This is a genomic window from Pseudomonas sp. 10(2024), assembly GCF_045164175.1.
In the GTDB taxonomy this organism is placed as follows: Bacteria; Pseudomonadota; Gammaproteobacteria; order Pseudomonadales; family Pseudomonadaceae; genus Aquipseudomonas; species Aquipseudomonas alloputida.
Window position 1 is genome coordinate 1,924,881 of record NZ_CP174006.1, and the last position, 113,787, is coordinate 2,038,667.

At 61.5% G+C, this 113,787-nt stretch carries 101 protein-coding genes and 1 tRNA gene (2 of these 102 running past the window's edge); 43 read left to right on the plus strand and 59 right to left on the minus strand.

Features of this window, described 5'->3' with window-relative positions; translation table 11 throughout:
* Window positions 1-126, plus strand: partial view of a molecular chaperone HtpG gene (gene htpG / locus ACI7M0_RS08680; protein ID WP_014590273.1) — the final stretch only. It extends 1,779 nt beyond the left edge of the window; 126 of the gene's 1,905 nt are visible here — the last part of the coding sequence; its start codon lies off the left edge, out of view; it ends in the stop codon at window positions 124-126.
* A gap of 63 nt (window positions 127-189) precedes the next feature.
* The gene (locus tag ACI7M0_RS08685) at window positions 190-915 is read left to right on the plus strand and encodes a dienelactone hydrolase family protein (RefSeq protein WP_010954943.1); all 726 of its coding nucleotides are present in this window, start codon (window positions 190-192) and stop codon (window positions 913-915) included.
* A gap of 392 nt (window positions 916-1,307) precedes the next feature.
* On the opposite strand, the gene ACI7M0_RS08690 is transcribed toward ACI7M0_RS08685, so the two are convergent.
* Window positions 1,308-2,171: a pirin family protein gene (locus ACI7M0_RS08690; RefSeq protein WP_020193852.1), complete on the minus strand. Its 864-nt coding sequence runs from the start codon at window positions 2,169-2,171 to the stop codon at window positions 1,308-1,310.
* A 117-nt stretch (window positions 2,172-2,288) separates the two neighbouring features.
* Between ACI7M0_RS08690 and ACI7M0_RS08695 the strand changes: the two genes are divergently transcribed.
* On the plus strand, window positions 2,289-3,296 hold the full coding sequence (locus ACI7M0_RS08695) for an amidohydrolase family protein (RefSeq protein WP_104961121.1): 1,008 nt from the start codon (window positions 2,289-2,291) through the stop codon (window positions 3,294-3,296).
* Window positions 3,297-3,453: 157 nt separating this feature from the next.
* Here the strand turns inward: ACI7M0_RS08695 and fabB are convergent, their stop codons facing one another.
* The 5 genes from fabB to ACI7M0_RS08720 form a co-directional block, all read right to left on the minus strand.
* Window positions 3,454-4,674, minus strand: coding sequence for a beta-ketoacyl-ACP synthase I (fabB, locus tag ACI7M0_RS08700; RefSeq protein WP_010954940.1), 1,221 nt, complete (start codon window positions 4,672-4,674; stop codon window positions 3,454-3,456).
* An 11-nt stretch (window positions 4,675-4,685) separates the two neighbouring features.
* Window positions 4,686-5,201: a 3-hydroxyacyl-[acyl-carrier-protein] dehydratase FabA gene (gene fabA / locus ACI7M0_RS08705; protein WP_003251509.1), complete on the minus strand. Its 516-nt coding sequence runs from the start codon at window positions 5,199-5,201 to the stop codon at window positions 4,686-4,688.
* 207 nt (window positions 5,202-5,408) lie between these two features.
* Entirely contained in the window at window positions 5,409-7,340 is a 1,932-nt protein-coding gene (locus tag ACI7M0_RS08710) for an ATP-binding protein (protein WP_020191660.1), read from the minus strand.
* Window positions 7,337-8,227: an ABC transporter substrate-binding protein gene (locus tag ACI7M0_RS08715; RefSeq protein ID WP_129933161.1), complete on the minus strand. Its 891-nt coding sequence runs from the start codon at window positions 8,225-8,227 to the stop codon at window positions 7,337-7,339. Before ACI7M0_RS08715 ends, ACI7M0_RS08710 begins: the two co-directional genes overlap by 4 nt.
* Window positions 8,227-10,341 (minus strand): TonB-dependent siderophore receptor, encoded by a 2,115-nt coding sequence (locus ACI7M0_RS08720; protein WP_129933163.1) that lies wholly within the window; start codon window positions 10,339-10,341, stop codon window positions 8,227-8,229. Before ACI7M0_RS08720 ends, ACI7M0_RS08715 begins: the two co-directional genes overlap by 1 nt.
* 227 nt (window positions 10,342-10,568) lie before the next feature.
* On the opposite strand from ACI7M0_RS08720, the gene ACI7M0_RS08725 reads away from it, so the two are divergent.
* The 14 genes from ACI7M0_RS08725 (at window position 10,569) to ACI7M0_RS08790 (ending at window position 24,830) form a co-directional block, all read left to right on the plus strand.
* Complete coding sequence (locus tag ACI7M0_RS08725; RefSeq protein WP_010954935.1) at window positions 10,569-11,594, plus strand: NAD(P)H-dependent glycerol-3-phosphate dehydrogenase; 1,026 nt, start codon at window positions 10,569-10,571, stop codon at window positions 11,592-11,594.
* Window positions 11,595-11,630: 36 nt separating this feature from the next.
* Complete coding sequence (locus ACI7M0_RS08730; protein ID WP_003251499.1) at window positions 11,631-11,978, plus strand: DUF4389 domain-containing protein; 348 nt, start codon at window positions 11,631-11,633, stop codon at window positions 11,976-11,978.
* Complete coding sequence (gene sixA, locus ACI7M0_RS08735) at window positions 11,975-12,433, plus strand: phosphohistidine phosphatase SixA (protein ID WP_129933165.1); 459 nt, start codon at window positions 11,975-11,977, stop codon at window positions 12,431-12,433. The genes ACI7M0_RS08730 and sixA overlap by 4 nt, the downstream gene beginning before the upstream one ends.
* Before the next feature lie 162 nt (window positions 12,434-12,595).
* Window positions 12,596-12,970 (plus strand): hypothetical protein, encoded by a 375-nt coding sequence (locus ACI7M0_RS08740; protein WP_017148204.1) that lies wholly within the window; start codon window positions 12,596-12,598, stop codon window positions 12,968-12,970.
* Window positions 12,971-13,062: 92 nt separating this feature from the next.
* On the plus strand, window positions 13,063-13,851 hold the full coding sequence (locus ACI7M0_RS08745; protein WP_104961126.1) for an alpha/beta fold hydrolase: 789 nt from the start codon (window positions 13,063-13,065) through the stop codon (window positions 13,849-13,851).
* Window positions 13,848-14,702, plus strand: coding sequence for an alpha/beta hydrolase (locus tag ACI7M0_RS08750; protein WP_019750852.1), 855 nt, complete (start codon window positions 13,848-13,850; stop codon window positions 14,700-14,702). The genes ACI7M0_RS08745 and ACI7M0_RS08750 overlap by 4 nt, the downstream gene beginning before the upstream one ends.
* A gap of 109 nt (window positions 14,703-14,811) precedes the next feature.
* A complete protein-coding gene (locus tag ACI7M0_RS08755; protein WP_104961127.1) occupies window positions 14,812-15,606 on the plus strand; it encodes a DUF4892 domain-containing protein in 795 nt (264 codons plus the stop codon).
* Between the two features lie 12 nt (window positions 15,607-15,618).
* The gene (locus tag ACI7M0_RS08760; protein WP_104961128.1) at window positions 15,619-16,671 is read left to right on the plus strand and encodes an AI-2E family transporter; all 1,053 of its coding nucleotides are present in this window, start codon (window positions 15,619-15,621) and stop codon (window positions 16,669-16,671) included.
* 237 nt (window positions 16,672-16,908) lie between these two features.
* On the plus strand, window positions 16,909-16,998 hold the full coding sequence (kdpF, locus tag ACI7M0_RS08765) for a K(+)-transporting ATPase subunit F (RefSeq protein WP_003251485.1): 90 nt from the start codon (window positions 16,909-16,911) through the stop codon (window positions 16,996-16,998).
* 9 nt (window positions 16,999-17,007) lie between these two features.
* Window positions 17,008-18,702, plus strand: coding sequence for a potassium-transporting ATPase subunit KdpA (gene kdpA / locus ACI7M0_RS08770; protein ID WP_129932493.1), 1,695 nt, complete (start codon window positions 17,008-17,010; stop codon window positions 18,700-18,702).
* Between the two features lie 9 nt (window positions 18,703-18,711).
* The gene (kdpB, locus tag ACI7M0_RS08775) at window positions 18,712-20,766 is read left to right on the plus strand and encodes a potassium-transporting ATPase subunit KdpB (RefSeq protein ID WP_104961131.1); all 2,055 of its coding nucleotides are present in this window, start codon (window positions 18,712-18,714) and stop codon (window positions 20,764-20,766) included.
* A 10-nt stretch (window positions 20,767-20,776) separates the two neighbouring features.
* Window positions 20,777-21,334, plus strand: coding sequence for a potassium-transporting ATPase subunit KdpC (gene kdpC, locus ACI7M0_RS08780; protein ID WP_003251480.1), 558 nt, complete (start codon window positions 20,777-20,779; stop codon window positions 21,332-21,334).
* 149 nt (window positions 21,335-21,483) lie between these two features.
* Window positions 21,484-24,138, plus strand: a complete 2,655-nt coding sequence (locus tag ACI7M0_RS08785; protein ID WP_129932492.1) for a sensor histidine kinase KdpD — start codon at window positions 21,484-21,486, stop codon at window positions 24,136-24,138.
* Entirely contained in the window at window positions 24,135-24,830 is a 696-nt protein-coding gene (locus ACI7M0_RS08790) for a response regulator (RefSeq protein WP_010954927.1), read from the plus strand. Before ACI7M0_RS08785 ends, ACI7M0_RS08790 begins: the two co-directional genes overlap by 4 nt.
* Window positions 24,831-24,890: 60 nt before the next feature.
* Here the strand turns inward: ACI7M0_RS08790 and ACI7M0_RS08795 are convergent, their stop codons facing one another.
* Entirely contained in the window at window positions 24,891-25,796 is a 906-nt protein-coding gene (locus tag ACI7M0_RS08795) for a LysR family transcriptional regulator (protein ID WP_010954926.1), read from the minus strand.
* A 78-nt stretch (window positions 25,797-25,874) separates the two neighbouring features.
* Here ACI7M0_RS08795 and ACI7M0_RS08800 point away from each other — a divergent pair, with 78 nt between their 5' ends.
* Window positions 25,875-27,110 (plus strand): NAD(P)/FAD-dependent oxidoreductase, encoded by a 1,236-nt coding sequence (locus ACI7M0_RS08800; RefSeq protein WP_129932491.1) that lies wholly within the window; start codon window positions 25,875-25,877, stop codon window positions 27,108-27,110.
* 3 nt (window positions 27,111-27,113) lie between these two features.
* Here ACI7M0_RS08800 and ACI7M0_RS08805 read toward each other — a convergent pair whose 3' ends face one another.
* The 8 genes from ACI7M0_RS08805 to gloB all read right to left on the minus strand — a co-directional run bounded on the left by ACI7M0_RS08805 (window position 27,114) and on the right by gloB (window position 40,349).
* Entirely contained in the window at window positions 27,114-30,044 is a 2,931-nt protein-coding gene (locus tag ACI7M0_RS08805) for an aminotransferase (protein WP_129932490.1), read from the minus strand.
* A gap of 410 nt (window positions 30,045-30,454) precedes the next feature.
* Window positions 30,455-32,059 carry an ABC transporter ATP-binding protein gene (locus ACI7M0_RS08810; RefSeq protein WP_104961137.1) on the minus strand — a complete coding sequence of 535 codons (1,605 nt, stop codon included), beginning with the start codon at window positions 32,057-32,059 and terminating at the stop codon, window positions 30,455-30,457.
* 1 nt (window position 32,060) lies between these two features.
* Window positions 32,061-33,080 carry an ABC transporter permease gene (locus tag ACI7M0_RS08815; protein WP_003251467.1) on the minus strand — a complete coding sequence of 340 codons (1,020 nt, stop codon included), beginning with the start codon at window positions 33,078-33,080 and terminating at the stop codon, window positions 32,061-32,063.
* 1 nt (window position 33,081) lies between these two features.
* Entirely contained in the window at window positions 33,082-34,155 is a 1,074-nt protein-coding gene (locus tag ACI7M0_RS08820) for a microcin C ABC transporter permease YejB (protein WP_010954918.1), read from the minus strand.
* Window position 34,156: 1 nt separating this feature from the next.
* Entirely contained in the window at window positions 34,157-35,992 is a 1,836-nt protein-coding gene (locus ACI7M0_RS08825) for an extracellular solute-binding protein (RefSeq protein WP_019437936.1), read from the minus strand.
* Window positions 35,989-37,818, minus strand: coding sequence for an extracellular solute-binding protein (locus ACI7M0_RS08830; RefSeq protein WP_010954916.1), 1,830 nt, complete (start codon window positions 37,816-37,818; stop codon window positions 35,989-35,991). Before ACI7M0_RS08830 ends, ACI7M0_RS08825 begins: the two co-directional genes overlap by 4 nt.
* A 220-nt stretch (window positions 37,819-38,038) precedes the next feature.
* Complete coding sequence (locus ACI7M0_RS08835; protein ID WP_129932489.1) at window positions 38,039-39,469, minus strand: lytic transglycosylase domain-containing protein; 1,431 nt, start codon at window positions 39,467-39,469, stop codon at window positions 38,039-38,041.
* A gap of 100 nt (window positions 39,470-39,569) precedes the next feature.
* Window positions 39,570-40,349 carry a hydroxyacylglutathione hydrolase gene (gene gloB / locus ACI7M0_RS08840; RefSeq protein WP_129932488.1) on the minus strand — a complete coding sequence of 260 codons (780 nt, stop codon included), beginning with the start codon at window positions 40,347-40,349 and terminating at the stop codon, window positions 39,570-39,572.
* Window positions 40,350-40,434: 85 nt separating this feature from the next.
* Between gloB and ACI7M0_RS08845 the strand changes: the two genes are divergently transcribed.
* From ACI7M0_RS08845 to ACI7M0_RS08860, 4 genes are all read left to right on the plus strand, one after another.
* Window positions 40,435-41,208: a class I SAM-dependent methyltransferase gene (locus tag ACI7M0_RS08845; protein WP_003251461.1), complete on the plus strand. Its 774-nt coding sequence runs from the start codon at window positions 40,435-40,437 to the stop codon at window positions 41,206-41,208.
* A 15-nt stretch (window positions 41,209-41,223) separates the two neighbouring features.
* Window positions 41,224-41,670 carry a ribonuclease HI gene (gene rnhA, locus ACI7M0_RS08850; RefSeq protein WP_003251460.1) on the plus strand — a complete coding sequence of 149 codons (447 nt, stop codon included), beginning with the start codon at window positions 41,224-41,226 and terminating at the stop codon, window positions 41,668-41,670.
* Window positions 41,671-41,720: 50 nt separating this feature from the next.
* Window positions 41,721-42,479, plus strand: coding sequence for a DNA polymerase III subunit epsilon (gene dnaQ, locus ACI7M0_RS08855; protein ID WP_010954912.1), 759 nt, complete (start codon window positions 41,721-41,723; stop codon window positions 42,477-42,479).
* Between the two features lie 127 nt (window positions 42,480-42,606).
* Entirely contained in the window at window positions 42,607-44,856 is a 2,250-nt protein-coding gene (locus ACI7M0_RS08860; protein WP_049588234.1) for an Orn/Lys/Arg decarboxylase N-terminal domain-containing protein, read from the plus strand.
* On the opposite strand, the gene ACI7M0_RS08865 is transcribed toward ACI7M0_RS08860, so the two are convergent.
* Complete coding sequence (locus ACI7M0_RS08865; protein ID WP_010954911.1) at window positions 44,840-45,058, minus strand: hypothetical protein; 219 nt, start codon at window positions 45,056-45,058, stop codon at window positions 44,840-44,842. The two genes, ACI7M0_RS08860 and ACI7M0_RS08865, sit on opposite strands and share 17 nt — an antisense overlap.
* A gap of 156 nt (window positions 45,059-45,214) precedes the next feature.
* On the opposite strand from ACI7M0_RS08865, the gene chrR reads away from it, so the two are divergent.
* Window positions 45,215-45,775, plus strand: a complete 561-nt coding sequence (gene chrR, locus ACI7M0_RS08870; protein ID WP_003251456.1) for a class I chromate reductase ChrR — start codon at window positions 45,215-45,217, stop codon at window positions 45,773-45,775.
* A 103-nt stretch (window positions 45,776-45,878) separates the two neighbouring features.
* On the opposite strand, the gene ACI7M0_RS08875 is transcribed toward chrR, so the two are convergent.
* Window positions 45,879-47,942 (minus strand): TonB-dependent receptor domain-containing protein, encoded by a 2,064-nt coding sequence (locus ACI7M0_RS08875; protein ID WP_129932487.1) that lies wholly within the window; start codon window positions 47,940-47,942, stop codon window positions 45,879-45,881.
* A 220-nt stretch (window positions 47,943-48,162) separates the two neighbouring features.
* Between ACI7M0_RS08875 and ACI7M0_RS08880 the strand changes: the two genes are divergently transcribed.
* Genes ACI7M0_RS08880 through ACI7M0_RS08890 form a run of 3 tightly spaced genes read left to right on the plus strand, consistent with a single transcriptional unit; the run spans window position 48,163 to window position 49,125 of the window.
* Window positions 48,163-48,411 carry a helix-turn-helix domain-containing protein gene (locus ACI7M0_RS08880; protein WP_003251454.1) on the plus strand — a complete coding sequence of 83 codons (249 nt, stop codon included), beginning with the start codon at window positions 48,163-48,165 and terminating at the stop codon, window positions 48,409-48,411.
* 11 nt (window positions 48,412-48,422) lie between these two features.
* Complete coding sequence (locus tag ACI7M0_RS08885) at window positions 48,423-48,770, plus strand: head completion/stabilization protein (protein WP_064493164.1); 348 nt, start codon at window positions 48,423-48,425, stop codon at window positions 48,768-48,770.
* Window positions 48,763-49,125, plus strand: coding sequence for a hypothetical protein (locus ACI7M0_RS08890; RefSeq protein WP_014590308.1), 363 nt, complete (start codon window positions 48,763-48,765; stop codon window positions 49,123-49,125). The genes ACI7M0_RS08885 and ACI7M0_RS08890 overlap by 8 nt, the downstream gene beginning before the upstream one ends.
* Here the strand turns inward: ACI7M0_RS08890 and ACI7M0_RS08895 are convergent.
* Window positions 49,122-49,502 (minus strand): helix-turn-helix domain-containing protein, encoded by a 381-nt coding sequence (locus tag ACI7M0_RS08895; RefSeq protein ID WP_014861245.1) that lies wholly within the window; start codon window positions 49,500-49,502, stop codon window positions 49,122-49,124. The two genes, ACI7M0_RS08890 and ACI7M0_RS08895, sit on opposite strands and share 4 nt — an antisense overlap.
* Before the next feature lie 179 nt (window positions 49,503-49,681).
* Between ACI7M0_RS08895 and ACI7M0_RS08900 the strand changes: the two genes are divergently transcribed.
* Window positions 49,682-49,945 (plus strand): ogr/Delta-like zinc finger family protein, encoded by a 264-nt coding sequence (locus tag ACI7M0_RS08900; protein WP_004576942.1) that lies wholly within the window; start codon window positions 49,682-49,684, stop codon window positions 49,943-49,945.
* 90 nt (window positions 49,946-50,035) lie between these two features.
* On the opposite strand, the gene nuoN is transcribed toward ACI7M0_RS08900, so the two are convergent.
* From nuoN to ACI7M0_RS08980, 16 genes are all read right to left on the minus strand, one after another.
* Window positions 50,036-51,505, minus strand: coding sequence for an NADH-quinone oxidoreductase subunit NuoN (gene nuoN / locus ACI7M0_RS08905; protein ID WP_129932486.1), 1,470 nt, complete (start codon window positions 51,503-51,505; stop codon window positions 50,036-50,038).
* Between the two features lie 7 nt (window positions 51,506-51,512).
* A complete protein-coding gene (nuoM, locus tag ACI7M0_RS08910) occupies window positions 51,513-53,045 on the minus strand; it encodes an NADH-quinone oxidoreductase subunit M (protein ID WP_010954904.1) in 1,533 nt (510 codons plus the stop codon).
* 40 nt (window positions 53,046-53,085) lie between these two features.
* Window positions 53,086-54,939 carry an NADH-quinone oxidoreductase subunit L gene (gene nuoL, locus ACI7M0_RS08915; protein ID WP_064493165.1) on the minus strand — a complete coding sequence of 618 codons (1,854 nt, stop codon included), beginning with the start codon at window positions 54,937-54,939 and terminating at the stop codon, window positions 53,086-53,088.
* Window positions 54,936-55,244: an NADH-quinone oxidoreductase subunit NuoK gene (gene nuoK, locus ACI7M0_RS08920; RefSeq protein ID WP_003251446.1), complete on the minus strand. Its 309-nt coding sequence runs from the start codon at window positions 55,242-55,244 to the stop codon at window positions 54,936-54,938. Before nuoK ends, nuoL begins: the two co-directional genes overlap by 4 nt.
* A 3-nt stretch (window positions 55,245-55,247) precedes the next feature.
* Window positions 55,248-55,748, minus strand: a complete 501-nt coding sequence (gene nuoJ / locus ACI7M0_RS08925) for an NADH-quinone oxidoreductase subunit J (RefSeq protein ID WP_019438098.1) — start codon at window positions 55,746-55,748, stop codon at window positions 55,248-55,250.
* Window positions 55,749-55,758: 10 nt separating this feature from the next.
* Window positions 55,759-56,307 (minus strand): NADH-quinone oxidoreductase subunit NuoI, encoded by a 549-nt coding sequence (gene nuoI / locus ACI7M0_RS08930; RefSeq protein WP_003251442.1) that lies wholly within the window; start codon window positions 56,305-56,307, stop codon window positions 55,759-55,761.
* A gap of 11 nt (window positions 56,308-56,318) precedes the next feature.
* Window positions 56,319-57,326, minus strand: coding sequence for an NADH-quinone oxidoreductase subunit NuoH (gene nuoH / locus ACI7M0_RS08935; RefSeq protein WP_003251440.1), 1,008 nt, complete (start codon window positions 57,324-57,326; stop codon window positions 56,319-56,321).
* A complete protein-coding gene (nuoG, locus tag ACI7M0_RS08940; protein ID WP_129932485.1) occupies window positions 57,323-60,037 on the minus strand; it encodes an NADH-quinone oxidoreductase subunit NuoG in 2,715 nt (904 codons plus the stop codon). Before nuoG ends, nuoH begins: the two co-directional genes overlap by 4 nt.
* A 132-nt stretch (window positions 60,038-60,169) precedes the next feature.
* Window positions 60,170-61,531: an NADH-quinone oxidoreductase subunit NuoF gene (gene nuoF / locus ACI7M0_RS08945; protein WP_020192000.1), complete on the minus strand. Its 1,362-nt coding sequence runs from the start codon at window positions 61,529-61,531 to the stop codon at window positions 60,170-60,172.
* Complete coding sequence (nuoE, locus tag ACI7M0_RS08950; RefSeq protein ID WP_003251433.1) at window positions 61,528-62,025, minus strand: NADH-quinone oxidoreductase subunit NuoE; 498 nt, start codon at window positions 62,023-62,025, stop codon at window positions 61,528-61,530. Before nuoE ends, nuoF begins: the two co-directional genes overlap by 4 nt.
* A gap of 2 nt (window positions 62,026-62,027) precedes the next feature.
* Window positions 62,028-63,809 (minus strand): NADH-quinone oxidoreductase subunit C/D, encoded by a 1,782-nt coding sequence (gene nuoC, locus ACI7M0_RS08955; protein WP_129932484.1) that lies wholly within the window; start codon window positions 63,807-63,809, stop codon window positions 62,028-62,030.
* Between the two features lie 79 nt (window positions 63,810-63,888).
* On the minus strand, window positions 63,889-64,566 hold the full coding sequence (locus tag ACI7M0_RS08960) for an NADH-quinone oxidoreductase subunit B family protein (protein WP_003251429.1): 678 nt from the start codon (window positions 64,564-64,566) through the stop codon (window positions 63,889-63,891).
* 9 nt (window positions 64,567-64,575) lie between these two features.
* Complete coding sequence (locus tag ACI7M0_RS08965) at window positions 64,576-64,989, minus strand: NADH-quinone oxidoreductase subunit A (protein WP_003251427.1); 414 nt, start codon at window positions 64,987-64,989, stop codon at window positions 64,576-64,578.
* A 383-nt stretch (window positions 64,990-65,372) separates the two neighbouring features.
* On the minus strand, window positions 65,373-66,035 hold the full coding sequence (locus ACI7M0_RS08970; protein WP_175442715.1) for a lysoplasmalogenase: 663 nt from the start codon (window positions 66,033-66,035) through the stop codon (window positions 65,373-65,375).
* Between the two features lie 290 nt (window positions 66,036-66,325).
* Window positions 66,326-67,651 (minus strand): isocitrate lyase, encoded by a 1,326-nt coding sequence (gene aceA, locus ACI7M0_RS08975; RefSeq protein ID WP_014590317.1) that lies wholly within the window; start codon window positions 67,649-67,651, stop codon window positions 66,326-66,328.
* A 490-nt stretch (window positions 67,652-68,141) separates the two neighbouring features.
* Complete coding sequence (locus ACI7M0_RS08980; RefSeq protein WP_173879731.1) at window positions 68,142-68,906, minus strand: secretin N-terminal domain-containing protein; 765 nt, start codon at window positions 68,904-68,906, stop codon at window positions 68,142-68,144.
* 125 nt (window positions 68,907-69,031) lie between these two features.
* Between ACI7M0_RS08980 and ACI7M0_RS08985 the strand changes: the two genes are divergently transcribed.
* The 3 genes from ACI7M0_RS08985 to ACI7M0_RS08995 all read left to right on the plus strand — a co-directional run bounded on the left by ACI7M0_RS08985 (window position 69,032) and on the right by ACI7M0_RS08995 (window position 73,496).
* Window positions 69,032-70,207 (plus strand): hypothetical protein, encoded by a 1,176-nt coding sequence (locus ACI7M0_RS08985; protein ID WP_020191997.1) that lies wholly within the window; start codon window positions 69,032-69,034, stop codon window positions 70,205-70,207.
* Between the two features lie 53 nt (window positions 70,208-70,260).
* Window positions 70,261-71,970: a S8/S53 family peptidase gene (locus tag ACI7M0_RS08990; protein ID WP_104961147.1), complete on the plus strand. Its 1,710-nt coding sequence runs from the start codon at window positions 70,261-70,263 to the stop codon at window positions 71,968-71,970.
* Window positions 71,971-72,053: 83 nt separating this feature from the next.
* Window positions 72,054-73,496, plus strand: coding sequence for a SulP family inorganic anion transporter (locus ACI7M0_RS08995; RefSeq protein ID WP_020191995.1), 1,443 nt, complete (start codon window positions 72,054-72,056; stop codon window positions 73,494-73,496).
* 129 nt (window positions 73,497-73,625) lie between these two features.
* Here ACI7M0_RS08995 and fusA read toward each other — a convergent pair whose 3' ends face one another.
* Together fusA and ACI7M0_RS09005 are read right to left on the minus strand one after the other, a co-directional pair.
* Window positions 73,626-75,737: an elongation factor G gene (gene fusA, locus ACI7M0_RS09000; protein ID WP_129932482.1), complete on the minus strand. Its 2,112-nt coding sequence runs from the start codon at window positions 75,735-75,737 to the stop codon at window positions 73,626-73,628.
* Window positions 75,738-75,810: 73 nt separating this feature from the next.
* A complete protein-coding gene (locus ACI7M0_RS09005) occupies window positions 75,811-76,236 on the minus strand; it encodes a hypothetical protein (protein WP_129932481.1) in 426 nt (141 codons plus the stop codon).
* Between the two features lie 246 nt (window positions 76,237-76,482).
* Here ACI7M0_RS09005 and ACI7M0_RS09010 point away from each other — a divergent pair, with 246 nt between their 5' ends.
* Entirely contained in the window at window positions 76,483-76,785 is a 303-nt protein-coding gene (locus tag ACI7M0_RS09010; protein ID WP_012051778.1) for a hypothetical protein, read from the plus strand.
* A gap of 3 nt (window positions 76,786-76,788) precedes the next feature.
* Here ACI7M0_RS09010 and ACI7M0_RS09015 read toward each other — a convergent pair whose 3' ends face one another.
* Together ACI7M0_RS09015 and gcvA are read right to left on the minus strand one after the other, a co-directional pair.
* The gene (locus tag ACI7M0_RS09015; protein WP_129932480.1) at window positions 76,789-78,039 is read right to left on the minus strand and encodes an aspartate aminotransferase family protein; all 1,251 of its coding nucleotides are present in this window, start codon (window positions 78,037-78,039) and stop codon (window positions 76,789-76,791) included.
* A 233-nt stretch (window positions 78,040-78,272) separates the two neighbouring features.
* The gene (gene gcvA / locus ACI7M0_RS09020) at window positions 78,273-79,169 is read right to left on the minus strand and encodes a transcriptional regulator GcvA (RefSeq protein ID WP_003251398.1); all 897 of its coding nucleotides are present in this window, start codon (window positions 79,167-79,169) and stop codon (window positions 78,273-78,275) included.
* Between the two features lie 255 nt (window positions 79,170-79,424).
* On the opposite strand from gcvA, the gene ACI7M0_RS09025 reads away from it, so the two are divergent.
* From ACI7M0_RS09025 to ACI7M0_RS09035, 3 genes are all read left to right on the plus strand, one after another.
* The gene (locus tag ACI7M0_RS09025; RefSeq protein ID WP_010954889.1) at window positions 79,425-80,807 is read left to right on the plus strand and encodes an amino acid permease; all 1,383 of its coding nucleotides are present in this window, start codon (window positions 79,425-79,427) and stop codon (window positions 80,805-80,807) included.
* A gap of 57 nt (window positions 80,808-80,864) precedes the next feature.
* Window positions 80,865-81,362 carry a PaaI family thioesterase gene (locus tag ACI7M0_RS09030; RefSeq protein ID WP_003251394.1) on the plus strand — a complete coding sequence of 166 codons (498 nt, stop codon included), beginning with the start codon at window positions 80,865-80,867 and terminating at the stop codon, window positions 81,360-81,362.
* 87 nt (window positions 81,363-81,449) lie between these two features.
* A complete protein-coding gene (locus tag ACI7M0_RS09035) occupies window positions 81,450-82,145 on the plus strand; it encodes a glutathione S-transferase N-terminal domain-containing protein (RefSeq protein ID WP_129932479.1) in 696 nt (231 codons plus the stop codon).
* Between the two features lie 1,121 nt (window positions 82,146-83,266).
* Here ACI7M0_RS09035 and ACI7M0_RS09040 read toward each other — a convergent pair.
* Entirely contained in the window at window positions 83,267-84,883 is a 1,617-nt protein-coding gene (locus ACI7M0_RS09040) for an inorganic phosphate transporter (RefSeq protein ID WP_104961152.1), read from the minus strand.
* A gap of 129 nt (window positions 84,884-85,012) precedes the next feature.
* Here ACI7M0_RS09040 and ACI7M0_RS09045 point away from each other — a divergent pair, with 129 nt between their 5' ends.
* The 7 genes from ACI7M0_RS09045 to ACI7M0_RS09075 all read left to right on the plus strand — a co-directional run bounded on the left by ACI7M0_RS09045 (window position 85,013) and on the right by ACI7M0_RS09075 (window position 89,615).
* Window positions 85,013-85,399, plus strand: a complete 387-nt coding sequence (locus tag ACI7M0_RS09045) for a DUF488 domain-containing protein (protein WP_012051781.1) — start codon at window positions 85,013-85,015, stop codon at window positions 85,397-85,399.
* A 10-nt stretch (window positions 85,400-85,409) separates the two neighbouring features.
* Window positions 85,410-85,853 (plus strand): GNAT family N-acetyltransferase, encoded by a 444-nt coding sequence (locus tag ACI7M0_RS09050; RefSeq protein WP_104887834.1) that lies wholly within the window; start codon window positions 85,410-85,412, stop codon window positions 85,851-85,853.
* A gap of 107 nt (window positions 85,854-85,960) precedes the next feature.
* Complete coding sequence (locus ACI7M0_RS09055) at window positions 85,961-86,350, plus strand: helix-turn-helix domain-containing protein (protein ID WP_020192472.1); 390 nt, start codon at window positions 85,961-85,963, stop codon at window positions 86,348-86,350.
* A 63-nt stretch (window positions 86,351-86,413) separates the two neighbouring features.
* The gene (gene uvrY / locus ACI7M0_RS09060) at window positions 86,414-87,052 is read left to right on the plus strand and encodes a UvrY/SirA/GacA family response regulator transcription factor (protein ID WP_003251380.1); all 639 of its coding nucleotides are present in this window, start codon (window positions 86,414-86,416) and stop codon (window positions 87,050-87,052) included.
* A 6-nt stretch (window positions 87,053-87,058) separates the two neighbouring features.
* Window positions 87,059-88,882: an excinuclease ABC subunit UvrC gene (gene uvrC / locus ACI7M0_RS09065; RefSeq protein ID WP_129933889.1), complete on the plus strand. Its 1,824-nt coding sequence runs from the start codon at window positions 87,059-87,061 to the stop codon at window positions 88,880-88,882.
* Window positions 88,883-88,915: 33 nt separating this feature from the next.
* A complete protein-coding gene (pgsA, locus tag ACI7M0_RS09070) occupies window positions 88,916-89,476 on the plus strand; it encodes a CDP-diacylglycerol--glycerol-3-phosphate 3-phosphatidyltransferase (protein WP_010954882.1) in 561 nt (186 codons plus the stop codon).
* Between the two features lie 63 nt (window positions 89,477-89,539).
* A tRNA-Gly gene (locus ACI7M0_RS09075) sits at window positions 89,540-89,615 on the plus strand.
* Between the two features lie 158 nt (window positions 89,616-89,773).
* Here the strand turns inward: ACI7M0_RS09075 and ACI7M0_RS09080 are convergent.
* The 20 genes from ACI7M0_RS09080 to tssB form a co-directional block, all read right to left on the minus strand.
* Window positions 89,774-90,451, minus strand: coding sequence for a DsbA family protein (locus ACI7M0_RS09080; protein ID WP_129933888.1), 678 nt, complete (start codon window positions 90,449-90,451; stop codon window positions 89,774-89,776).
* Between the two features lie 600 nt (window positions 90,452-91,051).
* Entirely contained in the window at window positions 91,052-91,483 is a 432-nt protein-coding gene (locus ACI7M0_RS09085; protein WP_218567991.1) for a hypothetical protein, read from the minus strand.
* Between the two features lie 704 nt (window positions 91,484-92,187).
* Window positions 92,188-92,787 carry a hypothetical protein gene (locus ACI7M0_RS09090; protein WP_129933887.1) on the minus strand — a complete coding sequence of 200 codons (600 nt, stop codon included), beginning with the start codon at window positions 92,785-92,787 and terminating at the stop codon, window positions 92,188-92,190.
* A gap of 158 nt (window positions 92,788-92,945) precedes the next feature.
* The gene (locus ACI7M0_RS09095; RefSeq protein ID WP_129933886.1) at window positions 92,946-93,800 is read right to left on the minus strand and encodes a hypothetical protein; all 855 of its coding nucleotides are present in this window, start codon (window positions 93,798-93,800) and stop codon (window positions 92,946-92,948) included.
* Window positions 93,801-94,232: 432 nt separating this feature from the next.
* Window positions 94,233-94,799 carry a hypothetical protein gene (locus ACI7M0_RS09100; RefSeq protein WP_129933885.1) on the minus strand — a complete coding sequence of 189 codons (567 nt, stop codon included), beginning with the start codon at window positions 94,797-94,799 and terminating at the stop codon, window positions 94,233-94,235.
* Window positions 94,790-96,049, minus strand: coding sequence for an RHS repeat domain-containing protein (locus tag ACI7M0_RS09105; protein WP_256658290.1), 1,260 nt, complete (start codon window positions 96,047-96,049; stop codon window positions 94,790-94,792). Before ACI7M0_RS09105 ends, ACI7M0_RS09100 begins: the two co-directional genes overlap by 10 nt.
* 47 nt (window positions 96,050-96,096) lie before the next feature.
* Window positions 96,097-96,522: an SMI1/KNR4 family protein gene (locus ACI7M0_RS09110; RefSeq protein WP_129933884.1), complete on the minus strand. Its 426-nt coding sequence runs from the start codon at window positions 96,520-96,522 to the stop codon at window positions 96,097-96,099.
* On the minus strand, window positions 96,522-101,138 hold the full coding sequence (locus ACI7M0_RS09115; RefSeq protein ID WP_405314576.1) for an RHS repeat-associated core domain-containing protein: 4,617 nt from the start codon (window positions 101,136-101,138) through the stop codon (window positions 96,522-96,524). The genes ACI7M0_RS09110 and ACI7M0_RS09115 overlap by 1 nt, the downstream gene beginning before the upstream one ends.
* A 53-nt stretch (window positions 101,139-101,191) precedes the next feature.
* Window positions 101,192-101,623, minus strand: a complete 432-nt coding sequence (locus ACI7M0_RS09120) for a DcrB-related protein (protein WP_129934019.1) — start codon at window positions 101,621-101,623, stop codon at window positions 101,192-101,194.
* Between the two features lie 47 nt (window positions 101,624-101,670).
* The gene (locus ACI7M0_RS09125) at window positions 101,671-103,656 is read right to left on the minus strand and encodes a type VI secretion system Vgr family protein (protein ID WP_405314577.1); all 1,986 of its coding nucleotides are present in this window, start codon (window positions 103,654-103,656) and stop codon (window positions 101,671-101,673) included.
* Between the two features lie 74 nt (window positions 103,657-103,730).
* A complete protein-coding gene (locus ACI7M0_RS09130; protein WP_010954872.1) occupies window positions 103,731-104,246 on the minus strand; it encodes an Hcp family type VI secretion system effector in 516 nt (171 codons plus the stop codon).
* Between the two features lie 133 nt (window positions 104,247-104,379).
* Window positions 104,380-105,255 carry a type IVB secretion system protein IcmH/DotU gene (gene icmH / locus ACI7M0_RS09135; RefSeq protein ID WP_104886379.1) on the minus strand — a complete coding sequence of 292 codons (876 nt, stop codon included), beginning with the start codon at window positions 105,253-105,255 and terminating at the stop codon, window positions 104,380-104,382.
* A 1-nt stretch (window position 105,256) separates the two neighbouring features.
* Complete coding sequence (gene tssK / locus ACI7M0_RS09140) at window positions 105,257-106,594, minus strand: type VI secretion system baseplate subunit TssK (RefSeq protein ID WP_129933769.1); 1,338 nt, start codon at window positions 106,592-106,594, stop codon at window positions 105,257-105,259.
* Between the two features lie 49 nt (window positions 106,595-106,643).
* Window positions 106,644-107,441, minus strand: coding sequence for a type VI secretion system lipoprotein TssJ (tssJ, locus tag ACI7M0_RS09145; RefSeq protein WP_129933770.1), 798 nt, complete (start codon window positions 107,439-107,441; stop codon window positions 106,644-106,646).
* The gene (locus tag ACI7M0_RS09150) at window positions 107,438-107,650 is read right to left on the minus strand and encodes a hypothetical protein (RefSeq protein ID WP_129933771.1); all 213 of its coding nucleotides are present in this window, start codon (window positions 107,648-107,650) and stop codon (window positions 107,438-107,440) included. Before ACI7M0_RS09150 ends, tssJ begins: the two co-directional genes overlap by 4 nt.
* The gene (gene tssG / locus ACI7M0_RS09155) at window positions 107,647-108,663 is read right to left on the minus strand and encodes a type VI secretion system baseplate subunit TssG (protein WP_129933772.1); all 1,017 of its coding nucleotides are present in this window, start codon (window positions 108,661-108,663) and stop codon (window positions 107,647-107,649) included. The genes ACI7M0_RS09150 and tssG overlap by 4 nt, the downstream gene beginning before the upstream one ends.
* Window positions 108,627-110,393 (minus strand): type VI secretion system baseplate subunit TssF, encoded by a 1,767-nt coding sequence (tssF, locus tag ACI7M0_RS09160; protein ID WP_129933773.1) that lies wholly within the window; start codon window positions 110,391-110,393, stop codon window positions 108,627-108,629. The genes tssG and tssF overlap by 37 nt, the downstream gene beginning before the upstream one ends.
* A gap of 3 nt (window positions 110,394-110,396) precedes the next feature.
* The gene (gene tssE, locus ACI7M0_RS09165; RefSeq protein WP_121783149.1) at window positions 110,397-110,807 is read right to left on the minus strand and encodes a type VI secretion system baseplate subunit TssE; all 411 of its coding nucleotides are present in this window, start codon (window positions 110,805-110,807) and stop codon (window positions 110,397-110,399) included.
* Window positions 110,804-112,291, minus strand: a complete 1,488-nt coding sequence (tssC, locus tag ACI7M0_RS09170; protein ID WP_104886372.1) for a type VI secretion system contractile sheath large subunit — start codon at window positions 112,289-112,291, stop codon at window positions 110,804-110,806. Before tssC ends, tssE begins: the two co-directional genes overlap by 4 nt.
* 17 nt (window positions 112,292-112,308) lie before the next feature.
* Window positions 112,309-112,812 carry a type VI secretion system contractile sheath small subunit gene (gene tssB, locus ACI7M0_RS09175; protein ID WP_129933774.1) on the minus strand — a complete coding sequence of 168 codons (504 nt, stop codon included), beginning with the start codon at window positions 112,810-112,812 and terminating at the stop codon, window positions 112,309-112,311.
* Window positions 112,813-113,086: 274 nt separating this feature from the next.
* On the opposite strand from tssB, the gene vasI reads away from it, so the two are divergent.
* Window positions 113,087-113,719, plus strand: coding sequence for a type VI secretion system-associated protein VasI (vasI, locus tag ACI7M0_RS09180; protein WP_177413619.1), 633 nt, complete (start codon window positions 113,087-113,089; stop codon window positions 113,717-113,719).
* Window positions 113,707-113,787: the start of a type VI secretion system protein TssA gene (tssA, locus tag ACI7M0_RS09185; RefSeq protein WP_129933775.1), read on the plus strand. Its footprint extends 1,386 nt past the window's final position; 81 of the gene's 1,467 nt are visible here — the first part of the coding sequence; its start codon is at window positions 113,707-113,709; the stop codon falls past the right edge of the window. The genes vasI and tssA overlap by 13 nt, the downstream gene beginning before the upstream one ends.

The window sequence follows — 113,787 nt, forward strand, 5'->3', positions numbered from 1 at the left end:
GACCGTTTCGCCGAGTTGTCGCACATCCTGTTCGATCAGGCGGCCCTGGCGGCTGGTGACAGCCTGAAGGACCCGGCGGCTTACGTTCGTCGCCTGAACAAGCTACTGGTCGAGCTGTCTGCTTGAGTTGATGCACAGCAAAGCCCGCTTCGGCGGGCTTTTTTATGACGAGTGCCAAAGGAGTGCTTGATGAGCAAAGTAATCGTCGAATCGCTGGTTTATCACCTGTCTGGCAAGACCTACGAAAGCCGTTTGGTCTATGAGCCGGGTGCGCTGGGCCGCCCAGGGCTGGTGATGGCGCCGAACTGGATGGGCATTGGTGAAGGTGCTGAGCGCATTGCCAAGGAAGTGGCCGAGAAGGGCTATGTGGTGCTGATCGCCGACCTGTACGGGCAATCGGTGCGCCCGTCCAATGCCGATGAGGCAGGCGTGGCGATGATGCCGCTGAAGAATGACCGTGGCGAACTGCGCAAGCGCATGCAGGAGGCCTTGGCGCAATTGCTGGGGCAGTCGAAGGCGTTGCTGGAGCCTGGCAAGGTGGCCACCTTCGGCTTCTGCTTCGGTGGCTGCTGTGCCTTGGAACTGGCCCGTAGCGGCGCCGACCTGCGTGCGGCCGTATCGTTCCACGGCACCCTGGACACGCCGAATCCTGAAGATGCCAAGCGCATCAAGGGCTCGGTGCTGGTGTTGCATGGTGCCTCCGATCCATTGGTGCCTAAAGAGCAGCTGCCGGCATTCGAAGACGAGATGAACGCAGCCAAGGTGGACTGGCAGTTGCTCAGTTACGGCGGCGCGGTGCACTCGTTTACCGACCCGAATGCCAATATGCCGGGCAAGATGCAGTATGACCGGCGCACTTCCGAGCGAGCGTTCCGTTCGATGCATAATCTGCTGAGTGAAGTGTTCCAGCGTTGAGCTTGCAGGGGGCTGCTTTGCAGCCCTTCGCGGGTGAACCCGCTCCTACGCGACGGCCTGCGCCCAATCACCAATGTGCGTTCACCCCCGATCTGGGTGTAGGAGCGGGTTTACCCGCGAATACGGTGGCGGCGGCAACGGTGAACAGCGGGTGGAGATTGGCCAGCAGGGCCGGCCCTTTCGCGGGTAAACCCGCTCCTACGGCGGCCTGGACCAACCACCGATCTGTGTCCACCACCAATCTGCGTAGGAGCGGGTTTACCCGCGAATACGGTAGCGGCGTCAACGGTGAACGGCGGGTGGAAATTGGCCAGCAGGACCGGCCCTTTCGCGGGTGAACCCGCTCCTACACGACGGACTGCGCCCAACCGCCGACCTGTGTCCACCCCCGATCACCGAGGCAACTCGATCCTAGAATGTTCCCCCGGCACCACCGGCCAATCCCCCGCAGCCCACCTGGCCCGGGCCCGCTCGATCAGTTCCGGGTCGCTGGCCACGAAATTCCAGTTCATCCGACGCGGCCCATCCAGCGGTGCGCCGCCAATCAGTACCAATTGGCATTCACCCTCCGCATACAACGTCACCTCTTCCCCCTCCGGCAGTACCACCAGGCTGCACGGTTCCACGTCTTCATCGTTCATCGTCAACTCACCATCGAGCAGGTACAGCGCCCGCTGCACATGCTCATTCGGTACCAGCAAGGTGGTCGCCGGTTGCATCCGTACATGCGCATAAAGGGTAGGGGAGAGCACCGGCACCGGTGATGCCAGGCAGAACCCGCTGCCAGCAATCATGCAGATACGCACGCCCAGGCTGTCACTGACGGGCAAGCTTGCGGCGGGGTGATGGCTGTAGCTTGCCGGGCCTTGCTCAAACTCGCGTGGCGATGCCAGCCATACCTGCAGCCCATGCAGGCGCGAGCCATGGGCCAGGGCATCTTCCGGGGTGCGCTCGACATGGGCGACGCCGCTGCCCGCAGTCATCCAGCTGACATCACCTGGCAGCACCCGCTGCGCCGAGCCGAGGCTGTCCTTGTGCAGGATTGCGCCTTCGAACAGGTAGGTCAGGGTCGACAAGCCGATATGCGGATGCTGGCGGATGTCCATGCCATGCCCCGGGGCATAGTCTGTTTCGAGCATGTGGTCGAAGAACACGAACGGGCCGACGCTGCGGCACTGGGCTGACGGCAGCGGGCGCAGGATCGGCTGGCCCTCGACCGTCTCGGCTCGGGGGTGGATGACCAGTGGGCTGCTCATGGGGAAGGCTCCAGGCACGGTGGAAGTGCCTCAAGCATAGCGGTTTGCCCGCCGTGGCTGAACCGTCTCGTCGGCCGCCTGGTCTACTGGGTTCGTACCTGCATGAGGAGGATGACCATGACCGCCAGAGCGCTGGCTTGTGTGCTGTTGTTCGGCTGGCTGTGCCAGGCGGCCCAGGCGCGCGAGTACCGCTACAGTGATGCCCACCTGCACTACGTGGACTTCTTCCAGGAAAGTGAAGGCATGCCGGCGCTGATCAAGGCCATGGATGCCGCAGGGGTTGAGCAGTCGATGATTTCAGGCATACCGGTGGCCAAGAAATGGCACGAAGACGAACCCAAGCGCCCGCGCTACTACGCCGGTGATGACGCCGACGCCTATTGGTACAGCGCCACCGATACTTACGTGGCGGCGGCGCTGCAGCAATTGCCAAGTGAGCAGCGCAAGCGCTTCCACCCGTTCCTAAGCGGATTCAACCCGGTGGACAAGAATGCGGTCAGCCATATCGAACGCATGCTCGATTTGTACCCGGGCCTTTGGCAGGGCATCGGCGAGGTGTTCACCCGACATGATGACCTGACAGCGCTGACCAGTGGCGACACGCCACGTGCCAATAATGAGGCCATGACGCGTATCTACCACCTGGCGGCCGAGCGCGACCTGCCCGTGCTGCTGCATTCCAACATCACCTCCAAGCGCGAGCGCAACCCGCTGTACCTGGCGGAGATCGAAGAGCCGCTGCGCAATCACCCGCATACGCGATTCATCTGGGCGCATGCGGGCAGCAGCATGGAGATACATCGCCACCAGACGCAGATGGACTTTCTACTGCCGGTGCTGACGCGATTGCTGGAGGACTACCCGAACCTGTATGTCGATTTGTCGTGGAGTGTGCTGCAGCCGTATTTGCTGGATGAGCAGGGCGCGCCGCGCAAGGAATGGCTGGCGCTGGTCGAGAAGTACCCGGAGCGGTTCATGCTGGGGTCGGATGTGGTGGGGCGGTTTGGCAGCCTGGGGGAGCAGATGCACGGGTTCAAGCCGTTTCTGGATGCCTTGCCGGAGCGGGTGGCGCACAAGGTGGCCCGGGAGAATTTTCTGGCGGTGTTGCCCAAGGTACAGCAGTGACCTGTGCGGGCCTCTTCGCGGGTAAACCCGCTCCTACAGGGTGGGCACAGCGCTGAAGGCTTGTGTGGTGGGTTTACCCGCGAAGAGGCCAGCACAGGCAACCCAAACAAAAACGCCCCGAACCAGTCGGGGCGTTTTCATTTACAGCAGCAGCGTCTTACTTGCCTTCCCAGCGCTTGAGCACCAGGGTGGCGTTGGTGCCGCCGAAGCCGAAGCTGTTGCTCATGACCGTGTCGATCTTGGCGTTTTCTTCGGTTTTACGCAGGATTGGCAAGTCGGCGACTTCCGCGTCCAGCTCGTCGATGTTGGCAGAGCCGGCGATGAAGTTGTTTTCCATCATCAGCAGGCAGTAGATCGCCTCGTGCACGCCGGCAGCGCCCAGCGAGTGACCCGACAGGCTCTTGGTGGAGCTGATCTTCGGAGCCTTGTCGCCGAACACGGCACGCACGCCCTTGATCTCGGCCACGTCACCGACCGGAGTCGAGGTACCGTGGGTGTTCAGGTAGTCGATCGGGGTGTCGACAGTGGACAGCGCCTGCTGCATGCAGCGGATGGCGCCTTCGCCGCTCGGTGCAACCATGTCGTAGCCGTCGGAAGTGGCACCGTAGCCAACGATTTCGGCGTAGATCTTGGCGCCGCGGGCCAGGGCGTGTTCCAGTTCCTCGACCACGACCATGCCGCCACCGCCAGCGATGACGAAGCCATCACGGTCAGCGTCGTAGGCGCGCGAGGCCAGTTCCGGGGTTTCGTTGCGCTTGGTCGACAGGGCGCCCATGGCATCGAACAGGAACGACTGGCTCCAGTGCTCTTCTTCACCACCACCGGCGAAGACGATGTCCTGCTTGCCCCACTGGATCTGCTCCAGTGCGGTACCGATGCAGTGAGCCGAGGTGGCGCAGGCCGACGAGATCGAGTAGTTGATGCCCTTGATCTTGAACGGGGTGGCCAGGCATGCCGAAACGGTGCTGCCCATGGTGCGGGTAACGCGGTATGGGCCGACGCGCTTGACGCCTTTCTCACGCAGGGTGTCCAGCGCTTCCATCTGGTTCAGGGTCGAGGCGCCGCCGGAACCCGCCACCAGGCCGGTACGCGGGTTGGAAACCTGCTCTTCGGTCAGGCCAGCGTCCTTGATCGCGTCCTGCATGGCCAGGTAGGCGTAGGCAGCCGCATGGCCGACGAAGCGGTAAACCTTGCGGTCGATCAGTTCTTCGAGGTTGAGGTCGATGGACCCGGAAACCTGGCTACGCAGCCCCATTTCCTTGTATTCCGGGTTGAAACGGATACCCGGACGGCTGTTGCGCAGGTTTTCGGTGACGGTAGCTTTGTCATTGCCCAGGCACGATACGATGCCCAGACCAGTGATAACGACGCGGCGCATGCGAATAACCCTTAGAAATTGTCAGTGGAGGTGAACACGCCGACCCGCAGGCCTTCGGCAGTGTAGATCTCGCGGCCGTCGACGCTGACCGAACCATCGGCGATGGCCATGTTCAGCTTGCCCTTCAGGACGCGCTTGATGTGAATGTTGTACGTGACTTTCTTGGCTTCAGGCAGTACCTGGCCAAAGAATTTCACCTCGCCCGAACCCAGGGCGCGGCCACGGCCCGGCAGGCCCTGCCAGCCGAGGAAGAAGCCAACCAGCTGCCACATGGCGTCGAGGCCCAGGCAGCCCGGCATTACCGGATCGCCTTCGAAATGGCAGGCGAAGAACCACAGGTCCGGGTTGATATCCAGCTCGGCGACCAATTCACCTTTGCCGTACTTGCCGCCTTCTTCGCTGATATGGGTGATGCGATCGACCATCAGCATGTTCGGCGCGGGCAGTTGCGCATTACCTGGGCCGAACAGCTCACCGCGACTGCAGCGCAGCAGGTCTTCCCGAGTAAAGGCGTGTTGTTTGGTCATGCGAGCTCCTCAATAACCCCCTGCGGCAGGGGATGAATCTTCCCGGCCGGCCCGAAAACCAAGCGCTTCGAGACGGCAGCCTACAGGTAGACTATTGCGTTGTGGTGAAAGTCACAGCGCACCTGGTGAAAGAAGTACAGGTGTGCACTGAAACGTCTATTTTCAGGTCCGATGAAGGTCCTGTCCAGTGTTTAAGACTGCCGCACTTTAGCATTTATCGCCAGTCGCGGTTGTCTGACCGGGTAACCAGCGCTGCAGCACCTGCTGCAATTCGGTGCGGCGCAAGGGTTTGCTCAGGTAATCGTCCATACCGGCGGCCATGCAACGTTCACGGTCGCCCTGCAACGCGTTGGCGGTCAGGGCGATGATCGGTAGCCCGGCGCCGTTGGGCAACTGGCGGATGCGTCGGGTGGCTTCATAGCCGTCCAGGTGAGGCAGGCGGCAATCCATCAGCACGGCAGCAAAGCGCTGCCGGCCGACCAGCTCGACGGCTTCAAGGCCATCTTCTGCCGTGCATACTGCCAGCCCCAGGCTGCGCAGCATGGCTTCCACGACGCTCCGGTTGACCGGATTGTCCTCCACCAGCAGTACCTGATCATTGTCCGGCACCGTCGTTCGTACAGTCGTTGGCGGCGTCAACGGGACGGGGGCAGGATTGGCAAGGGCCAACGGCATCTCCAGGGTGAAGGTCGAACCCAGGCCCTCACGGCTTTCACCGCGTAGCTTGCCGCCCATGCGCTCGGCCAGGGTACGAGCGATCGACAGCCCCAGCCCGGTGCCGCCATAACGACGGGAAATCGAGCTGTCGGCCTGCTGGAAGGCGACGAACATCATTTCCAGGCGGTCGCTGTCGATGCCGATGCCCGTGTCGCGCACGCTGCAGGTCAGCCAGATCAACTGCCGGTCGAGCACCTGCCAGCGTGCGTCGACTTGCACCTGGCCGCGTTCGGTGAACTTCAGGGCGTTGCCTATCAGGTTCAGCAGGATCTGGCGGATGCGCGTGGGGTCGCCGTTCACCTGCAACTGCTCGATGCCGGCCGGCAGTTGCAGGTGCAGGCCCAGGCCGCGTTGCTGGGCGCTGTGCTGGAACGACTGGACACTGTTGGTGATCAGCTCGCCAAGGTTGAAGTCGATGTGCTCCAGCTGCAGCGCGGCGCGTTCGATGCGCGAAAAATCGAGGATGTCGTTGATGACCTTGAGCAAATGCCCGGTGGACTCGCTGGCCACTGCCGTGTAATCGGCCTGTTCACTGCTCAGCGGTGTGGTTTCCAGCAGTTGCAGCATGCCCAGCACGCCATTCATCGGGGTGCGCAACTCATGGCTCATCATCGCCAGGAAATCCGATTTGGCACGGTTGGCCTGTTCGGCCTCCTCGCGGGCCTGGATCAGTTCGGCGATGGCCTGCTTCTGTTCATCGCTGGCCTGTTCCAGGGCGCTGGCCAGGTTATTGATGTGACGGGCCAAGTGGCCCAGCTCGCTGTCGTCGACGACCGGCAAGGGGGTGTTGTACTCGCCTTGCTGAATCGCCTTGACCGCATGGCCCATGTCGCTGATCGGCTTGGCCAGGCTCAGGGCCAGGCGGCGTGCCAGCAAGAAGGTGAACAGCAGGGCGAACAACGCCAGGATCCCGGCCTTGATCACGATTTCCTGCTGGCGCTGACTGAAGGCGTCATCGGACATGCCGACGATCACGCGGCCCAGGTAGTCGTCACCGATGGCCGGGGTGGTGGCTTTGCCCTGTTGCAGGAAGTCGTTGTCCAGGCGGATTTGCTGCAGGCGAATGGGCGCCTGGAACACCTCGACCTGTTGCGCACGGTTGGCACTTTCGTCGGACTGCTCGACGTACACCAGAATGTGGTTGCGGCTGTCCTGCACTTCCAGAAAGCGCACGTGCGGGATGCTGAGGGTGGCACGCATCAGCCCTTCAAGCACTTCGTTGTTGCCCGAAATCACCCCATATTCCGACGCCGGTGCCAACTGGTTGGCGATCAGTTGCCCGGTGTGGTTGAGTTCCTGGCGCAGGTCCTGGATGCGTACGAAGGTAAAGAAGCTGATCAAGAGCAAGGTCAGTAGCAGGGCGGGGCCGAGACTGATGATCTGCGTGCGGGTATGAATGTCCCAGCTCAAGCGTTTGCTCATTGGGTGGGTTCTCCCTCGGCCAGGGCCTTGACGGCGGCGTTCTGATCGATTGGTTCAAGACCCAGGGCACGGGCCACCTGCTGGTTGCCACTGACGCCGTAACGCACCGGGTACAGGCTTCGCGGCCAGCGCGTCGGCGGCTGGTCGAGCAACTGGTCGAGCACCCACAGCCAGTCGTCCTGGTCGCTGTAGGTACTGGCCAGGGCGCCGGCGCGAACGAAGCCGGCGTTCGGGCCGATCAGTGCCATCTGCCGGCCATAACTGCTCAACAGCAGGTTCTTTGCAGTCTTGGAGTTGTACAAGTCAGGGTCGTCCAGGCCCAGTAGGACATCGCTGTTGCCCAGTAGATGCTGCAGGGGGCGGTTATCACGCGGATCGGACCAGTCCTGGGCAATGATCTCCAGGCCTAGCGGCCGTGCAGCATGGCGCAGTTCGTCCAGCAGGAAACTGCTGTGCTCGCCGTACAGCACGCCAATGCGCCTGGCCTGCGGCAACAAGTAGCGTATCAGGCGCAGTTGCCGTCCCAACGGTGCGTCGCTCCACAAAAGTGTGAGGAACGCGGGGCGCGACTTTCCCAGGCGCTGTTCAGCCTGTACCCGGCTGACCCGCATGACCAGCGCCGGCGGGCCGGCGGTTTCCCCCAGGCGCCATTCCAGTGCTGCGTTGTCGAGCAGGATCAGGCGTTGGTCGGCTTTGAGCTTGCTCGGGCGCGGCAGGTTGGCGGTGGTTTGAAACTGCACATGATCGTGCGGCCGGCGGCTTTCCAGGGCGGCGATGAAGCTGCGGACACCGGGCTGGTCCTCAGCCCCCACCAGCAGGACTTCGCTGGCGGACAAAGGCCCCAACGGCCACAGGCAGAGCAGCAACAGGCGCAGCAGCAGGGCCATCAGAACTCCAGCTCCGCGCTCACGCTCAGGCGGTGACGGCTGTCGTAGCGGTTCTGCAGGGCCGAGGTGGGTTCATCGTCCAGGCGCTGCTGCCACAGCGCCGCCAGCTCCAGGGTGCTGCCATACACCCGAAAACGCTTGGCCAGGCGCAGGTCCAGACGCTCGTAGCGGTACTGGTTGAGGGCATCGTCGCCGTAGTAGAACAGCGCGCTCGACCAGCCGGCACCCCATTCGCGCATCCACCCGGCCGAGCCGCTGTTGCGGGCGCTAAGGCGACGGTCGTCGGGGTTACTGGCCCAGGCATCGACGTAGGCATAGGTCAGACGCAGGCGGTCGCGCAGGGTGGGGCGCCAGTCCATTTGCGCCTCGCTGCCGCTGAAACGGGCCTTGTTGGCGTTGCTGGCGATGTACTGGTTGTTCCTCAGCGGCTCGCTGATCATGCCGGTGATCTCGTCGTAGAACAGCTTCACATCCAGGCTCAGGTCGAGGTCGCTGAAGTAGCCGTTGTAGCCCAGCTCGCGCGAGCGCATGCGCTCCTGTTCAAGGTCGCCAGGGCCACGGGTCTTGACGAAGTACTCACCGTTTTGCAGGCCGAATGAATTGGGGGTGAGGTTCTTGACCGTGTAACTCCAGTTGACGTTGTTCTCGAACATGTCGGGCGAGCGCACCGCTTCGGAGTACACCGCACGCAGGCCGTGGCGCGGGGTGATCAGGTAGTTGACCGCAACGCGCGGGGTCAGCGAACTGCCAGACAGGCGCGAGTCTTCGAACATGGCCCCACCTTGCAGTATCCAGTGCTCGTCGGCCCGCCATTCCAGCTGGCCGAACAGGCGCCAGGTCTGGTCGTCGATGCTGCCGTTGAAGTAGGTCTGCGAGTCGGCGCGATCATAGCGGTAGTTCATGCCACTGAGCAGACGCAGGCTGTCGGTCAGGCTCAGGGTGTCCTGGATTTCCAGGTCATAGCGGGTTTCACGGGTGCTCTGATCGACATCGCCGCAGACCTGCTCCTGTCCTCCCTGCTCCCATTGCTGCTGCACTTTCTGCAGAAGCCCTTTCAGGGCAGGGTCGTCAGTGGAAAGGGGGGCGCCAGTCGCAATGCCGCGCGCCACTTTTTCGGCGAAGTCGGGGTTCATCTGCCAGAGCTGGGTCAGTTCGGGGCTGAACGACTGCAAGGCATCACAGGCGCGCCACACTTGCTGGCGATCAAAATGCTGGGCTGAACCCTGGATATAAAGGCTGTGTTCAGCGCTGAAGTCCTTGGTCCAGCGCAACGAGCCCGCATAGTCCTTGGCGTTGACGTCGGCATTGTTCCCGGACTCGTACTGCTGGAACACCGGCTGGTAGGTGTAGGGCCGCTGATTGCTGCCTTCCTTGGCCGCCAGTTGCCACTCCAGGGTCTGGTCGACCGCCAGGTTGTGGTTGGCGCTGAGGTTGAAGCGGGTCAGGCGGCGGCTGTCGCGGTAGTCCTGGCCGAACTGGTTCTCATCGAAGCCGTCGTCCTGTTGGCCCGACAGCGACAGGCGCATGTCGCCACCGTCCCAACCCAAGCCGTGGCTGGCATAGAAGTCGTTGATACCGTCCTGGCCGCGTGTCACTTTCAGCCGCGTACCATGGCTGTCGGCGGGTTTGCGGGTGAGGATGTTGACCACCGCCATCAGCGCGTTGGCGCCATAGCTGACGGTATTCGGACCACGGAACACCTCGATGCGCTCGATATCCTCCATGGCCAAGGGGATGTCGCTCCAGTCCACCGTGGCCAGGCCTGCGCGGTATACCGAGCGGCCATCGATCAATACCTGCATGCGCCGTGCGTCGTTGACGTTGCTGCCGTGGTAGTTGACCGTGGGTTGATTACCGGCACCGTAGCCGATCATCATGCCCGGTACCAGGCGCAGCAGTTCGGGGATGTCACGGGCACCGCTGGCGCGAATCAGTTCGCTGTCGAGTACGGTCATGCTGCCCGGGACAGCGGCGGGGGATTGTTTCAGGCGTGTGGCGGTCAGAACCTGTGGCAGGTCGGTGTTGTCGATGAACAGGTCGTCGGCCACGGCCTGACCGCCGAGCAGGGCGGTCAATAACAGCAGGCGCGGGTACGGGGGCGTGCCAGGGAACACGGAGCGGCCTTTGTTTCAGGATTGAAACAGGCATGGTAACTGACCGTGGGGGTTTTGCCAGTGGGTGTCGGGCGTACGTCTTGAAAAGTACCGCGTGGCGGCGCTCGATCTCGACGGCTCCGAAAATGCCATGGCAAATACTGCAAACGCCCAGACACTGGTTCTGTAGCAGGCGAGCCGTATAATGGCGGGGTCGCCACTTAACTTTTGGCTTTAATGGATTGGATATGACTGAACAGCAACCTGTTGCGGTTCTGGGCGGCGGCAGCTTCGGCACCGCCGTGGCGAACCTGCTGGCGGAAAACGGTGTGCCGGTGCGCCAATGGATGCGCGACCCGGCGCAAGCCGAGGCCATGCGTGTGAATCGCGAGAATCCGCGCTACCTCAAGGGTATCCGCCTGCACGATGGGGTTGAGCCGGTCAACGACTTGCTGGCCACCCTGCAGGCCAGCGAGCTGATCTTCGTTGCCCTGCCATCGAGTGCCTTGCGCAGCGTGCTGGCACCGCATGCCGAGCTGCTGCGCGGCAAGGGCCTGGTCAGCCTGACCAAGGGCATCGAAGCGCAAAGCTTCAAGCTGATGAGCCAGATCCTCGAAGAGATCGCCCCCGAGGCGCGCATCGGCGTTTTGTCAGGGCCCAACCTGGCGCGCGAAATCGCCGAACATGCGCTGACTGCCACAGTGGTGGCCAGTGAGCACGAAGACCTGTGCCAGCAGGTACAGGCCGTACTGCACGGGCGCACCTTCCGCGTCTATGCCAGTGCCGACCGTTTCGGTGTCGAACTGGGCGGTGCACTGAAGAACGTCTACGCGATCATCGCCGGCATGGCGGTGGCCTTGGGAATGGGCGAGAACACCAAGAGCATGCTGATTACCCGGGCCTTGGCCGAGATGACCCGTTTCGCCGTCAGCCAGGGCGCCAACCCCATGACGTTCCTCGGCCTGGCCGGTGTCGGTGACCTGATCGTCACCTGCTCCTCGCCCAAGAGCCGCAACTATCAGGTTGGCTACGCACTGGGGCAGGGCCAAAGCCTGGAAGAGGCGGTCAACCGCCTGGGCGAAGTGGCCGAGGGGGTCAACACGCTCAAGGTGCTCAAGACCAAGGCCCAGCAAGTGCAGGTGTACATGCCGCTGGTGGCTGGCCTGCATGCCATCCTGTTCGAAGGGCGCACGCTGAACCAGGTGATCGAGCACCTGATGCGCGCCGAGCCCAAGACCGATGTCGATTTCATTTCCATCAGCGGTTTCAACTGAGCCCTTGGCGGCTCTGACACGAGCAAGGAGCAACACATGAACGATACGCCCGAACGCGCCCAGCGCGAGTCGATCATCCTGCGGGTGCTGTGGATGCTGGTGTTCCTGGTGGTCTGGCAACTGGCCGAGTTGCTGCTGGGTGGCCTGGTGCTGGTACAGCTGATCTACCGACTGGTGTATGGCGCGCCCAGCGCCAGCCTGATGAATTTCGGCGACAGCCTGAGCCAGTACCTGGCACAGATCGGCCGATTCGGCAGTTTCCACAGCGACCAGAAGCCGTGGCCGTTCGCAGACTGGCCGGCCCCGCGTGCGCCGGAAGGTGAAGCAGCGCACGCCGTGGCACCGGCCGCGCATCCGGTGCGTGACGAGGAACCCAAGCTGTGAAGCTGTGGGTGCTGCGCCACGGTGAAGCTGAGCCGCGGGCCAAGACGGATGCCGAGCGCCGTCTGACTGCCCATGGTCGCGAGCAGGTGCTGCACAGTGCGGCTTACCTGATCGGGCAGCCATTGCAGGCTATTGTTGCCAGCCCTTACGTACGCGCCCAGCAGACCGCCGCGCTGGTGCATGACACCCTGGGCTTCGCCGAACCGGTGCGCACCGTGCCCTGGCTGACGCCCGAGGGTGATGTACAGCAGGTCATCGGCGAAATCGAGCGACTGGGGCTTGAGCATGTGCTGCTGGTCAGCCACCAGCCGCTGGTAGGTACCTTGGTCGGTGCGCTGGAGCACGGCCACAGGCAACAGCCGGCAGCCATGAGCACTGCCAGCCTGGCAGAGATGGAAGGGGAGTGGCCGCTGGCCGGGTTGATGACGCTTCGGGCCATCCACTCACCCGCGTGAACCTCCCATGGCTTGTGCAGGCCACTGTTTCGCTCGCGTCTGAATGCTGGCATGGGTAAAGAGCAATAAGGCAACTGGCATTTTTGTCAGTTGTCGCACTTCACCACCGCTTGTTAGCGTTGCCACATGGCAAACATCAGGGAACGGCGAATGAGGGGTGAAATGCTGGAGCTGTTGCGCTCCCTGGACCTGCAACCCACCCTGGAACAGGTTGACCAAGGTACTTCGCTGGATTTCGCCCAATACAGCCTGCTGCGTGAATCGGCCGATGCCAAGCTTTACCACCTGATGCGCAAGGTGAACGACAACCCCGGGCTGGACCCTGTTGCGAGGCAACAATGCGAGCAGGACCTGCGGACGCTGCAGGACGCCTGCCTGCGGGTCTCGCACCTGCTGCAAACCAGTTGTCTGGCCTTGCGCCGCCTGCAACTGGACTACCAGGACCAGCGTCTGGCCCGCGAGGCGCTGGAGAGCCAGGTGGCCTACATGCAGGCCTGCCTGCGTCGGTCGCTGAGCAGTTTCGACCGCTCGGCATGACCTGATCCCCCTCGCCGATGACCTTTATGGACATTGCCGAACCGCCCCGCGATGCCGACAATGGGCCATCATTCCGGTCCGGACCAGGCGCCATGTCGCAGCAGATCTTCTTCGCCCATGCCAACGGTTTCCCATCGGCCACCTACGGCAAGCTGTTTGCAGCGCTGGCGCCGGACTATCAGGTGCAGCACCTGGCCCAGCACGCGCATGACCCGCGCTTTCCCGTGGACGAAAACTGGCAAAGCCTGGTCGATGAATTGTTGCATCACCTGGCGCAGCAGGACCAGCCGGTCTGGGGCGTCGGCCATTCGCTGGGTGGCGTGTTGCACCTGCACGCGGCATTGCGCTGCCCCGAGTACTACCGGGGGCTGGTGATGCTCGACTCCCCGGTGCTCACCCGCGCTGATCAATGGCTGCTGCGCACAGCCAAGCGCTTTGGTTTCATCGACCGCATCACACCGGCCGGGCGCACCCTGGGGCGTCGCGAAACGTTCAATGACCGCGACAGCGCCCGGGACTATTTCGCTGGCAAATCACTGTTCCGCCATTTCGATCCCGATTGCCTCGACGCTTATGTAGAACATGGCCTGCAGGTGGTGGAGCAAGGGCTACAGTTGCGCTTCGACCCTGCTACTGAAATCAGCATCTACCGCAGCATCCCGCACACCAGCCCCGCCCCCGCGCGCCAGTTGCAGGTGCCGCTGGCCATGGTGCGCGGCAACCGTAGCAACGTCATTCGTCGCCACCACACCTTGGCCGTGCGCAGTATGCCCAACGGTGAATACCACAGTGTACCGGGTGGGCACATGTTCCCGCTGGAGCGCCCGGCCGACACTGCCAGCCTGATCAAGGGCCTGTTCGACCGCTGGAGCCAGGCATGAGCGCACACGTTGAGGAAATTCGTCTGAGCCTGGGCCATATCGAACTGGCTGCACACCTGTTCGGCCCCGAAGACGGGCTGCCGGTGATTGCCCTGCATGGCTGGCTGGACAATGCCAACAGCTTTGCCCGCCTGGCACCGCAACTGAAAGGTCTGCGCCTCGTCGCCCTGGACCTGGCCGGCCATGGTTATTCGGAGCACCGCCCGCCTGGCGCCGGTTATGCCCTGGCCGACTATGCCCATGACGTGCTGCGCGTGGCCGAGCAACTGGGTTGGCCGCGTTTCGCCCTGCTGGGGCATTCGCTGGGCGCGATCATTTCGGTGCAACTGGCCGGTGCATTGCCCGATCGGGTCAGTCACCTGGCGCTAATCGACGGCGTGATCCCGCCGACTGGCGCCGAGCAGGACGCAGGTGAGCGCTTAGGGATGGCGCTGCAAGCCCAGTTGCGGCTGGATGGCAAGCGCAAGTCGGTGTATGCGACATTGGAAGCAGGGGTGCAAGCCCGGATGAAAGGCATGGTCGCGGTCAGCCGTGAAGCGGCCGAGCTGCTGGCCCAACGTGGCCTGATGCCGGTGCCCGGTGGCTACAGCTGGCGCAGCGACAGCCGGCTGACCCTGCCCTCGCCGGTGCGCCTGAGCGAGGCCCAGGCCATGGCCTATGTGCGGCGGGTGAGTTGCCCGGCGCTCTTGGTGGTGGCCGCCGACGGTATGCTGGCGCGCCACACCGGGTTGCTGGAGCAGCTACCCTTTGAACAGGTGACGCTGCCCGGCGGCCATCACCTGCACCTGAACGATGCGCAGGGCGCGTCCCTTGTTGCAGACTGTATCAATCGCTTCTTTGGCTTTGCTTGACTTGCACCGGACAAGTGTCGAGGCTTGGCGGGTTGAACAGGGAGACAACCATGCAACTGCCAGACATCCTGGAGCTTCAATTCGGCGCTGAGCGCCGCCTGGTTCGCCAATGAGCGTGCCTGATTCCATTCGCACTGCCTTGGCTGCCTGCCTGGTGCTCGCCACCCCCGTGTCGTGGGCCGGCAGCCTGCCGGTCCCGCAGGACGCCAAGGTGGTCGATCAACGCCCGGCGACGGAACAGGAGCGGGTCTACCCGATGGGCCCGCTACGCAAGATCAGTGGCCGCCTGCGGGTCGATGACAAAGTCGAGAGCCGCGGTCAGGTCAGCTCGGTGACCTACGAATTGCCCGTCGAGCGTACTGCACGCGAGGCCTTCACCAGTGCCCGCGAAGCACTTGTACGCGAGGGTGGCTACCCTTTGTTCTGGTGTCAGGGGCGTGATTGCGGTGAGGCCAGCCTGTGGGCCAATGATGTGTTCGCCAATGCCCGCCTCAACGGAGGCGACGAGCAGCAGGCGTTCATCCTGCTGCGCCGCTCGGCAGACGAGGCCGACACCCTGGTCGCGCTGTACAGCGTTACCCGTGGCAACCGTCGTGCCTATCTGCATGTGGAAGAGTTCATCTCAGGCAGCCCGCTGGGCGAGCTGCTGCCAACCGCCGCTACGGTGCTGCGCGAAATGCGTGACACCGGCAAGCTCGACTACCCTGACCTTGCTGCACCGCAAGACGCCTGGGTAAACCTGCTGGCCCGCAGCCTGAACCTTGACAGCACCTTGCGCGTCAGCCTCAGTGGCGCCCAGGCTGAGGCCTGGCGCGAGGCGCTGGTCAAGGCCGGGGTGCGCAATCGCCGTCTTGAAGTCGGCGGTGCGCCTACAGACGGCCTGCACCTTGAACTGATCCCTTGAACGAGCACCCTCATGGTTAACAATGATCGCCTGCTGGTCCAGATTCTGCTGGTGGCATTGCTGGGGGCCGGCCTGTGGGTGATGGCACCGTTCATATCGGCATTGCTGTGGGGCGCCATCCTGGCCTTTGCCAGCTGGCCGTTGATGCGCTTTCTTACGCGCCTGCTGGGCGGTCGCGAGACGCTGGCCGCCGGCCTGCTGACCATGGCCTGGATCCTGATCGTGGCACTGCCGCTGGTGTGGCTGGGGTTCAACCTGGCCGATCACATTCGCGACGCTACGGCGTTCGTGCGTGACGTGCAGGTCGACGGCCTGCCCGATGCACCGGCCTGGCTGGGTGGCATTCCTTTCGTTGGCGAGCGTCTGGTCAACGGTTGGCAATCGCTGGACCAGCAAGGCGCAGCCTTGCTTACCTCGATCAAGCCTTACTTTGGGCAGGTGGGCAACTGGTTGCTGGCGCGCAGCGCGCAGATCGGCAGCGGCGTGCTGGAACTGACCCTGAGCCTGGTGTTCGTGTTCTTCTTCTACCGCGACGGGCCACGCTTGGCGGCATTCGTGCTGCGTTTGCTGCACCGGCTGGTGGGCGAGCGCGCCGAGTATTACCTGGACCTGGTAGCCGCTACCGTGCAGCGGGTGGTCAACGGGGTGATCGGCACGGCGGCCGCGCAGGCCCTGCTGGCACTGATCGGCTTCCTGATCGCCGGGGTGCCCGGGGCGATCGTGCTGGGGTTGGTGACCTTCATGCTCAGCCTGATCCCCATGGGGCCGCCACTGGCCTGGATCCCGGCCACCGCTTGGCTGGTGTGGAAGGGCGAATACGGCATGGCGGTGTTCCTGGGTGCGTGGGGCACGTTCGTCATCAGCGGCGTGGACAACGTGCTCAAACCGTACCTGATCAGCCGTGGCGGCAACCTGCCGCTGGTGATCGTGCTGCTGGGCGTGTTCGGCGGCTTGCTTGCCTTTGGCTTCATTGGCCTTTTCATCGGGCCGACCTTGCTGGCGGTAGGCTACAGCCTGCTGCTGGACTGGAGCCGTAACGCGGCGCAGCAGCCGCCACAACAATAAGCCTGTAACGGCCCTTTCGCGGGCTTGCCCGGTCCCACAGGTACCACACAGGCCTTGAAGGCTGTGCAGTACCTGTGGGACCGGGCAAGCCCGCGAAGAGGCCGATACAGGCAGACCACAACGCTGATTTTTACGCATTCTTTATACCCACCCCCACCCCCGATCTCGCCCCTTTACGCCTCTCCCTCGGACAATTTCCCCAAAGCGGCCCAAGCCGTAACACGGGGAGATCCACACATGAACATGCTCGACGGGCTGTCACTGCTGCTGGCAGTGGCATTGGCGTTTTATCTGCTGGTGGCGCTGCTGCGCGCCGATCGCAGCTAGGGAGCGGCCATGCACAGTTACGATTTCGCCTTGCTCTTGGCATTCTTTGTCATCGTGCTGCTACCGGCACCCTGGCTCGGGCGGTTCTACTACAAGGTCATGGAAGGCCAGCGTACCTGGCTGACCCCTGTGCTGGGGCCGGTCGAGCAGGGCTGTTACCGGCTGGCGGGTGTGAACGCCAGCCAGGAGCAGAACTGGCGGCAATACGCCATGGCCCTGTTGGCGTTCAACCTGGTCGGTTTCCTGCTGCTGTTCGCCGTGCTGCTGTTGCAGGGCTACCTGCCACTCAACCCTCAGCACCTGCCTGGCCAGGAATGGTCACTGGCGTTCAACACCGCCGTCAGTTTCGTTACCAACACTAACTGGCAGGCCTACAGCGGTGAGGCGTCGGTCAGCTACCTGAGCCAGATGCTTGGCCTGACCGTGCAGAACTTTGTCAGCCCTGCCACCGGTCTGGCCGTACTGGTTGTCCTGTGCCGCGGTATCGCTCGGCGCAGCGCGACGACGCTGGGCAACTTCTGGGTCGACATGACCCGTGCCACCCTCTACGGCCTGCTGCCGCTGTGCTTGCTGCTGGCGCTGCTGCTGGTATGGCAGGGCGTACCGCAGACCTTTGCCGACTACGCCCACGCGCTGACCTTGCAAGGGGCCGACCAGACCATTCCGCTGGGGCCGGCCGCCAGCCAGATCGCCATCAAGCAGCTGGGTACCAATGGCGGTGGCTTCTTCGGCGTCAACTCGGCGCACCCGTTCGAAAACCCAACGGCCTGGAGCAACCTGTTCGAGGTGGCATCGATCATCCTCATTCCGGTGGCATTGGTGTTCACCTTCGGTCACTACGTGAAGGACCTGCGTCAGAGCCGCGCCATCCTCGCCTGCATGCTTGCCCTGTTCCTGATCGGTGGCAGCACGGCGCTGTGGTCCGAGCATCAGCCGAACCTGGCCCTGGAAAGCACGCAGGTGCAACAGACCGCCCCTCTGGAGGGCAAGGAAAGCCGCTTCGGCACCACTGGTTCGGTGCTGTGGGCGGTCACCACCACCGCCGCCTCCAACGGTTCGGTCAACGCCATGCACGACAGCCTGAACCCGCTGACCGGTATGGTGGCGATGGTCAACATGATGGTCGGCGAGGTGATATTCGGCGGCGTCGGCGCGGGCCTCTACGGCATGCTGCTGTTCGTACTTATCGCGGTGTTCCTGGCCGGGCTGATGATTGGCCGTACCCCGGAATACCTGGGCAAGAAGCTGCAGGCCCGTGAAGTGCAGCTTCTGGTGGCAACCCTGCTGGTGATGCCGGTTGGCGTGCTGGTACTTGGCGCCATCGCCGCCAGCCTGCCCGGCCCGGCCGGGGCGGTCACCAACCCGGGGGCGCATGGTTTCAGCCAGTTGCTGTACGCCTATACCTCGGGCTCGGCCAACAACGGCTCTGCCTTTGCCGGGTTTGGCGCCAACACCGTGTATCACAACCTGATGATCGGCCTGGCCATGCTCATCGGCCGCTTCGGCTACATCCTGCCGATACTGGCGTTGGCCGGCAGCCTGGCGGCGAAAAAAAGCGCGCCGCTGGGGCAGAACAGCTTCCCGACTCACGGCCCGCTGTTCACCGGCCTGCTGCTGGTGACCATCCTGCTGGTCGGTGGCCTGACCTTCCTGCCGTCCCTGGCCCTTGGGCCAATCGCCGAACACCTTAGCCTGGGTTTTTGAGGACCGATCATGAACATGCCCATTCCTGAAGTGAATAGCCGGCACAGTGCCAAGGACCAGACCCGCTTCGCCGCGCTGTGGCGCCCGGCGCTGGTGCAGGCGTTCGTCAAGCTCGACCCGCGTCAGCTCAAGCGCTCCCCGGTAATGCTGGTGGTGGCCCTGACCGCGGTGCTGACCACCGTGCTGTGTTTTGCCCCCGGCGGCGGCGTGAGCACCGGTGTTGCGGTGCAGATTGCCCTGTGGCTGTGGTTCACCGTGTTGTTCGCCAACTTCGCCGAGGCGTTGGCCGAAGGCCGTGGCAAGGCCCGCGCCGACAGCCTCAAGGCCGGCAGCCAGGGCCTGACCGCCCAGCGTCGTCTGCGTGATGGCAGCTACGAGACGGTGGCTGCCAGTGCGCTGCGCAAGGACGACGTGGTACGCGTGGTCGCCGGCGAAGTGATCCCCGGCGACGGTGAGGTGATTGAAGGCATCGCGGCCGTCAACGAGGCCGCCATTACCGGCGAATCCGCGCCGGTAATACGCGAATCAGGTGGCGACCGCTCGGCGGTGACCGGTAATACACGGCTGGTCTCCGACTGGCTGCTTGTCCGCATCACCAGCAACCCGGGCGAGTCGACCCTGGACCGCATGATCGCCCTGGTTGAAGGGGCCAAGCGGCAGAAGACGCCGAACGAAATCGCCCTCGACATCCTGCTGATCGGCCTGACCCTGATTTTCCTGATCGTGGTGGTGACCTTGCAGCCGTTCGCCTACTTCGCGGGTGGCAGCCTGCCGCTGATCTTCCTGGCCGCGCTGCTGGTGACGCTGATCCCGACCACCATCGGCGGCCTGCTGTCGGCCATCGGTATCGCCGGCATGGACAGGCTGGTACGGCTGAATGTCATTGCCCGCTCGGGCCGCGCCGTCGAGGCGGCCGGGGACGTGCATACGCTGATGCTCGACAAGACCGGCACCATCACCTTCGGTAACCGCCGCTGCAGCGCACTGCATGCTGCACCGGGCATTACCGCCAAGGAACTGGGGGAGGGCGCCTTGCTGGCCTCGCTGGCCGACGACACCGCCGAAGGCAAGTCGATTGTCGAATACCTGCGCCAGTTGCACGACTTCGTCGACCCGCCTGCCGGGCAGTTCGAAGCGGTGGCTTTCAGTGCCGAGACACGCCTGTCGGGTATCGACTTCGAGCAGCACCGCTACCGCAAGGGCGCCGTCGATGCGGTGCTGGCATTCGTCGGTATGCAACGCCTGGAAATGCCGGCGGCGCTGGCCCGTGAAGTCGAACGCATCGCGCAGAGTGGCGGCACACCGTTGCTGGTGTGCGTCGACAAGCGTTTGCTTGGCGTGATCCACCTCAAGGACGTGGTCAAGCCTGGTATCCGCGAGCGCTTCGCCGAGCTGCGCAAGCTGGGCATTCGCACAGTGATGGTAACCGGCGACAACCCGTTGACTGCGGCCGCCATCGCCGCCGAAGCGGGGGTCGATGACGTGCTGGCCGAGGCCACGCCCGAGAAGAAGCTGGCGCGCATTCGCCAGGAGCAGAATGAAGGCCGCCTGGTTGCCATGTGTGGCGACGGTGCCAACGACGCCCCGGCACTGGCCCAGGCTGACGTAGGCATGGCCATGAACGACGGCACTCAGGCTGCGCGGGAGGCCGCCAACATGGTCGACCTGGACAGCGACCCGACCAAGCTGCTGGACGTAGTCCAGGTCGGCAAGGAGCTGCTGGTCACCCGCGGTGCGTTGACAACGTTCTCCATTGCCAACGACGTGGCCAAATACTTCGCCATCCTGCCGGCGCTGTTCGCTGCCATCTACCCGCAACTGGGTGTGCTCAACCTGATGCAACTGGCCAGCCCGCAGAGCGCGATCCTGTCGGCGATCGTGTTCAACGCGCTGATCATCATCGTGCTGATCCCGCTGGCGCTGCGTGGGGTGCGCGTGCAGGCGGCCAGTGCGGCGCACCTGTTGCGGCGCAACCTGCTGATCTACGGGCTGGGTGGCATTGTGGTGCCGTTTGCCGGGATCAAGCTGATCGACCTGCTGCTCAACGCCCTGAACCTGGTCTGAGGAGGCCGCCATGACTGCTTATCTACGCCCGGCATTGAGCCTGGCTTTGTTGATGACCCTGGTGACGGGCGCCCTGTATCCGCTGGCGGTGACCGGTATTGCCCAAGTCGCTTTCCCGAACCAGGCCAACGGTAGCCTGGTACGCGATGCGCAAGGCCAGGTGCGGGGTTCGGCATTGATCGCCCAGGACTTCCAGGGCGATGGCTGGTTCCACTCGCGGCCCTCGGCAGGTGCCTACGCGACCGTGGCCAGCGGCGCCAGCAACCTGTCGCCGAGCAACCCGGCGCTGGCTGAGCGGGTAAAGGGCGATGCGGCCACGTTGTATCAGGCGCAGCAGGGACCAGTGCCGCAGGCGCTGCTGACCACCTCGGGCAGCGGCCTGGACCCGCACTTGCCACCGGAGGCCTTGGCCTATCAGATCCCGCGGGTGGCGGCGGCACGGCAGCTGCCGGTCGAGCGCTTGCAAGCCTTGCTGGAACAGGCCACCCTCCACCCATTGATCGGCCCGCCGGTGGTCAACGTGCTGGCGTTGAACCAGGCCTTGGAAAAGCTCGCCATTGTCAGGTAATCGAAGCGCTGGCAGGAAGCCTGTAGGAGCGGGTTCACCCGCGAATGCGGTGGTGGTGCCACTGACGTATTCGCGGGTAAACCCGCTCCTACACGTTAAGGGGGCTTTCCCTGAAGTGGCCGACTGCTGGAAAAAGCAAAGGATGAAACATGAGTGACTCCGCCCGCGCCGATGCGCTGTTGGCCAACCTCCCACGCACCGGCCGGGGCCGACTGAAGGTGTTCCTTGGCGCTGCCCCCGGCGTCGGCAAGACCTTCGCCATGCTCCAGGCCGCACACGCCCAGCAACGCCAGGGCGTGCAGGTGTTGGCCGGGGTGGTCGAAACCCATGGCCGCGCCGAAACCGAAGCGTTGCTCGGAGGGCTGCATCAGCAGCCCTTGTTGCGTAGCCAGTACCGTGGCGTCACCCTTGAGGAAATGGACCTTGACGGCCTGCTGCGTGCCGCGCCGGCCTTGGCCCTGGTGGACGAACTGGCCCACACGAACGCCCCCGGCAGCCGCCACGCCAAACGCTGGCAGGACGTGCAAGAACTCTTGGCCGCGGGCATCGACGTGTACACCACGGTCAACGTCCAGCACCTGGAAAGCCTCAACGACAAGGTCCGCGACATTACCGGCGTGCAAGTGCGCGAGACCCTGCCGGACTGGGTGCTGCAGGAAGCGTTCGAGCTGGTGCTGATCGACCTGCCTCCGCGAGAGCTGCTCGAACGCCTGCGTGAAGGCAAGGTGTACGTGCCCGAGCAGGCTAGGGCGGCCATCGATGCGTATTTTTCGCAAACCAACCTCACCGCCCTGCGCGAGCTGGCCATGCAGACCGCCGCTGCTCAGGTCGATGCCGACCTGGCCCACGGCTATCGTCAGCGCGGCCAGGAGGCGCCGGCCTTGCGCGGCCGGTTGCTGGTGGGCATAGACGGTGACGACCAGGCCGAACGCCTGGTGCGCCATGCCAGCCGCGTGGCCCAGCGCCGCCACCTGCCGTGGAGCCTGGTGCATGTGGACAACGGCCGCCTGCGTGACGAAACCGCACGGCATCGTTTGCAAGCCGCGCAGCAACTGGCCGAGCGACTGGGCGGGGAGGTGGTGCTGCTGCGTGCTGGCGAAGTGGCCCGTACGCTGATCCAGCATGCTGTCGAGCGGCGGGCCAGCCTGGTGCTGGTCGGGCAGTCCCGCAACCGCCTGCGTCGGCGTTTGTTCGGCGCGGGTGTGGCGGCGCGGCTGCTGCGCGAAAGCCGTGGCCTGGAAATCAACGTGCTGGACCGCGACGTGCAGCCGCCAGCGCCGCGTTCAGCCGTGCGGCGGGTGTGGGTGTGGCGTCATTACCTGCTGGCGCTGCTGGCCACCGTGATGGCTGCGGGTCTGGCCTGGGCGGTGTCCAGTGTGCTCGCGTTGCCCAATATCTCGCTGGTGTTCCTGGCGGCGGTGTTGCTGGTCGCGGTGCGCAGTAGCCTGGGACCTGCGCTGGCTTGCGCCGCGCTGTCGTTCCTGGTCTATGACTTCCTGTTCATACCGCCCAACTTCTCGTTCACCATCCAGCGCGAAGAAGACGTGCTGACACTGGTGTTCTTTCTGTTGATGGCTGCGCTCACCGGCAACCTGGCTGCGCGCCAGCGTCGCCAGTTGCAGGCGCTGCGCGAGACCCAGGCGCAGACCAGCCAGTTGCTCGACCTGTCTCGCCGGTTGACGGTAGCCACCGACCGCCAAGCCATATTCAAGGCTGCCGGCCAGCACCTGGACGGCTGGCAGGACGCCCAGGTGTGCTTGCTGGAGCGCAACGCCGAGGGCCAGTTGCAAGTGGCCAGCGGGGAAGCCTGCACCTTCAGCGACACCGAACGGGCGGCTGCCGATTGGGCCTGGCAGCATGGGCAGGCCGCCGGCCACGGCAGCGATACCCTGCCTGATGGCCGCTGGTGGTGGTGGCCATTGGCGGTGGACGATCAGCCGCTGGCGCTGCTGGGTGTGCGCCCGCGCAACGGGCAGCCTCTCAGCGACCCACGCCGGCGCCTGCTCACCGCCCTAGGCCAGCCCCTGGCCCAGGCCCTGGCCCGCGCACGCCTGGCCGAACAGCTGGAAGCCGCACGCCTGCACGGCGAAACCGAGCAACTGCGCAGCGCCCTGCTGGCTTCCGTATCCCATGACTTGCGCACGCCGTTGACCGCCATGCGTGGCAGCATCGACAGCCTGCTGGCGTTGGGCGATGCGATCCCGGCTGAAGACCGCCGCGAGCTGCTGGAGGGCACCCGCAACGAGGCCGAACGCCTCGATCGCTACATCCAGAACCTGCTGGACATGACCCGCCTGGGCCATGGCGGCCTCAAGCTGGCCCGCGACTGGGTGGCCCCGGCGGATATCGTCGGCAGTGCGCTCAACCGCCTGCGGGTGGTGCTGGCACCGCTGCGTGTGCACACGGACGTGCCGGCCGAGCTGCCATTGCTGTTCGTGCATGCGGCGTTGATCGAGCAGGCACTGGTCAACGTGCTGGAAAACGCCGCACGCTTTTCGCCGGCCAATGGTCGGCTTGAGCTGCAGGTGGCGGTGCATGACGACCAACTGCGCTTGACCGTCAGCGACCAGGGCCCCGGCATTCCCGAAGCCGACCGCGAGAAAATCTTCGACATGTTCTACACCGCCGCCCGTGGCGACCGCGGCGGGCAGGGTACCGGGCTGGGCCTGGCTATCTGCCAGGGCATGATCGGTGCCCATGGCGGGCAGATTCTGGTGGGCGAAGGCATTGATGGCCAAGGCACCAGCATCACTCTATGCTTGCCGCTGCCTCCTCAACCTGAAGCCGAAAGCGAAACCCCATGAGCCAGTCCGCCACCCTGTTGGTCATCGACGATGAACCGCAGATCCGCAAGTTCCTGCGTATCAGCCTGGCCTCGCAAGGCTACAAGGTGCTGGAGGCCGCCACCGGTGCCGAAGGGTTGGCCCAGGCGGCACTGGGCAAGCCGGACCTGGTGGTGCTCGACCTGGGGCTGCCGGACATGGACGGCCAGCAGGTACTGCGTGAGTTGCGCGAATGGAGTGCAGTGCCGGTGATGGTGTTGTCGGTGCGTGCCAGTGAAGTGCAGAAGGTCGATGCGCTGGATGGTGGTGCCAATGACTATGTGACCAAGCCGTTCGGTATTCAGGAGTTTCTCGCGCGCGTGCGGGCGTTGCTGCGTCAGGTGCCACAAGCCGGCGGCTCGGAAGTGGCAGCCAGCTTTGGTCCGCTGACGGTGGATTTTGCCTTCCGCCGGGTGACGCTCGACGGTGTGGAGGTGGCATTGACACGCAAGGAGTATGCTTTGCTGGCGATATTGGCCGGGCACCCCGGGCGGGTGATTACCCAGCAGCAGTTGCTCAAGGATATCTGGGGGCCGACCCATGCGGAGGATACCCACTACCTGCGCATCGTGGTCGGGCATCTGCGACAGAAGCTGGGCGATGACCCCACGGCGCCGCGGTTCATCATTACCGAGGCGGGGGTTGGCTACAGGTTGGTGGCCCCGACAGCATAACCCGCACACAGCCCAAAGGGCTGGGCGAACGCCTGCAGGGCCTGGACGCGCGCAAGGGAGTCAGGCCCTGGGTGGCTCCTTCTCGAACAGCTGGCGCATGACTTCCAGGTAGCGTCGCGCGCCCAGGCCCAACGGGCGCGACTTGATCCAGATGATGTCTACCCACAAGCGCAGGCGGTTGGCCATGTTGTCGAAGCGCACCTCGGCCAGTGCGCCCGAGGCAATCAGCGGTTCGACCAATGGCTGCGGCAGGTAGGCCCAGCCCAGCCCGGACTGCACCAGGTCCAGCGTGGCGAGGTAGCTGTCGGTCAGCCAGATGCGCCGGGACAGCACCATGCGCGGGTCCGATCCGGTAGCCTTGCCCGAAGCCACGATGATCTGCCGTTGTTCGGCAAAGGCCTCTTCAGGCAATGGCGAACCGCTGTTCTGCCCGGCTGGATGGCGCGGTGAGGCAACGGCCACCAGCAGTTGGCTGCCGGCCTCGAGGAATGACTCGCGCTCATCGATGCCGGGCCGTTCGAACACCAGGGCCAATTGCACACTGCCGTCATGCAGCAGGCGAATGGCTTCGGTCTGGGTGGCCGAACGTACCTCGACTTCCAGGCTGGGAAATGCCTGGGCGAGGATTTCCAGCGGCTGGCTCCAGCGGCCGGTCTGCAACTCGGGCGCCATGGCGATGGTCAGGCGCTTTTCCAGGCCTTTGTGCAATTGCAGGGCCTGGGCATCCAGCAGGTTGAGTTGGCAGATGACCTGCCTGGCCTGGGGCTCCAGCGCCAAGGCGGCGTTGGTGGGCAAGGCTTTGCGCGTGGCCCGGTCGAACAGGGGCAGGTCCAGTTCCGCTTCCAGTTGGGCGATTGCCATGCTCACGGCTGAAGGCACACGGCCCAGCTTGCGGGCGGCGGCGGAGAACGAGCCGGCATCGAGCACCGCGAGGAAAATCGCCAGGGAGTCGCTGGTAAAGGCCATTGTCAGTAAACCTGATGATGATCATCTTTTATTGCTAAAAATTATGAACATTAATGCACCAGCAGGACAGCCCCCTCAATGGAGAAAAGCGTGCACAGACCAACCGCGTGGCATGTCACCCACTGGAGTAGCGACCCGTTCAGCCTCGGTGCCTACAGTGCCTTGCTGCCTGGCGGATCGCCGTTGCATCGAAGCGCCCTGGGCCAAGTGCTGCATGGGCGCTTGGTCATCGCTGGAGAAGCTTGTAATGCCAGCGCTCCGGCAATGACTCATGGTGCGTGGAATGATGGGCTGCGTGCCGCCGAGGCAGCCGTGAGTGCCGGTGCGAGCAAGGTGATCGTGATCGGTGCGGGGTGTGCAGGCCTGGCTGCCGCTCAACGCTTGCGGGAAAGGGGTGTCGATTGCACTGTGCTGGAGGCGCGTGGGCGAACGGGGGGGCGCACGCACACTGTCGAGTTGGGCGGCGTGAAAGCAGATGAAGGTGCGGCATGGCTTCAGCATTTTGCCGAGAACCCATTGGCCGCTGTTGCACTTCAACATGGCTTGGCTTGCGTCGAGACCGATTTCAGTTGCCCGCTTGCAGCAGCACGCGGCGGGGCGGTGCTGGATATCGACGCCGCCTGGGATGCCTTGACCAGGCGTCTTGATCGGCAACAACCGCTGTCTGACGCGATCGATGGCTACATGGCCACACTCGACCCTGCGCTCGCGCGTGCCACGCAGTTCGCCATCGACGCCAACCTGGTACTGGAAGCGTGTTTGCCCGTCGAGCAACTGTCGGTCTGTGCCTTGGATGAAGAGGGGGTCGGGCATGGTGATCGTATGCTGCCAGGCGGCTACAGCGAGCTTGTCGGCTTGCTGTCGAAGCACCTGGATATCCGCCTGAACAGTCCTGTCACCCACATCGACTGGTCGAGCGCGCGCGTCATGGTGAATGAAGAGGTGTGCGACTTCTGCATTTGCACAGTCCCGGTGGGGGTTCTGAAAACGTTGCACTTTACCCCTGCGTTACCTGAAACACAGCAGGGAGCGTTGGCGCATCTGGGGATGGGCAAGCTGGAGAAAGTGATTCTGCAGTTCGATGAGCGATGGTGGCCGTGTTCACCCTCAGGCTACCTGCGCTGGTACGACGTACCCGCCAGTTGGGGGGAATGGCTGGACCTGACCGATGCTGTCGGCAAGCCCACCATTGCCGGGCTGATTGCCGCCGATGCGATCGAGCGGCAGTTCACCGGGCGCACCGATGAGCAGGTGGCCATGGCCGCGTGTGAGGCATTACAGGCGTGGGCCGCAGCCGTCGGGCCCGCGCCTTGACACTTACAGACCTTCGCCCAGCACCCGGTCAATGCTGTCGACAAAGTAGTCCACGCTCGCACGGCTGGTGCACATCGGTGGCTTGATCTTGAGGATGTTCAGGTAGTCGCCGGTCGGCTGCATGAAGATGCCCAGATCACGCAGGCGATCGCACAGCATCATGGTTTCTTCGGTGGCCGGCTCCAGGGTGGTGCGGTCGCGCACCAGTTCCAGCCCCAGGTAGAAGCCCGAGCCATGTGCCGCGCCGGCCAGCGGGTGCTTGTCGACCAGCGCCTGCAGGCGTGCCTTGAAGTAGCGCCCGGTGTCACGGGCGTTGTCCCACAGGCCTTCCTCCTGCATGACATCCAGCACTGCCATGCCGATGCGGCAACTGACCGGGCTGCCACCGGCCGAGGAGAAGAAGTAGCCCTCGGCCTCCAGCGCCTCGGCGATTTCGCGACGGGTGATGACCACGCCCAGCGGCTGGCCGTTACCCATGCCCTTGGCCATGGTAATGATGTCCGGCACCACGCCCTGTTCCTCGAAGCCCCAGAAGTACTCGCCCAGGCGGCCATAACCCACCTGCACTTCGTCGGCGATGCACACCCCGCCGCGGGCGCGGACCTTGGCATAGGCTGCGCGCAGGTAGCCTGCGGGCAGCGAGATACCGCCGGCATTGCCGTACACCGGTTCGCAGATGATGCCCGCCAGCTGACGGCCACGGGCGTCGAGGTCAGCCAGCTTGGCGTCGACGTCTTGCAGGTAGTCGGCGGCGCTGTCGGCCCCGCGGAAGCGGCCGCGGAAGGTGTTCGGTGCTTCGACCGGGTGAACCCAGTCCGGGCGGGTTTCCAGGGCTTGCGGGTTGTCGGCGATCGACGTGGAGATGGCATCGGTGGCCACCGACCAGCCGTGGTAGGCCTCCAGCACACTGAGCAGATCGCGCCCGCCACTGTAGGCCCAGGCCAGGCGAATCGCCAGGTCGTTGGCCTCGGTGCCGCTGTTGACCATGAACACCCGGTCGAAACCTTCGGGGGCCAGGTCCAGCAGGCGCTCGGAGAATTCGGTGATTGCTGCGTAATGGAAGCGCGAGTTGGTGTTCAGCAGCGACCACTGCCGCGCCGACTCGGCAACCATGCGTGGATGACCATGGCCCAGCACTGCGACGTTGTTGAGCATGTCCAGGTAGGAACGGCCCTGCATGTCGATCAGGTAGTTGCGCCAGCCACGCTCAATGTGCGGCGGTTGCGCGTAGTAGTGCTTCTGCGAGCGGGCGAAGCTGGCGTCGCGGCGGGCCAGCAGGGCTTGCGGATCAGGTAGCGGCTCGGCATCGCAATCGAAGCCCAGCAGGGCGGCCGGTGACGGGCACAGGGCCAGCCAGGCGGCGGCTTGTGACGGCGTGGCGAAGAGCGGCGGCTGGATGCCATTGTCCAGGCATACCTGCACGCTGAGGAAGCCGCAGCTGCTGCCCAGGGCCTGGCCTTTTTCCACGGCCTGGCCGTCTGCCGGTGCGTCTTCCAGGCCTTGCAGCCACAAAGCCCAATGCGGGGTGCGCAGGCAGCCCCGGCCGTCGCCGCTGTGCTGCCAGGTGCCGGCTGCCGGCGCTTGCACCGGGCTGCCGTTGGGCACATGCAGCTCGACGCCAAGGGCGCAGGTGGCGGGCTCCTCGGGGCGATCGATATGGGTCTGCGACAGGCGATACTGCCCGTGCAGGCTGCAGGCCGGGGCGGCTTGCGAGGTCAGCAGATGCTGGTCATAACCGGGTTGTTCCCAGTTGCCGGCCTCGAAGTGTTTGCTGAGTACTCCCAGGTCCACCCGTGTGACAGCCTGCCCGGCCAGCTCGGGGAGCAGGGGGGCACAGTCGTTCCAGTCCGGCGCCGCGGGTTGCAGGCCCGCAGCCTGCAGAATGGCCGCCTCCATCAGGGCAAAAGGCACGGCGGTGGCCGTGTCGAAAATTTCCCATTCGTGGGCAATGTTGTCGCGGGTGTACTGGTTGCCCGGGTCGACGGTTAACTGTTGTTCGCTGCTCAGCACCAGCACGGCAGCGCGGTTCAGCACCAGCGGCCACAGGGCGCGCAGTTCGGCCTCGGTCAGCGGGTTGAGCGCCTGGTAGGCCTGCACGGCTGGCAGGATGCGCAGGGGGTCGCCCTCGGCGTGGTGCAACAGCGCAGCGCAGGTCACCGACAGGTCGGCGATACGCCAGGTGCGCAGCAGGTCGCCGAAATCGATCACGCCTTGCAGTTGCCACTGACGCTGGGCATCACGGGCCCACACGGTGTTGTCGTCGGTGATGTCCAGGTGCACGGCCTGACTGGGCAGTTGATCAACCAGCGGCATCAGGTGCTCGTTGGCCTGTCGCGTGGCGTGTTCGATGCGGGCGCGCTGCCCGCCGTCCTGCAGCACCGGTAGCAGGTGATCGATCAGTGCCCCGGCATGCTGCGGGTCCCATTGCAAGGTGCGCGCAAGGCCCGGGTGATCGAAATGGGCAAGCGCCTTGTCCAGCTTTGCACAGAGCCCGCCCAGTTCAGCCATCAGGCGCGGCTCCATGTGCTTGAGGCGGGTCAGCGGTTGGCCTTCGATGTAATCGAGCAGGCGCAGGCGCAGTGGTTGCGCGTCGATGTCCAGTTCCAGCAACCCCATGCCGTTGTCGGCTGAGCGCACGGCGGGTACCGGCAAACCTTGATCGCGCAGGAAGGCCAGGGCGGCGTGCTGGGCTTCAAGCTCCAGCTGGGCGTAGCTGCCGTGGCAGGCCTTCAGCACATAGCCACCCTGCGGTGTGACCACGCGAAAGTTCAGGTCTTGCTGGCTGCCCAGTACCGAAAGGTTGCCGGCAAGGCCATAGTGGGCCTGCAGCACGGCGTGTGCCTGGGCTTCGCTCAGCGTTGGGCTGGGCTGGCCGGAGCGCTGGATCAGGGTGGCCAGGGCAGGGGAAGCGGGCTGGTGTTGTGGACTGGACATGGGCTCTACCGTGGGTACTGGGAGTTGACGGCGGAGAATTTATGCCCGATTCGGCTGATGATGGAAGACGATTATTGTCAGAAAAATTGATCACCGCTGCTTGATTCTGTTGGCGTGGCAAGCAGATGGGCTAATTTTCTCGGCTGCCTGGCCCGGCCCTTTCGCGGGCACGCCCGCTCCCACAGGTATTTGCAAGTCTTGAAGACTGTGGTGATCCCGTGGGAGCGGGCGTGCCCGCGAAAGGGTCGGCCCTCACAGTACATTAATCAACCTTGATGCGAAGTCCCGAGGTCATCATCAGGATCGAAGCGATGATTTGGGCTGCAGCTCCAACGCCTTATGCACCACGCTCGCGGTGCTCGATCTCAAACACGCCGCAAGAATCAAGACGAACACGCACCCTTTCCCTACTAACCCCCAACCTCCAAAAACGCCGCCTCCAGCAACTGTCGGGTATACGGATGCTGCGGCGCATGGAAGATCGCCTGCGCGTCCCCTTGCTCCACCACATGCCCATGCTTGATCACCATCAACTGGTGACTCAACGCCTTCACCACCGCCAGGTCATGGCTGATGAACAGGTAGGTCAGGTTGTACTTTTGCTGCAGGTTACGCAGCAATTCCACCACCTGGCGCTGTACGGTGCGGTCCAGTGCGGACGTGGGTTCATCCAGCAGAATCAGTGCTGGCTTCAACACCAGCGCCCGGGCAATGGCAATGCGCTGGCGCTGCCCGCCGGAAAACTCATGGGGGTAGCGATGGCGCGTGCGCGGGTCCAGGCCTACTTCCTCCAGGGCCGCGATAATCGCCGCTTCCTGTTCCTGCGCGGTGCCAATGCGGTGAATGCGCAGCCCTTCACCGACAATGTCCGCCACGCACATGCGCGGGCTCAGGCTGCCAAACGGGTCCTGGAACACCACCTGCATTTCCCGCCGCAGGGGGCGCACGGCTTTCTGGTTCAGCCCTTCGAGGTTCTGCCCATGAAAGCGAATGCCGCCCTGGCTGGAAATCAGCCGCAGGATCGCCAGGCCCAATGTGGACTTGCCCGACCCGGATTCGCCAACAATGCCCAGCGTCTGGCCCTGGGGCAAGCTGAAGTTGACCCCATCCACCGCCTTCACATGGTCGACCGTGCGCTGCAGAAAGCCCTTCTTGATCGGGAACCAGACCTTGAGGTCATCCACCTCCAGCAACGGCGCGCCCACCGGGTTGTGCGCCGGCAGCCCGCTGGGCTCGGCATTGATCAGCATCTGGGTGTAGTGGTGCTGTGGCGAGCTGAACAGCGTGGCGCATTCGGCTTGCTCGACAATTTGCCCACGCTGCATCACGCACACGCGGTGAGCGATGCGGCGCACCAGGTTCAGGTCATGGCTGATCAGCAACAGGGCCATGCCCATACGCGCCTGCAATTCCTTGAGCAGCTCGAGGATCTTCAGCTGCACGGTCACATCCAGCGCCGTGGTCGGCTCGTCGGCAATCAGCAGCTCGGGCTCGTTGGCCAGCGCCATGGCGATCATTACCCGCTGGCGCTGCCCGCCCGACAATTCGTGGGGCAGGGCCTTGAGGCGCTTGTGCGGCTCTGGAATGCCGACCATATCCAGCAACTCCAGGGTACGCGCAGTCGCTTCCTTGCCGGTCAGGCCCTTGTGCATCAGGAGGATTTCGTTGATCTGCTTCTCGATGCAATGCAGCGGGTTGAGCGAGGTCATCGGCTCCTGGAAGATCATCGCAATGCGGTTGCCGCGAATGCGCTGCAGGGTCTTCTCGTTCTGCTGCAGCAGGTCCTTGCCTTCGTAGCGGATGCTGCCGCTGGGGTGCCGGGCCAGGGGATAGGGCAGCAGGCGCAGGATCGAGTGCGCGGTGACCGATTTGCCCGAGCCACTTTCGCCCACCAGGGCCAGTGTCTCGCCTTTGCGAATATCGAAGCTGACGCCGTCAACCACCCGGTTGACCTGGTCCCCGGTCACGAACTCCACGGCCAGGTCCCGCACTTCGATCAGGTTCTGTTCACTCATGTCACTTCCTCGGGTCGAAGGCGTCGCGGGCGGATTCGCCGATGAACACCAGCAGGCTCAGCATCAGCGCCAGCACGGCAAAGGCGCTGATGCCCAGCCATGGCGCTTGCAGATTGGACTTGCCCTGCGCCACCAGTTCGCCCAGCGAGGGCGAACCGGCGGGCAGGCCGAAGCCGAGGAAGTCCAGGGCGGTGAGGGTGCCGATGGCGCCGGTGAGGATGAACGGCATGAAGGTCATGGTCGAGATCATCGCGTTGGGCAGGATGTGCCGGTACATGATTGCGCCGTTGCGCATGCCAAGGGCGCGTGCGGCGCGCACGTATTCCAGGTTGCGCCCGCGCAGGAACTCGGCGCGTACCACATCCACCAGGCTCATCCACGAGAACAGCAACATGATGCCCAGCAGCCACCAGAAGTTGGGTTGCACGAAGCTGGCCAGGATGATCAGCAGGTACAGCACAGGCAGGCCGGACCAGATTTCCAGAAAGCGTTGCCCGGCCAGGTCGACCCAGCCACCGTAGAACCCCTGCAGGGCGCCTGCGATGACGCCGATAATGGAGCTGGCCACGGTCAAGGTGAGGGCGAACAGAACCGAAATGCGGAAGCCGTAGATCACCCGCGCCAGCACGTCGCGGCCCTGGTCGTCGGTGCCCAGCCAGTTGTCCGCCGAAGGTGGGGCGGGGGCGGGGACACGCAGGTCATAGTTGATGCTCTGGTAGCTGAACGGGATGGGCGCCCACAGCACGAAGCTGTCTTTCTTCGCCAGCAGTTCGCGGATGTAGGGGCTCTTGTAGTTGGCTTCCAGCGGGAATTCCCCGCCGAAGGTGGTTTCCGGGTAACGCTTGAACGCCGGGAAGTACCATTGGCCGTCGTAACGTACGGCGATCGGTTTGTCGTTGGCGATCAGTTCGGCGCCCAGGCTCAGCCCGAACAGAATCAGGAACAGCCACAGCGACCACCAGCCACGGCGGTTGGCCTTGAAACGCTCGAAGCGCCGGCGGTTGAGGGGGGACAAGGCCATGTCAGTGCTCCCGGCTGGCAAAGTCGATGCGCGGATCGACCAAGGTGTAGGTCAGGTCGCCGATCAGTTTCACCACCAGCCCTAGCAGGGTGAAGATGAACAGGGTGCCGAAGACCACCGGGTAGTCGCGGTTGATGGCCGCTTCGAAACTCATCAGGCCCAGGCCGTCGAGGCTGAAGATCACCTCGATCAGCAAGGAGCCTGTGAAGAAGATGCCGATGAACGCCGAAGGGAAGCCGGCGATCACCAGCAGCATGGCGTTGCGGAACACGTGGCCGTACAGCACCCGTGATCGGCTCAGGCCCTTGGCCTTGGCGGTGACCACGTACTGTTTGTTGATTTCGTCGAGGAAGCTGTTCTTGGTCAGCAGGGTCATGGTGGCGAAGTTGCCGATGACCAGCGCGGTGATCGGCAGCACCAGGTGCCAGAAGTAGTCCAGCACCTTGCCGGTGGTGCTCAGTTCGTCGAAGTTGTTGGAGGTGAGGCCACGCAGCGGGAACCAGTCGAAGTAGCTGCCACCGGCGAACAGCACGATCAGCAGGATGGCGAACAGGAACGCCGGGATGGCGTAGCCGACGATGATTGCCGAGCTGGTCCACACGTCGAAGTGGCTGCCGTGGCGCACGGCCTTGGCGATCCCCAGCGGGATCGACACCAGGTACATGATCAGCGTGCTCCACAGCCCCAGCGAGATCGAAACCGGCATCTTCTCGGCGATCAGGTCGATCACCTTGGCGTCGCGGAAGAAGCTGTCGCCGAAGTCCAGCTGGGCGTAGTTCTTGACCATGATCCACAGGCGCTCGGGCGGCGACTTGTCGAAGCCGTACATGCGCTCGATTTCAGCGATCAGCGCCGGGTCCAGGCCCTGGGCGCCGCGGTAGCTGGAGCCGGCCACGGAAACCTCGGCGCCGCCACCGGCAATGCGGCTGGTGGCGCCTTCGAAGCCTTCGAGCTTGGCGATCATTTGCTCGACCGGGCCACCGGGGGCGGCCTGGACGATGATGAAGTTGATGATGAGGATGCCGAACAGGGTCGGGATGATCAGCAGCAGGCGGCGCAGGATGTAGGCCAGCATCTTAGTTGGCCTCGTCCGCAGGCGCTTCGCTGACCGCCGGGGTTACATCGGGCTTGATCCACCAGGTGTCGATGCCGATGTCGTACTTGGGCGACACGTTCGGGTGGCCGATGTGGTTCCAGTAGGCCACACGCCAGGTCTTGATGTGCCAGTTGGGGATCACGTAATAGCCCCACAGCAGCACGCGGTCGAGGGCGCGGCAGTGGTCGATCAGGCTCTGCCGAGAGTCGGCGTTGATCAGCTGGTCCACCAGTTGGTCGATGGCCGGGTCGCGCAGGCCGATGAAGTTGCGGCTGCCGGGGTTGTCGGCGGCGGCGCTGGACCAGAACTCGCGCTGCTCGTTGCCTGGCGAGTTGGATTGCGGGTAGCCGCCAACGATCATGTCGTAGTCACGCGAGCGCAGGCGGGTTATGTACTGCGAAACGTCGACGCGGCGAATGTTCAGCTCGATACCGAGGTCGGCAAGGTTGCGCTTGAACGGCAGCAGAATGCGTTCGAACTCGGTCTGCGCCAGCAGGAACTCGATGCTTGCCGGCTTGCCTTGGGCGTCGACCATCTTGTCGTCGACGATTTTCCAGCCGGCTTCCTGCAACAGTTTGTAGGCCTGGCGCTGTTGCTCGCGGATCATGCCGCTGCCGTCACTGACCGGGTTGTGGAAGACCTCGGTAAATACTTGCTCGGGCACTTTGCCGCGCAGTGGTTCGAGGATTTTCAGCTCGTTGGGGCTGGGCAGGCCGCGGGCGGCCATTTCCGAGTTCTCGAAGTAGCTGCCGGTACGGGTGTAGGCGCCGTTGAACAGCTGCTTGTTGGTCCACTCGTAGTCCAGCAGCAGGCTCAGGGCCTGGCGCACACGCACATCCTGGAAAACCGGGCGGCGGATGTTGAAAATGAAGCCCTGCATACCGGTGGGGTTGCCGTTGGGCAGCTCTTCCTTGATCAGGCGACCTTCGCGCACGGCGGGCACGTTGTAAGCGGTGGCCCAGTTCTTGGCACTGACTTCCAGGCCATAGTCGAATGCCCCGGCCTTGAGGGCCTCCAGGGCGACGGTGGTGTCGCGGTAGGAGTCGAACGTCATGGCATCGAAGTTGTAGAAGCCGCGGTTGATGGGCAGGTCCTTGGCCCAGTAGTCCTTGACCCGTTCGTAGCGCACCGAGCGCCCGGCCTTGACCTTGGCGACCTTGTACGGGCCGCTGCCCAACGGGATTTCCAGGTTGCCGCGGTTGAACTCGCGGTTTTCGTACCAGTGCTTGGGCAGTACCGGCAGTTGGCCGAGAATCAGTGGCAGCTCGCGGTTGTTCTTGTGCTTGAACTTGAACAGCACCTTCAGCGGTTCTTCGGCGACCACTTCGGCGACGTCGGCGTAGTACTGGCGGTACAGTGGGGCGCCGTCCTTGATCAGGGCGTTGAACGTGAACACCACGTCGTCGGCGCGCATCGGATGGCCGTCATGGAAGCGCGCTTCGGGGCGCAGGTAGAAGCGCACCCAGCTGTTGTCCGGGGCCTTTTCGATCTTGCCGGCAACCAGGCCGTATTCGGTGAACGGTTCATCCTGGCTCTGGCGCATCAGGGTGTCGTAGATAATGCCGATGTTCTCGGCCGCCACGCCTTTGTTGATGAACGGGTTGAGGCTGTCGAAGCCACCGAAGCTGGACTGGCGGAAGGTGCCGCCCTTGGGCGCATCCGGGTTGACGTAGTCGAAGTGCTTGAAGTCGGCGGGATACTTGGGTGGCTCATCGTAAAGGGTGAGCGCGTGCTGCGGTGCGGCCAGCGCGGGAAGGCTCAGGCAGGCGAGCAACAGGCTGCCTGCCAGCCGGCGCAGACGGTGCGTTGGCGTCATTGGGCTTTCTCCGAAGTCTTGATCCACCAGCTATTCAGCCCAAGGGTGTAGGGCGGCGTGGTGACGAAGGCGAACCGGTTGCGGTAGGCCAGGCGATGGTTGTCGAGGTACCAGTTGGGGATCATGTAGTAGTGCCATGAGAGCACGCGGTCCAGGGCGCGGGCAGCGGCGACCTGGTCATCGCGGGTGCGGGCGGCGAGCAGGGTGTCGAGCAGGTGGTCGACCACCGGGTCCTTGACCCCAGCATAGTTCTTGCTGCCCTTTGTCGCGGCCTGGCTGGAATGGAAGTACAGCCATTGTTCGAGGCCGGGGCTGAGGGTCTGGTTCAGGGTCATCAGAATCATGTCGAAATCGAACTGGTCCAGGCGTTGTTTGTACTGGGCACGGTCCACGGTGCGCAAGCGCGCATCGATGCCGATGCTGGACAGGTTTTCGACATAAGGTTGCAGGATGCGTTCAAGGTTGGGGTTTACCAGCAGCAGTTCCATGCGCAACTGCTGGCCCTTGCTGTCGACCAGGCGCTGGCCGTGCAGCTTCCAGCCGGCCTCGGCGAGCAGGCCCAGGGCCTGGCGCAGGGTCTGGCGGCTGATACCCCGGCCATCGGTGTGGCTGACCTTGTACGGTTCGCTGAACAGCTTGGCCGGCAACTGGTCACGGAATGGCGCCAGCAGCAGCCACTCCTTGCCGGTGGGCAGGCCGCTGGCGGCGAACTCGCTGTTTGGGTAGTAGCTGGTCGAGCGGCGGTAGGCGCTGCTGAACAGCGCGCGGTTGGTCCACTCGAAGTCCAGCATCAGCCCCAGCGCCTGGCGTACCCGCGGGTCACTGAACGCGGCCCGGCGGCTGTTCATGAACAGGCCCTGTGTTTGCGTGGGGATGCTGTGCGGGATTTGTGCCTTGATCACTTCACCCCGGCGCACGGCAGGGAAGTTGTAACCGTTGGCCCAGTTTTTTGCCTGGTGCTCGATATAGATGTCGAACTCGCCGGCCTTGAAGGCTTCGAAGGCCACCGTCGCGTCACGATAGAACTCGTATTCGACCCGATTGAAATTGTACTTGCCACGGTTGACCGCCAGGTCTTTGCCCCAGTAGTTCTTCACCCGTTCGAACACCAGTCGTCGTCCGGGTTGTACCTGGGTGATGCGGTAGGGGCCGCTGCCCAAGGGGGGCTCGAAGGTGGTGGCCTTGAAGTCGCGCTTCTGCCAGTAGTGTTTGGGCAGCACCGGCATTTCGCCCAGACGCAGGATCAGCAGCGGGTTGCCGGCGCGTTTGAACACGAAGCGGATGCGTAGCGGGCCGAGGATGTCTACCCGCTGCACTTCCTGCAGGTTGGTGCGGTAGATCGGGTGGCCATCCTTGAGCAGCGTGCGGTACGAGAAGGCCACGTCAGCCGAGGTGATGGGCTGGCCGTCATGCCAGCGGGCTTCGGGGCGCAGGTTGAACACCACCCAGCTGCGGTCCTCGCTGTACTCCACCGAGCGGGCGATCAGGCCATAGCTGGAGGTTGGCTCGTCACCGGACGGGTCGTACTGGCCCGTGCCGACCATCAGTGGCTCGTTCAGCTCGCTGATGCCGTACTGCTGGAAATTGGGCGTGGTAATCGGGCTCGACCCTTTGAAGGTGTAGGGGTTGAGCGTGTCGAAGGTACCAAAAGCCATGGCCCGCAACGTGCCGCCCTTGGGCGCTTGCGGGTTGACCCAGTCGAAGTGGGTGAAGGTGGCTGGGTACTTGAGCGTGCCGAACTGCGCGTATCCGTGGCTTTCGCTCACGATCGCGGCTGCGGGAAAGCTCAAGGCCAGGCTGAGTGACAGCAGGAGGGGACGTATCAAATCGGCATCCGATCCAGAGGCGTTGGGCTTTGATCGAGTACAGTAACAGCTTGGTGGGGTTGGAAAAAGAGAGGGGCTGGGGTTTTCCAGTGGCTGGGTTTTCAGGCCCATTCGCGGGCACGCCCGCTCCCACAGGTAGGGCACCGGCTTTGAGGGCTGTGAAAAAACTGTGGGAGCGGGCGTGCCCGCGAATGGGCTGCAAAGCAGCCCCTGTAACGACTCAATGCCCGAGGTAGACGGTCAGGGTCTGGCCTGGCTTGAGGGCGTGGCCGCTGCGTGGGTTCCAGCGCTTGAGGTGCTTCATTTCCACATTGAAGCGCTTGGCCACCAGGTACAGAGAATCGCCCTTGCGAACCTTGTATTGCGTGGAGCGCTTCCCGGAGGCAGCAACCCGGTTGCCGGCGCCGCTTGGCGCACTGCCACCACGCAGGGCCAGAACCTGGCCAGCGCGCAGACTGTTGCCGGACAAACGGTTCCAGCGCTTGATGTCCTTGACCGATACACGGTTGGCCTTGGCGATGACGCTCAGGTTATCGCCACGCTTGACCCGGTAGCTGCGTGCCCCCACCGGTGCCTTGGCTTCGGCCACGGCCCGGGCAAACGCTGCTTTCGGGGGTTGCAGGCTGACCAGTTGCTCCGGGTTGAGGTTGGACAGGCTGGCACTGAGCAACTGCGCCTTGGCGGTGGGCACCAGCAGCTGTTTCGGGCCATCGACGGTCATGCGCTTCTTGAATGCCGGGTTGAGCTGGATCAGCTCGTCCTCGTCGATGTTGGCAAAGGCCGCGACCCGGGAAAGGTCCAGACGGTCATTGATCGCCACCGCTTCGAAGTACGGTTCGTTGGCGATCGGGGTGAGATTGACACCATAGGCTTCTGGCGTGGACACCACCTGCGACAGTGCCAGCAACTTGGGCACGTAGTCGCGGGTTTCCTGTGGCAGCGGCAGGTTCCAGTAGTCGGTCGGCAGGCCGAGCCTTTCGTTGCGCTCGATGGCTCGGCTGACGGTGCCTTCGCCGGCATTGTAGGCCGCCAGGGCCAACAGCCAGTCGCCGTTGAACATGTCGTGCAGGCGGGTCAGGTAGTCCAGCGCGGCGTTGGTCGACGCGGTGACATCGCGGCGGCCGTCATAGAAGTTGGTCTGGCGCAGGTTGAAGTGGCGACCGGTAGCCGGCATGAACTGCCACATGCCGGCAGCGCTGGCGCGTGAGTAGGCCATGGGGTTGTAGGCACTTTCGATGGCTGGCAGCAGGGCCAGTTCCAGCGGCATGTCGCGTTCTTCAAGGCGCTCGACGATGTAGTGCAGGTAGAGGCTGCCACGCTCCCCGGCGCTTTCGATGAAGGTCGGGTTGCTGGCGAACCACAAGCGCTGCTGCTCGATGCGCGGGTTGACGTCGATGCTGTCCTGCAGGGCGAAACCCTGGCGCATGCGCTCCCAGACATCCTGCGGCGCCTGTTCGGCCGGCTTGACCAGCAGCGGGGAAGGTTTGTGCTTGATCCGTGCCTGGTAGTTGTGCGCGCGAACGCTATCGGATTCGTCGAGCTGACGGGTGCTCTGGCAGCCCACCAGCGTGGCTGCCAGGGCCAGCGCGCTGATTTGGGCCAGGCGCGTCAGGGCGGCGGAATGAGAGGTTCTGCGGCTACGGGAAGACATCGGCTGACACAGGTATCCGGGCGAAAAATTTCGGCGATTCTAGAAACCGCTCCGGCCCGGGTCAACCTTCGGCCCTCACTTGCGATATATCTTGCGGTTATCAGAAGGTGTCCTTCCAAGACCTCAAGGCAGCAAAAACAGCGACATGCGAGGTGTTTGAATGTCCCTTCCATTCGTCTGCTTTTTGTTTAACTAATGTTTCAGCGGTGCGCAGAAAGGGGTTGGTCAGGCGCTCCAGGCCGATCGTTGAGGGCAAGCTGATGCGATTTTCGGCGCGCAAACGAGTAACGTCCTCGAAGCGTTGCTGAACGTGCGGGTTGGTCGGTTCCACAGCCTTGGCGAAGCGCAGGTTGCTGAGGGTGTATTCATGGGCGCAGTACACTTGTGTCTGCTCTGGCAGGGACGCCAGGCGGGCGAGGGCGGGCTGCATCTGTTCGGGTGTACCTTCGAACATGCGCCCGCAACCGGCGGCGAACAGGGTGTCGCCACTGAACAGGATGGGCGTTGCTGGCTGGTCGCTGAAGAAGGCGATATGCCCCAGGGTGTGGCCGGGTACCGCCATTACCTGGAACGTTACACCCAGCACGTCCACCCTGTCGCCTTCGTCCAGTGCCAGGTCGCGGCCGGGAATGCGCTCGTTGGCAGGGCCACAGACCCGTGCGCCGGTCAATTGCCTGAGCCGTTCCACCCCGCCGACATGGTCATTGTGGTGGTGGGTGACGAGGATGTCGCTCAGCACCCATTCGGGGTTGGCAGCCAGCCAGCGCTCCACTGGGCCGGCATCGCCCGGGTCGACCACCGCACAACGGCGTTTGGCAGTATCCTGTAACAACCAGATGTAGTTGTCGGAGAAAGCGGGGAGAGCTTCGATCTGTATCATGGTGCGGATCCGATTCGCCTAGCGTGGCACATGAGGGCATCTTAGCCGCGATGGCGCGGTGGGAGAACCTTCGAGGGAGAGCGCAATGACCGACCAAGCCTTTGCCCAGGCCGACCCGGACTGGGTCGAGCTGATCAGCCTGGCCCGTGAGTGGTTCAACGGCCCACTTGGGCAACTGATGCTCAAGGAGGAGGACAAACTGCTGGAAGAAGAGCTCGGGCGCTTCTTTGGCGGCTATCTCGTGCATTACGGGCCCTGCGCCGAGCCACCGCCCAGAGCCCCCCAGGTGCAGCGTAACGTGCGCCTTGGTGCGCCCTTGCCGGGTGTGGAGATTGTCTGCGAAGAACAAGCCTGGCCGTTGAGCGAGCACGCTGCCGACGTGGTGGTGCTGCAGCATGGCCTGGACTTCTGCCTGTCGCCCCATGGCCTGCTGCGCGAGGCCGCCAGTGCCGTACGCCCGGGCGGGCACCTGCTGATCGTGGGGATTAACCCCTGGAGCAGCTGGGGCATGCGCCATTTCTTCAGTCACGGTGCTCTGCGCAAGGCGCGCTGCATCTCGCCGTCACGGGTGGGCGACTGGCTCAACCTGCTGGGCTTCGCGCTGGAGAAACGCCGCTTCGGGTGCTATCGTCCGCCGCTTGCCTCACCAGCCTGGCAGCAACGCCTGGAGGGCTGGGAACGACTGGCCGGCGGCTGGCAGGGCTCCGGTGGCGGGGTGTACCTGCTGGTGGCGCGCAAGATGGTGGTAGGCCTGCGGCCTTTGCGGCCGGAACGCCGCGAGCCAATGGGCAAGCTGCTGCCGCTGCCACTGGCGAAGGTCAACCGCACCGCAGCCAACCCCGAAACTGACAAGCACTGAATTCAAGAGTGGTACATGAGCGATAGCGTCGAGATGTTTACTGATGGTGCCTGCAAGGGCAACCCTGGCCCGGGTGGCTGGGGCGTGCTGATGATCTACAAGGGCGTCGAGAAGGAACTGTGGGGCGGCGAACGTGAGACCACCAACAACCGCATGGAGCTGATGGCCGCAATCCAGGGCCTGATGTCGCTCAAGCGTGAATGCGAGGTGGTGCTGACCACCGACTCGCAGTACGTGATGAAGGGCATCAACGAATGGATGGTCAACTGGAAGAAGCGCGGTTGGAAGACCGCCGCCAAGGAGCCGGTGAAGAACGCTGACTTGTGGCAGCAGCTCGATGAGCAGGTCAACCGGCACAAGGTGACCTGGAAGTGGGTGCGCGGCCATATTGGCCACCCCGGCAACGAACGCGCCGACCAGCTGGCCAACCGTGGGGTCGATGAGGTGCGCGCCCAGCGTTGAGCTGGGGTACAATCGCGGCCTTTGTAACGGATGCAAGTTGGAGCGCCCGCGTGGAGCAGCAGCAAGATAAACGGTTCGTCATTCTCGATACCGAAACCACGGGTATGCCGGTTGGCGAAGGCCACCGGATCATCGAGATCGGCTGTGTCGAGGTCATCGGCCGGCGCCTGACCGGGCGGCACTTCCACGTCTACCTGCAGCCCGACCGCGAGAGTGACGAGGGCGCGATCAACGTTCACGGCATCACGGATGCCTTCCTGGTCGGCAAGCCACGTTTTGGCGATGTCGCCGAGGAGTTCTTCCAGTTCATCCAGGGCGCCACGCTGGTCATCCACAACGCGGCGTTCGACGTTGGCTTCATCAACAACGAATTCGCCTTGCTGGGCCAGCAGGACCGCGCTGACATTTCGCAGCACTGCACCATTCTGGACACCCTGCTGCTGGCACGTTCGCGCCACCCGGGGCAGCGCAACAGCCTGGATGCGCTGTGCAAACGCTACGACATCGACAACTCGGGCCGTGAGTTGCACGGCGCACTGCTCGACTCGGAACTGCTGGCCGACGTTTACCTGGCAATGACCGGTGGCCAGACCAGCCTGTCGTTGGCTGGGAATGGCGCAGATACCGAAGAGGACGGGCAGGGCGCTGGCGGCAGCGAGATCCGCCGGATTGTCGGGCGTGCGCCAGGGCGGGTGATCATGGCCAGCGCTGAAGAGCTGGAGGCACATGCCGAGCGGCTGGCGGCCATTGCCAAGTCGGCGGGTGGGCCTTCGCTGTGGCAGGCCCTGACTGAGACACCAGCCGGCTGATCTTTCGCCCTGCAACAGAAGTGGAGATCGTTGTAGGAGCGGGTTCACCCGCGAAAGGGCCAGTACAGGTAATACAAGGCTCAACTACCCTGAAATGGACGCCATGTCCTTCGGAGGTAGCCACCTGATGTACAAGGACCTCAAGTTCCCGATCCTCATTGTCCACCGCGCCATCAAGGCCGACAGTGTTGCCGGCGAACGCGTGCGGGGTATCGCCGAGGAACTGCGCCAGGATGGCTTTGCCATTCTCGCCGCAGCCGACCACGCCGAAGCGCGCCTGGTCGCCGCCACCCACCATGGTCTGGCCTGCATGCTGATTGCCGCCGAAGGCGCTGGCGAGAACACCCATTTACTGCAGAACATGGCCGAGCTGATCCGCCTGGCCCGTCTGCGTGCACCCAACCTGCCGATCTTCGCCCTGGGCGAGCAGGTGACCTTGGAAAATGCCCCCGCCGAAGCCATGAGCGAGCTCAACCAGCTGCGTGGCATCCTTTACCTGTTCGAAGACACCGTGCCGTTTCTCGCCCGCCAGGTGGCGCGAGCCGCACACACCTACCTCGATGGCCTGCTGCCGCCGTTCTTCAAGGCGCTGGTACAGCACACCGCGCAGTCCAACTATTCCTGGCACACCCCAGGCCATGGTGGCGGTGTGGCCTATCATAAAAGCCCGGTAGGCCAAGCCTTTCACCAGTTTTTCGGGGAAAACACCCTGCGCTCGGACCTGTCCGTTTCCGTGCCGGAGCTGGGTTCGCTGCTCGACCACACAGGCCCGCTGGCCGAAGCCGAGGCCAGGGCGGCGCGCAACTTCGGCGCCGACCACACCTTTTTTGTCATCAATGGCACCTCCACGGCCAACAAGATCGTCTGGCACGCCATGGTCGGCCGTGACGACCTGGTGCTGGTGGACCGCAACTGCCACAAGTCGGTGGTGCACGCGATCATCATGACGGGTGCCATCCCGTTGTACCTGTGCCCGGAGCGCAACGAACTGGGCATCATTGGCCCGATCCCGCTCAGCGAGTTCAGCCCCGAGGCGATCGCCGCGAAGATTCAGGCCAACCCCCTTGCCCGTGATCGTGGGCAGCGTATCAAGCTGGCGGTAGTGACCAACTCCACCTACGACGGGCTGTGTTACCACGCCGGGCTGATCAAGCAGGCCCTGGGTGCCAGTGTCGAGGTGCTGCACTTCGATGAGGCCTGGTTTGCCTATGCCGCGTTCCACGACTTTTTCACCGGGCGCTACGCCATGGGCACCGCCTGCGCGGCAGACAGCCCGCTGGTGTTCAGTACCCACTCCACCCACAAGCTGCTGGCGGCGTTCAGCCAGGCCTCGATGATTCATGTGCAGGACGGTGCCAGGCGGCAGCTGGACCGGGACCGTTTCAACGAAGCGTTCATGATGCACATCTCTACCTCGCCGCAGTACAGCATTCTCGCCTCGCTGGATGTAGCTTCGACCATGATGGAAGGGCCGGCCGGGCGCTCGCTGCTGCAGGAGATGTTCGACGAGGCGTTGAGTTTTCGTCGTGCCCTGGCCAACCTGCGTGAGCACATTGCCGCAGCGGACTGGTGGTTCAGCATCTGGCAGCCGCCAAGTGCCGAGGGCATCCCCCGTCTGGCCGCGCAGGACTGGCTGCTGCAGCCGGGGGCGCAATGGCATGGGTTTGGTGAAGTGGTGACCGACTATGTGCTGCTCGACCCGCTGAAGGTGACCTTGGTAATGCCGGGCCTGAGCGCAGACGGTGTGCTGGGCGCGCGCGGTATCCCGGCAGCGGTAGTCAGCAAGTTTCTCTGGGAGCGCGGGCTGGTGGTGGAAAAAACGGGCCTGTACAGCTTCCTGGTACTGTTTTCCATGGGCATCACCAAGGGCAAGTGGAGCACCCTGCTCACCGAGCTGCTGGAGTTCAAGCGCCACTATGACGGCAACACCCCACTCAGCAGCTGCCTGCCCAGTGTGGGGGCTGCCGACGCCTTGCGCTACCAGGGCATGGGCCTGCGCGACCTGTGCGACCAGTTACATGACTGCTACCGCGCCAATGCCACGGCCAAGCAGCTGAAGCGGCTGTTCACCCGTTTGCCGGAGGTGGCCGTCAGCCCGGCCCAGGCCTATGACAAGATGGTGCGTGGCGAAGTGGAGGCGGTGCCGATCGAGGCATTGCTGGGGCGTGTGGCGGCGGTGATGCTGGTGCCGTACCCGCCTGGCATCCCGTTGATCATGCCGGGTGAGCGGTTCACCGAGGCGACCCGCTCGATCCTTGATTACCTGGCATTCGCCCGAGCATTCAACCAGGGCTTTCCCGGGTTTGTCGCCGATGTGCACGGCCTGCAGCACGAAGGGGGCCGCTACACGGTGGATTGCATCACGGAATGCGCGTGATCTCGACGCCGGAGCGTGCCAGTTCGAAACGGTTTTCACCCAGGTGGTTGACCTTGTCGCCGATGGCCAGGCGGTAGGTGGTGATGGGGGCGCCCAGCGTGCTGCCGTCGAGTTGCAGGGTGGATTCCTGAAACTCGTGCACGGGGTAGATGCGGCCTTCGGCGTCACGGGCGTGGAATTGGCCGACCATTACTGCTGCCATTTGGGTGGAAACCTCTGAATTACGTAGGAAATGTATGAAGGCATAGACCGTGAAACTGACTCGGAAGTTTTCGCCCTGCGGAAAAAAAACTCAGGCGCCGGAGAACGGTCATCTATAACTACAACGTCTATTTAACCCGCAAAGGTTGGAATTGCCATGAGTCAGGTGTATTCGGTAGCAGTCGTCGTGGGCAGCTTGCGCAAGGAGTCCTACAACCGCAAGGTCGCCCGCGCACTTTCGGAGCTGGCGCCGTCCAGCCTTGCGCTGAAGATCGTCGAGATTGGCGACCTGCCGCTGTACAACGAAGATATCGAAGCCGAGGCACCGCCGGAAACCTGGAAGCGTTTTCGCGATGAAATCCGTCGCAGTGATGCGGTGTTGTTCGTCACCCCGGAATACAACCGCTCGGTGCCGGGCTGCCTGAAAAATGCCATCGATGTGGGTTCGCGTCCTTACGGGCAAAGTGCCTGGAGCGGCAAGCCGACGGCGGTTGTGAGTGTGTCGCCGGGGGCGATTGGAGGCTTTGGCGCCAACCATGCGGTACGCCAATCGCTGGTGTTTCTTGACATGCCCTGCATGCAGATGCCCGAGGCTTACCTTGGCGGTGCGGCGAGCTTGTTCGAGGATTCGGGCAAGCTCAACGATAAGACGCGACCGTTCTTGCAGGCGTTTGTCGACAGGTTTGCTTCATGGGTGAAGTTGAACAGGGCGGTCTGAACCCCTAATCATGCTGTGCAGCGCCCCCCCGTAGGAGCGGGTTTACCCGCGAATGCGTCATTGAATTTGCCGACGCATTCGCGGGTAAACCCGCTCCTACCCGTCAGCGGAAGCTGTAGGAAACCCCCGCGTATACGCCAAACCCTTCGCCCGGTGTCGAACGGGCATTGTCCTTGCCGGCGTCGTTGTAGGCCGGCGTCACGGTCGCTGCATAGCGCTGGTTGGTCAGGTTGCGCAGGTCCAGCCAGGTCTGCCAGTCCTGTTTCGGTGAGTCCCAGCCAACGCGCGCACCGAGCAAGGCATATTCATCGGCGTGGTAGCTATTGGCATAGTCCACCTGCACCTTCGAGGCCATTTGTGTATTGACCCCGGCATAGAAGCCGTTCGGCCAGTCATAGCGCAGCTCGGCCTGGTAGTAGTGCATGGGGATGCCGGGCAGACGGTTGTCGCCAAACGTGTCGTCATCACGGTAGTGGAAGTCGCTGAAGGTGTAGGCCTGGCGCAAGCTCAGCTTGCCAGTGCCCGCGCGCTCCCACAGGGTGCTGTCGAGGCCGGCTTCCACGCCTTGGTGCACGGTAGCGCTGGCGTTGAATTCCTTGGCCGGGGCGCCTTGCACGATTTCCACCGCCAGCAATTCATGGCGAACCTGCGAGTAGTACCACGCTAGGTCCCAATGCCCCAATGCCGATTCGCCGCGTGTGCCCAATTCCAGTGTGGTGGCGGTCTGGTTTTGCATTTCGATCGGTTGGTTCGCTGTGGGCGCACTCCAGATCAGCGACCACGGGTGTGGCGGCTCTACCGAGCGGCTCAGGTTGCCGTACACCTGCAAGTCCGGACGAATGTCGTAGCGCAGCCCCAGGCGGGGGGCATAGTCCCAGTCATGCATGCTCACCTTGCCGCCTTCTGAGGGGTAGGTCACGTCACTTTCGCGGCGCGTGTAGATCATGGCCAGGCCGGTGCTCAGCCACAGGTTGGGGACCAGTTCCAGGTCGTTGCCAACATGCAGCACGGTGTCCGAGCCCTGGTAGGTGAAGTCACGGGTGCGCTCGCCGAACACATCGCCATTGCGGGTAAATTGCGAAGCGCCGCTGTTGGGCAGGTGCTTGGTGGTACGCCAACCGACGGTGGTCTTGCTCTCGCGGCCGAACAGTGTGTCGCGGCGGAAATAGTTCAGCGTACCGCTGACATCGGTGTAGGCGACCTTCAGGCGCATGGGGCCTTCGCGCAGGTCCATCGGGTAGTCGTGATAGACCAGGCCGGCTTCCAGGCGTGCCTCGTCGTCGAGGTAGAAGGTCGTCTTGTTGCCCACCCAGGTGCTGCCTGGTTGCGGGCGGCTGTCGTCGCGTGCCAGATAGTTGGGGTTGGCCGCGCGCGGGTGGTGCTTGATCTGGTCCTTGGTCAGGCGGCCGGGCAGTTCGTTTTCAGTTTCCCGATAGCGCAGGTAGAAGCGGGTTTCCAGGTTGGGGTTGAAGCGGTAACCGGCATTGGCGGCAATGCCCTTGGCGCTGCCGCTGCTGTGTGCCTGGTAGCCGTCATATTCCGAATCGGTCAGGGCCACGTAATAGTCGAGGTTGCCCAGCACCTGGCCCGAACTGATGTGCCGATGCTGGTAGCCGCGGCTACCGACTTCGTAGCGTACTTGCAGTGCAGGCGCGTCGTAGCCGGTGTGGGTGACGTAGTTGATCGCACCGCCCAAGGCCAGGGAGCCTTGGTCAAAGCCATTGGCGCCACGCAGCACTTCGGCACGGCTCAGCCACAGCGGTTCGAACAGTTCGTAAGGCGTACCGCCCGGACCGGTCAACGGCAGGCCGTCGAACATGGTGTAGACACCGGAACCGTGCGCCCCCGGCGCACGGTTGATGCCCGAGCCGCGTATCGACAGCTTGATGCCGTCGTTGCCTGCCGATTGGGCGAACACCCCAGGCTGGTAGGCCAGTACGTCCTGGTTGCTGGCCACTCGGCCTTGCCCCACGCGCTGCATGTCCACCAGGTTGCTGGCCCCCGGTATTTCACGCAGGCGCTCGCTGGCTGCCGTCAGCTCGTTCTGCTCCTCATCGGTGATCAGCACCCGGCCCAATTCGACCGAGGATGCCCCCAGGGCGGGCTGAGTGGCAGCCAAGGCCGCCAGCAGACCGAGGCAGGACGAGAGGGGTAAATCGGAACGCATTGTACGACTCCAGGCGAAAGGCGAATGGACAACGGCGTTGAGACGAGCGAAATGCGGCTTGGAGCACGCAGAAAGTCAGCAAATCGTGCGTCACCTTCGTCATGCGGTCTTGTACGAAAGTTCTTTACAAACCATGGCGGTGGAGGTGGGTGGCCTGTGCTTCGTAAGGTGACTGCAAGTAGGCAGCAATGCCTCGCTCAATCACCCGTGGAGTTCAAACATGACTGACAACGCTCGACACTCGCAGCAACCCTTGGCGGACGCCCCGGTTCGCCTGACGCCACGTGAACAGCAAGTGCTGTTGTGGTGTGCTTATGGCAAGAGCTCGTGGGAGATTGGCCAGATCCTTGAATGCAAGGAGTCGACGGTGAACTTTCACGTGTCCAACATCCTGCGCAAATTCGAAGTGCCTACCCGGGTGGCTGCTGTGATCAAGGCCATTCGCTACGGCATGCTGGCCGAGCAGTAAGGGGGTAGCGCATGAGCAACGATCCTCGGCTACCGCGCTTTGCCGATTGCCATGACCCGTTCTGGCCGCGGGTGGATCTGGGCAGGTTGCGTGAGCACCTGCAACTGCCGCGGTCTGTCAGTGACGCGGCTTTGGAAGTGGCCGCGCGCTGCGCAGCCATCGAGGCAGCACGGGAATTCGCCCGCTGGCGTTCAGTGCTGCGAGAGCGGGGCTACAAGCGGCTCGAGGATGTGGCCGGGCATGATCATGGGCGTGCCTTGCGGGTGTGCTACATCCGTTTCGTCGAAGCGGCGGTCATGTATAGCCTGGGTTCAACCGCCTGCCTGCCTGTTCCGCGCGGAGGGCAAGTGCATGCCTGAGCGATCTGTTTTCGACCACCTGGCCCCGGCATTGGTGACGTTCCTGGGGGTGGATGGCGATGTGCTGTTCGCCGCGCTGCTGGGAGCATTGTTGGTGAGCGCGGCACGCGATCGATTGATCACCAGTGAGGCCAGGCGCCTGACGCTGGCCAAGAAACTGCTGCTGCTATTCGTGACCGTGGGCGTGGGCCATCTGTTCGAGCCACTGGTTTCGTCATTGGTGCCTTTGCTGACCCGGGGCATGGCGGCATTCGTGGCCGCTGTGGTGGTGATCCCCATCAGCCTCAAGGTCATGGTCTGGCTGGATACACTCGACCCGCGCGAGCTCATCCAGCGCTGGCGCCGTCGGGGTTAGCCATTGGTTGCGCCGCCGAGCTCGCTCAGTTGCTGTTCCAACTGCTGGATGCGCTGTTTGTCCTTGATGAACAGCAGGATGGCCTGGCGATCGCTGTGCGAGAGCGTGCGCAGCCGTTCGAGCATTTCGCACTCCCAGCCCGCATCACCTGGGTCGGCGGCGATGTGCTCGGCTTGACCCAGCAATAGCCAGTCCAGTGAGCATGCATGCTTTTTGGCGATGTCTATGCAAAGTGAGTAAGGAATGCTCTCGCGAACCTTCCAGCTGCTCAGCGTTTGCGGGCTGACCGACAGTGCACGTGACAGCTCGGCATCAGTGTTTGCGCCAGTGAGAAGCTTAAGGCGCGTGAGCACCTCAGCAAGTATGTGAGTACTCATAACAAATATCCATGACTGGTTTAATGATATTCCATGGGCTTAAACTACTCGTTATGAATACAGCCCTGCGTTTTAAGGAGCACTTCTGCAATGAGAACCATCAAATTGAAGAATACACCCACAGTTGCAGCCAATACTGACACACAGACTAGCCTGGGCAATGCTAGCAGGTACTTGCCGTGAGTACTTACAAGCTGGTTTGCCCGCATTGCCACAGCCGGATGCGCATACGTACTAGCGAAGGGCGCCATATTTTCCTGCGAATCGCTTATTTGCAATGCACTACCGAGGCGTGTGGCTGGTCAGTGCGCGCCGAATTCGAAATGACCCATGAACTCTCCCCCAGCGGCATGCCCAACCCGGAAGTGTACCTGCCTTCGGCCAATGGTGATTTGCGCAAGGCCGCCTTGCCGGGCGCAGGTCAGGGCTGCCCGAGTGAGTGAGGCACCCGTGGGCGCAGGTAGCAAAACGTGCAGATAAAAAAACACCCCGCCTAGGCGGGGTGTTTTCTGTTACCGGGGCTGCCGGGGTGATCAACCGACCAGTTGCAGGCCCGCTTGCTGAACCATTTCCAGCAGGGGCTGCGGGTACACACCCAGTACGAAAGCGAGAATGGCGATAGCCAGCAGCATGACGCCGCCGGTGCGCTGTTCCCACTTGAGCGGGGCGTCGTGACGACGCAGGTTCGGCTCGACCAGGTACAGGGTAACCATGACGCGCAGGTAATAGTACACGCCGATGGCGCTACCGATCACCAGCGCACCGACCAACCACCACAGGTTCGATTCGACGCCGGTAGCGATGATGTAGAACTTGCCGATGAAGCCAGCGGTCAGCGGGATACCCGCCAGCGACAGCATCATCACGGTCAGTACCGCTGTCAGGTACGGGCGGCGCCAGAACAGGCCGCGGTACTCGTACAGGGCATCGGCGTCACGGCCGCCGTACGGCGAGGACATCAGGGTGATGACACCGAAGGCGCCCAGGCTGGTGATCACGTAGGTGACCAGGTAAACGCCCATGGCTTCCAGGGCCAGGCCCTTGCTGGCGACCAACGCGATGACCAGGTAACCGAAGTGGGCGATGGACGAGTAACCCAGCAGACGCTTGAGGTTGCTCTGGGTCAGCGCCAGCAGGTTACCAATCAGGATCGAGGCTACGGCAATCACCGCCAGTACGGTGCTGAGCACGCCGCTGCTGGCAGCAGGGGAGAGCATGAACAGGCGTACGACAACGGCGAATACTGCCACCTTGCTGGCGGTTGCCAGGAACGCGGCGACCGGCGCCGGAGCGCCTTCGTACACGTCCGGGGTCCACAGATGGAACGGTACCAGCGACAGCTTGAAGGCCAGGCCAACCAGCATCATGCCCAGGCCCAGCTGGGCCACCAGGCTTGGCATGCTGGTGGTAGCCAGGGCCTTGCCGATCTGGTCGAAGCTCAGGCTGCCGGCGTCGGCGTACAGCAGGGCCATGCCGAACAGCAGGAAAGCCGAGCCTGCGGCCGACAGCACCATGTACTTGATGCCGGCTTCCAGCGATCGCTTGTTGAAGAAGGCATACGCCACCAGGCCATAGACCGGTACCGACAACAGCTCCAGGCCGATGAACAGGCCGGCCAGGTGGTTGGCGCTGACCAGCACCAGGCCACCGAGGGCTGACATCAGCAGCAACAGGTACAGTTCTTCACGGTTGCCCGGGAAACCCTTGGCGCCCTCGCCGAGGTAGGCGTGGGCGAGGGTGACGCAGGCCAGCGTCGCCACGAGGATGATCGCCATGTACAGGCAGGCGAACTTGTCGATGGTGATCAGCGATGTGACCGCCAGCGGCGCGACCTTCAGCGCCGGCAGGAGCGACAGCAGGGCAAGGTTCAGGCCCACGGTGGACAGCAGGAAGGTCTGCGAGTGGTTGCGCTTCCAGGCGATCGCCAGCATCACCACCACCGTGGTGATGGTGGTGATCAGCATCGGCGCCAATGCGATGAAGTGTTGAGTGGTGAATTCCATAGCGCTCTTACCGGGCCGAAGCGAGTTGAGTGAAAGCGGATCCGAGCCACTGCTGCACACCACTCATGGTGGCGGCAGAGGTGTCGAGGAACGGCTGCGGATACACGCCCAGCAGGATCAGCAATACCGCCAGACCCAGAACCATGATCAGTTCGCGACCGTCCATGCCGGCCAGCACGGTGTCGGTCTTGGCCGGGCCGAAGTAGGCACGGTGGATCATGATCAGCGAGTAAACAGAACCGAACACCAGGCCGGTAGTGGCGATCACGGTGATCCACGGCACGTGCACGAAGCTGCCGATCAGGATCAGGAACTCGCCGACGAAGTTGCCGGTGCCTGGCAGGCCCAACGATGCCGCTGCGAAGAACAGGCTGATGGCCGGCAGGTAGGCGATGCGGTGCCACAGGCCACCCATCTGACGCATGTCACGGGTGTGCAGGCGCTCGTACAGCTGGCCGGACAGGATGAACAGCGCCGCAGCCGAAAGGCCGTGGGCCAGCATCTGGATCACCGCACCTTGCAGGGCCTGCTGGCTGCCGGAGTAGATACCGATCAGCACGAAGCCCATGTGCGAGACGCTGGAGAAGGCGATCAGGCGCTTGATGTCGGTTTGTGCGAAGGCCAGGAAGGCACCGTAGAAGATACCGATCAGGCCCAGGGTCATGGCGATCGGCGCGAACTCGGCCGAGGCGTTCGGGAACAGCGGCAGGGCGAAGCGTAGCAGGCCGTAGGCCGCGGTCTTCAGCAAGATACCCGCCAGGTCCACCGAGCCTGCGGTCGGTGCCTGGGCGTGAGCGTCAGGCAGCCAGGAGTGGAACGGCACCACCGGCAGCTTCACCGCGAAGGCGATGAAGAAGCCCAGCATCAGCACGTACTCGATACCGGCTGGCAACTCGGCCTTGAGCAGGTCGCTGTAGTTGAAGGTGAGCACGCCAGTGGTGTTGTAGTTGACCAGCACCAGGCCCAGGATCGCCACCAGCATGATCAGGCCGCTGGCCTGGGTGAAGATGAAGAACTTGGTCGCCGCGTAGATCCGGGTCTTCTTGCCGTCTGCCGAGCTGTGACCCCAGAGCGCGATGAGGAAGTACATCGGCACCAGCATCATTTCCCAGAAGAAGAAGAACAGGAACAGGTCCAGGGCCAGGAACACACCGACCACGCCGCCGAGGATCCACATCAGGTTGAGGTGGAAGAAGCCGACGTGGCGCTGGATCTCTTTCCAGGAACACAGTACCGACAGCACACCGAGCAGGCCGGTGAGCAGGATCATCAGCAGCGACAGGCCGTCCAGGGCCAGGTGGATGCTGATGCCGAAACGCTTGATCCACTCGACTTTGTATTCGAGTGCCCAGGCCGGTTCGGCGCCCGGTGCGGGAGCAAGGGTGTAGTCGCCGGTACCCCACAGCCACAGGCCGATGCCAAGCAGCAGGGACATGGTAAGCAGCGCGATCCAGCGCGGCAGGGTGGCGCCGAAGCGCTCACCCAGCCAGCAGAGGAAGCCGCCGATGAAGGGGATCAGGATCAGCCAAGGCAAAATCATGACGGGTTGGTTTCCTTTGGCAAAGTCGCAAGATTCATAGTCATACCGCAGCCACTACCACGGCACCGAGTACCAGCACGGCGCCCACGGCGATAGAGGCGGTGTACCAGCGCAGTTGGCCAGTCTCGGTCTTGCTCATGGCCACGTGGCCACCACGCGCCATCCGAGGAATCAGGCCGATGGTGCGGTCAACCGGGTCCTTGCGCAGGATGTGGCTGATCAGCAGGTACGGTTTGACGAAAAGCTTGTCGTAGATCCAGTCGAAGCCCCAGGCAGCGAACCACCAGGCCGACAGGACGCGACCGATGCCACTGTTGGCGACGGCGCTGACGAAGCGGCGCTTGCCCAGGAACAGCAGGGCGGCCAGCAGGATACCGGCGATGGCGATGGCACCCGAGGTGATCTCCAGCGCGTGCTTGGCTTCGCCACCGGCATGGCCGGCGCTTTCCGGCAGCACACCGGCCAGCGGCGGGGTGATCCAGGCGCCGACGAAGGTCGACAGCACGATCAGCACGCCCAGCGGCAGCCAGTGGCTGATGCCGTGGCCCGCGTGGGCTTCGGTCTTGGCTTCGCCGTGGAAGGCGATGAAGATCAGGCGGAAGGTGTACAGCGAGGTCATGAACGCGCCTACCAGGCCGGCATACAGCAGGCCGGTGTTGCCGCTGGCGAAGGCTTCCCAGAGGATCTCGTCCTTGGAGTAGAAGCCTACGGTCACGATCGGCAGGGCCGCCAGTGCCGCGCCACCGACCACGAAGCTGGCGTAGGCCAGGGGCAGTTTCTTCCACAGGCCGCCCATCTTGAAGATGTTCTGCTCGTGGTGGCAGGCAACGATCACCGCACCGGAGGCAAGGAACAGCAGGGCCTTGAAGAAGGCGTGGGTCATCAGGTGGAAGATCGCCGCGTCCCAGGCACCCACGCCCAGGGCCAGGAACATGTAGCCGATCTGGCTCATGGTCGAGTAGGCGAGGATACGCTTGATATCGGTCTGTACCAGCGCAGCGAAGCCTGCCAGTACCAGGGTCACGCCACCGACCACACCTACAAGGTGCAGGATGTCCGGCGCCAGCAGGAACAGGCCGTTGGTACGGGCGATCAGGTACACGCCCGCGGTCACCATGGTTGCGGCGTGGATCAGTGCCGAAACCGGAGTCGGGCCCGCCATGGCGTCGGCCAGCCAGGTCTGCAATGGCAGCTGTGCCGATTTACCGACCGCACCACCCAGCAGCATCAGCGTGGCCAGCACCATCCAGGTGTCGCCAGCCTGGAACTTCTGCGGTGCCAGCACCAGCAGTTCCTGCACGTTCAGGGTGCCCAGCTGGGCGAACAGGATGAACAGGCCGATGGCCATGAACACGTCGCCGATACGGGTGACGATGAATGCCTTGAGTGCCGCGTTACCGTTGTTGCGGTTGCTGTAGTAGAAACCGATCAACAGGTACGAGCACAGGCCCACGCCTTCCCAGCCGAAGTAGATGAACAGCAGGTTATCGCCGAGGACCAGGAACAGCATGCTGGCGATGAACAGGTTGGTGTACGAGAAGAAGCGCGAGTAGCCGGCTTCGCCACGCATGTACCAGGATGCGAACAGGTGGATCAGGAAGCCGACACCGGTCACCACGCCGAGCATGGTGACCGACAGGCCGTCCAGGTACAGGGTGAAGTTCGGCGCGAAGCCGTCCACCGACATCCACTGCCACAGCAGCTGGCTGTACGCGCCGCCCTCAGGCGGGGCGACGTTGAACTGCCAGATGACGTAAGCGGCCGTGGCGGCCGACAGGCCTACCGAGCCGACGCCGATCAGGGCGGACAGGTTCTCCGAGAACCGTCCGCGCGAGAACGACAGCAGCAGGAAGCCGATGAGGGGAAAGACGAAAGTCAGGAAGAGAAGGTTCATCCGCGCATCTCACTGGCAGCATCGATGTCGAGAGTGTGGAAGCGGCGATACAGCTGCAGCAGGATGGCCAGGCCAATGCTGGCCTCGGCGGCTGCCAGGCTGATCACCAGAATGAACATCACCTGGCCGTCGGGCTGGACCCAACGGGCACCGGCGACGACGAACGCCAGGGCAGAGGCGTTCATCATGACTTCCAGGCTCATGAGCACGAAGAGGATGTTGCGGCGGACCATCAGGCCAACCAGACCTAAGCAGAACAGGATGCCGGCGACCGCCAGACCATGTTCGAGAGGGATAGCACCCATGATTTACTCCTTCGCCTCGTTGCGGCCCAGGTGGAAGGCGGTGACGGCTGCAGCCAGCAGCAGCATCGACGCCAGTTCGACCACCAGCAGGTAAGGGCCGAACAGGCTGATGCCCACGGCTTTCGGGCCCACGGTGGTACCGCTGATGCCGGCGCCACTCGGGGTGACGAACAGCACGTACAGCAGCTCCGCCAGCAGCAGGGCGCCGAGGATTACCGGCCCGGCCCAGATGCCGGGCTTGAGCCAGCCCCGTTCCTGAGCGACCGAAGCCGGCCCGAGGTTGAGCATCATCACCACGAACACGAACAGCACCATGATGGCGCCGGCGTAGGCGATCACTTCCAGGGCGCCGGCAAACGGCGCACCCAGGGCGAAGAAGATCATGGCCACGGAAATCAGCGAAATGATCAGGTAAAGCAAGGCGTGCACGGGGTTGGTGCCAGTTACCACCCGAAGGGTGGAGACCACGGCGATCCCGGATGCGAAGTAGAAAGCGAATTCCATCTTTCTGTCCTTATGGGAGCAAGCTCTTCACGTTGATCGGCTCGGCTTCGTTCTGTGCAGAGCCCTTCGGCTTGCCAGCGATTGCCATACCCGCAACACGGTAGAAGTTGTAGTCAGGGTTCTTGCCGGGGCCGGAGATCAGCAGATCTTCTTTCTCGTACACCAGGTCCTGACGCTTGAACTCGGCCATTTCGAAATCCGGAGTCAGCTGGATCGCGGTGGTCGGGCACGCTTCTTCACACAGGCCGCAGAAAATGCAACGCGAGAAGTTGATGCGGAAGAACTCCGGGTACCAGCGGCCGTCCTCTGTCTCGGCCTTCTGCAGCGAAATGCAGCCAACCGGGCAGGCCACCGCGCAGAGGTTGCACGCTACGCAGCGCTCCTCGCCATCGGGGTCGCGGGTGAGGACGATGCGGCCGCGGTAGCGCGGCGGCAGGTACACGGGTTCTTCGGGGTACTGCAGGGTGTCGCGCTTGCGGAACCCGTGGGAGAACACCATTGCCAGGCTGCGCAGCTGGGTGCCGGTGCCCTTAACGATGTCGCCGATATACTTGAACATGGGTCAAATCCTCACTGGGCCGCGACGGCTGGCGTGTTGTAGAGCACGATCGCAGCGGTCACCAGCAAATTGATCAGGGTCAGCGGCAGGCAGAACTTCCAGCTGAAGTCCATCACCTGGTCATAGCGTGGGCGCGGGATCGAGGCGCGCAGCAGGATGAACAGCATGATGAAGAACGCGGTCTTCAGGGCGAACCACAGGAACGACAGTTGCGGCAGGATGCCGAACGGGCCGTGCCAGCCGCCGAAGAACAGGGTTACCAGCAGCGCCGAGATGAGGATGATGCCGATGTACTCACCGACGAAGAACATGCCCCACTTCATGCCGGCATACTCGATGTGGTAGCCGTCGGCCAGTTCCTGTTCTGCTTCCGGCTGGTCGAACGGGTGACGGTGAGTCACGGCGACGCCAGCGATGAAGAAGGTGCAGAAGCCGAAGAACTGCGGAATGATGAACCACAGGTTCTGCGCCTGGTACTCAACGATGTCGCGCATGTTGAACGAACCCACCTGCACCACCACGCCCATCAGCGCCAGGCCCAGGAACACTTCGTACGACACGGTCTGTGCCGAAGCACGCAAGCTGCCCAGCAGGGCGTACTTGTTGTTCGACGACCAGCCGGCGAACAGCACCGCGTAGACCGACAGGCCGGCCATGGCGAAGAAGAACAGCAGGCCGATGTTCAGGTCGGCAACGCCCCAGGTCGGGGTGATCGGGATGACCACGAAGGCGATCAGCAGGGCGCTCATGGCCACTACCGGTGCCAGGGTGAAGATCACGCGGTCGACGAAGGGTGGGTTCCAGTCTTCCTTGAAGAACATCTTCAGCATGTCGGCAGCGATCTGGAACATGCCGAACGGGCCGACGCGGTTCGGACCGTAACGGTCCTGCCACCAGCCCAGCAGGCGGCGCTCGACGAAGCTGAGCAGCGCACCGCAGACCACCACCGCCAGCAGGACCACGATGGCCCGCAGCACGGTGAGGATCACATCGATCACTTCGGGGGTGAACCAGCTCATTGTGCTGCCTCCTGCAGACCTTCGACGGATGCACCGAAGATGGCAGGCGGAATGCCAGCCAGGCCTTTCGGCAATGCGACCAGGCCAGCGCCCAGCTCTTCATTGATACGCAGCGGCAGGCGCAGGGCCACACCGGCGACGTTCAGGCTCAGCAGGGCGCCTTCGTTGACGCCCAGGCGGTCGGCTTCGGACTTGGCCAGGGCCACGTAGGCAGCCGGGATGCGTTCTTGGACCGGAGCGGCGCGCGAGGAGCTTTCTTCGCTGCCGAACAGGTGGAAGAACGGCACGGCAGTCCAGGTGCCACGGGCCGGGTTGAAGGCCCCCGGAATGGCGTTGAACCAGTTCAGGCGGTCGCCTTGCGATTCGATCAGGCGTACACCTGGGTCACCGGCACGCAGGTGGCCACCGACCTCGTCCTGAAACTTGTTCCAGGCTTGTGGGGAGTTCCAGCCCGGCGACCAGGCGAACGGCACCTGCTGGCGCGGTTCGGCCGAACCCGAGTAGCCTTCCATGGAGAAGGCGAACGCGGTGTCCTTGTCTTGCGGGGTGCGCGGCTCGTGCACACTGATGTTGGCACGCATGGCGGTACGGCCGGAGTAGCGCAGCGGCTCACGGGCCAGCTTCATGCCCTTGATGCGGAACGCAGCGCTCGGCGCGGCGTTGACGATGCCGGCCAGTTGCGGAGCGGCTTCGGCGCAGGCGCTGGTGACGTGGTCCAACTGGGTCCAGTCGACCGGCTTGTTCAGCAGGGTGGCACGCAGGGCGTGCATCCAGCGCCAGCCTTCGTGGATCTGGATGCTGCTGTCCAGGTACTGCGGGTCGAACACCTGGAAGAAGCGCTGGGCACGGCCTTCCTGGCTGACCAGGGTACCGTCGCCTTCGGCGAACGAGGCGGCCGGCAGCACCAGGTGGGCGCGGTCGACGGTGGCGGTTTTGGAGTGGTCGGCAACGATCACCACCTTGGCCGCAGCCAGGGCAGCATCGACCTTGGCGGCCGGTACGCGGGCGTACAGGTCGTTTTCCAGCACCACGATGGCATCGGCTTTGCCGCTGATGACCGCGTCCAGGGCGGCATCGATCGACTCGCCACCGAGCATGGCCAGGCCGAGGCTGTTGGCCTCAGGCACCACCAGGCTCAGCGAGCCGTTTTTCTCGCGCAGCTTCAGGGCCTTGGCGATGTTGGCAGCCGCTTCGATCAGCGCCGGGTCGGCCAGCGAAGTACCGGCTACGACCAGTGGGCGCTTGGCGGCGACCAGGGCGTCGGCGATGCGCTGGGCCAGGGCCAGGGCTTCGTCGTCCAGGCCGGCGACGGCAGGGGCGCTCGGGTCGATGGCGTGGGCCACGGCGAAACCGATGCGGGCCAGGTCGGCCGGCGCGGCGTGTACGCACTCTTCGGCGACGTCGTCCAGCTTGGTTTCAGCCAGGGATGCGATGAACAGCGGGTACAGCGCGTGCTGGCCAATGTTCTTCACGGCAGCGTCGAGCCAAGGCTGCACTTTCATGGCTTCGGCCATGGCCTCGGCCTTGCCTTTGGTGGCCTGGCGCACGGCCAGGGCAACGCGGGCAGCGGTCTGGGTCAGGTCTTCACCGAGCACGAACACGGCGTCGTGGTCTTCGATGTCGCGCAGGGTCGGCACGGGCAGCGGGCTGTTGTTCAGCACGTTCAGGGCCAGGCGTACGCGGGCCAGTTCGCCAGCTTCCATGCCCGAGTAGAAGTATTCGGCGCCGACCAGCTCACGCAGGCCGTAGTTGCTTTCGAGGCTGGCGCGTGGCGAGCCGATACCGACGATGGTACGGCCGCGCAGCAGGTCGGCGGCCTTGTCCAGGGCGGCGTCCAGGCCCAGCTTGGTGCCGTCGGCCAGTTGTGGCTGGCGTGGGCGGTCCTTGCGGTTGACGTAGCCGTAGCCGAAGCGGCCGCGGTCGCACAGGAAGTACTGGTTGACCGAACCGTTGAAGCGGTTTTCGATACGGCGCAGTTCGCCGTAGCGCTCACCCGGGCTGATGTTGCAGCCGCTGGAGCAGCCATGGCAGATGCTTGGGGCGAACTGCATGTCCCACTTGCGGTTGTAGCGCTCGGAGTGGGTCTTGTCGGTGAATACGCCGGTCGGGCAGACCTCGGTCAGGTTGCCAGAGAACTCGCTTTCCAGCACACCGTCTTCGACGCGGCCGAAGTACACGTTGTCATGAGCGCCGTAGACGCCCAGGTCGGTACCACCGGCGTAGTCCTTGTAGTAGCGCACGCAACGGTAGCAGGCGATGCAGCGGTTCATCTCATGGGCGATGAACGGGCCGAGGTCCTGGTTCTGGTGGGTACGCTTGGTGAAACGGTAGCGGCGCTCGTTGTGGCCGGTCATTACCGTCATGTCCTGCAAGTGGCAGTGACCGCCTTCCTCGCACACCGGGCAGTCGTGCGGGTGGTTGGTCATCAGCCATTCGACGACGCTGGCGCGGAACGCCTTCGACTCTTCGTCGTCGATGGAGATCCAGGTGCCGTCGGAAGCAGGGGTCATGCAGGACATGACGATACGACCACGGGTGTCGTTCTCGTCGGTGTACTGCTTGACTGCGCACTGCCGGCAGGCGCCAACGCTACCAAGCGCCGGGTGCCAGCAGAAATAAGGGATGTCGAGGCCGAGCGACAGACACGCCTGTAACAGGTTGTCTGCACCGTTGACTTCGAGCGCTTTGCCGTCTACGTGGATAGTGGCCATTGTTCAAAGTTCTTCGTTGGCCCGCGTGAGCGGGCGTGGCTAATGGAAATCGGTGAGCTTGCGACACGCCTCGATTGCTCGGGCCTGCCGGTAAGCTGGCGAGTGGCACGGACCACCCGCCTAATCATCTTGTTATGCGCCGACCACGATCGGCTTCGCCAGGTCGGGGCGCAGGGTGGCAGCGCTTTCTGGCGCCACACCGGCCTCGAACTCCGAGCGGAAGTATTTGATGGCACTGCCCAGCGGCTCGACGGCACCCGGTGCGTGAGCACAGAAGGTACGGCCTGGGCCGAGGAAGTTGACCAGCCCCAGCAGCGTCTCGATGTCTTCGGCGCGGCCCTGGCCTCTTTCCAGTGCACGCAGCATCTTCACGCTCCACGGCAGGCCGTCACGGCATGGCGTGCACCAGCCGCACGACTCGCGGGCGAAGAACTCTTCCATGTTGCGCAGCAGCGACACCATGTTGATGCTGTCGTCGACCGCCATCGCCAGGCCAGTACCCATACGGGTGCCAACCTTGGCGATGCCACCGGCGTACATTTGCGCATCGAGGTGCTCAGGCAGCAGGAAGCCGGTACCGGCGCCGCCTGGCTGCCAGCACTTGAGCTTGAAGCCATCGCGCATGCCACCGGCGTAGTCTTCGAACAATTCGCGCGCGGTAACGCCGAATGGCAGTTCCCACAGGCCTGGGTTCTTCACCTTGCCGGAGAAGCCCATCAGCTTGGTGCCATGGTCTTCGCTGCCTTCGCGGGCTAGCGACTTGTACCAGTCGTTGCCGTTGGCGACGATGGCCGGGACGTTGCACAGGGTTTCGACGTTGTTCACGCACGTCGGCTTGCCCCACACGCCAACGGCGGCAGGGAAGGGCGGCTTGGAGCGCGGGTTGGCGCGGCGGCCTTCCAGCGAGTTGATCAGCGCGGTTTCTTCACCGCAGATGTAGCGGCCGGCGCCGGTGTGCACGAACAGCTCGAAATCGAAACCGCTGCCCAGGATGTTCTTGCCCAGCAGGCCGGCGGCCTTGGCTTCATCGATGGCGCGGTTGAGGTTCTTCGCTGCGGTGGTGTATTCGCCACGCAGGAAGATGTAGCCGCGGTAGGCCTTGAGGGCGCGGGCGCTGATCAGCATGCCCTCGACCAGCAGATGGGGCTGTTGCTCCATCAGCATGCGGTCCTTCCAGGTGTTCGGCTCCATTTCGTCCGCGTTGCACAGCAGGTAGCGGATGTTCATGGATTCGTCTTTGGGCATCAGGCCCCACTTCACGCCAGTGGGGAAGCCTGCACCGCCACGGCCCTTGAGGCCGGAGTCCTTGACGCTTTGCACGATGTCGTCGGCGGACATTTGCGCCAGCGCCTTGCGGGCTGCGGCGTAGCCGTTCTTCGATTCGTACTCGGCCAGCCAGACCGGCTCGCCGTCGTCACGCAGGCGCCAGGTCAGCGGGTGGGTTTCGGCCGAGCGCGCGATGCGGTTGGCCGGGCCGAAGGAAGTAATGGTCATACGTAACCCTCCAGCAGTTTGGAAACGCCAGCCGGCTGCACGTCCCCGAAGGTGTCGTCGTCGATCATCAGCGCCGGGGCCTTGTCGCAGTTGCCCAGGCAGCACACGGGCAGCAGGGTGAAACGGCCGTCGGCGGTGGTCTGGCCGAGGCCGATGCCCAGCTCGCTCTGGATCTGGCTGACCACCGACTCATGGCCGCCGATGTAGCAGACCATGCTGTCGCACACGCGGATGATGTGGCGGCCGACCGGTTGGCGGAAGATCTGGCTGTAGAAGGTGGCGACACCCTCGACGTCGCTGGCCGGAATGCCCAGCACTTCGCCGATGGCGTGAATGGCGCCGTCTGGCACCCAGCCACGCTCCTTCTGGACGATCTTCAGGGCTTCGATGGACGCCGCGCGCGGGTCCTCGTAGTGATGCATTTCGTGCTCGATGGCCGAGCGCTCGGTTTCGCTCAGGGCGAAACGGTCTGTCTGGATAAGCGTGCTGTTCATGCTTAGCGGTCCACGTCAGCCATAACGAAGTCGATACTGCCCAGGTACGCAATGAGGTCGGCGACCATGCTGCCTTTGATCACCGAAGGGATCTGCTGCAGGTGCGGGTAGCTCGGGGTGCGGATCCGGGTGCGGTAGCTCATGGTGCCGCCATCGCTCGTCAGGTAGTAACTGTTGATGCCCTTGGTCGCTTCGATCATCTGGAACGACTCGTTGGCCGGCATGACCGGGCCCCACGAGACTTGCAGGAAGTGCGTGATCAGGGTCTCGATGTGCTGCAGGGTGCGCTCTTTCGGCGGCGGCGTGGTCAGCGGGTGATCCGCCTTGTACGGGCCTTCCGGCATGTTGCGCAGGCACTGGTCGATGATGCGGATACTCTGACGCATCTCCTCGACACGGACCATGCAGCGATCGTAGGCATCGCCGTTGTGGGCCAGCGGTACTTCGAACTCGAAGTTCTCGTAGCCGGAGTAAGGACGGGCTTTACGCAGGTCGAAGTTGCAACCGGTGGCACGCAAGCCGGCACCGGTGGTGCCCCATTCCAGCGCTTCCTTGGTGTTGTACGCGGCAACGCCGATGGTACGGCCCTTGAGGATGCTGTTTTGCAGGGCGGCCTTGGTGTATTCGTCGAGGCGCTTGGGCAGCCATTCGACGAAGTCCTTGACCAGCTTGTCCCAGCCACGTGGTAGGTCGTGGGCGACGCCACCGATGCGGTACCAGGCCGGGTGCAGGCGGAAGCCGGTGATCGCTTCGATCACGGTGTAGGCGCGCTGGCGGTCGGTGAAGGTGAAGAACACCGGGGTCATGGCGCCGACGTCCTGGATGTAGGTACCCAGGAACAGCAGGTGGCTGGTGATGCGGAAGAACTCGGCCAGCATGATGCGAATCACGTCGACCTTCTGCGGCACCTGGATGCCGGCCAGCTTCTCCACCGCAAGCACGTACGGCAGGTTGTTCATCACCCCGCCGAGGTAATCGATACGGTCGGTATAGGGGATGAAGCTGTGCCAGGACTGGCGCTCGGCCATTTTTTCGGCGCCACGGTGGTGGTAGCCGATGTCCGGTACGCAGTCGACGATTTCTTCACCGTCCAGCTGCAGGACGATACGGAACGCACCGTGCGCCGAAGGGTGGTTGGGGCCGAGGTTGAGGAACATGTAGTCCTCGTTGGCGCCCTGGCGCTTCATGCCCCAGGCTTCCGGGTTGAAGCGTGCCGATTCCTCTTCAAGCTGCTGCTTGGCCAGGGTCAGGCTGTAGGGGTCGAACTCGGTCGCCCGGGCAGGGTAGTCCTTGCGCAGCGGGTGACCTTCCCAGGTCGGCGGCATCATGATGCGGCTGAGGTGCGGGTGGCCGGCAAAGTCGATGCCGAACATGTCCCAGACTTCGCGCTCGTACCAGTTGGCGTTTGGCCAGATGCCCGTCACGGTCGGCAGGTTCAGGTCGCCTTCGCTGAGCGACACCTTGATCATCACGTCGCTGTTACGCTCGATCGACAACAGGTGGTAGAACACGCTGAAATCGGCGGCTGGCAGGCCACGGCGCTGGGTGCGCAGGCGCTCGTCGACGCCATGCAGGTCGTACAGCATGCTGTAAGGCTTGGCGACGCCGCGCAGGAAGCTGAGCACCTCTTTGAGCTGGGCGCGCTTTACCCACAGCACGGGCATGCCGGTGCGGGTTTCCTGGGCGACGAATGCGTCGGCGCCAAAACGGTTGTTCAGTTCGACGACCACATCCTGGTCGTCAGCCTTGTAGGGCGGAATGAAAATAGCGTTGTCCGCTGTCATGGTCTCGGTCGCTTTGGGTCAACGTTAAGAATGAAGCCAGGCCGCCGGCTCCTTCGGGAGCGGGCGGCAGGTCGCTGGATCAGACTTCGTCGGGGCTGCGCAGGTTGGTTACTGCAATGCGCTGCTCACGACGCAGGTCTTTCTGGGCTGGCATCTCGGCACGGTAAATACCTTGATCACCAACAACCCAGGAAAGCGGGCGTCGTTCTTGGCCGATCGACTCCTGCAGCAGCATCAAGCCTTGCAGGAAAGCCTCAGGGCGTGGCGGGCAGCCAGGCACATAGACGTCCACGGGGAGGAACTTGTCGACCCCCTGAACGACCGAGTAGATGTCGTACATGCCACCGGAGTTGGCGCACGAACCCATGGAAATGACCCATTTCGGTTCGAGCATCTGCTCGTACAGGCGCTGGATGATCGGCGCCATCTTCACGAAGCAGGTACCGGCAATGACCATGAAGTCGGCCTGACGCGGCGAGGCCCGGATGACTTCGGCGCCGAAGCGGGCGATGTCGTGGGGTGCCGTGAAGGCCGTGGTCATTTCCACGTAGCAGCAGGACAGGCCGAAGTTGTACGGCCAGAGGGAGTTCTTGCGGCCCCAATTGACCGCGCCACGCAGCACATCTTCAAGTTTGCCCATGAAGATGTTCTTGTGGACCTGGTCCTCTAGCAGTTGATCGGTGACGGTTTCCCGTTCACCGACCGGGTACTGCTCGTTGGGCGCATCCGGATCGATTCTGGTGAGATTGTATTGCATGCCAAAGCCTCATTGTTTCAGCTTCGCTTGCCGCTTGCGGCGACCTTCGGGAGCCCAATCAAGTGCCCCGACGCGCCATAGGTAGACAAGACCTGCCAACAGAATTGCTATGAAAACGAGTGCTTCGACGAATCCGGTCCAGCCGCTTTCGCGGACGGACACAGACCATGCAAAGAGAAAGAGGGCTTCGATATCGAAGATCACGAACAGCATCGCGACCAGATAGAATTTGGCGGACAGGCGCAGGCGAGCGCTGCCGACGGGCAGCATGCCGGATTCGAAGGGTTCGTTCTTGGCGCGGCCCCAAGCCTTGCTACCGAGCAGGCTGGACAGGCCGAGCATGAAGGCGCACAGGCCGACGACACCCAGGAGGAAGATGGCAAAGCCCCAGTTGTGGGCGATGAGTCCTGCCGAATCGGACATGCTAGAGATCCTTATACAGAGACCCAGCTCTGCAGTCTGAAATAAGTGTAGAGCGGCGACTTGGCGTCGCACATGCAGTGACCAAATGTCGCAGCCGAATCAATCGCGCTGATTTTATGGGTAAACCTGGTGCAAGTAAAATTTCTGTCGCAAATTTATTCGTAGGATTAAGTACAAAAACCGTTCGTAACTGGCTGAGAGCCTTGAAATTCGGGCATTACGCGCGGTTTTGTTAATTATGTTTCTTGCAGCGGGTAACGAATTGCAAATCCTGTAATGATAATTAATATCATTTGAACTGCTGCGTTCGAATTTCGCTGTTCTGCGCCTTGTAAAGTTCATCTGGCGATTCCCCCTACTTGCAATTGCAAAAAACCCTTGTTCTAGCAGCTCTCGGTCCTGCGCGCACCGCTCTGGGTCAATACTTTATCGGTTGAGCGATGACCGACTGATGAAGCGATGGCCCATTGGCCGAGCCAGTAGGCGAGGATGATCAGGTACGGTGCGGCGGCGAACGGGCTGACGAAGCGGTCGATGCCGATCAGGCTGTCGGAGAACACGAACAGGCCGGCACCGAGCGCGGCCAATCCCCCGCAGGCCAGTGCGCGCCAGAGCATGGCGCTGATAGCCAGGGCGTAGAGCGCTACCGGGATCAGCAGCGGGCCGAGGCCGTTGCTGGCCAGTACGCCGAGCAGCGCGATGCCACTGATTGCGCTGAAGATCAGTGCGGGCAGGGCGGGGCGCAGGGTAATGCCGCAATAGCCGCGCAGGTAAGCAAGGTGGGCGCAAAGGAAGGCGGCCAGGCCGAACACGAACAGGTCGGCGGGGATGGCCAGCAGGATGTCACCGAGTACCGAGAAGCCCAGGCCGATCGAGATCCACGTGCGATAAGGCGAAACCGGGGTGCTGCGCAGCCAGGCAATCAAGGCCAGCACCGGGATGGGTTTGGCCATCAGGGCGAGCAGGGTGTTGTCGCTGGCCAGTGCATATATATAGAGGGCAGCGGCGGTCAGGGCGAGAATCATCAGGTGGCTTGGACGAGGCATGGGCGGTCCTTGCTGCTGGGCTGCCACAAGCATAGCCCTGATCCGGGGTTTTGTTGTGGCCTGTGCCGGCCCTTTCGCGGGTAAACCCGCTCCTACAGCGGCCTGCGCCCAATCACCGATGTGTGTCCCCTCCCGATCAGTGTAGGCGCGGGTTAACCCGCGAATACGGTAGCGGCGGCAACGGTGAACGGCTGGTGAAAATTGGCCAGCAGGCCCGGCCCTTTCTCGGGTAAAAACAAAGGCCCGGAGCTTTCACAAGCCCCGGGCCTTTGTTCAACCGCAACCCACTATCAGTGGAACTGCTCTTCTTCGGTCGAACCGGTCAGTGCAGTCACCGACGAAGCGCCACCCTGGATCACGGTGGTCATGTCGTCGAAGTAGCCGGTGCCCACTTCCTGCTGGTGCGCCACGAAGGTGTAGCCCTTGCTGGCGTCAGCGAATTCCTGCTCCTGCAGCTTCACGTAGGCGGTCATGTCGTTACGGGCGTAGTCGTGCGCCAGGTTGAACATGCCGTGCCACATGTTGTGGATGCCGGCCAGGGTGATGAACTGATGCTTGTAACCCATGGCCGACAGCTCGCGCTGGAACTTGGCGATGGTGGCGTCGTCCAGGTTTTTCTTCCAGTTGAAGGAAGGCGAGCAGTTGTAGGACAGGATCTGGTCCGGGTACTCCTTCTTGATCGCCTCGGCGAAGCGGCGGGCTTCGTCCAGGTCCGGCTTGGCGGTTTCGCACCAGATCAGGTCGGCGTACGGGGCGTAGGCCAGGCCGCGGGCAATGGCCTGGTCGAGGCCGGCGCGGACCTTGTAGAAGCCTTCGCGAGTACGCTCGCCAATCACGAACGGCTGGTCGTACGGGTCGCAGTCGCTGGTCAGCAGGTCGGCGGCGTTGGCGTCGGTACGGGCCAGGATGATGGTCGGTACACCCGACACGTCAGCGGCCAGGCGCGCTGCTACCAGCTTCTGAACGGCTTCCTGGGTCGGTACCAGCACCTTGCCGCCCATGTGGCCGCATTTTTTAACCGAGGCCAGCTGGTCTTCGAAGTGCACGCCAGCGGCGCCTGCTTCGATCATGTTCTTCATCAGCTCGTAGGCGTTCAGTACGCCACCGAAACCGGCTTCGGCGTCAGCCACGATGGGCGCGAAGTAGTCGATGTAGCCTTCGTCGCCCGGGTTCTTGCCGGCTTTCCACTGGATCTGGTCGGCACGGCGGAACGCGTTGTTGATGCGCTTGACCACGGTCGGTACCGAGTCGACCGGGTACAGCGACTGGTCAGGGTACATCGACTCGGCCGAGTTGTTGTCGGCGGCAACCTGCCAGCCGGACAGGTAGATGGCCTGGATGCCGGCCTTGACCTGTTGTACAGCCTGGCCGCCAGTCAGGGCGCCCATGCAGTTGACGAAATCTTTGTCGGGGCGGAAGGACGGGTGAGCACCTTCGGTGACCAGCTTCCACAGTTTTTCTGCACCCTGACGGGCAAAGGTGTGCTCAGGTTGCACGGAGCCACGCAGGCGAACGACATCAGCGGCGGTGTAGGTACGGGTCACGCCTTTCCAGCGCGGGTTCTCGGCCCAGTCTTTCTCGAGGGCTGCAATTTGCTGTTCGCGTGTCAGTGCCATGGAAATAAACCTCGTCGCATCGATCTTGGGTTAATTGTGCTGATGCTCTGGGCTGATCAGGTGCCTGGCGGCTGTCCTGTTCGCAGGCTTGCGGCGGCGAACGCGAAGGCTCGAAGGGGAAGGTTGGGCAGGCCAGGCGAAGGTGCGCTCCGGCAGGTCGGCTCGTGGTTGCCTTGCTGCGGTGCTACGCGATTGCCAGTACTGCGGTGATGCGCTTCCGTCCCTCGGGACAACTTCTTCGTTGCAGTCGCAATCCCGTCGAACCGCCTTGTGGGCCGTATAGACACGAGGCGCCTCCTGGGGTGGAAGGAGCGCGCCCCGAAGGCCCTTGCCAGGGCCCCTGATTAGCGGGAGCGAGGCCATCATGCCCTTGGGAAAAAGACCCTGTCAAATGTTTTGTAGTGCTTTTTTGTCCTTACTACATCTTTGGTCTAATGCGACTTGGCAGTCAGTTTCAAGGCCTTTGGTCGAAGCCTTGAATTGCCTGGGATCAGTCCACAAGGTCGACTTTGACACGCAATGTCATGTTTTCACCCCGTTGGGTGCTGTACGTGTGGCTTGACGCGCTGCGGTCGGCTTGGCTCTGCTGGTTGAACCCCGCCAGGGTGATCCACTCGCCGAGCTTGCCAGTGACTGTCGTGTCGGTACTTTGCACTTTCACTACATCTGCACGTTCATGGCTGATACGGTCATTATTGCTGCTTATTTGCAGACGAACCGTTTCGCCGCTCAGGCTTGGGGTTACGTAGAAGCCTTGGGTCACGTTGCGGTATTCGGTGTTGCTCTGAATGCGCCCATAGCCGTCTGTGCTGGTGCTGGTAATGGGGATGCTCTGGCCCACCTGGATCAGTGCCGGTTGCCCTTCGCTGGCTTGTACCTGCTGCATGCCGCCGTCGCGGTTGCTGGTGCCGTAGTGAATGACGCGTGCGTTGCCGCGGTTGTCCTGGAAATTGCTGTCGTTGTTGTCGACGCTGATCAGCAGGCGCTTGGGCGCGGTGTCCAGCTGTTGCAGCAGGGCGCGCAGGTCGTCGATGCGCTCGGGGCTGGCGTTGACGATCAGTTTGTTCTCGAAGGCGCTGACCGTGCCGTCCTTGCCGATGAAAGCCTGCAGGGCGGGCAGCAGTTCGGCGCTGCTGCGATGCTGAAGTGGCACCACCTCGGTGGCGGCGTGGGCGGTGAGGCTGGCGACCAGCAACAGGGAGGTGAAAAGGGGGCGTAGCGGCATGTCCATGATCTCCGCAGGTGGAATCAACATGATGGCAAATTTGCTGACTTTTTGCCGGATCTGGATCACGCCGGCACGGTTGCAGACGGTCGTATTATCCTGGTTTATCTTGTAGGCTATAAATTATAGTAGGCAAGATAATTTAGGTTAATTGCATGTCTCCCGTTCGCCCGCTCCTACGCCGTAATCAGTTGGCCAACGCACTGGCCCAAGACTTGGCCGGCGAGTCGTTGGTCGATTACAGCTCGGGCATGTTCCTGGCCGCGCCCCGGCGTACAGGCAAGAGCACCTTCCTCAACAACGACTTCATACCGGAATGCGTACAGCGCGGCTGGCTACCGGTTTACGTCGACCTGTGGTCGGATCGCGACGCCGCCCCTGCGCAGCTCATCAGTGGCGCCATCGGTACTGCGCTGGCCAGATTCGAAGGTGCGCTGGCCAGGACCGCGAAAAAGGCCGGTATCGACAAGATCAACCTGCTGCGCACCCTGAGCTGGGATTTCACCCGCCCGCAATTGCCTGCGGGTACTACCCTGGCCCAGGCGCTTGCCGTGTTGCATCAAGTCTCAGGGCAGTTGGTAGTGCTGATCATCGACGAGGCTCAGCACGCCCTAAACAGCGAAGATGGCCTTAATGCGATGTTCGCGCTGAAAGCCGCGCGTGACCATCTTAACCGTGGCGACCGTCCGGACGGCTTGCGCCTGGTGTTCACGGGCTCTAGTCGTGACAAGCTGGCCAACCTGGTACTCAAGAGCAAGCAGCCATTCTTTGGTGCCAGCATCACGCCATTTCCGTTGCTGGGGCGTGAATATGTCGAATTCATCACCGCCTTGTGGAACCGTCGCCTGGCCGACAGTAACCAGTTCAAGGTAGAGGACTTGGCATACGCGTTCGAATTGGTCGGCCGGCGCCCGGAAATGCTCAACAAACTGTTGGCCGAAGTTAGCGTCGGCCTGGGTGAGGCGGGCAACCTGGGTGAATTGCTGCGCAACGGGGCGCTGAATCATCAAGCCGGGGTGTGGAGTGACTACGAAAGCGCTTGGAACGAACTTACGCCGTTGCAGCAGGCCGTGCTAGCGGTCATGGCCGAGCGCACGCTGGGCCGGCAGCCGTTTTCCCCGTTTACCGAGCAAACTCTGGTTGAGGTCAGCCGCAAGCTGGAGCAGGCCCAGGCGGTAGCCAACGTCAACACGGCAAACGTACAGAAGGCCCTCGATGCCCTGCGCGACAAGGAGCTGGTATGGAAGGCCAATCGTGGCGAGTACGCGTTGGAGGATACTTCCATGGCCGAATGGCTCGCCCGCGACCAGGCAGTTGCCAGCCACAGGTGAACCTTTGAGGTGCCCCGTAAGTCGCACTCACAGGGAGCGCGTGGGGTGATTGCATGAACGGTGTCCTGATCTTGCTGTTATGGCTTTGCAGTCTGGGTGCACAGGCTGCAGCGGACACGCTGCGCATCAAGCAGCTGCAGCGTTGCGGCGACTTGTTCAGCGACAGCCAGCAGCAATGGTGCCTGCGTGCCGAGGGGCTCGGGGCAAACCTGCCAACGGTATGGTTGGGCGGTGTGCGGCTGTCAGAAGCCAATGTCGGGCGGCAAGGTGACCGGCTGACGCTGAAACTGGTGAGAGAAGCCCAGCGCAGCGCCCCGCTCTGGCTGGCCGATGGCGGCCGCACCAGCAACCCGGTATGGCTGACCCGCCAACGCAGTCATGTGATCGCCGCAGGGCCTGATGAAGTGGCGAAGAACATGGACGGCCTGACCACTTATGTCGATCTGGTCAGCCTGTTGATCGAAGAAAAATACGACGGCCTCGACGAGGCCCGGCGCATCGCCGGTAAATACGGCGCCCAGGTTGTGGGTGCCATTCCGCCGTTGAATGTCTACCAGCTGCGCTTGCCGGTAGAGGACCTGATGCAGCGCGATGCGATGGTCCTGCGCATGGGCAGTGAAGTCAGCGTGGATGCCGTGATTGTCGAAGAGTCCGCCCCCGAGCGCGGGGAGGAGGGCAATGGGCGCGGCACCCGGGCCATCGACCAGGCGGACGAATGGGCCGCCAACCGCTTCATGGACGCGCTGTATTTCTACCGGCGCCGGATTGCCGCCTCTGGCTTGCCGGTGAAGCCCGTGCGGGTCGGGGTAATCGAGCGTGAAGTGGACTTCGACGCCCCAGGGTTCGGCCATTATCGAGGGGACTGCGAACAAGGCCAGACATGCCTCTACGCTCGCGACGGTGATCGCCCGGCCAGCCACGGCAGCCATGTTGCGGGCATTCTCGCTGCGCAGGGTGAGGGCTTTTTGCCGGGGCTGGGCAAGCACAGCCCTGGCTTCGAGGTGATGGTAGAGCGCAACTCGGATGCCGGTATCACCGCCAACATCGCTGCCTCGGTGAACCTGGTCGAAGATGGCGTGCGGGTGCTGAACTGGAGCTGGGGCATTCACCGGGTCGGCGCGCGCGATGTCAACGGTGATGAGGTTGATTCGCTGGTGCGTTCCGGGCTGGCAATGAGTGGCTACGAGGAGTTGCTTGAGGAGTTTTTCCTCTGGCTGCGCAAGGAGCACCCTGATGTGGTGGTGGTGAATTCGGCGGGTAATGGTGCGTCCTGGTCGGGGACCGATGAATATCGCCTGCCTTCGTCGTTCATCACCGAACAATTGCTGGTGGTGGGCGGGCATCAGCGCAGTGACAAGGCTACGGCAGTTGAAGCCCACGATCATGTGCGCAAGCGTCACAGTTCCAACATCGACATGCGCGTGGACGTCAGTGCTGCTGCCTGCATACGCCCCGTGTCGGCCGAGGCTGCGCATTGCGGCACGTCGTACGCAACACCCTTGGTGACTGCCACTGTGGCGACGATGCTGTCGATCAACCCGGCACTTACCCCGGAACAGGTGCGCATGCTGTTGCGGCGCAGTGCCTTGACCCTGGGCGCCGAACAGGATTTCGAAGCGATGGATGCCGAAGACCTGACGGCGCCAATCCTGCCCTCGGAGCGTGGCGGCCGCCTGAACGACCCGGACCTGGGCCGTTCGGCGCGCCTGGACATGCAGCGTGCGCTGGACCTGGCCGTGCAGAGCCTGGAACGTGTGCGTTGAGCGGTGGCCGCTGTCAGACAAATTCCGTAACATCGCGCCCCTCGTTTTTCTAACGTCCGTCAGGACTGCACCACAGGAAGCCCATGAAGCCCGCCCGACTACGCGCCGACCTGCTCGCCGGCCTCACCACCTCGTTCGCCTTGGTCCCCGAGTGCATCGCCTTTGCCCTGGTGGCCCACCTCAACCCGCTGATGGGCCTGTATGGCGCGTTCATCATTTGTACCCTGACGGCGCTGTTCGGCGGGCGGCCGGGGATGATCTCCGGCGCTGCCGGCTCGATGGCGGTGGTGATCGTCGCCTTGGTGGTGCAGCACGGCGTGCAGTACCTGCTGGCCACGGTGCTGCTGGGCGGTGTGGTCATGATCCTGTTCGGCCTGCTGCGTCTGGGCAAATTGGTGCGCCTGGTGCCATACCCGGTCATGCTTGGCTTCGTAAACGGCCTGGCCATCGTCATCGCCATGGCTCAGCTGGAGCATTTCAAGGACGGCGAACACTGGCTCAGTGGCACGCCGCTGTACCTGATGATCGGCCTGGTGGCGCTGACCATGGCGGTGGTTTATGTGCTGCCGAAACTGACCCGCGCGGTGCCGCCGGCCTTGGTGGCGATCCTCGGTGTTGGCCTGCTGGTGTACGTGCTCGGGCTGCCTACCCGCACCCTGGGCGACATGGCGCACATCGCCGGTGGCCTGCCGGGGCTGGCGCTGCCGGATGTGCCCTGGAATCTGGAAACACTGAAGATCATCGCCCCCTACGCGGTGCTGATGGCCATGGTCGGACTGCTGGAAACCCTGCTCACCCTCAACCTGACCGACGAAATCACCGAGAGCCGTGGCTTCCCGGACCGCGAGTGTGTGGCATTGGGCGCTGCGAACATGGTGTCGGGCCTGTGCGGCGGCATGGGCGGCTGCGCGATGATCGGGCAGACGGTGATCAACCTCAGCTCCAATGGCCGGGGCCGGTTGTCGGGGGTAGTGGCCGGGGTGATGATTCTGCTGTTCGTGCTGTTCCTGTCGCCGCTGATCGAGCGCATTCCCCTGGCGGCGCTGGTTGGGGTGATGTTCGTGGTGGCCCAGCAGACCTTTGCCTGGGCGTCGTTGCGGGTGTTGCACAAGGTGCCGGTGAATGATGTGCTGGCGATCGTTGCGGTGACTGTGGTCACGGTGCTCACCGACCTGGCCATGGCAGTGCTGTTCGGTATCATCATCGCGGCGCTCAACTTTGCCTGGCAGCATGCGCGGGAGCTGTATGCCGACACCCATGAGGACGCGGAGGGCGGCAAGCGTTATCAACTGCATGGCACGCTGTTCTTTGCCTCGACCACCTCGTTCCTCAACCAGTTCGACACGGCCGGGGACCCGGCCCAGGTCACGCTGGATTGCCAGCATTTGAGCTTTGTCGATTATTCGGCCGTTGCGGCGCTGAAAACTCTGCGCGAGCGCTATGCCAAGGCGGGCAAGCATTTGCGCGTGGTGCATTTGTCGGAGCGGTGCAAGAAGCTGTTGAAGCGGGCGGGCGAGCAGCATTGAAAACTGTTGCTGCCTGTGCCGGCCTCTTCGCGGGTAAACCCGCTCCTACAGGGGGCGCACAATGTCTGGGCCTGCGACCATCCTGTAGGCGCGGGCTTACCCGCGAAGAGGCCGGCACAGGAGAACCGCTTACTCCCCGCGGCTCTTCTTGACGATGCCATCGGCAATGCTCGCCGGGGCCTCGGCATAGCGGGTGAACTCCATCGAGAAGCTGGCCCGGCCCTGGGTCATCGAGCGCATCGAGGTGGCGTAGCCGAACATTTCACCCAACGGCACTTCGGCACGTATCACCTTGCCAGCCGGTGTTTCATCACCGTCCTGGATCATGCCGCGACGTCGGCTCAAGTCGCCGAGGATGTCGCCCTGATATTCCTCCGGCGTCACCACCTCTACCTTCATCACTGGCTCCAGCAACACTGCGCCGCCTTTCTGCGACAACTGCTTGGTGGCCATCGACGCGGCGATCTTGTAGGCCATCTCGTTGGAGTCGACATCGTGGTACGAGCCGTCGAACACGGCGGCCTTGAGGCTGATCAGCGGGTAGCCGGCAAGCACGCCGTTCTTCATTTGCTCTTCGATACCCTTCTGGATTGCCGGGATGTACTCGCGGGGTACCACGCCGCCGACGATCTCGTTGATGAATTCCAGGCCTTCTTTGCCTTCATCACCGGGGGCGAAACGGATCCAGCAATGGCCGTATTGGCCACGGCCACCGGACTGACGCACGAAACGCCCCTCGATCTCGCAGGTATTGCGGATTTTTTCCCGGTAGGCCACCTGCGGCTTGCCGATGTTGGCCTCGACGTTGAACTCGCGGCGCATGCGGTCGACGATGATGTCCAGGTGCAGCTCGCCCATGCCCGAGATGATGGTCTGGCCGGTCTCTTCATCGGTACGCACGCGGAATGAGGGGTCTTCCTGGGCCAGCTTGCCCAGCGCGATGCCCATTTTTTCCTGGTCGGCCTTGGTTTTCGGCTCTACTGCGACGGAAATCACCGGGTCGGGGAAGTCCATGCGTTCGAGGATGATCGGTTTGTCCATGTCGCACAGGGTATCGCCGGTGGTCACGTCCTTCATGCCGATCAGTGCGGCGATGTCGCCGGCACACACGTCCTTGATTTCGGCACGCTGGTTGGCATGCATCTGCACCATGCGGCCGATGCGTTCCTTCTTGCCTTTGACCGAGTTGAGTACCGCATTGCCTGAACTGAGCACGCCGGAATAAACGCGGGCGAAGGTGAGGGTGCCGACGAACGGGTCGGTGGCGATCTTGAAAGCCAGTGCCGAGAACGGCTCTTTGTCGTCGGCGTGCCGTTCCAGGTGCTTTTCTTCATCATCCGGGTCGGTGCCGCGGATGGCAGGAATTTCCGACGGGGCGGGCAGGTAGTCGATCACCGCGTCGAGCATCAGCGGCACGCCTTTGTTCTTGAACGATGAGCCGAGGATGGTCGGCACGATTTCGTTGGCGATGGTGCGCTGGCGCAACCCGGCCTTGATCTCTTCGATGCTCAGCTCCTCGCCATCGAGAAACTTCATGGTCAGCTCGTCATTGGCCTCGGCCGCAGCTTCGATCATGTGCGCGCGCCATTCGTCGGCAAGCTTCTGCAGATCGGCGGGAATATCTTCTTCGCGGTAACTGGTGCCCTGGTCGGCATCGTTCCAGTAGATGGCCTTCATCTTCACCAGGTCGATCTGGCCCATGAAGTTTTCTTCGCTGCCGATGGCCAGCTGGATGGGTACCGGGTGGTGCCCCAGGCGCTGATCGATCTGCTTGACCACGCGCAGGAAGTCGGCCCCCTGGCGGTCCATTTTGTTGATGTAGGCCAAGCGTGGCACGTGGTACTTGTTGGCCTGGCGCCAGACTGTCTCGGACTGCGGCTCGACGCCGTCCGCGCCGCTGAATACCACGACCGCGCCATCGAGCACGCGCAATGAGCGCTCCACCTCGATGGTGAAATCGACGTGGCCTGGGGTGTCGATGATGTTGAAACGGTACTTGTGGGCGAACTGCTTGGTCGAGCCTTGCCAGAACGCCGTGGTCGCCGCCGAGGTGATGGTGATGCCGCGTTCCTGCTCCTGGGCCATCCAGTCCATGGTCGCCGCGCCATCGTGCACTTCGCCCATCTTGTGGTTGACCCCGGTGTAGAACAGGATCCGCTCGGTGGTCGTGGTCTTGCCGGCATCCACGTGGGCAACGATGCCGATATTGCGGTACAGCTCGATGGGCGTTGTGCGGGCCATGGCGGACTACCTGTGGGTGGACGGATTCCACCAAGTTAGCAGACCGGTGGAATCCTGCCCTGCCACCGGGCCGTCAGTCGGCCTGGGCTTGCAGCATCCACTGGCCATCCACTTCACGGGCCAGGCCGCTGGCCGGCAGCAAGGCCAGCAGGCGCGTGTGCAGGGTGGCCTCGGTAAAGGTCTTGAGGGTGGTCAGGTCCAGCGCGCCGACCAGGTTGAGATCAGCCTTGGTGTACGACAGCCAGGCTTTTTTCAACACCTGGGCGACGTCGCTGCCAGCGGTGCTGGCGAACCGGCGGTGCCACTGGCGGCCTTCGAAGGTGAAGTTGTGCGCGTGGCTGTAGGTGCTTTGGTCGGCGCCTTCTACGCAGCGGTGGCAGCGGCATGGGCCCTCGCCGAAGGCGTTGCGCAGGTAGCTGTTGAAGTCCACGACGGGCTTGAGGGACAGGCGTTTGTCGACTTCGAACAGGTCGGCGATCAGGGGGTCTTCGGCGCTCACTCGGGATCCTCGTGTGGTGTGGCGTGCATCGGCGGGCACCCTAACAGATCGGGGCATTCAGATCACCTGTTGCAGGCCCGGCTCTTCCCAGGCAGACCCGCCCCTCACAGGTGCCCCGCATACCCTGAGCAACATGCGATCCCTGTGGGAGCGGGCGTGCCCGCGAAGAGGCCAGTAGAGACAACAGAGACGGCCTGCCGTACTCTACGCGCCCGTACGCCTATACACCCACCGAGGTAACCCCGTTTGAGCACCAAGTACCCGTACATCGCCACCGTGACCATCAGCGCCGAAGACCGTGGCGGAGATACCGAAGCCTCGGAAAACCCCAAGATGCGCGTGGGCCTGGAAGCGGTGACCGAAACCCTGAAGAAGGTGCATTTCGTCGGTACGCTCGCGGCCCCTGAGAAACCGGCCACGCACATTTGCGTAACCCTGGAGAACGGCCTGACCTATTACGGCCCGATCGTCAACGGCCATGCCGAACTGGAAGGCGGCTGGATCGCCTTCGAGTCCGACATGCTTACCCCGGAAGAACTCGGCCTGTAAGCCTCAGTTCAGTTCTGCCAGGCACTGCTCGAGGATATCCAACCCTTCCTCGAGCACCTCGGCCTCGATGGTCAGCGGTGCCAGCAGGCGAATGATGTGCCGCGCCTTGCCGCTGGGCATCAGCAGCAGGCCCTTGGCGCGGGCTGCTTCCATCACCTTGGCCAGTTGTGCCGGTGCCGGGCTGCCATCGGCATTGGCGAACTCGATCCCTCGCATGGCGCCCACGCCGGTCAGGCGGCCGATGTACGGGCTCAGGCCCGAAGCCTTCCAGCGCTCATAACGGCTGATGATGGCCTGTTCCTGCCGTTCACCCCAGGTTGCAAGGTTTTCGTCGGTCATCTGCGCCAGGCTGGCCAAGGCCGCCGCACAGGCAATCGGGTTGCCCGAATAGGTGCCACCCAGGCCGCCCTTGGGTAGCGCCGCCATCAATTCCTTGCGCCCGACCACTGCACCCAGCGGCATACCGCCAGCGATGCTCTTTGCCAGCAACAGCAGGTCAGGCTCGATGCCCAGGCGCGGAAACGCGAAGCGCTGGCCGGTGCGGCCGAAGCCCGACTGGATCTCGTCGATGATGATCAGGATGCCACGCTCGTCGCAGAAGCGGCGCAGGGCCTGGGCGAAGGCCGGGTCCAGGGCAAGGAAGCCGCCTTCACCCTGCACTGGCTCGAAGATGAACGCCGCGACGTCCTCCACCGCCAGCTCGACGCTGAACAGGCGGTCCATGGCCTTGAGCGCTTGCTCGCAGGTAACCCCGGTATCCGCGCTGGGGTAGGGCAGGTGATACACCGGCCCGGGCAGTTCGCCGACCCGCTGCTTGTAGGGGGCGACCTTGCCATTGAGGTTCAGGGTGGCCAGGGTGCGCCCATGGAAGCCGCCGTCGAACGCGATGATGGCCCGTTTGCCGGTGGCGCCGCGGGCCACTTTCAGGGCGTTCTCCGCCGCTTCCGCGCCGCTGTTGGTGAGCATGCCGGCCAGTGGGTAGCTGACAGGCACAAACTGGCTCAGTTGCTCCATCAGGGCCAGGTAAGGGCCGTGAGGGGCCGCGTTGAAGGCGTAGTGGGTCAGGCGGGTGGCCTGAGCCTGGATGGCCTCGACCACAGCGGGGTTGCAGTGGCCCAGGTTGAGCACGCCGATACCGCCGACGAAGTCGATGTAACGTTTGCCGTCAGTGTCCCAGACTTCGGCATTACGGCCATGGGAAAGTGTGATCGGGTGAACGATGGCAATGGATTGGCTGATACTTTCCTGGTTCATGGGGCACGCGGACCTTGTTCGAGTTTCTTATTATCCAAGCGTGTCGGCGGGTTATTCCGCAAACGAATTATTCGATTGCGGTCATTCCATGGATTCGTGATCTAGCCGGTTTTTGGGTTGGCTGTGCCGGCCTCTTCGCGGGCAAGCCCGCTCCTACGGAGGGCGCACGACATCAGGGCTGTGGCAGGTCTGCAGGAGCGGGCGTGTTTGCGAGAAGGCCGGGGCAGGTCAAATCAATCGCCTTCAGCCACCCGCTCCCGGATCCACTGCACAAAGGCCCTGATCTTGGGCACTTCGGCCGCATGCTCGGCATGCGCAATGAAGTGCCTCCCGTTGCTTGCCACAGGGTGGTCCCAGGCCACCACCAGCTTGCCTTCGCTCAGCTCTTCGGCCACCAGATAGCGGGGAATCAGGGCTATGCCGCAGCCGGAGATGGCCGCGCGGATACACAGGTAGAACGTGTCGAAGCGCGGCCCGTGGTAGCTGTTCTGGCTATGTAACCCAAGCCCCAGGAACCACTCATGCCAGGCCTCCGGCCGCGACACGCATTGCAACAGGCGGTGCTCAGTCAGCGCCTGGGCGCTGTCGAAACGGTGGCTGGCCAGCAGCTGCGGGCTGCACACCGGCACCACTTCTTCGCTGAACAACTCGATGCAAGTCGCCCCGGGCCAGGTGCCCTGGCCGAAGAAAAAGGCGACGTCCGCCTTGGCCTGTACCAGGTCGAATGGCTCCAGCTCGTTGCGCACATCCAGGTGAATGCGTGGGTAGCGGTCCCCAAAGCCCTTGAGCCTGGGCACCAGCCAGCGGGCGCCGAAGGTCGGCTGGGTGGCGATGCGCAGCACTTCGGTTTCGTCGCCGTAGCTGAGGATGTAGCGGCTGGATATGTCGATCTGGGTGAGGATCTTGTTCACTTCGGTGAGGTACAGCGCGCCGGCCGGGGTCAGGTGCAGGCGCCGGCGAATGCGCTGGAACAGCGAGTGCGAGAGCATGTCCTCAAGCTGCGCGACCTGCTTGCTGACGGCGCTCTGGGTCAGGTGCAGTTCCTGGGCCGCGCGGGTGAAGCTGAGGTGGCGAGCGGCCGCTTCGAAGCACTGAAGGGCGGTGGTCGAAGGCATCAGGCGTTTGGACATGACGGGCGAATACCGAGCAAAAAAGGAAGGAGTTCATTCCATAAAGGAATTATGTGGTTCGAAAAGGTCGTTTGTTGACCCCGGCCTATAGATTAATACTGACCTGGATCAACGATTACAACCGGTCATGCGAAGAGGAGGTCAATACCCGCTTCGGTCATCTGCAAAACAACAACAACACACATCAGAAATTTATAAGAATTCTGCTCAGACCTTCAGCCGCTTTGCTGCGGCCGACCCATTCGAGGGTTCTTCATGGCTTCGCAAGACAACAAGAAACAGCGCTCACTGCAGCACGGCCTGACTTCCCGTCAGGTTTCCATGATCTCCATTGCCGGCATCATCGGCGCCGGGCTGTTCATCGGGTCCTCCAACGCCATTGCCACCGCCGGCCCGGCCATCCTCATCTCCTACGCCATGACTGGCCTGCTGGTCTTGCTGGTGATGCGCATGCTGGGTGAAATGGCCATCGCAAACCCCAACAGCGGCTCTTTTTCCACCTACGCCTCGGAGGCCATCGGGCCTTGGGCGGGCTTTACCATTGGCTGGTTGTACTGGTGGTTCTGGGTGTTGATCATTCCGGTGGAAGCCATTGCCGGTGCTGACATCCTGCATGCCTACTTCCCTGGCGTGCCGTCCTGGCTGTTCGCTTTCCTGATCATGCTGGTGCTGTCGGGCACCAACCTGGTCAGCGTGAAGAACTTCGGTGCCTTCGAGTACTGGTTCGCGCTGGTCAAGGTGGTCGCGATCATTGGCTTCATCGGGGTCTGCACCTTGGCGGTGTTCGGCTTCTGGCCGCTGGCAGAGGTATCCGGGGTGAGCCGGCTGTGGGACAGCGGTGGTTTCATGCCCAATGGGTTCGGGACGGTGCTTGGGGGCGTGCTGATCACCATCTTCTCGTTCTTCGGTGCCGAAATTGTCACCATCGCGGCTGACGAGACCGCCAACCCGAAAGACAAGATTCGCCGCGCCACCAACCTGGTGGTGTACCGCATCGCCATCTTCTACCTGGCGTCGATCTTCCTGGTGGTGTCGCTGGTGGCCTGGAACGACCCCGGGCTCAAAGCGGTAGGGTCGTTCCAGCGTGTACTGGAAGTACTGAACGTGCCGGGCGCCAAGTTGCTGGTTGACCTGGTGGTGCTGGTGGCGGTGACAAGTTGCATGAACTCGGGGCTCTACACGGCATCGCGCATGCTCTATTCGCTGGGCGCGCGTGGTCAGGCGCTGAGCGTGACCAAGCGCATCTCCGGTTCCGGCGTGCCGACCGTGGCAGTGATCTTCTCCACCCTGGCGGGCTTCGCTGGCTGCTTCGTCAACTATGTGTTCCCGGGCAAGGTGTTTGGCTTCCTGCTGTCGACCACCGGCGCCATCGCCTTGCTGGTGTACCTGGTCATCGCCGTGTCGCAACTGCGCATGCGTGCCCGTGCCGAGCGTGAAGGGCGTCCGCTGGAACTGAAGATGTGGCTGTTCCCATGGCTGACCTGGCTGGTGATCGGCACCATCGTCATGGTGCTGGGCTACATGCTGTTCAGCGATGCCTACCGCTACGAAACGCTGATGACTGCCGGGGTGACCGCGTTCATCCTGCTGGTTTCGCTGACCCAGCGGCGTGCGAAGATGGTTGCCCAGACGGCCTGATGTTTCTGCTTTAATGGGGGCGTTGCGCGCCCCCATTCCAACAAGCACAGGAAGCGTATGACTGATCACACACTTTCCCTTCAAGCCCTCGCGGCCCCTGAGGGTACTTGCTATGGCTGCGGCTGTTCCCACCCCAGCGGCCTGCACCTGCAAAGCCACTGGGACGCCGACGGTGTTCACCTGGTGTGCCGTCACTCGCCCGACAGCACCTTCATTGGCTGGCCTGGCCTGGTTTACGGTGGCCTGCTGGCGATGCTGGTCGACTGCCACTCCAACTGGACGGCGATGGCCTACCACTACCGTAACGAAGGCCGAGAACCGGGCAGCCTGCCGCGTATCGACTGCGTTACCGGCACGCTCAACCTGACCTACCTGAAACCTACGCCGATGGGCGTCGAGCTGTTGCTCAAGGCGCGTGTCGAAGGCGAAGTGGGGCGCAAGAGCCGGGTAATCTGCGAAGTCTGGGCAGAGGATGTACTGACTGTGACCGCCGACTCCGTGTTTGTCCGCGTCGATACCGAAAAGCTCAAGCTCAAGGCCCACGGCCAGGCCTGAGCTGCCAACGCTGATGAGTGGTCGGTGATGGTCAGCGGCTGGGGATGTCTCTAGAGTGACAGGTTCATTCCCTTGGCAAGGTTGATCATGACCGAACTCAGTGCTTTCCCCATTACCCGCAAATGGCCCGCCAAACACCCCGAACGCCTGCAGTTGTACTCGTTGCCGACGCCCAACGGGGTGAAGGTGTCGATCATGCTCGAAGAGATTGGCTTGGCTTACGAGGCGCACAAGGTCAGCTTCGACAATGACGACCAATTGAGCCCCGAGTTCATCTCGCTCAGCGCGAACAACAAGATCCCCGCCATCCTCGACCCGAACGGGCCGGGCGGTCAGCCGCTGGCGCTGTTCGAATCGGGGGCGATCTTGCAGTACCTGGCGGAGAAGAGCGGCCAGCTGCTCAGCCAGGACCCCGCCCAGCGCTACCAGACCCTGCAGTGGCTGATGTTCCAGATGGGCGGCATCGGGCCGATGTTCGGCCAGGTCGGGTTCTTCCATTTCTTTGCTGGCAAGGAATATGAAGACAAGCGCCCGCGCGACCGCTATGTCAACGAGTCCAAGCGGCTGCTGGGCGTGCTGGATCGGCATTTGAAAGGTCGGCAGTGGATGGCTGAGGAATACAGCATCGCCGACATCGCCATCTTCCCTTGGGTGCGTAACCTGGTGGAGCGCTACAACGCCCGTGACCTGGTGGGCTTCGACCAGTTCAATGAGGTGCAGCGCGTGCTGGCGAATTTCCTGGAACGGCCAGCCGTGCAGCGTGGCCTGAAAATCCCGGGCTGATCAACCCGTGCAGGGACAACAGCCTTGCGCAAACTTCGAAACGCCTGCCGGTCGCCCGTAGGAGCGGGTTCACCCGCGAAAGGGCCGGACCTGCTGGCCAATTTCCATCCGCCGTTCACGGTTGCCGCCGCTACCGTATTCGCGGGTAAACCCGCTCCTACGCAGATCGGTGGTGGACACGCATCTGGGGTCGGACTCAGGTCGTCGTAGGAGCGGGTTCACCCGCGAAAGGGCCGGGCCTGCTGGCCAATCTCCACCCGCCGTTCACGGTTGCCGCGGCTACCGTATTCGCGGGTAAACCCGCTCCTACGCAGATCGGTGGTGGACACGCATCTGGGGTCGGACTCAGGTCGTCGTAGGAGCGGGTTCACCCGCGAAAGGGCCGGACCTGCTGGCCAATCTCCACCCGCCGTTCACGGTTGCCGCCGCTCCCGTCTTCGCGGGTAAACCCGCTCCTACGCAGATCGGTGGTGGACACGCATCTGGGGTCGGACTCAGGTCGCCCGTAGGAGCGGGTTCACCCGCGAAAGGGCCGGACCTGCTGGCCAATCTCCACCCGCCGTTCACGGTTGCCGCGGCTACCGTATTCGCGGGTAAACCCGCTCCTACGCAGATCGGTGGTGGACACACATCTAGGGTCGGACTCAGGCCGTCGTAGGAGCGGGTTCACCCGCGAAAGGGCCGGCCTGCTGGCCAATCTCCACCTGCCATTCACCGTTGCCGCCGCTCCCGTATTCGCGGGTAAACCCGCTCCTACGCAGATCGGTGGTGGACACGCATCTGGGGTCGGACTCAGGTCGCCCGTAGGAGCGGGTTTACCCGCGAAAGGGCCGGGCCTGCTGGCCAATCTCCATCCGCCGTTCACGGTTGCCGCGGCTACCATATTCGCGGGTAAACCCGCTCCTACGCAGATCGGTGGTGGACACGCATCTGGGGTCGGACTCAGGTCGCCCGTAGGAGCGGGTTTACCCGCGAAAGGGCCGGGCCTGCTGGCCAATCTCCACCTGCCATTCACCGTTGCCGCCGCTACCGTATTCGCGGGTAAACCCGCTCCTACCAAGGTGGTGGACACATGCCGGAGATTGGGCGAGTCCATCGATTACACCCGACGGCGTACGGGTTCAGAAGATGTGGTTCAGCAGCCAGTACAGGCCGCCAGCCAATAGCATTGCCGCTGGCAGGGTCAGCACCCAGGCCATCAGCAGATTGAACAAAGTGCGTTTCTGAATCCCCGACCCATTGGCGACCATGGCGCCGGCCACCCCCGAACTCAGCACATGCGTGGTCGACACCGGCAGCCCGAACATATCCGCCGCGCCAATGGTGCACATCGCCACCACTTCGGCCGATGCGCCTTGGGCATAGCTGAGGTGGGTCTTGCCGATCTTCTCGCCAACCGTGACCACAATACGTCGCCAGCCAACCATGGTCCCCAGCCCCAGCGCGATGGCTACAGCCACCTTCACCCACAACGGAATATAGCGGGTGGCGTCGTCCAGCTGGGCCTTGAACAACTGCACTTGGCTGCGTGTGTCGGCATCGAATGTCACCAGGTGGTTTTTCTCCATGAGGCGGATGGCTTCACTGGTCAGGTACATGTCATTGCGCACGTTGGCCATGGCTTCAGCCGGTATGCGCTTGAGCGAGCCATAGCCTTTGACCTCTTCGCCGATCATCCCGGTCAGCGCCGCCAATGCCGGTACCAGGTGCGGGCTGGCCTTGGGCTCGGCAATGAACAGGGTCAGTACCTGGCGCGGGTCAGCCGGGGCCGCTTGCGGGTCGCTGCGTACCAGTGCCTGGCGGGTCACCTCGGCGACAGCGGAAAACTGCAGGGCCTGCCCGTTGGGCATGGTCTTGTTCAGCGCATAAGCCATCGGCAGGGTGCCGACCAGAATCAGCATGATCAGGCCCATGCCTTTCTGGCCATCGTTGGAGCCGTGGGCAAAAGAGACCCCGGTGCAGGTCAGAATCAGTAGGCTGCGGATCCACCACGGTGGAGGTGTCTGGCCTTCCGGTGCCTGGTACAGCGCCTTGCGTTTGACCAGCGCGCGCAGGGCCAGCAGCAATAGGGCTGCGCAAGCAAAACCAATCAGCGGTGAGAACAGCAGGGCATAACCCACCTTGCTGGCCTGGGCCCAGTCCACGCCGCTGGTGCCGTCACGCCCATGCATCAGCGCATTGGCCACGCCCACGCCTATGATCGAGCCGATCAGGGTGTGCGAGGACGATGCCGGCAGGCCCAGCCACCAAGTGCCAAGGTTCCAGATGATCGCCGCCAGCAGCAGGGCGAAGACCATGGCGAAGCCGGCTGAAGAACCCACCTGTAGAATCAGTTCTACCGGTAGTAATGCGATGATGCCGAAGGCCACCGCGCCACTGGAAAAAAGCACGCCCAGGAAGTTGCACAGCCCAGACCACACCACTGCGACCGGCGCCGGCAACGAATGGGTGTATATCACGGTGGCTACCGCGTTGGCGGTGTCGTGGAAGCCGTTGACGAACTCGAAGCCCAGGGCAATCAGCAGCGCCAGGCCCAGCAGAAGGAACGGTGTGGCCGTGGTGATGACCGTACCGCTTGCGGTCACATCCTGCTTGAGGCTCCAGGCGGTGTAGGCGATACCAGCCAGCAGCAGGCTGAAGAACAACGTTAAGGTGGCACGCCCAGGCTTGTGGGAGAGCTGCGGGCGGGCGTCGTGTTGGGCCAGTAGTGGGCTGCTGGCCACTGACGGGGTTGCCATGGGGGCTCCGGTTGGCGTTGGGCGGAAAGTGCCGAAGGCCTTGAGCATAGAAACAATTCGTAACCCGGCCGTGACCTCGATCAATGAATTATCTAGGCTCAAGACGGACGGTAATGGCAGGAGACGCCCATGATTCGCTGCAAACGTGTCTATGATGCGGTTGAGGATGAAGATGGCCAGCGTGTACTGGTCGACCGCCTTTGGCCGCGCAACAAGCGCAAGGATGACCTCCATGGGCAGTGGTTGCGCGAAGTGGCACCTTCGAATGAATTGCGTAAGGCGTTCCATCAGGGTGAAGTGGATTTCGCCGGTTTTACCCAGCGGTACCAGCAAGCGCTGGCGGCCCACCCCGAACACTGGTATCCGCTGCTGGACATGGCCAGGAAGGGGACGCTGACATTGCTTTATGCTGGCAAGGACAGCGAGCACAACAATGCCCGGGTGCTGGCCGACTGGTTGGAAAACGAACTGGACAGGTGTGGCCCTGGCAGTTCGCCAGTGTGTTATGCCCAATGAGCGCGATGCGATGCCCTTACAGTTGATTCCCGCCCAAGACATCCACTGCACCTTCGCCCGCGACCTTACGCGCCGCGCCATGTTGCCCTACTACCGTGAATTCGACCTGCTGTGGATCGAGGACGCCTTCGACGCGGCCTGGGGCTGGCGCGAGCAGTGGCTGGTGATAGAAGGCGACACGCTGTTGGGTTTTTGCAGCCTCAGCCAGGACCGCCAGGCGCTGTTCATCCGCGAGTTGCACCTGTTGCCTGAGCACCGTGGGCGAGGGGTCGGTAGCTGGGTGCTGGAAGAACTGGCGCTGTGGGCCAGGCAGCGGCGCCTTCCCCTGTTGCGGCTGATGGTGTTCCGCAGCAACCCGGCCCGCCTGCTGTACCAGCGTCATGGCTTCGTCGAAATGGGTGAAGACGAATGCTTTGTACGGATGCAGCGAGATATCAACATAGTAGCTAAATGATGGCTTGTCGCGACCGCAGAGCATGGGCATAGTGGATCCACACCTTTACGGCTGCCTGCAGGCGGGCAGGCCGTACTTGAGGAGATAAGGGAAAAGGAGAAGCCCCTATGAACGGAATCGGTATGCGGCTGCGGGAAGAGCGTGAGCGGCTGGGTATGACCCAGCGTGTATTTGGCGATATCGGTGGGGTCGAGCCCAACGCTCAGGGCAAGTACGAAAGCGGTGAACGCACGCCGCGGCTAGATTACCTGGCGGCATTGGCGACCCGGGGCGTGGATGCGTTGTATGTCCTCAGCGGCCTGCGTACCCCGGCAGCGCTCGAAGGTTTGAACACGGATGAGTCCGGTTTGCTGGGGGCTTTTCGGAAATTGCGGTCGGATGATCAGGCGGCGCTCTTGCACCTTTTGGGGCGGCTGGCCAACGACGCCAAGCCCCGGCAAATAGTGCGGCCTCTCACAGTCGAACGTCAGTCGTTTCTGAAGGAAGCAATGCGTTAGGCCCACCGTGAAAAATTTTGTTAAGGTGGCGGGATCCAATCGCCCTGCTGACGAGGTGTGTGCTTGATTAGGGTCTTAGTGGTCGATGATCACGATCTGGTACGAACCGGTATTACACGGATGTTGGCCGACATCGACGGCCTGCAGGTGGTGGGTGAGGGAGACTCGGGCGAGTCGGCACTGAAGCTGGCCCGGGAGCTGAAACCGGACGTTGTGCTGATGGATGTGAAAATGCCCGGCATCGGCGGCCTGGAGGCCACCCGCAAACTGCTGCGCAGCCACCCTGACATCAAGGTAGTGGCGGTGACGGTGTGCGAGGAAGACCCGTTCCCCACACGCTTGTTGCAGGCCGGCGCTGCCGGCTACCTGACCAAGGGTGCAGGCCTTGACGAAATGGTCCAGGCCATTCGTCTGGCCTTTGCCGGCCAGCGCTATATCAGCCCGCAGATCGCCCAGCAGTTGGCGCTGAAACCGTTCCAGCCGCAGGGGTCTCCGTTCGACGCGTTGTCCGAACGGGAAATCCAGATTGCCCTGATGATCGTCGGCTGCCAGAAAGTGCAGATCATCTCCGACAAGTTGTGCCTCTCGCCCAAGACCGTCAATACTTACCGTTATCGGATCTTTGAAAAACTCTCGGTCACCAGCGACGTCGAATTGACCTTGCTGGCCGTTCGCCACGGTATGGTTGACGCAAGCCTGTAAAACCTCATGTCCCAAGTCTTTGATGCCAGCGCATTCCTGGCGACCTGCAGCGGTCGCCCGGGCGTTTACCGGATGTTCGACGGCGGAGCCCGGCTGCTTTACGTGGGCAAGGCCAAGAACCTGAAGAAGCGCCTGGCCAGCTATTTCCGCAAGACTGGCCTTGCGCCCAAGACCGCCGCACTGGTTGCGCGCATCGCCCAGGTTGAAACCACCATCACTGCCAACGAAACCGAGGCGTTGCTGCTGGAGCAGAACCTGATCAAGGAGTGGCGGCCGCCTTACAACATCCTGCTGCGCGACGATAAGTCCTACCCGTACGTGTTTCTGTCCGATGGCGAGTTCCCGCGCCTGGGCATTCACCGTGGGGCGAAAAAGGCCAAGGGCCGTTACTTTGGCCCGTACCCCAGCGCCGGGGCCATTCGCGAAAGCCTCAGCCTGCTGCAAAAGGCTTTTTCTGTGCGTCAGTGCGAAGACAGCTACTACGCCAACCGCACCCGGCCATGCCTGCAGTACCAGATAAAACGCTGCAAAGGGCCCTGCACCGACCTGGTGACTGCCGAGGAATACGCAGAAGACGTGCGTCATTCGGTGATGTTTCTGGAAGGGCGTAGCCAGCAACTGGGCAATGAGTTGAATGCCGAGATGGAAAAGGCCGCCATGGCGCTTGATTTCGAAAAAGCCGCCGAGCTGCGTGACCAGATCGCCTTGTTGCGCCGCGTGCAGGACCAACAGTACATCGAGGGCGGCAGCGGCGATGTCGACGTCATCGCCGCCTTCGTCAACCCGGGTGGTGCCTGTGTGCACCTGATCAGCGTGCGCGGCGGGCGAGTACTGGGCAGCAAGAACTTCTTCCCGCAGGTGGGCATCGAGGAGGAGGTGGCCGAGGTCATGGCCGCATTCCTGTCCCAGTACTATCTGGGCAACGCAGAGCGCGAGCTGCCCGGCGAGTTGATCGTCAATGTTGTTCACGAAGATTTCAACGCCATCACCGAAGCGCTGCACACGCTGCGTGGCCGCGAACTGACCATCAGCCACCGGGTGCGTGGCACCCGCGCCCGCTGGCAGCAACTGGCCGTGACCAATGCCGAGCAGGCGCTGAATGCCCGCCTGGCCAACCGCCAGCACATGGCTGCGCGCTTCGAAGCCCTGGCCGAAGTGCTGGGCCTGGATGAAGTGCCGCAACGCCTGGAATGCTACGACATCAGCCACTCCAGTGGTGAAGCTACCGTGGCCAGTTGCGTGGTGTTCGGCCCCGAAGGGCCGATCAAGTCCGACTACCGCCGCTTCAACATCGAAGGCGTCACCGCAGGTGACGATTATGCGGCCATGCATCAGGCCCTGACCCGCCGCTATGGGCGCATCAAGGACGGCGAGGGCAAGCTGCCCGATGTGCTGCTGGTGGACGGCGGCAAGGGCCAGCTGAACATGGCCCGCGATGTGATGCAGGAGCTGGGCTTCACCGACCTGACCCTGCTGGGTGTGGCCAAGGGCGTCACACGCAAGGCGGGTTTCGAAACCCTGTACCTGAACGATGTGCATCACGAATTCACCCTCAAGGGCGATTCGTCAGCGTTGCACCTGATCCAGCAGATCCGCGACGAAGCCCACCGCTTCGCTATCACCGGCCACCGCGCCCGCCGTGGCAAGGCCCGTCGAGTTTCCAGCCTTGAAGATGTGGCCGGGGTAGGGCCCAAGCGCCGCCGCGACCTGCTGAAACATTTCGGCGGCCTGCAGGAGCTCAACCGCGCCAGTATCGATGAAATCGCCAAAGCCCCCGGCATCAGTAAAAAGCTTGCCGAGTCGATTTATGCCAGCCTGCATAGCGAGTAGAATGCCGGGCTCAACTTGCAGCCAGTCGTACCGATGAATATTCCAAACCTGCTCACCGTTCTACGCGTCCTGCTCATTCCGTGCTTCATTCTGCTGTTCTACATGCCCTATCAGTGGAGTTACATGGCCGCCAGCAGCGTATTCGCCGTTGCCGCCGCCACCGATTGGCTGGACGGCTACCTGGCGCGTCGACTGCAGCAGAGCACGCCGTTCGGCGCCTTCCTCGACCCGGTGGCCGACAAGCTGATGGTGGCAGTGGCCCTGGTGCTGCTGGTGCAGACCCACGCCAACTTCTGGCTGACCCTGCCCGCCGCGGTGATCATCGGCCGCGAGATCGTGGTGTCTGCGCTGCGCGAGTGGATGGCTGAGCTAGGCGCGCGGGCGCATGTGGCGGTGTCCAACCTCGGTAAGTGGAAGACTGCGGCGCAGATGCTGGCGCTGGTGATCCTGCTGGGCAACCCTCCGGTGGTGACCTTCTGGGTGATCCTGGGCTACGGGCTGCTGCTGGTGGCAGCGGGGCTGACACTGTGGTCGATGGTGCACTACCTGTTGGCCGCCTGGCCGCACCTGCGCGAAGGTTCGGAAAAAAAATAAAAGTTTTTTGAATCAAGGGGTTGACGCTGTTTTAGAAATCGCTAGAATGGCACCCATCACGACGCGGGAATAGCTCAGTTGGTAGAGCACGACCTTGCCAAGGTCGGGGTCGCGAGTTCGAGTCTCGTTTCCCGCTCCAAATAAAGATCTACAGGTTTCAGTCGAAGTCTGTAAATCGTTGAAAAAAGGCCCTTCGGGGCCTTTTTTCGTTCGAATGCATTCTGCCTCAATCCCCCTCCCTCCACGAAATTCAAGTACAAACACCACAACGCGGCGCCCTGGCCGTGACGCCGTGGGCTACCTGGACATATCGCTGATCACGTCAGCGGGCATTTCAGAAATTTCGGCTGCGCTCAACAGGTTCACTGCGGACAGCAAGGCATCGGGATCGATTGGGTCTTCCAGGATCAGGGTGTGCTGGGTGTGATTGTCGGTCAGGCGCAGCGTGGGGGTGGCGTTGAATCCGTTCTCCAAGGCTTGCGCTTTTTGCGTGTCCACGACTTGGGCAGCCCGTTCGCCGGCCAGGCAGCGTTGCAGGGACGGGCTGATGTCCGGATAGTCGTGTCCAGCAGCCAACCCCCGGCCGTTGCCTTGAGTATGCAGGTAGACCCAGAGCACCGCCCCCCAAACGCCTTCGCGCCCCTCACGCTGGCCCAGGCATTCGACCCGCCGCGCTTCCCGACTGGCGGCCGGTTCATGCTGGGGGAGGGGCAGGTGATGCCAGGCCAGGTTGACGTGATCGTTGGTGACGATCCAGCGCTGCAGTTGCGGCAGGTAGGCCTGGCAGTGCGGGCATTCGAGGTCGGCGTAGAGGGTGATGGTGAAGCGCGCTTCGGGGTTGCCGTAGATCCGCGGCGGGCCATCATCGGCGGTGGAACGAAAAGGTAGCGGCAGCCACCAGCACAGTGCCAAAACCGCAGCTGCGAGCCAGCCGCAGGCCCACTTTAGGTTGGTTGCACTCATCCGTTTGCGCATGTTGTTGCTCCTGGCAATTCCAGATCGAACGGCTCGAAACAGGTGCGCCGTCTCCATCCTGAGTCATGCGGATGGCGGCATCGAGTCCACTGATGCCGAGTTGCTGCATGAGGCTATGACGCAGGCTTGCTCTTCAGGTTCCGTCATCGCCAGTGCCAGATACGAACGGGTGGCACGGTGCGGAACAACGGCTCCTTCTTTGTTTCAACGATGGACGCTGCGGGGTTAAACGCTTTCGATAGAAGTGGCGCCGCGGCGGTTTGGAAGTAAATTCACACGATGCCCCGCTGCCCCTTAAACGCATGGCCTGCAGGCAGCATGCGTCAGCGCAGGTGCATGCCTGAACCTGGAAGCCCTGCTCAATCAGCCAGCTTTTCTGAGCTTCGGTTTTGCTGGCGAGGGGATTCACGGTTTGATTCCTCAGGTAGGCCAAGGCGAATCGGGCAAGCCGCTGAAGCGTTACTCTCTGGTCCTGTTGCCTTGTCTTGCGTATCGGGATTGACGCACGAATCAACGGATTTTCCAGGCGATGACGGGGCGAACTGGCGCAGGATGGTGGGCTCGTACAGCGCTTCCTCCATCGCCGAATGACCATTTTGCTCACGAGGGCTTGGTTTCAGAGAATATCTTTTCAATCTCTCTCGTGTATTGTCGGGGGGCTGGTATTCGAATTTTTGTTATGTACTCTGATAATTTACTTTTTTTCCTTGATAATATGCAGTACTCAATAATATGGCTGATTGGAAAATTTGCCTTTGGGGCTAGGTTTATTATGTTGTCCCTGCCGCCATTGGGTTCTGTATAGGCTGCTTGTTTTTTTATGATATAAGAAATTAAATGCTGTTGGTTATTTAATATGGTGTGATGTAAGTCGTCGCAAGAAAACGAGGAATGTTGAATCCATTTCTCCATAAGAGTGGTGACGGTTTCGTGAATTTTTGATTGTCTATCTACTTTCTCGGGAATGTATTTGTCTAAGTTGTCAAGGAGGTTTATGTAGGTATTTGATTGTATGAGTTCGGAAAGTGTCATTTAAAATCCTTGGCTATTCCTGTAGCCCGGCCAGATTGCTATATTGGGTTACCCATCCGGGCGGCGTGAACGGTCTGTGCCATTGGCTATAAGCTCCTAGCAATCCGAAAATCCTTGTCCTAGGCAGTAGAGAATCTCAGGCAAATCGGAGCTGGCTTTTGATAGCGCGTCAGTGGCTGATATCGTCGTCACTCTCGAAGTATTTAAAATTTGACAAGCGTCTGGAGGAAAACTTAGGCAGTTGGGTAGTGTAGGTAGAGATGGTCTGGTGGGAAAACGTCTATTCTCGGAGCATTGCTAAATTTCTCAAGTATGTGTTTTATATTATGCATTTTCAGCTTGCCTCAAGTTAGGGGCAGAAAGTGCCTGTGCGTAGATATCTAGTCAATGCCCTGTGGCGTCAAATATTCGCTCAGAAAGTTGCATGACCTCTCGATTGCTGATTTGCGACCAATCTACTTTTCCCCCACAGGCTTTCCAGTTTTTCTCTTAGCCACTCACGATGCACCGTCTTGGTGGCTGCGTGATTTTTTAGATGGACAGCAGATTGTCGGCCGCGTCGTAGCAGTAGGCGGTAGTGCTATCTTCAGTGCACTTGTTGACAAGCCGGCCGATTGCGTCCCGCTCGAAGTCATGGCGGATGGCGGTCGTTCGTTTGGGGCATTTTATACATGCCCCGAAATGGGCTGGCGAGTCGTGGTGCCTTACGATTTTTTACGCGGGGTAACGACGAAATAGGTTAGGAAGTTATTAGTTAGATATTTACCATTGTCGCCATTGTATTTTTCTGCAGCGTCCGGCCATGCAAAAAAATGGAGTTCAGGTTTGTCATCTGTCTGTCCGGTTTTACGATCTACTAGATAAACTCTTCTGGCTCCTGTTCTTAGTATTCTGAATGTTTCTTTTACAAAATAGTGAGTCTGCGGGTCGGTTTTTGGATCGTAGGATGATGATAGGCGCCCATTGCGGAGGGAAAGATTATCATAATCTGCGATACTCGGTCTGATGTACTGAATTAGGCCAGGTCCAATAGTTGCTCCAAAGTAGGCATTATTAGTTTCGTTGTGAAAAATAAAATTTTCTATGTAATCGGTTGTGGGTAATATTGCTTTGTTCCATATGGAGTGCTGGGGGCTATCGCTACTGCAATCGCCTAGAGTGTTTTTCGTGAGGGGTTTTTTTGTAGGCCAGTCACCGATGTTAAGAAAGGTTATCTCGGGTAAGGTTGAGACTAATGCCTGAGAGAACTTGGCCTCATCCACTTTAGTCATGAATGTTAGAAGGGTTGGGGTTTGGTTTGCCATGCGCGGTTACCTTATAATTATTTGGCCCGTAGGCATGTTTGTAGTATTTAGCGTGCCGCTCGGCACAACCTTCCCCTTGATGACGGTAATTACAATGGAGTTGGGGTCCTGTTGGATAATTCGACTTGCATTATCCCATTCGCGTTTGGACATTCCGTTCACACTCCCTTTACTGTCTCGGATGATTCAGTGTTTGTCATGCTGAGTTGAAGGTTTGAAATAAAAATACTTGTAATATCAGGGTGGTCAGTAAACCAATATGCTAATGCTTCGAGGTTTACTCCATCAGCCCCTTTCCAGAAATCCACTGGATACCTCCAGTCTGACTTTGAAGATTTCGCGGGATGTGTAAAGGGAGGGGTGAATTTGTATAAATATCCTTTATTCATTGGTGACTGCAAAATCCCTAGGTATCCGAAGGTCTCAAGTAGTCCCCTAATCTGATCTTTTGGCATTTTTAATTCCTTGAGTTTGGTTAGCCTAATTAATAGTGATGATGGGGTTTCGTTCGGTGGTGATATGGCTATCTCTTTGAGTATTGCTGTGAGTTTTTGGGTTTTAGGAGGGGCGGCGGATGGTAATTTAGTGTTGAGCTCTAAAAAAAGCGCCAGTTCAGCTGGTTTCATGGTTTTCAATGATCCATATAAAAATCTAGCACAGTTTGTAATGGTTAGGTCGATTTTCTGTAGTTTGAAGGCCCCGCAGATTGTGCAATAAACATCTTTGCCATGATATTCGTGCTGCGGTAAACTCTTTGCGACAGCGTAGGCTGGCAGGGCTGCCCTATATTCAGGTTTGGAATTTTCAATGCCGTAAATAAAGTTATTTACTATTTGGCTTTTTTCTGACAGGTGTAGTTCTTTGGTTAGCCACCGTATGCAATAACAGTGAGATATCTTAATCGGAGCAATGTATAGATTGAGCTCGAGGAGGCGTGTTATAGCGTTTTCGGAGTTGTCACCTCCTTTAATATACTCATTCAAGGTTTTTTTGATGCTTGCTGAAGTTGGCATTTGTGGATTTTCCTCTCATGGGCAGGTTTTTGGAGATTTGAATTTTGATGCAGGTGCGGATGTGTGGGCATTGGCTATGTGATTAAGTGATGGCAGCTTGCTGGGGCTAGATACTCCTTTGCTTTCAAGATATGCCTTCCCTTCAACTAAATAGTCTAAACGGTTAATATTTTATTCTGATACGCCAGGGTCAGCATTTCCTCTTACTCTGCCTGTCCCTCGGTCGAGTATGTCATTCTCTCGACTACCAATATCTTCAATGCTCCTTACAACATCCCTGCTCGTACCTACCGGGGATCTAGCGAGCAGTTCCACAGTAGCAGTGCTTCGTAACCTGGTACTGCTCCATTTTGTAGTAGGTGGGGTTCATGAGTCGCATACGTTTCTTTGGGAATATTTCTAGCGACTCGCGAACTTACGGAGTTCATGTGGCTATGAAAACTGCCAAAACCCTGCGATTATGATTCCGGTATCGTTATTTCTATACAAGTAAAGTGAGCCATATCCGAATATGTAATTTCCGCTAATCAAGTTGTCTGGATAATAATCCTCATCAATTTGTATGAAAAAGCTGTAATTATCTCTTCTCAGGTCGTTGTAGTAGATTGGTTCGTCTTGAATTAATAAGGGGGTCTCGGCTCGAGTTATAAAGTTAAACTCATTCGAGGCTACCTCGCAATAGTCTGTAATGTATGATTTGTTAAGGTGCTTTATCGTATGGTTTTCGTTTTCGCTTTCTTCTGATAAGTCATGGGAGAATACTTTTATTGAGCAGTTGGGGTATATATTTTCGTCAATCATGCTTGAGTAATCTTTCGGGATTAAAACTGATATATACTTATTTTTGTTGTCAGGGTTTTGGAATGATGCGTAGAAATTATAGTTTTCAAAACTTTGCTCCATGCCTGTGAGGATGGTCGGAATGTTTCCTCCGATCCTGCCAGTTTTCTTGTCGAATGAATTTTTATCAATTTTGGCGATTAGGTTGTTTATGGGCATTTTGTTAATCCATGTTTGTTGGTGAATTTTATTGATTTTTGTCTGAGTTCCATTGCTTTTTTGGTGGCAAATATTTTAGCGTTTTGAGGGTCCCAGCCTCTGTTTTTTACTAGATCCTCGTATATGCCTCTGCGTGTTATTGCAGTGTTTCTATTTATGTTTTGTATTGCGCTCTGTTTTTTCAAGGTCTCCGGGTTGTGTAGGCTGTACTTTGCTTGTAGCTTAGATATGTTTTTGTGCATTGCGTTTTCTTGTAATGCTATTGCTGGATTTGTATTTGCAATACCTGACTTTCTGTTTGTTATGAATTGGTGATTTTTTAACCAGGCATTTTGTAGTAGCTCATGAGCGGTCAATCCATCCCTTGCGTGTAAAGGGTTTCCGTATCCTGCAATTCCAAATTCGTGTATTAAACCTAATGGATCTATCCAGCCAATTGTATTAGGCCCGTATTGATATAGATTGATTCCGCCGTTTAAGCTTATTGGATCTGGTTGCGTAAACCTTCCTACATGTGAATCATAGAATCTGAACAAGTTGTAATGCAGCCCCGTTTCCCGGTCAAGGTACTGACCCTGAAACCGCAAATTCTGCTCTCGCGCCTGCTTCGGGCTGAGCCACTCTGCAGGTGCTTTTCCCCAACCTTTATAATTGCTCTGCCAGATAGTCAGGCCACTAGAGTCAGTTAGCTGCTCTGGTAGACCGGCCAGGTTGGTGTGAAAGTAATGTGTCGTTTCACTACCCAATTTGCCGTCTATGCGTGCCAGCGGTTCATAGCTATCCCGATTCGCATACACATACAAGCTAGCCAGCCCACTCTGCACTTCTTGAAGCAAGCGCAACCCTTGCCAGTGAAACAGCACCCGCCGACGCGGCTCTGGATACTCCCTCTGATAAACCTCCTTGCTGATCCGCCTCCCCAGCGGGTCATAGGCAAACACCACCCGCTCACGCTCGCCACTGCGGTACTGCTCCACGCATACCAGCCGCTGCTCGGCGTCATACTCGAAATACTGCACCCAATTGCTGCCGATCCGCTTCTCGCACAGCCGCCCAAAGCGGTCATAGCGATAGCGCTTGTCCTGATACACCAACACCCGGTTGTGCTTGATCAGGCCATTGAGCTTGGGGCCGTCGAACAGGTTACCGGTCTTGTCGTACTTGAAATCCTCGACCTGCGTGGCTTGCCAGTTGGGGCGTGACTGCTGAACGGTTTTGACACGGCCCCACTCGTTGCAGTCGATCCTCACCTTCGGGTAGAGCCAATACGGTAACCCGCATGCTTGTAACGTTATTTCTATGATAATGCTTGGTTTAACAAGTCGTTGAATGTCTTGTGCAGAACTTCCGTTTCTCCACTGTCGTGATAATAGATCAATATATGGCCGGTTCGGCTGATCAATATTGGGTTGCCTGCGCCGTCGTCCGATATTACATATGAGTTCATGAGCTCATTAGAAAGGTTGGGGGTGTATTTTCGAAAACGCTGAGTTAACTCTGTTACTGTTTCGTCACCTATCATGTCACCGTTACCGAAGGCATGAATTGCAATGCCGCAAAATGCTCCGCCGAAAATTTTTATAAAATCAATGTACTGGGTGTCAAATGTGACATTTAAGTTTATTTCTGCGCCTTTTATTTCGTTGTCGGTCGCAGGTCGTCCGCGTAGATCATTATCGTTCTCCACTATTTTTTCAATTCTTTTCTGAAGGCTTTTGTTCATTATGGGCACCTGGTTGGCGAGGATGATTTCGCATCGATTCTTTTTTGCAACTCGTTAGAGGCTTGATTCGCCCAGAACTCTCTTTTCCAAAAATTAAATTCTGCTCGATTACTGATTCCGTGCCCTTTTTTATTGCCGTGTGGGTGTAGCTCCTTAGATTTTTTGATGTGGTGTTTTTGGGGTATAGCAATAATAGGGCCTTCTGTGCGTTGTTTGTAGTGATGTAAATCTATCACATTTCCATGCTTGTCCTTCGGGCTTAATCCATAAAATTTAGAGTTGGGGCCGTTGTGGAATAATATTTTCTTTAACTGGGAGTCGCTTAAGTGACTAAGACTGTTGTAGCCATGTACTTCAAAGCTCAATCCCCTGCTGTCTGTAAATGTAACAGGTGTCAACCCTAGCGGGTCGATCCAAGTGTTTGAATTTGGAGCGAAGCTATATAAATTCAGCCCCCCATTCAGTCCGATTGGGTCTGGCTGATTAAAATGTCCGATATCAAAGTCAAAGAATCTTGTTGTATTGTAGTGTGCTTCAACTTCGCGGTCATAGTATTGCCCTTGATATCGTAAGTTTTGCTCTCGAGGTTGCCGACTGCCGTGCCACTCGTTGCGGGTTTTGCCCCATCCATGGTAGTCGCTGCGCCAGATTGCATTGCCATCAGAGTCAGTCAACTGCTCTGGCAGGCCTGCCAAGTTAGTGTGAAAATAGTGAATTGCTTCGCTGCCAGGTTTACCGTCAACCCGCGCCAACGGGTCATAGCTATCCGGAGTGGCATACACATACAAGCTAGCCAGCCCACTCTGCACTTCTTGCAGCAAGCGCAACCCTTGCCAGTGAAACAACACCCGCCGACGCGGCTCTGGATAATCCCCCTGATAAACCTCCTTGCTAATCCGCCTGCCCAACGGATCATAGGCAAATACCACCCGCTCAAGCTCGCCACTGCGGTACTGCTCCACGCAAACCAGCCGCTGCTCGGCGTCATACTCGAAATACTGCACCCAGTTGCTGCCGATCCGCTTCTCGCACAGCCGCCCAAAGCGGTCGTAGCGATAGCGCTTGTCCTGATACACCAACACCCGGTTGTGCTTGATCAGGCCATTGAGCTTGGGGCCGTCGAACAGGTTGCCGGCCTTGTCGTACTTGAAATCCTCGACCTGCGTGGCTTGCCAGTTGGGGCGTGACTGCTGAACGGTTTGCAGTTGCTCGTTGAGGTCGTAGCCGTAACGGTTGTGTCCCGAATAGGTCTTGCCCGTGTGGGGTAGGTCATGAAAGCGGCCGATGATCTGTTCGAGATGCGCGTTTTCGTCATTGGCAGCGTTGGTCATCCCGCGGCGCTGGGTCTGGGTCAGTACCTCGGCAATCAGGTTGTCGCTGGCATCGTAGCGATAGGCCTTGTCCAGCAGTGGCAGAACCTCAACGGGGGCATCGCGGTAGTGAATAGCCTTGCCGGCCAAGCGACCGCTGGTGTCGTAGCGCGTTCGGGTGAGCAGTTTGCCTTGGGTTCGCAGGACCTCGTCGTGCACCGCATCACGCTCGAAATCACTGATGACCCGGCCGTTCAGGTTGATCTGATGGAGGTGCCCGCTGCCGTAGTACAGGTGGTTGAGTTCGCGCTGGTCGGGCAGGACTAGCGTCTGCAGGTTGCCCAGTTCGTCGTAGCGGTACTGCAGCAAGCCAGCGCTGTTGGTTTCGCTGAGCAGTTGCCCGTTGGCGTCGTAGGTGTAGTCGAGTTGCTGTTTTTCTCCTTTATTGTCTGTGAAGGTGATGGACAGCAGATTGTCGGCCGCGTCGTAGCGGTAGTCGGTGGTGCCATCTTCGGTGCGCTTGCTGACAAGCCGGCCGATGGCGTCCCGCTCGAAGTCATGGCGGATGGCAATCGTCCGTGTCGGTGGGGCGTTGTCGGACAGGGGTGGCTGCTCGTCAGGCGAGGGCACATGGGTAAGACGAATGACCTCATCCAGCACGTTGTAGGCATAGAGGCGGCCACTGCCATCCAGGTCTTTTTGTGCCACCAGCCGGTCCAGTTCGTCCCAGCCGAAGCGGTATGACTCGTCATTCTCGTTGGTAAGTTGCAGTAGCCGACCATAGGCGTCGTAGCGGAATTTCACGCTGTAGCCCATGGCGTCCGTACGCTCGACCAACCGGCCGCTGGGGTCGTAGCGAAATTGCAGGGTTTTCAGTGCAGGGTCGACGTAGCGCGTCAGCTGGCCCGCGACATCAATCTCATAGCGGTCAATGCGACCGTCCGGGCGTTCGCTTTCGACCAGATAGCCACGTGCGTCGTAGCGGAAGTGGGTGTGTTCACCCCGGGCATTGATGCTTTCGCGCAAGCGGCCATGGGCGTCGTAGTGATACAGCGTCTGGGCATTGCTGCAGTCGCGGTAGCTGAGCAACTGACCGCACGTGTTCCAGCTCAGGTACTTGCTCTTTTCGAGGGCATCGGTGACCTGGGTAACACGGCCTTCCGGGTCGTATTGGTACTGTGTCTCGCGCCCCAGCGGGTCCTGCTGCCAGAGCAGATTGCCGTGGCTGTCGTAGCCGTATTGCCGAGTCCGTCCGGCTGTATCGGTGACCTGGACGGGCAGTGCCCAATGTCGCAAGTATTTGATGTGTTCGCGGCGGCCGAGGGGATCGCGGGTTTCGATCAGGCGGCCGATATCGTCGTAGCTGTAGCGCCATTCACCCCCTTGCGGGTCGATGCGCTTGATCAGCTGTCCGGCTATCACTTCCACCTGCCAGCAGTTGCCCTGAGGGTCGATGTGCTTATAGACCTCGTACAGTGGCCCCCAGTAATAGTGATCACGGCGGCCGAGGTTGTCCGTGACGAGGGTTTCACCGGCTTCCAGGTTGTACTCGAACCGGTACTCTTCACCATCGCTGCCCCAGTGGCGAATCACCCGCCACTCGTGATCGGGATGGGGCTCCAGCAGTGGAGGCAAGCGGTAGGGTGTACCGTCTAGGCGCTTGGGGGCAGGGCGCTTTTCAGGAATGACGAAGCGCGCCCATTCGTATTCGCGGACAGCACCGCTAGCCAGTTGATGGCTATTGAGATAGCCCTCGGGGGTGTAAGTGAAGCGGCGGACTCGTTGACCCGTCGCATCCAATACCTCATGCAGTTGCCCGTTGTCGGTGTAGCGATAGCTGACCAGCAGTTCGCTGCGTTCTACCGTCGGTGTTCCACCATTTTTCAGGAACACCCGTGATACCTCACTGACACGCTGGGGATACCTGGCGGCATAGTGAAGCTGCACGACCGTTTGGCCGTACTTGTCATAGAGGGCTTTCAGGCGCCCTTGTTCGTCGTACAGCAGGTCGAGGCAATTGAGATTGCGGTCGCCGAGCCTGATCAGCCGTGAGCGTTTCGGATTCAACGGGTCGGTATTGAAGACCCGATAAAGCCCTTCATTGATATCTTCGACAACGGTCTGGCCGTCCCCCAGCTGGAAGAAGGCCAAGCCGTCCACGGCACTGACGAAGGCATCACCGGCACTGAGCCGGCCCAGTTCCAGTCGGTTACCGTCGTTGTCGATGTAGATCCACAGCGTACCGCCTTGAGGATGTGGGAGGCGGGCCAGCTCCACTTCATAGGGGACGCTCCAACCCATCCCCAGTAGACCGTCGCTGCGCATGTCCCTGCTGTCGTAGCGCCGTGCCCATTGGATGCCCAGCAAGCCTGGGAGATTGAAATCGATGTCCTCCGGACCCTCCTGCAGCTTGCTCCCGGTGGCAACGGCAACCGGGTTGCCTAATGTGCACCCTTTGATGCGGCCAAACCTTCGGGAGATAAGCATCCCCGCAATAATCCCGGTAAACATCGCAATCTTGCTCTTGCCGTTGCGAATATCCCGGACCGTCGCCGTACCGCCACCAATGCGCACATTGGGCGATACGTTTTCATTCACATCAATCGTGGCATCGCAGGTGGTCTTGTCACCTGAACGCGCTGCGGGTTGGCCATTGATGAATACCTTGTCCGAGCCTTGCGCAATGAAGGTGTCGGGCAGGGGCGGGTGGCGCGAACAGCTGATCTTGTCTCCTTCGGCGGACTCCGAGCCTGGGTCGGCCGGTGTGGTCACGGGCGGGTTGAAGATGTCACGTATGGCCATCCCCAGCCCCACGAACGGGACGAGATAAGGCACCGCAGCCATGGCCATGGAGCCGACGTTCTCCAGGATGGACGGTTCCTCTTGTTCAGTATCGGCTGCGCCGCCTCCAGGTGGGCCAGTGATGCCGGCCGCGCGCGCAGCGGGCTCACTGTTAATGAGCACATTGGTTGACCCGCTCTCGATTTTTCCGTAGGGATCGGGCGAGTCCACGCTGTTGCCAAGGCTGTCGCAAAAGCTGGAGATTGCATCGCCGACAGTCTGGTCTTCGCCGACGGAAAGGGTGCTCATTGCGCCGACTGCCACACCCGCGACGGCGGCGATGGCGACGCCAGCCGCACCGCCAGTGGCTACGGTGCCAACCACGGCCAAGCTGATGGCTGCTGCGACGGCTGCGGTGGCCGCTGCATAGATAACGGCTTCGGCAACTGCGCTGATCATTTCAGCGGCAAGCGATGGATGAAGAATTGCGTCGCCCATTCGGGCGGCGTGAACGGTCTGCGCCATTGGCGGTAAGCTCCTAGCAATCCGAAAGTCCTTGTCCTGGTGCGTGGAGAGGCTCAGGCAAATCGGAGCTCGTCTTTGAGGGCGCGCCAGTGGCTGATATCGTCGTCACTCAAAGGCCCTGGCTTGCTGTAGTTGAGCACCAGCATCCGTTGCTGCCCCGGTATCAGGCAGGCCGCCTGAAGCTGGTAGTGGGGCTTGTCGCCGACCATGAACTGGATTGCCATTTCCCGACTGTCGACCGGATGCTCATTGCTTCCAAGGCGGGTCACTTTCGCGGGCGTAATGGTCAGCGCCTTTGACTTCTTCCGTAATAGGTTCAGTTGGTCGTCCAAGGCCTCATCCAGGGTCTTGGTGTTTGCAACAGGGCTGCGAGCGATCACCAACGTGGTTTGCCTGTCGGGAAAGCGCAGCATGTTCAGCGTCGAGTCCTCGTGGGCTTCATCACCCAGATTGAGGATTACATCGTGCGTCAGGTATCGGGTCATCTTGGGTAAGTCCTTTTTGAGTTCAGTGCAGGGTGGCTGGGCGAGCGCTAGTCGAAATGCCCATCCACGTCAGCCTTGAGTGAGTCACTGTCGCGCCCGTTCGCGCCCGCACCCGCCGAACTACCCGTTGGGTTGAGGTCGAGCTTTGCCGCCAGGGTGTTGATCTGCCCGGTCTGCTGTGCGGTGAAGTTGAAGGTCTCGCAGGTGATGTTCAGCGTGCCATTGGCATGCATTTCGATAAGGGTCTTGCCGCACTTGAGGCGTAGCGTGTTGCCCGCTTCGACCTCGTAGTCGCCTGCGATGAGGTCGTTTTTGCCACCCCCCACTTTCAAGGTGTCGTTGGCCTTGACGACGCGCAGACGATTGCGGCCAATGGCGATCGATTCGTCCTGGCCAATCTGTTGGGTGCGATCGACGCCCACAGAGAGGGACTGGTTGTGATTGACCAAAGTGTTCTGATCTCTCTGGGCATGGATGAACACTTCCTCCTTGCCCAGCTCATCCTCGAAACGCAGCTCGTTGAAACCTTCCCCCTTGTGGGTCTGGCTCTTGATGGTCATGCGTGTTTTGTGGTCGGGCAGGTCGTAAGGCGGCAGTTGGTCACCGCAGTAAGTGCGCCCGGTGATCATCGGCTGGTCGGGGTCGCCGTTGACGTAATGGATGATCACGTCCTGGCCGATCCGGGGAATAGCCATCGAGCCCCAGCTGCCCCCCGCCCAGCCTTGAGACACCCGCAGCCAGCACGAACTGAACTCGTTGTTCTGGCTTTCGCGGTCCCAGGGGAAACTGACTTTTACCCGGCCCCATTCATCGCAGTAGATTTCCTCGCCAGGCGGGCCGACGACGGTGGCCATGTGCGGCCCGTCGATTCGCGGTTTTTTCAATGGCGCAGGGCGCCATTCGGTCCGACCGGGGACCAGCACTGCGGTCTGCTCGTAGCGCGTGCTTACATCGACGTCGGCGGCTTCTTCCTGCAGGCTGGTGAACTGGTGGCCTTTATGGGTAACCGTGTTCACCCGCCAATGCACATTGAGGTCGTCACGTGGGTGACCGGTCAGGGTGAAACTGAGCCCCGGTTGCAGGCGCACGTCATCGCCCTGGACCTCGGCAATACGCACATCATGGCGCAGCGCTGTGATACGGTTTTCAGTGAAGGGCTTGCCCACGGCATCGCGTTTATAGCGGCCGGGGTAATCGAAGTATTCGTACTCTTTGCTCTGGTGCTCCAGGAAGGGCCCGGCGGCTCTGTGCTCCTGGCGGTAGGCCGGGTTGGTGAAGGTGTGGTCGCGCTGAACCTGTCGAGCGGTGCGCACCTGCTCGCTGTAGCGCAAGCGGCGAAGGCAGGGCATGGCTTGATCGCCACCGCTGTTGGCTTGGTACAGCACGCTGTCAGGGTCTATAGGCTCATCGTCATCGAATAAGCCCTCGTCTTCATCGTCGGCCTTGACGGCGCCATGGCTGATCAGGCCGAGGGACTGCAGCCGATCGGTGATGATCAGCTTGTGCAGCTTTTCACTGTGCGCGAAGCGGTAGACGAAGCCTTCTTCGGCCGCGAGGCGGGCGATGAAGTCGAGGTCCGTCTCACCGGCCTGAACGCAGAATTCGCGCACCTGATGGTCCATGCTGGCGCGCAGTTCGTACTGGTCGATGCCCTGGCGCTTGAGCATCAGCTCGAGAATTTGCGGAACGGTCTTGTGCTGGAAGATGCGCCAGTTCGAGCGCAGGTTGGCCCGTGCCAGTTGGGGCTCGACCAGCGCGTGGTAGTAGGTGCGGTAGAAGCCGCTTTCAGCCTGGCTGAAACGGCTGACAAGGCCGTGCACGTACCGTACCGGGCGTTCGCCCTCCAGGATGGTGAAGAGCACGGGCTTGTCGAGCAAATGGCCGAAGTCGATGTCGTTTTCGAAGCTGATCAGTTTCAGCTCCAGTTCAAAGGGGGCGCTGATGCCCTCTCGGAGTTCGAACGACACCACCTCGAATTCAGCTTTGCCAACGAGTGCCTCAAAGCTGTAGCGCAAATCAGATTGGCTAGGCATAAAAGATCCTTGTCCGCCGTCTGAATCAACACAAAGCCCGGGCGGGCATGGCCTGCCCGGGGCATTTGCACAGGTCAGGCGGCAGGTGCGCGCCAGTCGTCAGAGCCTTCGGTATTGGCTACATCGTGAGCCCACGTGATCTTTCGATACGCCAGCGATACTTCAACCAGTTGGGTGTAGTTCTCATTGTCTTTGTCGAGTGCGTGGGGAAGCACGGTATTGATGCTGACGATGGTGGCGTCTTCGAGCGTGGTGGTGAAAAAGTGCTCTTGTTTGCCTTCCGACGAGGTGCGATACCAGCTGACCTCGACCGTTGGCAGCATTTCGCCGGTGGCAAGTGCCTGATACATCAGGGGGGTAGCTTTGTTCAGTGAACTGGTGAATATGAAAGGCTTATGCACGCGCTGGCCACTCGGTTGACCGCTCTGGGGGTCAGTGGGCGTAGTCACCTCATGCTTGATTTCCTGAACCAGAATCTGATCTTCATGGCCTTGTTGGAACACGTTGCCGACGGAGTCAGCGGTGAAGGCGCCAGCGGTGATGTTGCCTTGGGTCTGGCCTACGATCTTGATGTAAGCGGGTGTTGGCATGGCAGTTACTCCTGCGTCCATGTGGGTAAAGCACGCGCACCACAGGTGGCGTGGCCATCGGAAACGATGGGCTTGTCAGCGAGGCAAAAACCTCGCGAATTCGTTGAACTCAGTGGTGCTGTGTCACGGTTGGCTATTGCTGCAAAATGCCGTTCAGCGACTCCAGCACCTCGGTTGTGATCAGGTGCAGGCGGTAGCTGTAGATCCCGTAGGCCACCGCCATGGCGATGGCGGAGATGACCAACGGGCTCCACCACGGCCATATCCGGCTCATGCGGAAGTTCTTTGGGGCGACGTTGGTGTAGGGGTCGCAGACCTCTTCTGGCGTAGGGCCGCGCAGCTCACGGATGATCCCGTGGAGCTGGTGGATCAGGGCGTTAAGTGACTCTTCGCCCTTGGGGGCGATGGCGTACTTGCCCTTCAAGCCCAGGCACAGGGCGAAGTACATGAACTCCAGCACGTCCTGATAGCGCTTGGGCTCCTGCATCAGGCGGGAAAGCACGGTGAAGAATTTTTCCCCGCCCCAGGTCTCGTCGTGGAAGATGCTGAGCAGCGGCTCGTGGCTCCAGCAACTGCTTTTGCCCCAGGGCCGATCCATCACCGCTTCATCGATGTACAGGCACAGGCCGTAGGAGTACGCCAGCAACTGAGCGGGCTCATAGCCGTGCTGGCGTATTTCTTCCCGGATGCTGTCGATCTGAATACGTACTTGCTGATGCACATCTTTGATGTTGGGCAGTTCATCAAGCGTGCGCAGGCGCATGACCAGCCCGAACAAGGGCGCTGCGGCATCCAGCATGAGATTGGCGCAGCCACCCCTGAGCTGAAACTCGGGATCCGCGGGGTAGCCCTGATATGCAGGTTCCGGCTTCTGCTCCTGTGCAGATGCAGTGGAAGCTGCAGGTGCGGGTGCGGGTGCGTCGTTGGGCAGCGACTTCTCAAGCATCGAGTGCAAATCCGTATCCGCAACGTGCTTCGCGTCGTTGAGGGTAGGGTTACTGTTTTCCATATCATTCACCCCTGATCGCCCAGAACTGCAGTTCAAGCCTTGGGAACTCACCTGCAACGTGGAAGCCGAAGCCGTTGGCCGTCTTCATGCAGGCCCAGGCGGGGTCACGGCGATCCAGTTCGAAGTAGCTGAAGCCCGCATGGAAGGGCAGGTCGCGTGGTGCAACCGGCAGGGGCAGCAGCGGGATGCCCGGCAGTTGCAACGGCACCAGGTCATTCAAGGATTCGAGTGAGGTGACCTTGGCTTTCTGTATGAACATCTGGCGCAACGTCTGCGGCGGCAGGTCGGCGCGCACGGCGATGATGAAATCGGCTTCGTCGATCAGGCGCCGGTCTTCCAGCGTGGTTGTCATCACGCCAAAGTCCAGGGTTTCCAGCGGCAGTGACACGGCGCGGGGTTGCAGGACCGTGCTCAGGGCTCGACGGAGCGTGTCCTCCAGGGGCTTGAACGAGGTACGCAGTGCGGTGTGGTGGTAGGCCGGGTATTCCTGCGGCAGCCGGTTCTCGTCGGTGAAGGTGACGAATTCACCACACGCCTGGCTCATGGACAGGTACAACTGCTCGGGGTGTGTTTGTCCTTGCCTGGCCAGGTGGTTGAAGCACGGCCACCAGCGGTTCATGGCCTGCAGCAGGTTGAAGTCACGGATGTCGGCGATACCCGACTGGCCCGAAGCGCCAATGCGGGCGGCAAGATTGCGCGCACGCTCGCGCAGGGTGTTGGTGATTTCTTCAAGAAAACGCTGAAGGGCCGGCACTGCCCGCACCGAAACGCTGGTGGGGTAGAACGTTTCATCCAACTGCAGGCTACCGTCGGGGCGCCGTTCCAGGATACGAGCCACGGCCAGGCGGGTGTAGGCACTGCTGTCATCGGCTTTACGTTTGAGCTGCAGGTTGGGCACGGCCAGGTCGACCTGCACCAGGTCACCGTCGGCGCTGTGGGTATCCTTGATCTCCTCTGCCTGAGCGTTGTAGCGGAAGTTGGCGGCATTGTCGGGCCAGCTCACTTCACGGCCGCCCTCGGTCCGCAGCGGCAAGCACAGGAAAATCTCGCTGTCTTTCGAACCGTCGTCCTCGATTTCCAGGGGTGGCGGCGGAGGCAGATCGGCGGGAATATCGAACACCGTGCCATCGGGCATGATGCCGCGCGCCTTGGTGATGGCGACCTTGCCCAGGCTCAGGTATTCGGTGCTCAGCTGCAGTTCGCTGAAGCCGTAGAAGGCCGCGTTTAGGCTGCCAAGGCGTTGATGCAAGGCCGCTTCACTGGCCCGCGCAGCTTGTTGGAAATGTTGCGGTTTGACGAACAGGCCTTCGGGCCACAGAACGGGGTTACGTGAACTCATGAGCGCTCCGTGTCAGCGTGAGTAAGGGGGATAGGGTGCAGAGGCGCTGTCATTCCTCCTCCTTGAGCAGGATCTGCGCGTCATTGACCAGCACTGAGAGAATGATCTGGTGGCCGCGTGGCGGAATCCGCAACACGTGCTGCCAGGTCGCGTTCTCCTGGTTTCTGTAGTCGCCGATCACCGCGACGAAGCGGGTCTCGGGCTCGATGGGCTGAAACGGTATGAACTTGAACTGGCCTGGGTTCAGCAGGTAATCGTCATCGCGGATGTAGGTACTGCGCAGTGCCTTGGCGGGGTCATCGTCCAGCAGTTGGTACACGCTGTTGCGCAGCAGCGAGTCATCGCGCAGTTGCAGGATCTTGATGGCAATCGGTGTGGCGACAGGCCCGCTGGCTTCGGCCTTGCTGCTCGGCAGCGTGAGCACCACCGTGGGGTCGTCATAGCTGCCGGGCGAGCTTTCTTCCATCGGGGAGCGAGCCCATTCGCTTTGGTCCTCTTCGCCGGTTTCCACGCGGGACATCGCGGGGAATTGCGCTTGCAGGTATGCGAGCAAGGTCCCGACTTTGTCGGTCAGTGCGTGCGGATCGCCGGCGCTCAAGGTGACTGCGTAGGGGCTGGGTTCCAGGATGCTCTCAGGGATGGTCGCCACGTCGACACTGTTCGGGTTGCTGTTGAGCGTTGGGCTGACGTTGATGCTGAACGCGACTTGGGTGGGGTCGTCCTTGGGCGGCCCGATCGGTAACGAGTGATCCAGCACCACCTTGGTGGCTCTGCTCAAGGACGTGCAACCTGGCAGCCCGACCAGCACGATCAGCAGAGACGCCATCAAGAAAGCCAGGCGGCTCATGGGCGCTCTCCCGCCGTCAGCTGTTGCAGCGGGGCCGTGGTTGATGGCGCCGCCTCAGCCAGCGCCTTGAACGCCGCCATGGGGTCTTTGATCACCCAATCGGCCCCGTCGCTGCCGATGGTGCCGCCCGTGCGATCAAACCGATGACGCAGGGTGACGGTATGCTGCACCTGGTCGAGATTGATGATGCGCAAGGTCAATGTGCTCATGAGCGCCCCCGAAAGCGGACAACGGGACTGATCTGGCCATCGTGGTCATCGACGAAGCTGGTCCAGCCCAGGTAAGCGCCTTTGCTGCGGTGCAGGCAGAACGGCGACAGTGCGTTCTTTTTCAGGCGCAGCTCCAGGTCATACGCCAGGCCATCGCGCAGCAGAAAATCAATCAAGGCGCGCAAGCGACCGAAGTTGATGCCGCTGGGCAGCAAGTCATGCAGCTGCGCCTGGTCGAGTTCGCTGATGAGGATGGTGAACTTGCTGCTACGGGTACGGGTGCGGCTGCCGACCATGAACGTGCTGCCAAGCTCGCCGTTGCTGCGCCCGAGGCTTACAAGCTGTTTGCTGTTGGTGGTGACCGTGCGCGTCTCGAATTCGCGGATCTGCACGTGCGTCAGATCGAAGCAGTGGGCGATGATGCCGGCGACGGTCCCCGGTGCGCGGCTGCGGCTGGCGATAACCCCGGCAAAGCTGAGCAGGCGGCTCCAGGGCAGTGTCGTGTCGCCGCGCAGCTGTTTGTCGTTCAGCCCGAGCAGGGCGAACATGTACTGGGAGAACCCGTCCCGCGCACCGGGTTGAAAACGGATGTAATAGCGGTACTTGCGCCAGATCCGGTGCAGCAGGCTGAGCAGGTAATGGTTGAAGAAGTCGAAGAAGGCCGGCCGCACGCCTACACCCTGGGCATGTTCATAGGCCACCTGTTCCAGGTAATAGGTGGGCAAGGGCGAGTCGGTACCGTGCAGCCCCATGAACGTGGTGCACACGCGATAGCGCTCATCCTCCCCGGGCATCCGCTCGGCCTTGTACACATCAGAGACGGGAAAGGTCAGGCGCGGGTCGCTGGCCAGCCGCACGCGCAGCCGGGTGGCCTCATCCGCCCAACGCGGTTCCAGGTCGTCCCCGTGCAGGCCATGCAACCGCTCCAGCAACTGGAAGAAGTTGTACTGGTGCGCATTGGCGAGCAGCTTGTCGGCTAGATCAGCGGTTGCTTGCCGGTCTGGATGGGCCATGTGTAGTGCTCGTTGTTGGTGGTGTTGATCACTTCCAGTTGATGGAAGGAATTGATGCTGGCGTACAGGGCGAAGAAGTGCGCGAGCACGCAGCCGAACAGGTAGAGGTCGCCTTCGCAGAGGAAGGCCGCCTGGTCCAGCTTCAGTTGGGTGTGCAGGCCTCGTATGGGTTGCCCCTTGATCAGCCAGTCCATGGGCTGCGTGTGGAGTTCGCGGATACCGTCGAGGCGTTTGCCGGTGGTGCGCGCTTGCTGGATGTCGTGCAACGCCGCGAAGTCGTAGGTGCGAATCACCGCCTTGAGCGGCTCGACCGACAACAGCGACAGGTAGTTGAGCGACATGTTGGAGATCAACGCCCACTGCAACTGGCCATCCAGCACGGGCCGGTAGGGGCGGGTGGGGGCGCAGATGTTGGTATAGGTCGCCAGGGGCGGCGTGACTTCGGTGAGGACGTTGATGTCATCCACGCCCAGCGCCAGCGGCAAGTCCCTGTTGGTGCAGGTCAGGTCGATGGATGCAGTTTCAAGCTCGCCTATATAGCTGTTGGCATCGGCGCGCACGAAGGCGATGCGGTGGGTCACGCCATCGCCGCGCAGGGACTCTTCGAGTTGGTAGCGGTAGTACAGCGCCGTGCGGCCTTGGACATGCTCGATTTCGTGGGCGAACGACTCGAAAGGGCGAAAAGTCCGCAGGTGCTCGCCGGTGCTTCCGTCAGTGGTCGTTCGGGTGCTGATGACTTCATCGACACTGAAGATTTCGTAAGCGGACTGCTCCTCGCTTCTGGGCTTGAGCTCGACCTGGGCAGCCTCGCTGGCCAGGTCGATGGGCTCGGCACTGTGCTTGAACAGGTTGACAGCCGGGGTGCAGAACAGGCTGAAATCTTCTGTGCCAACGCGAAGGGGTTCTGGCAGTTGACGCGTGAAGTGGAACTCGATGCCCACCTGCTGGCAGGCTTGCGCCGGCCACAGCTTTTCCAGGCCGGTAATGCTGAAGAAGTGGAAGCGCTTCGGGAACACGAAGTATTCCTGCAGGATCCGGTAGCCATCGAACACGTTCCGCGGGTAGGGCAGCAAGGCCTCCTCAGGGCTGAAACCCGGGAACGCGATGCTGTTGGCCGGTAGCCGGCGCACCTCGCCGTCCATGATCACGCTGACGTGTTTGAGGTATTGAGCAATCCATAGATAAAGCGTCAGAGCGGTGCGGTTGTCGCCGCTCAGGTGGAAATCCAGACGGGCGCAGCCCAACGTATTCAGTGGCCGTTCGACCAAGGTTTGCAGGCCGATGCGAACCACAGAGCTGTCGAGTGTCTGGGTTGCGCTGACGGCGCTGATTTCGACCGGATGAAGGCTCACTCCCGTGCAGGTACGAAACTCGCAGGGCACGCCGTCCACGGGTTTCGAGAACAATCTTGCACCTTTGAGAATGTGCTGTGACTGGCTGAGCGATTGTTTGCGTGGCGAGAACTGGATGATCGTCGCGCTGGGCAGTGGCCGCAGGTAGTTGGGCCACAGTATCTGCAGCATGGGGTGGGTGAGTTCTGGCAGGTCATCTTCCAGCTTCAGCCGAAGCTTGGCCGTTAGAAACGCAAAGGCTTCCATCAACCGCTCGACATCAGGGTCGCTGCCCGCCTTGCCTAGCAGCCGGGCAAGCTGAGGGTTGTCCTTGGCGAAGTCGTTTCCCAACTCGTGCAGGTAACGCAGTTCTTCGCTGAATCTGTCCTTCAGTGACATGGGTCACCTCACTCGGGTGTAGCGGTTGTGTCCGTTTACCAGCAGCTCCAGCTGCAACTGCTCTGCCTGGTTGTTGACCTGCACCTGGCAGTCGAGCCTGAAATGCAGTTCCAACGGGGCGTGACAATCCGGTACCGCTTTGAGCGCGCGCACGTGGATGCGCGGTTCAAAGCGCTGGAGGGTGCGGCGGATATCGGCGCTCACTTGCTGCAGCAGGTCGCCACTGCTGACGTCATGCCCGTTGAAGTCGCGCAGGCCAAGCTCGGGGCTGCTCTGGGAGCAGCCTTGGCGAGCGTTCAGCAACGTTTCGAGGTGGCGCTTGATGGCCGCGAACTTGTGCGAAGCGCTTTCCTGGCGAGACGGCTCCCGGATGGCGGACGGGTCCGCCATCAAGCGATCGAAGAAACCACTCATTGCGTGTCGAGCCGGCCTACCAGGGAAATTTCGAAGTTCGCGCCCATGTACTTGAAGTGCGGGCGCACGGCGAGCGAGACCTGGTACCAGCCCGGATCACCCGCCACGTCCGAGACCTCGACCCTGGCAGCACGCAACGGCCGACGGCTGCGCACATCGGCCGAAGGGTTTTCCTGGTCGGCGACGTATTGCTTGATCCATTTGTTGAGTTCGGACTCAAGGTCCCGTCGCTCCTTCCAGCTGCCGATCTGCTCGCGCTGCAACACCTTGATGTAGTGGGCCAGGCGATTGACGATGAACAGGTAGGGCAGTTGGGTGCCGAGCTTGTAGTTGGTCTGTGCCTGCAGGCCTTCGGGTGTCTTGGGGAAGTTTTTCGGCTTTTGCACCGAGTTGGCTGAGAAGAACGCGGCGTTGTCGCTGTCCTTGCGCATGGTCAGGGCGATAAAGCCCTCTTCGGCCAGCTCGAATTCCTTGCGGTCGGAAATCAGTACCTCGGTAGGAATCTTGGCCTGCAGTTGGCCCAGCGATTCGTACAGATGTACCGGCAGGCCTTCGACGGCACCACCCGATTGCGGGCCGATGATGTTGGGGCACCAGCGGTAGCGGGCAAAGCTGTCGTTGATGCAGCTGGCCAACAGGAAGGCTGAGCTGCCCCACAGGTAATTGTCGTGCCGGCCGTTGATGTTCTCATCGTAATTGAAGCTGCTGATCGGCTGGTCCTGGTGATGGTAGGCGGAGCGCAGCATGAAGCGCGGCCCGGTCAGCGCGATGTGGCGGGCATCTTCGCTCTCGCGGAACGCGCGCCACTTGGCATGCCGTGGGCCGGCGAAGATGTCTTTGATTTCTTTCAGATTGGGTAGCGCTTCGAAGCTGCTCAGGTTGAAGAACTCCGGGGAGGGTGCCGCAATGAAGGGCGCATGCGACATGGCACCGACGGACGCCATGTAGCTCAACAGTTTGATATCAGGCGAAGAGGGGCCGAAGTTGTAGTTGCCAACCATTGCCGCGACCGGCTCGCCACCGAACTGGCCGTAGCCGGCGGTATAGACGTGTTTATAAATACCACTGCAGGTAATGTCGGCGGCGTTCTCGAAGTCATCGAGCAGGTCTTCCTTGCTGACGTGCAAGACTTCGAGCTTGATGTTCTCGCGAAAGTCCGTACGGTCGACCAGAAGTTTGAGGCTTCGCCACGCGGATTCAAGTTGCTGGAACGCGGGTTCATGCAGAATGGCATCCATCTGCTTGCTGAGGACCCGATCCAGCTCGGCAATCATCTGGTCGACGCGGTGTTTGTTGATCAATTGATCTGGGTCATGACTTTTCAGAATTTCGGCAATGAAGGCGGATACACCCTGCCTGGCCACTTGGTAACCCTCTTGTGTGGGAACCAACTTGGTCTCTGCCATGATCTGGTCGAGCAAGGTGGCATTGCTCAGTGTTTCGGCCTGTGTTTCAACAGTGACAGTTGTGCTTGGCTTTGGCATGGGGACGCTCCGTTGTCTCAGTCGGCTTTTGGCGCTTCAAGCACCAGGTCCAGTTCTTGCGCGAGTTGCTTGCGGGCATGCGCGTCGTTCAGAAGCTGCTGCAGCTGTTTGCGGAAGGTGGGCACGTTGCCCAGCGGGCCTTTCAGGGCGACCAGCGCTTCACGCAGCTGCAGCAGCTTGTTCAGCTCGGGCACCTGGCGTGCGATGCGGTCTGGGCCGAAGTCCTGGATGGACTTGAAATGCAGGTTGACTGCCAGCTCTGCATCCGGAGTAGCGCCAAGCGCGGAGGGCACCGACATGGCCAGGCTCACATTGGCGTCGTTCAACACGTTGTTGAAGGTGTGTTTATCGATGCGCATGACCTGACGGTCTTCGAGGGAGCGGCTGTCGTCGAGGCCGAAGTCACCCAGCACCATCATCTTGTGCGGCAGCTCTACCTCGGCCTGCTCGTCACCGGTGGCGGGCACATATTTGATGTTGATGCGTTCTTTGGGTGCAACGGAGCCGGAGGATTTAGTCATGGTTATATATCTTTTTTAGTGTGGGGTTTATATGTAGGACGCTTCCTACAAGTAAGCTTGCGCGTTAAACGTTTAATAAACATGATTTCTGAGATTTGAGTTGTTCGTTGCGTAAAAACCATGCGCTGGATAATCGTCGAGCGTCGAGTTCAAATATGTAACAAAATAAATTCTTGAATAGAATTGAGTTTATGTACTAGCCTCTTTTCCGCTGTTGGGATGGCTGGGTTAATTCACGGGCATGTGTACGATTGAGTGGGAGAGTTAAGGTGAGATGATTATTCGTTATGCAGGTAACGTCGGACTTTCATTCCTGTTCTTGTTAATGCCTGCCTTGACCCGTGCATCGCAGGACTGCCCACGGATCGTGTCCAATATCGAACGCCTGGCGTGTTTCGATCAGGCGGCGGGTACGCCGGGATTCACGCCGCACCGACAGTGGTCAGCGCAGGAACTGGAAGCGCCCACGTTGCGTCGCGTATTGATCCATGAGACGGGGCGGGCGCCCGAGGACTTGATGTTTCGCCTCAGGTCTGAAGAAGGCGGGCTCCTGATCTCTGCACCTGCGATTGCTTCAGTTGCACCGCACCCCTACCTGATCATCAGCTGCGTGCAGAACATCTCGAGGTTGCAACTGGTCACCGCCCAACCCGTCGATGCCAGCCGAGTGCAGGTGCGGTTGAGAGGGGAGCGGGGCGCTACTGTACCCACACCGTGGCAAGTGATGGAAAACGGCCAAGTGCTCGACGCCGGCAGAGGCTTGCCGGGTATAGAGCAGATCAAGCAATTGTTCGGGGCCCATCGCATTCACGTAGAGAGCGACAACCCTGCCGTTGATGGACTCGTTTTTGACGCTCAGGGGCTGGACCCGCTTATCGACGAGGCTCGCAAGACATGTCGCTGGTAGCTGAGGTCGAGGCGCAAGAAATCACACGGTTGCTCGCACCCATCGATGCCCAGGTACCGGCGGGGCTG

Excerpts from the sequence above, each read along its gene's own strand:
- ACI7M0_RS08865 (WP_010954911.1), bottom strand. The coding sequence starts at position 45,058 with ATGGCAGCAGTAATGGTCGGCCAATTCCACGCCCGTGACGCCGAAGGC.
- ACI7M0_RS09085 (WP_218567991.1), bottom strand. The coding sequence starts at position 91,483 with ATGACACTTTCCGAACTCATACAATCAAATACCTACATAAACCTCCTT.
- ACI7M0_RS08825 (WP_019437936.1), bottom strand. The coding sequence starts at position 35,992 with ATGACGCCAACGCACCGTCTGCGCCGGCTGGCAGGCAGCCTGTTGCTC.
- ACI7M0_RS09130 (WP_010954872.1), bottom strand. The coding sequence starts at position 104,246 with ATGCCAACACCCGCTTACATCAAGATCGTAGGCCAGACCCAAGGCAAC.
- tssF (WP_129933773.1), bottom strand. The coding sequence starts at position 110,393 with ATGTCACTGAAGGACAGATTCAGCGAAGAACTGCGTTACCTGCACGAG.
- tssG (WP_129933772.1), bottom strand. The coding sequence starts at position 108,663 with ATGGCCCATCCAGACCGGCAAGCAACCGCTGATCTAGCCGACAAGCTG.
- ACI7M0_RS08715 (WP_129933161.1), bottom strand. The coding sequence starts at position 8,227 with ATGGCCCTGCTGCTGCGCCTGTTGCTGCTCTGCCTGTGGCCGTTGGGG.
- ACI7M0_RS09150 (WP_129933771.1), bottom strand. The coding sequence starts at position 107,650 with ATGAGCACATTGACCTTGCGCATCATCAATCTCGACCAGGTGCAGCAT.
- nuoL (WP_064493165.1), bottom strand. The coding sequence starts at position 54,939 with ATGAACCTTCTCTTCCTGACTTTCGTCTTTCCCCTCATCGGCTTCCTG.
- ACI7M0_RS08755 (WP_104961127.1), top strand. The coding sequence starts at position 14,812 with ATGAGCGTGCCTGATTCCATTCGCACTGCCTTGGCTGCCTGCCTGGTG.
- ACI7M0_RS08750 (WP_019750852.1), top strand. The coding sequence starts at position 13,848 with ATGAGCGCACACGTTGAGGAAATTCGTCTGAGCCTGGGCCATATCGAA.
- ACI7M0_RS09040 (WP_104961152.1), bottom strand. The coding sequence starts at position 84,883 with ATGGCAACCCCGTCAGTGGCCAGCAGCCCACTACTGGCCCAACACGAC.
- ACI7M0_RS08785 (WP_129932492.1), top strand. The coding sequence starts at position 21,484 with ATGAGTGACTCCGCCCGCGCCGATGCGCTGTTGGCCAACCTCCCACGC.
- ACI7M0_RS08965 (WP_003251427.1), bottom strand. The coding sequence starts at position 64,989 with ATGTCCGATTCGGCAGGACTCATCGCCCACAACTGGGGCTTTGCCATC.
- gloB (WP_129932488.1), bottom strand. The coding sequence starts at position 40,349 with ATGATACAGATCGAAGCTCTCCCCGCTTTCTCCGACAACTACATCTGG.
- ACI7M0_RS08890 (WP_014590308.1), top strand. The coding sequence starts at position 48,763 with ATGCCTGAGCGATCTGTTTTCGACCACCTGGCCCCGGCATTGGTGACG.
- rnhA (WP_003251460.1), top strand. The coding sequence starts at position 41,224 with ATGAGCGATAGCGTCGAGATGTTTACTGATGGTGCCTGCAAGGGCAAC.
- kdpC (WP_003251480.1), top strand. The coding sequence starts at position 20,777 with ATGACTGCTTATCTACGCCCGGCATTGAGCCTGGCTTTGTTGATGACC.
- ACI7M0_RS08790 (WP_010954927.1), top strand. The coding sequence starts at position 24,135 with ATGAGCCAGTCCGCCACCCTGTTGGTCATCGACGATGAACCGCAGATC.
- tssJ (WP_129933770.1), bottom strand. The coding sequence starts at position 107,441 with ATGAGCCGCCTGGCTTTCTTGATGGCGTCTCTGCTGATCGTGCTGGTC.
- ACI7M0_RS09090 (WP_129933887.1), bottom strand. The coding sequence starts at position 92,787 with ATGGCAAACCAAACCCCAACCCTTCTAACATTCATGACTAAAGTGGAT.
- kdpB (WP_104961131.1), top strand. The coding sequence starts at position 18,712 with ATGAACATGCCCATTCCTGAAGTGAATAGCCGGCACAGTGCCAAGGAC.
- ACI7M0_RS08725 (WP_010954935.1), top strand. The coding sequence starts at position 10,569 with ATGACTGAACAGCAACCTGTTGCGGTTCTGGGCGGCGGCAGCTTCGGC.
- ACI7M0_RS08745 (WP_104961126.1), top strand. The coding sequence starts at position 13,063 with ATGTCGCAGCAGATCTTCTTCGCCCATGCCAACGGTTTCCCATCGGCC.
- tssE (WP_121783149.1), bottom strand. The coding sequence starts at position 110,807 with ATGAGTGGTTTCTTCGATCGCTTGATGGCGGACCCGTCCGCCATCCGG.
- ACI7M0_RS08860 (WP_049588234.1), top strand. The coding sequence starts at position 42,607 with ATGTACAAGGACCTCAAGTTCCCGATCCTCATTGTCCACCGCGCCATC.
- ACI7M0_RS09110 (WP_129933884.1), bottom strand. The coding sequence starts at position 96,522 with ATGAACAAAAGCCTTCAGAAAAGAATTGAAAAAATAGTGGAGAACGAT.
- nuoI (WP_003251442.1), bottom strand. The coding sequence starts at position 56,307 with ATGTTCAAGTATATCGGCGACATCGTTAAGGGCACCGGCACCCAGCTG.
- fabA (WP_003251509.1), bottom strand. The coding sequence starts at position 5,201 with ATGACCAAACAACACGCCTTTACTCGGGAAGACCTGCTGCGCTGCAGT.
- ACI7M0_RS09115 (WP_405314576.1), bottom strand. The coding sequence starts at position 101,138 with ATGGCGCAGACCGTTCACGCCGCCCGAATGGGCGACGCAATTCTTCAT.
- gcvA (WP_003251398.1), bottom strand. The coding sequence starts at position 79,169 with ATGTCCAAACGCCTGATGCCTTCGACCACCGCCCTTCAGTGCTTCGAA.
- nuoK (WP_003251446.1), bottom strand. The coding sequence starts at position 55,244 with ATGGGTGCTATCCCTCTCGAACATGGTCTGGCGGTCGCCGGCATCCTG.
- nuoG (WP_129932485.1), bottom strand. The coding sequence starts at position 60,037 with ATGGCCACTATCCACGTAGACGGCAAAGCGCTCGAAGTCAACGGTGCA.
- nuoE (WP_003251433.1), bottom strand. The coding sequence starts at position 62,025 with ATGAACAGCACGCTTATCCAGACAGACCGTTTCGCCCTGAGCGAAACC.
- nuoJ (WP_019438098.1), bottom strand. The coding sequence starts at position 55,748 with ATGGAATTCGCTTTCTACTTCGCATCCGGGATCGCCGTGGTCTCCACC.
- nuoM (WP_010954904.1), bottom strand. The coding sequence starts at position 53,045 with ATGATTTTGCCTTGGCTGATCCTGATCCCCTTCATCGGCGGCTTCCTC.
- ACI7M0_RS08895 (WP_014861245.1), bottom strand. The coding sequence starts at position 49,502 with ATGAGTACTCACATACTTGCTGAGGTGCTCACGCGCCTTAAGCTTCTC.
- ACI7M0_RS08805 (WP_129932490.1), bottom strand. The coding sequence starts at position 30,044 with ATGTCCAGTCCACAACACCAGCCCGCTTCCCCTGCCCTGGCCACCCTG.
- icmH (WP_104886379.1), bottom strand. The coding sequence starts at position 105,255 with ATGGAAAACAGTAACCCTACCCTCAACGACGCGAAGCACGTTGCGGAT.
- ACI7M0_RS09100 (WP_129933885.1), bottom strand. The coding sequence starts at position 94,799 with ATGCCCATAAACAACCTAATCGCCAAAATTGATAAAAATTCATTCGAC.
- ACI7M0_RS09080 (WP_129933888.1), bottom strand. The coding sequence starts at position 90,451 with ATGCGCAAACGGATGAGTGCAACCAACCTAAAGTGGGCCTGCGGCTGG.
- tssC (WP_104886372.1), bottom strand. The coding sequence starts at position 112,291 with ATGCCAAAGCCAAGCACAACTGTCACTGTTGAAACACAGGCCGAAACA.
- ACI7M0_RS08835 (WP_129932489.1), bottom strand. The coding sequence starts at position 39,469 with ATGTCTTCCCGTAGCCGCAGAACCTCTCATTCCGCCGCCCTGACGCGC.
- ACI7M0_RS09035 (WP_129932479.1), top strand. The coding sequence starts at position 81,450 with ATGACCGAACTCAGTGCTTTCCCCATTACCCGCAAATGGCCCGCCAAA.
- uvrC (WP_129933889.1), top strand. The coding sequence starts at position 87,059 with ATGTCCCAAGTCTTTGATGCCAGCGCATTCCTGGCGACCTGCAGCGGT.
- ACI7M0_RS08990 (WP_104961147.1), top strand. The coding sequence starts at position 70,261 with ATGAACGGTGTCCTGATCTTGCTGTTATGGCTTTGCAGTCTGGGTGCA.
- fusA (WP_129932482.1), bottom strand. The coding sequence starts at position 75,737 with ATGGCCCGCACAACGCCCATCGAGCTGTACCGCAATATCGGCATCGTT.
- ACI7M0_RS09125 (WP_405314577.1), bottom strand. The coding sequence starts at position 103,656 with ATGCCTAGCCAATCTGATTTGCGCTACAGCTTTGAGGCACTCGTTGGC.
- ACI7M0_RS08875 (WP_129932487.1), bottom strand. The coding sequence starts at position 47,942 with ATGCGTTCCGATTTACCCCTCTCGTCCTGCCTCGGTCTGCTGGCGGCC.
- ACI7M0_RS08980 (WP_173879731.1), bottom strand. The coding sequence starts at position 68,906 with ATGTTGATTCCACCTGCGGAGATCATGGACATGCCGCTACGCCCCCTT.
- ACI7M0_RS09095 (WP_129933886.1), bottom strand. The coding sequence starts at position 93,800 with ATGCCAACTTCAGCAAGCATCAAAAAAACCTTGAATGAGTATATTAAA.
- ACI7M0_RS08760 (WP_104961128.1), top strand. The coding sequence starts at position 15,619 with ATGGTTAACAATGATCGCCTGCTGGTCCAGATTCTGCTGGTGGCATTG.
- ACI7M0_RS08885 (WP_064493164.1), top strand. The coding sequence starts at position 48,423 with ATGAGCAACGATCCTCGGCTACCGCGCTTTGCCGATTGCCATGACCCG.
- ACI7M0_RS08810 (WP_104961137.1), bottom strand. The coding sequence starts at position 32,059 with ATGAGTGAACAGAACCTGATCGAAGTGCGGGACCTGGCCGTGGAGTTC.
- ACI7M0_RS08985 (WP_020191997.1), top strand. The coding sequence starts at position 69,032 with ATGTCTCCCGTTCGCCCGCTCCTACGCCGTAATCAGTTGGCCAACGCA.
- ACI7M0_RS09050 (WP_104887834.1), top strand. The coding sequence starts at position 85,410 with ATGCCCTTACAGTTGATTCCCGCCCAAGACATCCACTGCACCTTCGCC.
- ACI7M0_RS09055 (WP_020192472.1), top strand. The coding sequence starts at position 85,961 with ATGAACGGAATCGGTATGCGGCTGCGGGAAGAGCGTGAGCGGCTGGGT.
- nuoC (WP_129932484.1), bottom strand. The coding sequence starts at position 63,809 with ATGACAGCGGACAACGCTATTTTCATTCCGCCCTACAAGGCTGACGAC.
- nuoF (WP_020192000.1), bottom strand. The coding sequence starts at position 61,531 with ATGACCATTACTTCCTTCGGCCCGGCCAACCGCATCGCGCGCTCGGCC.
- ACI7M0_RS08685 (WP_010954943.1), top strand. The coding sequence starts at position 190 with ATGAGCAAAGTAATCGTCGAATCGCTGGTTTATCACCTGTCTGGCAAG.
- ACI7M0_RS08690 (WP_020193852.1), bottom strand. The coding sequence starts at position 2,171 with ATGAGCAGCCCACTGGTCATCCACCCCCGAGCCGAGACGGTCGAGGGC.
- nuoH (WP_003251440.1), bottom strand. The coding sequence starts at position 57,326 with ATGAGCTGGTTCACCCCCGAAGTGATCGATGTGATCCTCACCGTGCTG.
- fabB (WP_010954940.1), bottom strand. The coding sequence starts at position 4,674 with ATGCGCCGCGTCGTTATCACTGGTCTGGGCATCGTATCGTGCCTGGGC.
- ACI7M0_RS08795 (WP_010954926.1), bottom strand. The coding sequence starts at position 25,796 with ATGGCCTTTACCAGCGACTCCCTGGCGATTTTCCTCGCGGTGCTCGAT.
- kdpA (WP_129932493.1), top strand. The coding sequence starts at position 17,008 with ATGCACAGTTACGATTTCGCCTTGCTCTTGGCATTCTTTGTCATCGTG.
- tssB (WP_129933774.1), bottom strand. The coding sequence starts at position 112,812 with ATGACTAAATCCTCCGGCTCCGTTGCACCCAAAGAACGCATCAACATC.
- ACI7M0_RS08710 (WP_020191660.1), bottom strand. The coding sequence starts at position 7,340 with ATGAGCAAACGCTTGAGCTGGGACATTCATACCCGCACGCAGATCATC.
- ACI7M0_RS08740 (WP_017148204.1), top strand. The coding sequence starts at position 12,596 with ATGCTGGAGCTGTTGCGCTCCCTGGACCTGCAACCCACCCTGGAACAG.
- ACI7M0_RS08970 (WP_175442715.1), bottom strand. The coding sequence starts at position 66,035 with ATGCCTCGTCCAAGCCACCTGATGATTCTCGCCCTGACCGCCGCTGCC.
- ACI7M0_RS09015 (WP_129932480.1), bottom strand. The coding sequence starts at position 78,039 with ATGAACCAGGAAAGTATCAGCCAATCCATTGCCATCGTTCACCCGATC.
- tssK (WP_129933769.1), bottom strand. The coding sequence starts at position 106,594 with ATGAGTTCACGTAACCCCGTTCTGTGGCCCGAAGGCCTGTTCGTCAAA.
- chrR (WP_003251456.1), top strand. The coding sequence starts at position 45,215 with ATGAGTCAGGTGTATTCGGTAGCAGTCGTCGTGGGCAGCTTGCGCAAG.
- nuoN (WP_129932486.1), bottom strand. The coding sequence starts at position 51,505 with ATGGAATTCACCACTCAACACTTCATCGCATTGGCGCCGATGCTGATC.
- ACI7M0_RS09030 (WP_003251394.1), top strand. The coding sequence starts at position 80,865 with ATGACTGATCACACACTTTCCCTTCAAGCCCTCGCGGCCCCTGAGGGT.
- ACI7M0_RS08730 (WP_003251499.1), top strand. The coding sequence starts at position 11,631 with ATGAACGATACGCCCGAACGCGCCCAGCGCGAGTCGATCATCCTGCGG.
- ACI7M0_RS08695 (WP_104961121.1), top strand. The coding sequence starts at position 2,289 with ATGACCGCCAGAGCGCTGGCTTGTGTGCTGTTGTTCGGCTGGCTGTGC.
- ACI7M0_RS08960 (WP_003251429.1), bottom strand. The coding sequence starts at position 64,566 with ATGCAATACAATCTCACCAGAATCGATCCGGATGCGCCCAACGAGCAG.
- ACI7M0_RS08880 (WP_003251454.1), top strand. The coding sequence starts at position 48,163 with ATGACTGACAACGCTCGACACTCGCAGCAACCCTTGGCGGACGCCCCG.
- ACI7M0_RS08820 (WP_010954918.1), bottom strand. The coding sequence starts at position 34,155 with ATGCTGGCCTACATCCTGCGCCGCCTGCTGCTGATCATCCCGACCCTG.
- ACI7M0_RS08845 (WP_003251461.1), top strand. The coding sequence starts at position 40,435 with ATGACCGACCAAGCCTTTGCCCAGGCCGACCCGGACTGGGTCGAGCTG.
- ACI7M0_RS09025 (WP_010954889.1), top strand. The coding sequence starts at position 79,425 with ATGGCTTCGCAAGACAACAAGAAACAGCGCTCACTGCAGCACGGCCTG.
- ACI7M0_RS09045 (WP_012051781.1), top strand. The coding sequence starts at position 85,013 with ATGATTCGCTGCAAACGTGTCTATGATGCGGTTGAGGATGAAGATGGC.
- ACI7M0_RS08815 (WP_003251467.1), bottom strand. The coding sequence starts at position 33,080 with ATGGCCTTGTCCCCCCTCAACCGCCGGCGCTTCGAGCGTTTCAAGGCC.
- ACI7M0_RS08995 (WP_020191995.1), top strand. The coding sequence starts at position 72,054 with ATGAAGCCCGCCCGACTACGCGCCGACCTGCTCGCCGGCCTCACCACC.
- ACI7M0_RS09120 (WP_129934019.1), bottom strand. The coding sequence starts at position 101,623 with ATGACCCGATACCTGACGCACGATGTAATCCTCAATCTGGGTGATGAA.
- aceA (WP_014590317.1), bottom strand. The coding sequence starts at position 67,651 with ATGGCACTGACACGCGAACAGCAAATTGCAGCCCTCGAGAAAGACTGG.
- pgsA (WP_010954882.1), top strand. The coding sequence starts at position 88,916 with ATGAATATTCCAAACCTGCTCACCGTTCTACGCGTCCTGCTCATTCCG.
- vasI (WP_177413619.1), top strand. The coding sequence starts at position 113,087 with ATGATTATTCGTTATGCAGGTAACGTCGGACTTTCATTCCTGTTCTTG.
- ACI7M0_RS08800 (WP_129932491.1), top strand. The coding sequence starts at position 25,875 with ATGGAGAAAAGCGTGCACAGACCAACCGCGTGGCATGTCACCCACTGG.
- kdpF (WP_003251485.1), top strand. The coding sequence starts at position 16,909 with ATGAACATGCTCGACGGGCTGTCACTGCTGCTGGCAGTGGCATTGGCG.